Consider the following 115343-nt stretch of genomic DNA (forward strand, 5'->3'; position numbering starts at 1 on the left):
TTTTACCACCTGCGGTAGAAGTTTTTAATACCAAATCCGATGCTATATCGGTAGATTTAATTACCGCACCATATAAATCTGTAGATGGATCGTTACTGATATCATCGTTTATACCATCTATAGATGCGATTAGTTCATCTTTAGAAGGGGTCAAAGCATTCAATAGGTGAAGTTCATCTTCACCATCAAACCAATAGATAGCCATTTTTACGGACTCTTGGGTGGTAGATGGCATTACGGCGTCAATAAAACTGGTGGAGGCCAATTTTAATTCCTGCAAGCTACTGCTCAACACGCTATTACTTAAATCTAACACCAATAAGGTATTGTTAGAGAATATTTGGGAATTTGGAGAAATCCTTGCAGAAGACTCAGAGTGGAAATGGTTTGAAACAATCATCATTACGTCCTTGCTCATAAATGGTAAATTGATTTGCCGTTAAGCCTGGAACGGGATTTCCGCTTGTATCGGATACTCTAAAGAAAACGGACACTTTTCCAGGCAATGTGGTATACTGTTCCTGAATGGAAAGCACCAACTCACCTTCTTCCAATCCTAAGCAATCATCTACCGGCTCTCCTTTCCCTAGACCGTCCCCAAGATTCAGGTCCAAACTTACATCATCATCTGCATTACACACACGAAACCAGTAAAGACAGTACAAAAAACACACTGAAGGTCTTTAAAAATTTTTCATATTCAATATTTATATGTTCAACTAGCAGAACGGACAAAGTGTATTTAAATTATAGAAGATTTTAAAATTAATGTTAAAGATTGTTAAAGATGAATTACCTGTTTATATTGAAAAATTAAAACCCATAATTTTAGTAGCTTTATAGCAAATCTAATAAAGTCCTAAGCTATATAAAATGTTACTTATAAACATAATACAATAAATGACCCACGAACTTAAGACTATTTTTAATGCGTACGAATTGGCAAAAAAAGAAAATGTTAGTTGTGTTCTGGCAACCGTAGTTTTTCTTGAAGGTTCCTCGTATAGAAAACCAGGTGTCCGTATGCTGATCCGTGAAGATGATACAATGATCGGAGCTGTCAGTGGTGGTTGTGTGGAAAAAGAAGTACTTTTTCAGTCACAGTCCGTCTTTAAGGACCATTCTGCCAAATTAATGACCTATGACGGTCGCTTTCGTTTAGGGTGCGAAGGTATTTTGTACATCATGTTGGAATTTTTCTCTCCAAACGAATCCGTTGTACATGCCTTTAAAAAGGTAATAGAGAATAGAATGGACTTTACATTATCAACAACATATGAGAAAGAATTTGGGCAATTAAATGGTTATGGTACCTTTATAACACTAGGTGCAAAAACATATCCTTTAAATCCTTACACCAAGCAACAGTCTAACGCGCACTCCTTTGAGCAAACAATGCCTCCTTGCAAACGGTTATTGCTTATAGGTGGTGAACATGACGCGGTTCAGCTAGCTCACTTTGGAGTTAGTATGGGTTGGGAAGTAAGGGTGGCCGTAACTCCACAAGAGAATAAGTCCATACTGGATTTTAAGAATATAGATGAATTATTGAATTATGAACCCGAACTATTCCCCGTAGAACAAATAGATGAAGAAACGGCTGTGGTACTTATGACGCATAGCTTTGCCAAGGATTTAAAATATCTAATGGCCTTAAAAAATGTAAAGCCTATGTACTTAGGTGTTTTAGGACCTATTAAAAGGAGGGAAAAATTACTGGACCATCTATTGGAACAGGATATGGACATTTCTGTAGATTTCCTTGAATCTATTCATGGTCCTGCCGGATTAAATATTGGTGCAGAAACGCCTCAGGAAATTGCAATTTCAATTTTAGCGGAAATACTAACGGTTATTAGGAAAACCGAACCCATGATGCTAAAAAACAGGGCACAAAAACCGGTTTAATGATTTCTGGAAAAGACATAACTGTTTTAATAATGGCCGCAGGGGAATCTAAACGCATGCAGGATATTAAACAACTTTTACCGTGGAAAGATTCCAATTTCTTATTAGAGATCATAAAAACAGCCAAAAATAGTAGGGTAGGCTCGGTACACCTTGTTTTGGGCGCTCATGCAGCGCGTATTGTGGATAAATGTTCCCTCAACGACCTCCATGTTGATTATATGATAAACCCCAATTGGCAAATGGTTTGGGAAATAGTATAGCATATGGTATAAACCATTTACTTTCATTGGCATCCAGACCGCAAGGTATTTTAATTTGTCTTGCGGACCAACCATTAATGACATCCGATTATTTAAATTTAATGGTGGAAAATTTTATACAAAATCCAAATAGAATAATTGCGACCAATTATACCCAAAAAACGGGTGTACCGGCTTTGTTTCCTATTACCTTTTATGAAAAACTTTCCCAGCTTAAAGATGATTATGGGGCCAAAGAAATATTGAAACGTTATAGAAAAGAGACCATTGGCCTAAATGCAGGAAAAGGAATTATTGATATAGACACTAAAGCGGCATACGAACAACTAATTACAGATACCCAATAACCAACATGATAATTAATATGATGTACCACCTTAAAGCAATACTAATCTCCAGTGTTTTCCTTATTCTAGTTAATTTTGCATATTCCCAAGAATTGGGATTTGAAGAGTATAACCCTATTTCTACATTGGTTATACGGGCAAAGAAATTAAAACGGCCAAATTTCCATTTATTGATGTGCATAGCCACCAAAGGGATATGTCAGTAGAAGCACTTACGGCATTGGTAAAAGATATGGACGCCATGAACGAAGCCATAATGGTGAACTTAAGTGGACGTTCAGGTGAAAGTCTTAAAGAGAAAGTTGACAATATCAACAAAAGTTATCCCAATAGGTTTGTTGTTTTTGCCAATGTGGATTTTGAGGGAGCAAAGGATTTACAGTGGGGCAAAAAGGCTGCCGCCCAGTTGGAACTGGATATCAAGAACGGGGCTAAAGGCTTAAAGATTTTTAAGAGTCTAGGTTTGCGTAATAAAGATGCCGATGGAAATCGTTTGGCAATTGACGATTACAGATTAGATCCTATTTGGGAAAAATGTGCGGAAATGGGCGTCCCAGTATTGATTCATGCAGCTGACCCCAAATCATTTTGGGACGAAATGAATGCGGAAAACGAGCGTTGGTTAGAATTAAAAACACATCCTAGAGAAAAAGGTCTGCCACGGATCCGGCACCTTTTGAACAAATTATACAGGAACAGCATAACGTTTTTAAAAAACATCCAAAGACCAAGTTCATTAATGCTCATATGGGATGGCATGCCAATAATTTGGAAAAGCTAGGCGAGTTACTTGATGCAATGCCCAATATGAATGTAGGTATATCTGCCGTAATTGCGGAGTTGGGTAGACAACCACAGCATGCAAGGGCATTTTTTATTAAATATCAAGACCGTATCCTGTTTGGTAAGGATAGTTGGAAACCAGAGGAATTTCCGACATATTTTAGGGTGTTGGAGAGCAATGATGAATACTTTCCGTATTACAAGAAATATCATGCCTTTTGGGCAATGTACGGGCTTGATCTACCAGACGATGTGTTGAAGAAAGTATATTATAAAAATGCGCTAAATCTCATTCCAGGACTGGATAAATCCTTGTTTCAGGAATAAGATTACACTTTTTTCAATACTACTACATCCTCTGCTTTGACAGGGATATCCTTAGTATCTTGAAAAATACCACATGATATTTGCTTCTTGGCTAGTGCAGCGGTTTTTTTACGTTTTGTCAAAGCCTCAATTTCCTTGTTTAAAAATTGCATAACCTAATAATTTTTAAATAAAACGAACATTTGTGCCCTATGTTGCATAGACAGTTTTAAATATATGCTAAACAGCTGGTTATCGTTATCCTAACCATAATGGGATAGACGTTATGTACGAACCAAACGATAGCAAAAAACAAAAAAATTATAATTATCTGTGACAAAAAGGTTTGTTCATATACCAATAGGGAAAATAACGGTTGTACATGTCCAAAGAAGTTGAATTTACCAATTTGATAAGAGATCATCAAGGTTTGTTGTTTAAGGTTACCTCTAATATACCGATACCAAACAAGACCAGGAAGACCTTTTTCAAGATGTGGTATTTCAGTTATGGAAGTACTTTGATTCGTTCAGGAATGAGTCTAAAATTACCACTTGGATGTATAAAGTTGCCATGAATACGGCCATTACTTTTTTAAAAAAAGATAAAAGAAGACCGGATTCCGTTTCTATGGCAGATACAGTTTCACAAATTATGGAACCTGGCAATGATGACGTATATGAAGAGCGATTACGGTTGTTATATGCACATTTAAAGCATTTAAATCATTTGGACAAAACCTTGATTTTTCTTCTACTAGAGGCAAAAAGCTATAAGGAAATAGCAGAAATAACTGGGTTACAGGCCAGTAATGTGGGAACGCGAATCTCAAGAATCAAACAAAAATTAAAATCTAACATGATAAAATCATAATCTATGGAACTGGAGGAATTACAATCTGCCTGGGTGCAAATGGGCAACGAACTGGAACGGCAGAAAAAATTGACGAATACAATTATCTTGAACATGACCAAAGAGAAATATCAAAATAAATTTAAAAGCGCACTAACCTTAGAAACAATAGGTGCTGTAGTATGTTTTGCACTGGCTTTACTTTTCTTATATAAATTCAATGTTTTGGATACTTGGTACTTACGTTTATGTGGAATTTTGACCATAGGCTATATGGTTATTTTTCCCATTCTGGTATTGGATGCCTTGCGTAGGATTAAAAATTTAGACCTTTTAAACGGTAGCTATAAAGCCAATCTTTCCCATTATTTAAAATCTAAAAATCGCCTATTGCGCATACAGCAGATAGCTATGGGTATTGGAATGGCCGGTATGGTATTTATTTTACCTACTTTTTCAAAAATTAGTTCAGGCAAGGATATCTTTATGGAAGGTTTACGATCTACACAATGGATATTCCTAACCATAACTTTAATGATTACCCTTATTTTTTGCTTATGGGGTTATAGAGGATATATGCGATTGACCAAATCTGCACAAGAAATTTTGAAAGAACTGGATTAATTATTCGGTCAATTTTTTCTGGATGTAGTTTAAGATAAGCATCCAGTTCATTTTTAATAGCAGTGATGCCGTAGGAACGTTATTATCGGCAATGGCGGCTATTATGGATTCATGTTGGTTATCGGATTTGTTATAGAAGGAGTCATCATTGGTAAAGGCCCTTTCATAAAAGAAAATACGGGTTTTAAGGTCGTTTAGTATCTGTAAGGCCAAATCGTTCTCATAACCCTTGGTAAGCAGCCTATGAAATTCCAAGTCCGCTTGTATCCGGGAAATGGCATCTTTGGCATTTTCAAATACTTCTTGCTGCATTTTTAGTTGTTCAATATCGTCTTGGGTAAACTCCGTGTTTTCAATGGCCATTACTTCTAGATTGGCAACTAGGCCATAAAGGTCCTCGGCTTCTTTAACATCCAGTTCGGCAATGATGAACCCTCTGTTAGGTACGGCCTTGATGATATGTGCCTGCTGCAATTGTGCCAACGCTTCCCTAATTGGGGTTACACTAACATCTAAATCGCGCGAAAGGGCCGCCAAATTAATGGTCTTGCCCGTTTTTAGATTTCCGGTAATCATCTGAGAAAGAAGGTAATCCCTTACTTGGTCCCTTAAGTTTACTTTTACCAACATGAGTCAAAAATAGTATATCGTATATGATTATAAGCGAATATTTTAATGTTTTCGTATACTTTGTGGATTTTATATTCTAAGAACATGGCATAAAATTAACGGTCTTTATAATTAATGGTGTTTTTGTACGTTTTTATAGCACAACCCTACAAGCAAACAATATGAAAAAAGTAACATTAATTTTAAGAAAATTATCTGCCGTACTTCCGGTATTATTCATTGCCTATAGCTGTAGTGATGATAATGCTATGGATGAACAAGCAGTTATTACAGAAACAGAATTGCAAGCAGTTTTAACCACCGATGATTATTTGGACGGTGTGGACCTTGCACTTTACAATATGTCATCTGCCCAAGGTACTTCGGGAAAATCATCGAATGAAGAATGCTATACCGCAGAATATACGGATACCGGCTACACAGCGGTATTCAACAATTGTGTATTGAACGGAACGGATCAAGTAAACGGTACGTTGACCGTAACCTATGACCTTCAGGGAGAAGAAGGTTCCTTTACCGCAAGCTATGTGGATTTTTATATTGGGGAAATCAAAGTCAACGGTTCCAGATCTTATGTGTTCAGTAGCAATGATAACGAAAGTGCCATAACATTTGAGGTTACAAGCGATATAACTGTAGAAATGGAAGATGGCTCAATAATATCCGATAACGGAACAAAAAGTACGACCATAACTTTTGATGAAACGGCTTCATATAGTGTAACAGGAGAGTGGACTGTGGTATATGAAGGAAACACGTATAAAATTGAGGTAAATTCCCCCTTAAAAAGCGACTTAGGCTGTACCTATATTGCTGCAGGTGATTTGGATATCTCCAAAAATGGACTTACCGTTAATGTAGCATTTGGCGATGGTACTTGTGATGATAGTGCCACTATGACCTATCCTAACGGCGTTCAAGAGAATATTACCCTAAAGGATTAGGGTATATATCATATTAATAATTTAAAAGAGGGGTTTAAACGACAGTAGTTTAAACTCCTCTTTTCATTTTCAGGACTATTATTTCCTGTATTATGACATCTTATAATCCATATTTCTTGGCTATCTATTAAATAATGGTAAACTCTTTTAAAAGTTTATTAGTTTGATGCCCCGTAATGCTAAATAATTGAAATACAAATCATATCTTTGTTGGACTTTAAAGGGGTGCAGATGATTCTTGCAATGGCCTTACAACAAATGGCAGCATAGTTTACTCAAAAAACTTACCATTGGTTCTATACGTCACCACGTATTTCAATTCCTTTACAGTAAAATTCAAGTATTATCATTAAAATTTCGAATGGCAAAATCACAACAGACATTTAATAAAACTGAAAAAGAAAAAAAACGCTTAAAAAAGCGAGAAGAGAAAAAGAAAAAAATGCTTGCGCGCAAGGCAGCGGCGAAGGAAAGTGGTACTTCTGGCATACCATTGGCCTATGTGGACTTCAATGGTAATTTGGTAGATACACCGCCAGATCCTGCCATGAAGGTAGAAATAGAAGCTGAGGATATTGTTTTGGGTATTCCTAAAAAAGAGGAAGGTGATGTTGAGGAATTTGATCCGGTAAGAAACGGTAAGGTTTCATTTTTTGATACTTCTAAAGGTTTTGGTTTTATCATAGACGCTGAAAACAATGAAAAATATTTTGTTCATGTGAGCGGTCTTATCGATGAAATCATGGAAAATGACAAGGTTTCGTACGAGCTTGAAAAAGGAATGAAGGGTATGAATGCCGTTCGTGTCAAAAAAATATAGCCAACACATTTCCCTATGGCAAAACTGCAACGCAATACCGTTCTGGTAGTATTGTCTTTCTTTGCCATTTACTTCATCTGGGGATCTACTTATTTATGGAACAAAATTGCGGTAACGGAATTACCTGCCTTTATGCTGGCAGGTATTCGTTTTTTAACGGCCGGCAGTTTAATTTTCATCATATCCAAAATTTTGGGTCTATCCTTAGGCATTACCAAAACACAATTTAAGAATACGTTTATTGCAGGGTTTCTTTTTTTAACATTTGGAAATGGGGTAGTGGTGTGGGCCTTGAAATTCGTAGATAGCGGTTTTGCGGCCTTGGAGGTTTCCGCACAGCCCTTGGTAGTTTTATTGATGATGCGTGTGTTGCAAGGTAAAAAAATTCAACCCATGTCCGTAATAGGTGTAATATTGGGTATTACCGGTATTTTTTTATTAGTTGGGCAAAAGCAAATAATAACCCAAGAAGGCGCAGTATTGGGAATGTTCCTCATCTTTATCTGTATGTTGAGTTGGTCTTATGGAAGTTTATTTGTCGGTAAGGCAGATTTACCACAAAACTTTTTTGTCAATACCGGCTATCAAATGTTGACCAGTGGTTTTTCCCTTATTATTATTAGCTTTTTACTTGGAGAGAATTGGTCTTGGCCATCACAATGGAGTATACCGGTACTTTGGTCCATGTTATTACTTATTATTTTTGGCAGTATTGTAACCTTTACGGCCTTTAATTATCTGTTACGGTTTGTTTCTCCAGAAAAGGTGGCCACTTCTTCGTACGTTAACCCGATCATTGCTATGGTATTAGGCTGGTATTTCTTAAATGAACAGATTACATTACAATCCATAGTTGCCTCAATATTGCTTTTGACAGGGTCTATTTTATCAATTCTAAAAAAAGCTTAACGATTTTCTCTAGGTTTTCAGGTAAAAAAATTCCTAAATAATATCCGTATTTAAGGTTATTGGCTCCACTTGTCCGGGTTGCATGTGTCCCAAATAGATATTCCCTATACGTACACGTACTAGTCGTATGGTAGGATAACCGACCGCAGCCGTCATTTTGCGTATTTGCCTAAATTTACCTTCGGTAAGTATAATTCGTATCCATGAAGTTGGTCTATGCCTTCCAATACGGAGCTTAGCACTGGGTTCGGGTAATGTGGGGTTAGTCAATAATTGCTCTACCGTACAGGGTTTTGTACCATAGGTAGTGCCAAAAAGTCCAATATTTACCCCGCTACTTAGTTCTATAATGGCTTGTGTACTAATTAGCCCATCTAACTGTGCCAGATACTCTTTTTCAACTCCTTTACGATTTATGATATCGCTTAATTTACCATCAGTTGTCATGAGTAAAAGACCTTCTGACTTCTCGTCCAATCTACCAATAGGCATAATTTCAGAATTGAACGAATAAAGTTCACTTAAAAACTTTTTCTTGCGCAACTGCCGTTCTTCGTTGGAAGTCAATTGACTCAACATTCCAAATGGTTTATACACTTTAAAATGGTAATGTTTCATTATTTTGTATGGTCTGTAAAAAATTGCTTACCAATGGTCGCAAAAGATACCCTTTTTAACCCATGAATTAGTAATCTACTATTGATAATGTTACCTTTGCAACTTCCAGAAAAGATTTTATGCAAGAGACAGTTTTTGAACTACAGGATAAGAAAACCGATAAGGAACTATATAGCTACCAACAGGGTGCTATTCAACAAATTTTTAACAAGTTCGATTCTGAACGTGAAGATTACCATCTTTTATATCAATTGCCAACCGGTGGTGGTAAAACTGTTATTTTCTCTGAAATAGTAAGACAGTACCTTAAAAACCATAGCAAAAAAGTTTTGGTGATGACCCACCGTATAGAACTTTGTAATCAAACTTCTGAAATGCTCACCAATTTTGGCGTCGTTAACAAAGTGGTTAACAGTAAGGCAAATTTGGATGACCAAGAGCGTTACAGTTGTTATGTGGCCATGGTAGAAACCTTGAACAATCGTCTAAACGACGACCAGCTGGATATTTCAGATGTTGGCCTGGTCATCATTGATGAGGCGCATTACAATTCATTTACCAAACTGTTCAAATTTTTTGAAAATTCATTTGTTCTTGGTGTAACGGCCACTCCTTTAAGTTCCAATAAGGACTTGCCCATGAACAAGAATTATGATGAACTTATACCCGGGGAAAGTATTGAAAACCTTATAGAGAACGATTTCTTGGCTAGGGCAGAGGTGTTTCATTATGATATGGGGCTAACTTCATTGGAAGTAGGCTCTAATGGTGATTATACCGTAAAATCATCTGCCGATCTATATACTAGCCCGGCTATGCTGAACAAGCTATTAGAAGCTTATTCAAAACACTCCAAAGGTAAAAAAACATTAATTTTCAACAATGGTATAGAAACGTCCATACAAGTATACCATACATTCAAAGCCGTAGGATTGCCCATTATGCATTTGGATAATACGGCGACCAAAAAACAACGTAAACAAATATTAAGGTGGTTTAGGGAAACGCCAGATGCAATCTTAACATCCGTAAGTATCTTAACAACCGGTTTTGATGAACCGACCATTGACACCATTATCCTTAATAGGGCAACAAAATCTCTTACGCTTTACTATCAAATGATCGGTAGGGGATCTAGGGTCTTGAACAATAAATCCAAATTCACCGTAATTGACCTAGGGAACAACCTTTATCGTTTTGGTCCTTGGGGTGCGGACCTAGATTGGGGCGCTATTTTCAAATCCCCTAATTTCTACATGGACCGTATTAGGGATGATGAGGATATTGAAAGTGATTTTAAACTGGATTTGTCCGAAGAGGTCAAAGCAGAATTCAAAAACTCAAAGGAGACCTATTTTGATATCAAGGAAACGTATGAAACCGCTACGTTTGCAGGAGAATCATCTAAAGTGGTTCTGGAGCGTTCCATAGCACAGCATGCCCATATGTGTATTGAAAACAGTGAAGATGTTTATGATGCCATAGCATTGGCAAAGCTATTAAAAGAAGATATTGATAATAGAATTCACGTTTACGGAAAATGTATTAGCAAAAGCACCTATAACTTTTTAAGTTGGTTAAAGGACGACTACCAAAAGAAATTGAACGCATACCTAAGAGAAAATTTCGATACTGTTTTTGAAGACATTCATGGACATCCGCCAGAGGATTAACTTTCGACTAACCTATACGTTCATTTTTTTTATTACTTGTAGATACTTGCAAAATTCCTAAAACCTTACCGACACTTTGCCTCTAAGATAGAATGGTGTTCCGGGAGTAAAGTGAATTTCCTCAACAGATGCGGTTTCATTAAACAATCTGCTTTCTGTAGCAAATTGGGTCTCGTTCCACTCCGTATCAAATAAATTCTCAATTATCAGACCCAATGTCCAATTTTTAATATGATAATTCAAGTTTAAATCGGTTACAAAATAACCTTCCGCTACTATACTATTATCTTCGTTTGCGGCCCTATCACCTAAATAACGATAATTCAATGACCCGAAAAGTTACCTAAATCACTTATGGATAAGCCACCAACCGAGGTAAGGTCCGGCGCAAGTGGAATATAATCCTCTTCTTCTAACTCCTCCGTACTTCTGGCGTAGGTATAATTAATATCATTATATGCATATAACCAGTCCAATAATTGATAACGGGCTCCTAGTTCTATTCCTAACCTTCGTGTCTTTCCACTAGGTTCAACAATACCGGCATCACCTACGTACACAAATTCCTGATCTAATAAAAGTCCCCATAACGTAGCGTTCAATACAAGTTTATCCACAGGTTTTACTATAGTACCCAAATCTAATCCATACGCTGTTGGCAATATATCCCTACCTTCATTCGCGGTTACAACACGTGTATCGTTAGAATGAAATCCTAAACCTGTTTTTAAGAACATTTGCCAATTGCGGTTTACCGTATATAACGTATTAAGTTTTGGACTAACTTTTGCTTTGTTTTCACTTCTGCTATCGTAAGCTTCGCTTAATTTATTTTCATAATCGAACTTAAAATAATCTAAACGTACAGAGGGATTAAAAGTCCAATTTCCGGTTTTATAAGTGCCATCCAAAAATCCGTATATATTGGTTTCATCGACATCCCCAAATGCATACTGCTCTAAAGTGGTCTTCCTGTTTAAGGTATGTGATAGCGACACATCATCTACATTATCATTTCTAAAACCTATTCCTGCTTTGTACCCAACCATATCATTTTCACCAACCGTAATATTGATTTGCTCAAAAGCTGTTTCAGCACCCATAACCGTCCTATCCTCAAATTGACGAATTTGATCTCCGTTTACCGGATCTTCCAAAAAGAATGTAAAGTTTGAGAATAATTCAAAATCATATTTGCTTACAAATGCCCTCGTCTTTAAAAACTGGTCATCGCCCAAAAATCTGGTATGGTTCAACATTAAATTTGTTCTACTGGTCTGTCCTCCTTCGGTATCATCTATGGCGCCAAACCTGCCAATAAGGTTTTGATCAACCGCCCTTTGAGGAATTTGTCCCGAGGCATCCCATTTGCTTTGAAAATGAGAGGCGGTCAATGTAAGCTCTTCCTTACCAAGGTCCTTATAATTGTAACGTCCTAAAATATTTATCCTATTGAAATTTTGTGGGGAATCAAACGGTCCGTCGGTAAGATAAATTTCCGAAGCCAAATAGGCATCACTTTTATTTCCTTCCAATAATTTAAATAGTCCCACAAATCTATTGGTATTGAACTGTCCGGTTTCATAGGATACCATACTTTTGTCAATACTTTTTTTCAAGCCAAGGTCAACGTACCCAGCGGTGTTAAAATTTCCCTTATCGGCATAATACAATCCTTTTCCAAAATTTATATGTTCTATTGTTTCCGGTATCACAAAGTGTAGATCTGCATAGCCCTGGCCATGCGCATGAGATACCATATTCACCGGCATACCATCTACACTAATGGCTACATCCGTACCATGGTCAATATCAAAACCTCTTAAAAAAATCTGTTCTGCCTTACCGCCGCCTGCATGTTGGCCAATTAAAAGCCCGGCACTTTTCGTAAAATTTCCTGGGAAGATTTTACCGGATCATTCTGTACATCTATATTCACAATTTTACTCATTGCATCTACTTTGGACACCACAACAACTTGATCTAAGTTTATGCTGGACTCCTCCAAGGTAATCTGTACCTGCTCATTAAAATGTTTAGGTTCTATGACTAGAACAAAAGTTTTATAGCCCAAATTGGAAAAGTATACGGAATCGTTTATATGTGTAGCAGGAAGTGAAAATGCCCCCGATAAGTTGGTATGGCTATGTTGGCCTGAAGTCTGGTTGAAAATACCGACATTTTCCAAGGCCGTACCTTTATAATCGGTAACCTTACCTTTAATGTTCTGTGCTTTTACTGAAGTGGATATTAATATTATGGTTAATACTTGTAACAGCCTAAGTGCCCACTTGTAGCTATAGTTCATTTTTATATTTTTTAGGTTAAAGAATGTCTTTAACGTACCTACGACAAAAAAATAATATGGTTTTGTAAATCTGCAAATTTATGGTAGAACCCTAAATTTAATATCCTCAGCAATTATTTTTTCCACATTTATTTAGCATTCAACAGCACTCATTTATGGTAAAACCTAGTAAAGATTTGCAGTGTCCATTTTTCATATATGATAAGTTTTTATTGAGACGAGTTAATAATCATGCCGATAATGTTAGACTTTTATGAACTGTTAGAAAACAAAAGATAGCTATGAATACAGAAATATTATTAACACCATATCGTAAAAACATACAACTTAAAAATAGGGTCGTTATGGCTCCCATGACCAGGAGTAGGGCGGCTAATGACGAGAATGCCCCTACGGAGGATTTACACGTACCTTATTATACGCAAAGGGCTTCTGTGGGACTTATCATTACTGAAGGTTCCCAAGTTTCCAAAGCTGCAGTAGGTTATGTAAACACTGCTGGAATACATTCCAAGGCCCAGGTGGAAGGGTGGAAAAAAGTTACCGAATCGGTACATGATGCAGGCGGTACCATTTTTATACAGCTTTGGCATGTTGGCAGAATGTCTCATCCAGATTTTCATAATGGTGATCTACCTATGGCACCATCAGCCATCAACCCTAATTCAAAATCGTTTACCTCAGAGGGTTTCAAGGATACCGTTACTCCTAAGTCAATGAGCAAGGAAGAAATCAAGGCAACCGTAACAGATTTTGTCAATGCGGCAAAAAATGCGGTAGAAGCCGGATTTGACGGCGTAGAAATCCATTCCTCAAATGGGTACCTGTTTCATCAATTTTTTAACGCTACGTCAAATACAAGGACAGATGAGTACGGTGGTTCTATTGAAAACAGAGCGCGTTTTTTCTTTGAAGTGCTTGATGCCGTTAAAGAGGTAATACCACAAGAAAAGATAGGCGCGCGCTTTAATCCTTCTCTAAATGGTTTATTTGGTATGACTATGGATGAGGAGACCATTCCCACTTTTGAATATATCATTAAAAAATTGAACGACTACAATTTGGCCTATATTCATTTGTCAGAACCATTCACCGATGTTTCCGATATACCTTATGCTGTGCAGCATATTGCAAAACACTTTAGACCATTGTATAATGGTACTCTAATGATAAATGCAGGATTTGACCAAGAAAGCGGCAATAAGGTAATTGAAGAGGGCAATGCAGATTTGGTGGCCTATGGTAAACTATATATTTCAAATCCGGATTTGGTGGAACGTTTTAAAAACGGCAATGAATTATCTAAATGGAACGAGGATACCTTTTACACACCTGGAAAAGAAGGGTACTTGGATTATCCCACATATCAAGAAAAAGCGCAAATTGTCTAATACATAGTGTTGGGAAATAGCACTTAAATCAAATAAACTACATTATTAATTAAAATATAAGAAAATGAATTTTACAAGAAATGCAAAGGCACAATGGAAAGGTAGCGGCAAAGAGGGCAAAGGAACGTTATCTACCGAAAGTACCGTTTTAGACAATACCCCTTATGCCTTTAATACAAGATTTGAAGATGAAAAGGGTACAAACCCCGAAGAACTTATTGGAGCGGCCCATGCAGGTTGCTTCTCCATGCAATTGAGTTTTTTATTGGGTGAAGAAGGCTTTACGCCAACCACACTGGACGTAGCGGCAAAAGTAGCGTTCAAGGATGGCGAGATCGTGAAAGTAACTTTGGACCTAGTAGGTGACGTACCGGAAATTAAGGAAGAAGAATTCAAGAAAATTGCCCATAAAGCTAAAGAAGTATGCCCTGTTTCCAAATTACTAAAGGCCGAAGTAGTTCTTAATGCCAGTTTATCTTAAATTTTAAAATAGATTTTATAAGGCGGCCATAGCCGCCTTTTTTATGCACTATAGTCCCCTTATGATTCAGGTCAATTAAATAGGTATTTGCATTGATCAATACCAATGACAATCATGAACTTGCGTAAAAAATAACAGGAAAATGGAAAATGTATTAGTTGCCGGTGCCAATGGTACAACGGGAAAAAAAATTGTAAACCTTTTAAAAGTTTCACAATATTTTGTTCCAGTGGCCATGGTTAGAAAAGAAGAACAGCAAGACCAATTTAAAAAAGAAAATATTAAGACCGTAATAGGTGATTTGGAAAAAGATATTTCACATGCGGTCAAGGATATTGATAAGGTCATATTCGCTGCTGGGTCAGGTGGAAAAAAAGTAGTTGAAGTAGATCAAGAAGGCGCAAAGAGATTGATCGATGAAGCCAAAAAAGCAAATATCAAAAAATTTGTAATGCTCAGCTCAATGGGGGCAGACAATCCAGAAGAAACGGAAGATTTACAGGAGTATTTAAAAGCTAAACATAATGCGGACGAATATTTAAAATCTACAGAACTTGTACATGCCATAGTAAGACCAGGATCCTTAACAAATGATAAGGGTACAGGAAAAATCAAATTACAGTCCAAGCTTGGGGAAAAAGGTTCAATTACCAGAGATGATGTTGCCCAAACTTTGGTGCGCTCTTTACATGATGATTCTGCCATGAACGAAACATTTGAAATTATCAATGGTGAAACCCTGATCGGTAAGGCATTGGATGCTGTTTCCGCTCAATAAACCTATTTATTGATTAGTTTACAATTAAGGCTAATTTCTTGACGGATCTCAGCTTTTTTTTTGTTCGTTTATCTTTTTCTCAAAACAGCTTTTAATTGACTAGAGTGCCTTGTTTTAAAACAACTTATGGTTATGTATCTTCGTATAAACAAAAACGAACCCTTATGACAACTAAAATTTATAACATTATATCGCTGGCCATTTTGGTCATAGCGTTTTCCTCCTGCAAGGACAAAAAACAGAAAGAGGCTACAGAGGTAGCCAATGAAGTAGTAATGGACAGTACAGACTTAGCTTTGCTAGAGTTAAACCTACCAGAAGGATTTAATATAGAAGTGTATGCTAGAGGAATAGATGGTGCGCGCTCAATGGCTATGGGTGATAACGGTACCCTTTTTGTTGGCACTAGGAATGAAAACACGGTGTATGCCATACAGGATAATGATGGCGACTTTAAAGCGGACAATGTTATTATACTGGATACCATGGAAGTTCCTAACGGTATAGCCATTAGAAATGGGGATCTGTATGTTGCGCAGGTAGGTAGTCTTTGGAAATATCCCAGTATTGAAGACCAATTGGGCAAATCTGTGGAAAAAGAATTGGTATATGATGATTTCCCAACTGAATTTCATCATGGTTGGAAATATATTGCTTTTGGACCGGATGATAAATTATATGTGCCGGTAGGTGCACCTTGTAACATTTGCAACCGTACCAATGAAGATGAACGTTTTGCGACCATTTCCAGAATGGACCCTGATGGTAGCAATCGTGAAATTTATGCCCGTGGCGTTAGAAACTCCGTTGGTTTTACTTGGCACCCAGAAACCAAGGAAATGTGGTTTACGGATAATGGCAGGGATATGCTCGGTGATGACATACCTCCTTGTGAACTGAACAAGGTGACCGAAGCTGGTCAGCATTTTGGGTATCCGTTTTGTCATGGTGGTATTGTCAAAGATCCGGAATTTGGTGACGAACATCCGTGTTCGGATTTTGTTTCGCCGGCACTTCAACTTGGAGCTCATGTGGCTCCCTTAGGTATCAAATTTTATACCGGCACCATGTTTCCCCAAGAATATAAGGGCAGGGCATTTATTGCAGAGCACGGTTCTTGGAACAGAAGCAAAAAAGTAGGATATAGGATAATGATGGTAGATATAGAAGAAGGGGAGGTCATAGGCAACGAAGTATTTATAGATGGCTGGTTAGATGAAGTAGAGCAAAAAGCATCTGGAAGACCAGTGGATATGTTGATGTTAAAGGATGGCTCCATGTTGATTTCTGATGATTTTGGAGATGCCATTTACCGAGTCACCTATAGCGAAACTGCGCTAGCACAAAAGTAAACCTAATGTTGAAGTAAATAAAAAAAGCGATCAATATGGTCGCTTTTTTATGCGTATCATATTAATTTTAATGACTATGATTTATATTTATTAATCACAAGTACAGTTTTAAATCTATACGTATGAATAATCCCAATTCACGCAGGACCTTTTTGAAAAAAACAGGTGTATTGTCCGTTAGTTCCATGTTACCGTTATCGGTATTGCCATTGGATTATAAATATAAAATGGGATTGCAATTATTTACTATTCGTGATGCTATGGCAAACGATCCTATTGGTAGCATAGCTTATGCAAGAGGGCTGGGATATGAGGATGGGGAAATATATGGTTATGATGGGGAAAATGATAGCTATTATGGTATACCTTCCAAAGAATTTAAGAGACAATTAGATGACCTGGATTTTACGATATCTAGCGGCCACTATAACTTTTCTAATCTATTCAATGAACCGGAAAATGTACTTATGCGTTATGTGGACCAATGCATAAAAGGTGCAAAAACCTTACAAAGTACATATATAACCTGGCCATGGTTGGCACCTGAATACCGAACCATAGAACATTTTAAAATATTGACCGATAAATTAAATAAAATAGGGGAGCAGGTCAACAATGCCGGACTACAGTTTGCCTACCATAATCATGATTTTGAATTTACCGATCATAACGGCGAACAAGGGTATGCTATAATCTTAGCGGAAACCGACCCCAATTTGGTGAAATTACAAATGGATATGTATTGGGTTGAGCATTCTTCCACCAAAAGCATTCATGATTTAATACGGGAAAATCCGAAACGATATGTTATGTGGCATATTAAGGATATGGATAGGATTACGCGGGATTATTCTGAAATGGGAAATGGTTCAATTGACTATAAACAAATCTTGGCCAATATCAATAAAGAGGATTTACAGTATTATTATTTAGAACAAGGCGGTAATTTTGCAAAGAATTCCATGCAAAGCATAACGGATAGTGCCCAGTATTTTAAAAAACATCTTCAACGTTATTTATAACCTATGTCGTACCCTGAAAAAGTATATCTAAACGGTAAGATTGTTAATGCGCAAGAGGCCACTATATCAGTATTTGACCGCGGATTTATTTTTGGCGATGGAATATATGAGGTCATGGTACAGATCAATGGTTCTTTTTTTTATGGTCAAAAACATTTGGACCGATTGCAGGAAGGACTGGATAAAATTAACATCAATTTTGATGTAGGATCACTGACAACAGAAATACCTAAGCTACTCAAGGCAACCTCTTTAACGGATAAGGACTGTTTACTTTATATGCAAATAACCAGAGGTGTTGCTCCAAGACAACATTCATATCCTGCAGATATACACCCAACGGTGATGATGTATGCATTGCCTAAAATATTGCCCAATATCAATCAGGCAAATACCAAAGTTATTACCAGGGAAGATTTTAGGTGGTCTAGATGCGATATAAAGATGACCTCGCTTTTGGGCAATGTCATGTTGAACGAAGAAGCTATGCAACATGGTAGCTTTGAAACCTTGCTGTACCGTAATGGCCTTTTTACCGAAGCATCCCATTGTAACGTATTTTTTGTCAGGGATCAAGTAGTGTATACACATCCGGCAAATGAATACATATTGAACGGCATTACCGGAGCAATCGTTAAAGATCTATGTACATCCCTTGGAATAGCACTAAAAGAAATTCCATATCCATCAAAGGAACTTGCTTTATTGGATGAGGCATTTTTAACGGGCACGAGCACGCAAATTGCGGCCATTAGTCAAATAGACAATCATTGCTTGTATATGGGAAATGAAAAAGGCCCCATTACAAAAAAATTGCAAGAGGCCTTTTTTAATCTTAAATAAAGTAGTTATTTAACCTTGAAGTTTTCAAAGAAATCAACTGCATTTACAATTTTCATTTCACCAAGTATATAGCACACTTCTGACAAATCGGAGAAATCCAAACCACCATCAGCGACGCTTTCGTTCAAATATCTTCCATCTTTTCCATTGTATTGATTGCCCAATCGTATAGAAGTATTCCAAATATCGATTAAATGGGTATCGTTAATATAGGACTGCCAATCAATTTCACCTTCAGATTTAAGTCCAGGTGTACCGTTACCTTCGGCATTACCATCTGCAATCTTATGATAATCGGTAGTTTTTTGAACATAGGCCAATTTATCGGGGTCTGTAGCGGACTCGTTCCAATCACTATGCTGTACCACATGAATCCTATTACTAATTTCAATATCAGGATTTTTTTCCATAAGTAATTGAACCCAGTCTGCGGTAAATTCTGATTGGCCAGCTTCTGCCACCCATACATCACCCCCTTTGGCAATTATTTTATGAACTTCATTGACGACTTTTTTAACTGCTTTTTTCCAATTTTTATGGGCATCCAACCAATTTTTTTCAAAGGCTAGTTGCATCAATTCGTTTGGAGGAACATATAATCCTTCCTGTATACCATATGTACCTACAATTGGCAAATAATTTAATTCTGCATATTTAACATGATGCACCAAGGTCGCTAAACCAGCTGTGGTATGCAAGTCATCTATATCCGTCTTACAATCCATTTGGACCAAAAGTAAATCTTTGGACATATCAATTTTTTTTTGTTGCGCCATTACGTTGCAGTTAACGAGGATGGCGCAGAAAAGAAAATACAGCGTACGTACTGTCGCTAAAGAATTTGTCATGTTGTTAAAGTGATTTAGTTGTTGCTACTAAAGTATTATAAAATACACTACTATAATTGAGGAATTGTATTAAATAGGTGTGAGAATTTTATGGATTTGGAAGAATGTTTCCAAAAAAAATGAAAGTAAATACAATGAATTTGTCTCAATTTCAATGTTTTAGAGATTTAAACTCATAAATAAATCACAATTAATGCATATAAATGTAAATAAGGGGTCCTATGTCAACTATTGGCGTCATCTTTGCGCAACAATAAGTATTAAAAATTAAAATACATTACAATGAGTAAAGGAACAGTAAAATTTTTCAACGACACAAAAGGATTCGGTTTTATCACTGAAGAAGGAGTTGAAAAAGACCACTTTGTACACATTTCTGGATTAGTAGACGAAATTCGTGAAGGCGATGAAGTTGAATTTGATCTTCAAGAAGGAAACAAAGGATTAAACGCAGTGAACGTAAAAGTTATCTAAACATATATACATTCTAGTTTAAGAAAAAGCCCTCACAATGTGAAGGGCTTTTTTAATACCAAATTTTAAACAGATACCTCAAATTAAAGACGTAGTTTCGCAGCCGCAAAAAAGCTGTGTTATGAAACGTATCAACGAATACAAAAAACTTTTTGGGGTAGAGAAGGAAATTGAACTTAAAGCCTTAAAAACCAAGTACAGAAACTTGGTTAAGGAATGGCATCCAGATAAATTTCAAGAGGGTGATGAAAAGAGGGAAGAGGCAGAAGTGCAAAGTCGTAGAATTATTGACGGCTACCATTTTCTAGTAAGTATTGCTCCAGAAACCAAAGAAGCCAATAAAGAAGCTTACGAAGAAAGCATTACTTCTGGCATTGCAGATTTTCAACATAACGGTCTTGTTTTAGAAGTTACTTTTGTTGATGGTGCTACATACGAATATTTTGGAGTTACAAAACCTATCTTCCAAAAGATGATCAATGCCAACAAATTAAACAGATTTGCCAAAAGAAGTATTTTTCCAAATTACTTATATAGAAAATCTAAACGAGATCTTCAAGAAGCATAAAATCATATTTTTAAAAGGTTATAACGCATGAAAAATCAAAAGGATATTTTATCAAAATTGAATATCAATGCGTTAAACCCTATGCAAGAATTGGCATTAGAAACCATTTCTTCGTCGGACAACACCATATTACTTTCACCCACGGGTACTGGTAAAACCTTGGCGTTTCTATTACCGGTCCTAGACCTTTTAGACCCAAACAATCCTGAAGTGCAAGTTCTTATTTTAGTGCCATCTCGAGAGCTGGCTATTCAAATAGAGCAAGTGCTGCGTGATATGGGTACCGGTTTTAAGGTAAATGCCATTTATGGAGGTAGGGCAATGTCCAAGGACAAGATTGAACTAAAACATACACCTGCCATTTTAATTGGCACACCTGGTAGAATCTTAGATCATTTTATGGCAGATCGTTTCACCAAAGACCATATTAAAACGCTTGTACTTGATGAGTTTGATAAATCGCTCGAAGTTGGTTTTGAAGAGCAAATGACCGAAATTCTGCTGGAGTTGCCAAACCTTAAAAAGCGCATTCTTACCTCTGCGACCGAGGGCGTTAAAATCCCAAAATTTGTGGGTATGGAAAACCCAAAAAGAATTAATTTTCTAAAAAAGGAAATTCCATCACAGTTAACCATAAGTACTGTTGTTTCCAAAGAGAAAGACAAACTGAACACTTTGGTTCAGTTACTTGAATTTATTGGTGAAGAACCCGGCATTATTTTCTGTAATTACAAGGATAGTATTGAGAGTGTAAGCTCATTTTTAAGCGAACAAAGTATTTTGCACGAATGCTTTTCCGGTGGTATGGAACAACGAGATCGCGAACGTGCGCTTATTAAATTTAGAAATGGCAGTAGCAGAATTTTGGTGGCAACTGATCTTGCTGCTAGGGGCATTGACATTACCGAATTAAAATTCATCATACATTATGAATTACCACATCGTATAGAAGAGTTTACCCACCGTAATGGTAGAACTGCGCGTGTAAATGAATTGGGAACAGCCTATGTTTTAAAATGGGATAAGGAAATATTACCCGAGTTTATTGAAGCATCGACCCCAATTAAAATCAATACCTCAAAAAAATTAGGCGACCCGTTTTGGGAAACCTTATTTATATCTGGTGGAAGAAAAGATAAAATATCCAAGGGTGATATTGCGGGACTTTTCTTTAAGCAAGGCGACTTAAATAGAGACCAATTGGGAGATATAGAACTAAAGCAAGATTGCGCTTTTGTTGCTGTACCCAAAAGTCTATCAAAAGAACTTGCGAATAAATTGAACAACACCCGATTAAAAAAGAAGAAAGTACGCATTACCGTACTTTAAACATTGTTAGTATTTTTGCCCCTATTAAGGTAGTACCATGAAGGAAGAACAGCAGTTTAAAGAAACAGAAATCGACTTAAACGAGATTGAAAGTTGTATTGATATTTTAAATCGTTTAGTAAACGACACCAACCAGATTTTTGAAATTCCCGAAGATAGACGTATTGCCTTAATTAAAGCTGCCGGCCAATTATCTCGCCCTAGCAAACAAGAATTTGCTAAACGGGTAAAGGACGCCAAAAGAAATGAAAAAAGAAAGCAGGCTGTTCGTGACAAACATGCCCGTAAAGAAACCGGAATTCGTAGTGCGCGTGAAGCCCATGTCTTTGTTGCGCCAAAATTACTACCTGCAGCCGAATTGGCCAGTAAAGATTTGCCGGAGCTTACCACTCCTCGCAATTGTTATGTGTGTAAGGCCGAGTTTACAAAACTTCACCATTTTTATGATACCATGTGTACAGATTGTGGCGATTTCAACTATGCCAAAAGATTTCAGACTGCGAATGTTAAAGGTCAGGTAGCGGTGATTACCGGTTCACGTTTAAAAATTGGTTATCATATTACCTTAATGTTACTTCGTGGAGGCGCAACGGTCATTGCTACCACGCGTTTTCCTGTAGATTCTGCATTACGTTTTTCTAAGGAGGAAGATTTTATGGAGTGGGGGCACCGACTTAAAATTCATGGTCTAGACTTGCGCCATATACCCAGTGTAGAAATCTTCTGCAATTTTGTAGAACAGCAATATGACAAACTGGATATCTTGATCAATAATGCTGCGCAAACAGTGCGTAGACCAGCAGGATTCTACCATCACTTAATGGAGAACGAAGAGCGCGAATTCTCATCGTTACCAAAATTTGCCCAAATGGTTTTAAGCGACCATGAAAGCTGTTTGGAAGAGCTTAAAACATTCAGCTCAAAAGCATCACCAAACCAAAACATGCCGGTTACATGGCACGGACCAGAACCCGGTATTGGCTTGAGAGCTTCTGCTCAACTATCACAAATACCGTATAGTTTTGACAATGCATTGGTTGCCCAAGAGGTTTTCCCAACTGGCGAATTAGATGCCGATCTTCAACAAGTAGATTTACGTAAAACCAACAGTTGGCGACTAAAATTAGGGGAGATTGAAACTACCGAAATGATCGAGGTTCAATTGGTCAACTCCGTTGCACCTTTTGTACTGTGCAACCGTTTGGCAGAAATGATGAAAAAAGAAAACACCGGTCAAAAACATATTATCAACGTTACTGCCATGGAAGGTAAATTCCACCGTTTCTTTAAGGAGTCGCGCCATCCGCATACCAATATGGCGAAAGCCGCACTGAATATGTTAACGCATACCGCAGCTGGCGAACTTGCAAAGGATGGTATTTTTATGAACGCTGTGGATACCGGCTGGGTTACCGATGAGGACCCTGCGGAATTAGCGAAAAAGAAACAAGAAGTACATGATTTTCAGCCCCCTTTGGATATTGTTGATGGTGCAGCCAGGGTTTTGGATCCATTATTCGATGGTATAAATACCGGTAAACATTGGTGCGGCAAATTTTTGAAGGATTATTTCCCGATTGATTGGTAATTTCACAAACTTTAATAGCTTTTATTGCTTCATTCTGAATTGATTAAAAACTTTTAATAAAAAGTTAAAAATCATACTCTTCTAATTTACTAGTCTGAATCTTATTTCGTTTTTTTGCGGCATGATTAGGCTAACTATCAACCCTTTACTATTTTTTGTTGTATGCTGTTGTATCGGTATTACAAATTCGCTGAATGCCCAAGAGGTCAAAAATTACAACGGTCCGTTACAGATTGGCAAATACAACGGTAAGGCAAACTACACGTATAAAATTGTTGATAACGACACGGTTTTGGATGGCGACTTTTTAGTGGTGCGTTCCAATCTTCAAGAATTGTTACAAAAGCAGGATTACTCTTTTCAATTTAAAGGTAGCTTTGTGGAGGGTACGGCCAATGGCCCTTGGAAATTTCAATTCGGGGAATTTAATTCCGAAAGTCAGTCAGAAATTATAGATTATCAATATAGGGTTTTGGTAAGTGGTATTCAAAAATCTGCTTCGGGAAAAATAAATATGGGTAAACCTAATGGCAAATGGACCATTTTGGAGGAGCAAATAGAAAATTCTGAAATAGTCAATACCCTTTTTAAAAGTGTCATTTCTTTTGATAATGGCGTTCCACAACAAAACTTTAGTATCAATAATGAGGATTATACCTTAATTGGTAGATTCTTACGGGATGGCCTGGCCCATGATGAGTGGTCCCTGTTTCCCGTAAATGGTATAGATCAATCTGAAAGTTGGTTTTTTAGGGACGGTTTGTTAATGTCTATTCGGGTAGATGATGACAACGATCATAAAACTATACAGGCATACAATGATTATAATGGCAAAACCCAGGCTATTAACTTAAATGAAAGTTATATCAAAGCATTGGAAATACAACTTTCACAAGAAAATATAGAAATTTTACAACATAAATCCTTACCTCGATTATTGACCCAAAATGCCAATAGATACCAAGAAATAGATGCTATTTTATCCTCTTTGGGGAAATCTGAATTTCTACCGGAATTTAAAGTGAAGGTGCCCTATTATCCTTTGAATACCATAGAAAGAAACAGTGTAGATAGTATTGTATCCTTTTATCAAAAAGCGAAAATATTAAGTGAGACTATTTTGCACAATTCCCAATTAAACCTTCTTAAACTTTCTGATAGCACTACGGCCTATCAATATAACAGTGTATTGGCATTAAAGAACCAATTTTTAAAACCCATAAAAAATGTGGTAGATTTTGATTCATTGGGCATTGTAGAATTTGCGGCCCGTGAACAATTGCAGAAACATTTATTTCCTAACGGTTTTCCTTCTAAAAACCTTACTATAGAAATAGCAATTGATAGTACAACGGGTTACAAAGCTTATGAAATACCTACATCCGCTTTTATTGATGTAAGCAAAAGTACCATAGAGAATTTAGTAGCTATTTCAAAAGCGGGTTTAGATGGTGTAATGGCCATTGCAGATGAGGTCAAGGAAACTTTGGCACAGGAAAAACGGCAGAATGAACTGGTTTATCTTGAAGAGCAAATCATCATGGAAAATGACTCCCTCATTAAATTTTCGGACTCCTTACTGGTAACGGATATGCCAGTACTTTATAAAAAACCGGTACAACATATTAAATCTTTTGCAAACCGTACTTTAAATGATTACTCCAAGGTTAAATCGGCTCAAAATAGATTGGTCCAGGCGCGTAAGACCGTAACTTGTTTGGCAGGTCTTAACCAATTGGTCCGTACCGTTGAGAAAATGCCGAAATATAAAGACACCTTAAAGGATACATATACAGACCGTATTTGGAACCCGTTCATGGCCACACTTATGGATGAGGACATTAAAAGACGTATTACCACCGCATACAATAAAATTTTGGAACCTTATTTTTTGAACGAGACTTCTGCATTAGATTGTGATAAAGTTTCTACGTTGAATGACCAAATCAATTCTACTTATCTTCAAATTTTAGAATTAAGGGATCAAGAGACCAAAAAGTTGGAACGAAAGCTTAAAAAGGAAAAGGATCCTTTAGCTATACTACAAATGTTGAACGTACAAAACACTGTTAAACAATAGTCTATGAGCACGTTTCGTACATTTCAGCATAATTTAACCGTATTGGTCTGTATACTATTCTTGTTTCGTGTACTTGCCCAAGAGAGTGAAAAAGTTGAGCTACCTCCATATTCAGAGTACAAGGACCTAAAGACCAAGACGTGGTTTAATTCCTATGGAAATATAAGAATAGGAAAACGTCTTTTTTGGGATGCCCAAACACATTTAAGATTAGAGGAAACCAAGGAAACACCTTTTGTTGGACAAGTGGCCCAAATATATAATAGGCACGCAATAGGATATATTCACTCCAAATATTTCAATGTTCGTTTAGGGGGCGTACTCCGCTTAAACTTCAATACGGACGAAAGTTCAGAAGACCGCAACCTGGTACCGGAATGGCGTATTTGGCATCAGTACCAATTTGCACAATCCCTTTCCAGTATGATGATCTACCACCGTATACGTATAGAACACAGGTGGACACAAGGTTTTGCCGAGGATAGTGAGTATATTTTCAGAAATCGTTGGCGGTATATGTTTAGAATGAAAATTCCATTGAACAGTCACAAGCTAAAACCAAAAACATTGTATGTTGCTCCGGAAGCGGAGCTGATCATGCAAAGTGGAAAAGCCGTAGTGGCAAGCCCCATGGAAGACTTACGTTTAACATCCACTTTAGGCTATATTTTGACCCCTAGGTTAACTGTAGCGGCCGGTGCAATGTATTCCCAAGGTCAAGACCTAACCAATGGCGGATATTTTAAACATAGCTGGGCCATGCGCTTTCATGTATATTACTCCCCAGATTTTAGAAAGGTTAAAAATAAACTGCCGGAAATTCACTTGACGGATTAAAGCTAGTCAACTATCATGAAGAAAAAGCAATTACTACCTTACGTATTGTTGGCCATTGTGTCTGCTTTTGCCCTATATTTTGGTATAAAATCCAATGCACTACAGAATGAAGTAGGGGAAAGCAAGAAAGCCAAAAAAGAATTAGATGAATTGGTGACCGGTAATAGGGAACTTTTATCCATAGATTCGGTATTAATGAAAGGTGAATATGATAAGGCGATAGAATCGTATCATACCACCTTGGAAAACCATAAGGAACTGAATACGGTTATACCTCTGCGTATTGCTTTAGCGGAGAAATTAATGCAGACGGATTCCCGAAATAATTTTGACAATAGAACGGACCAAAATAGACCAGATTCAGTATCCAGTACATCCATTTCACCTAAAGAACTAAGAAGTATAGACTCGTTGAATTTTGCGCTTGAGAAAGCTAGGGTTCAACTGAATAACATGCGAAACCAACTCAATAAAAAATCATTTGGGGAATACTTGAGTTTCAAAAGCAAAAAAGGCACCGCATTGCACTATGTTGGGCAAGTGAAAAACAATATGGCCAATGGCGCCGGTATTGCCGTTTTGGAAACCGGAAGCCGTTATGAGGGTCAGTGGAAAGATAATGAACGTAACGGTCAAGGTACTTTTTATTGGTCAGACGGAGAATATTACGTGGGTAGTTACAAAGACGATATGCGGAATGGCGAGGGGTCCTATTTTTGGCCAAATGGCGATAAATATGTGGGTCAATGGAAAGATGATAAAAGAAGTGGCAGGGGCACATTTTACACTAAGGACGGTAGCATTCTAAGCGGTATTTGGGAAAAGGACAAACTGAAGGAAGCGGATAAAAAAAACAAGAAATAAATACTGTATTCCTTTTATAAAATTCAATTAATGCCAATTAGGCAAAACTACACACAGACTTTTCTTAAAATTGAAAGGGTACAATAGGAAAATCATAAAAATTTGACTTGATATATGAATTGGATATAGGTTTAAGTAACTTTAGGTTTTAACCAACCTATTATCTAGTTTAAAATGAAAACGCTCTTTCACCGCTTTACCTATTTCTTTCTTTTTGGTATTTCCACAGTTCTTGTAGCACAGGACTTCTCCGCTTTTGAATATCGTACCATTGGCCCATTAAGGGGTGGGCGGGTAACGACGGTAACGGGCACGCCCAATGAGCCCGGAACTTTTTATTTGGGTGCATCAGGTGCAGGAGTTTGGAAAACCGAGGATTATGGAACTACCTGGAATAACGTTTCCGATGGGTTTTTTAAAACACCATCCATAGGTGCCATTGAAGTTGCGCTAAACGACCCCAATATAGTATATGTTGGCACCGGGTCAGACGGATTGAGAAGTAATATTATTGGCGGTAAAGGTGTCTATAAATCTATAGATGGCGGAAAAACGTGGAACCATATAGGACTTGAGCATGCCGGACAGATAGGTGCCGTAGAAATAGACCCCACCAATAGTAATATTGTATGGGTAGCGGCTATAGGCAATGCATTTAAGGCCAATGAGGAACGCGGTATCTATAAAACTACGGATGGTGGTGTTACTTGGCAGAAAATGTTTCATATTTCCAACACAACCGGTTTTGCAGATTTGGAACTGCTACCGGGAAATCCAAATATCGTGTACGCTGCCGCTTGGAAAGCTCAACGAACACCATGGACCATTATCTCAGGTGGTGAGCAAAACGAAGGTGGCATCTACAAATCCGTAAACGGAGGAAAGGATTGGACTAAACTGGAAAAAGGGCTGCCAAAAGGATTGATCGGTAAAATTGATCTAGCGGTCTCTGCAGTTGATTCAAGCATTCTTTATGCGGTAATTGAGGCGCCCGGTGATGAAGGCGGTGTATATAAGTCAATAGATCAAGGCAATAGTTTTGTACAGACTTCGGATAACAAAGGTTTGGTGAACAGACCGTTCTATTATACCAATATTGAACTTGACCCTACCAATCCTGATATTGTGTATTCCAACGCCAATCCACTTTTAAAATCTACAGATGGCGGCAAATCATGGACGATGATGGCGGTACCACATGGTGACAACCATGATATATGGTTGAATCCTAACAATCCAGATTTATTGATTCAATGTAATGATGGCGGTGCCAATGTGTCCCATAACGGAGGCAAGACATGGTCTTCTCAATTTAATCAACCTACTGCAGAAATCTATCAAGTTGCCGTTGATGATCAATACCCGTATTGGGTCTATGGCGCGCAACAAGATAATACAACCATTGCCATTCCTAGTTCCGCTCCAAGTGCCACGGGTCCTCAAGGAACACAGATAATGATCAATGTGGGAGGATGTGAAACGGGTCCGTCCATACCTAAACCTGGCAATCATAATTTAGTATATAACAACTGTAAAGGCCGTTTTAGTGTTTATAATAAAATAACAGGGGTAGATAGGGAATATTCTATTGGCGCATCCAATATTTACGGACACAATCCAAAAGACCTAAAATATAGATTTCAACGTGTGGCACCAGTTCATGTTTCTCCACACGACCCAGATGTAGTATATATGGGTTCTCAGTTTCTACATAAAACAAGGAACGACGGTGTTATTTGGGAAACAATCTCTCCAGACCTTACGGCATTTGAAGAAGATAAGCAGGTTATATCCGGTAGCCCGATCACTAGGGATATCACAGGTGAAGAATACTACAGCACCTTATATGCTATTAGGGAATCTAAAATCAAAAAAGGATTGATTTGGACAGGCTCCAATGATGGAGTAGTTTCCGTAACCCAAGATGGGGGATTGACTTGGTCCAATGTAACTCCCAAAAAAATGCCGAAAGGGGTAGGGTCGAGTCTATTGAACCTTCCCAATTTGACCCGGCAACGGCCTATTTGGCCTTGGACAGGCATTTATTGGGCGATACAACCCCTTACTTTTATAAGACCGAGGATTTCGGTAAATCATGGGAACTGTTGAGCACGACAACCAATGGAATACCAATGGACCATATCGCCAAAGTATTGAGGGAAGACCCTGTGACTAAAGGGCTATTATATGCCGGCACGGAATATGGGATGTTTGTTTCCTTGAACGATGGAAAGGAATGGAAAAACTTTCAACAAAATTTACCTATAACACCAATTACGGATATTATTCTTCATAGGGGCGATTTGGTATTAAGTACCATGGGCAGAGGATTTTGGATTTTGGACAATATAACTTCATTAAGAAATTCTGCCATAAGCAATTTAAACGATACCCCAGTATTATTTGCACCTGACAATACTATACGATATAGGGTTCCAAGAAGATCAAGGGACTTTCCCAATTATCCGGATACCAGCGTATTAATAGATTATTACCTTCCAAAGGAATTTACCAATGAAGTAAAATTGGAAGTGCTGAATGCGGATAGGCAAATTGTAGCTAGTATTGTAAGCGATTCTACCAAAACAAAGACTACAAAAGAAGAAGTTGAAAATATGGCACTAAGTATGACTTTCAGCTATTTTGACAATAAACTGGAAACCAAAAAAGGCATCAATAGATTTCACTGGAATATGCGGCAAAAAGGTGCTTGGGACAAAAGAGAGTCCAGACGCTATAAAAACGGACCTATGGTGCCACCAGGAGATTATATAGTTAGATTAACCGTTGGAACCGAGGAATATGAACAACCTTTTAAAATTATGGTCGATCCGCGTATGGCCAAAGAGGGTATAGACAGTACAATCATTACTGAACATTTAAGTTTTGAAAATAAAGTACTTCAGTTATTGACCAATGTTAGAAAATTTCAATCCAATTTAGAATCCGAAATTAAAAAAAGTAAAGGCGATAAAAAGGAAAACTTGGAAAAAATCCTTAAGGAAATAAAAAACGATGAAGGTGCTTACCCTCAACAAATGTTGGCGGCTCAAACGGCCTACTTATCCTATATTGTGGGAGATGCGGACAAAATTATAGGTAAGGATATGAAGGAGCGATACTTGGAACTAGTTGCGGCGCTGGAAAAATTGGAGAAAGAGGCCAATTTATAATTTTAAGGGAAAGATTTATAAAAAGGTATGTTCAAAAGACATACCTTTTTTTGTTACTTTTAGGTTTAGAGCTTTAAACCAACCCTAATGAATTTGAAAAGTACGCTTAGGCAATCATTGACCTTACTAACACTTCTGACGCTTATATCCGCTTGTAACACCAAGAAAAAAGATAATAAGGGCACAAACGAATCTATTGCGGTTTTAGAAGACACAATTTCCCAATGGGTCTCACTTTTCAATGGAACTGATTTAACCGGGTGGACCATTAAAATTCCAGGACACGCTTTAGGAGAAAATTTTGGAAATACCATGCGTGTGGAGGACAGTATTCTTAAAATACGGTATGATGCATACGGCCCAGAGTTCAACGATCGTTTTGGAACGGTATATTATGACAAGTATTACAGTAATTATAGGTTAAAGGTAAGGTATAGATTCGTAGGTGAAACCGCTCCTGGCGCACCTACTTGGGGGTATCGTGATAGTGGGATTCAATTTCATGGTCAACCACCCGCAACCCAAAAAATGGACCAGGCATTTCCCGTTTGCCTAGAATATAATTTTCATGGAGGCAATGGTATAGAGGATAGACCATTGGGCGCTGCTTGTACAAATGGTATGTTCATAGAATATAAGGGAACGCAAAATACCACTACTTGTATTCCTGCAGAGATACCGAAGACTTTTCATGGTGATCAATGGGTCACGGCAGAGATAGAAGTGAACAATGGTGAAATTAAACACTTTGTCAATGGTGAAGAAATTTTAAGATATGCCAATCCAACCTATAATACGGAGAATGAAATGGCCAAATCATTGATAGACGGTGATAATACTCAAGTAAAAGGTGGCTATATCTCTTTACAGTCGAACAGCCACCCTATAGATTTTAAAACTATTGAAATTATGGAATACTAATGTTATCCTAGCTTATAGCATTACTTTTTCCCCTGTCTTGGTCGCTTGGAAAATAGCATCTATAATTTTCATATCCTTAACGCCTTCTTCGCCATCAACAGGTACTATAGGTTGAACCCCATCAAATATTAATGCAGCCATACCATCCATCTGTAAGGTTTGATGGGTAAAATGTGGCTGGGTCAACGGACCTTCATGAGTTCTTCCTTCTATGGGGCCATACCCCGTAGAGGGTTGCATCTCAACAAACCCTTTGGACCCTGTCATAAAAAAACGGTCTAGATTATTCATATTGTACGTACTTAAACAGTTGGCTACCGCACCGCTTGGAAAACCCATTTGAAATTGTATGGTCTCATCTATTCCTTCCTTGAATTTTACCGGATCCGTTTTAGTTTCCTGTGCAGTTACCCAAACAGGTTCCTCGCCCAACATATATCTAGCACCGTTAATGGAATATATACCTATATCCATCATGGCGCCACCACCGGAAAGTTCCTTATTTAATCGCCATTGGTTGGGATCACCTATCGTAAACCCAGATTGACCTTGAAAAAATTTGAGGTCACCAAATTGACCTTCTTTCCTCATTTTTATTACAGCCACTGTCTTGGGTTCAAAATGCATTCTATAGCCGATCAGCAATTTTACATTGGCCGCCTTACAGGCATCTACCATAGCTTGCCCTTCTTGGGCATTTATTCCCATTGGTTTTTCACAAATAACATGCTTACCTGCTTTGGCTACTCGTATTGTTTGGTCTTTGTGTAATCCGTTGGGGGTAATGACATATACTGCATCTATATCCTTGTTTTCCTTAATAGCTTCAAAATTATCATAGTTATAGCAGTTTTTAGAAGGAATACCGTAAGTAGATTGCCATTTTTTAATCTTGGAAGGTGTACCGCTAATTACCCCTACCAATTTAGCCCTTTTACAAGCCTGCATGGCTTCGGCAACACGTGTACCATAACTACCCAGTCCCATGATTGCAACATTCAGTACCGGTCCTTCATAAGGAACGGTTGAGGAGGCAAAGAGATTTAAAGGCGAATACAATAATGGCACGGCGACCGAGGTGGCCGATATTTTTTCCAAAAATTTTCTTCTAGTTGTCATTGTATATGGTTTTATTGTTAAGTAAAGTGATTTTAAATATAGGGATTCTACGTTAGCAAAATACACACAACCTGTAACTTATAACAATTTAAGGCCAACCTGTAGGAACTGATTAGGGTAAAAAAACTTGCAATGCCATTACATACCTAAATCAGTAAATTGTATGTTGTCCCCAAAAGAATATATATGAGCAGGGGATTTGTTAAAGAAGATGATCAAGAGGAAATACCAATGGTTCCTCCAAGGGCAGATTTACCTAAGGGGGCCATTAATTATGTTACTCCACATGGGTTCGTTCTATTACAGACCGAAAAAAAGACACTAATTCAGGAATTTGAACAATTACCTAGCGGCAATGATCAGGAACGTCGGATTACAAGCAATTTTATCAATGCCAAACTACAGCTTTTAAATGCCCGTATCGCAAGTGCCAAAGTAATCAATTTTAAAGACCAACATTTAGATAGTGTGCGTTTTGGAGCGCAGGTTACCGTTATGGTCAATGGAAATAAAATACTAGAGACCTATCAAATAGTTGGGGTGGATGAAGCCAATATAGCGGCAAGGAAAATTTCATATGTTTCCCCAATAGCGAGAATTTTAATTGGAAAAAAAATAGGGGATAGTGCCATTTTACAAATGGGCAAGGAACAGCGAATATTTAAAATAATGGCTATTGACTATTAGACGATTGACTAAAAAATTTGATTTTCAAATAGGATATAATAATTCTGTATTAGTTCAATAAATCGGGTTTCATTAGTTTTTATAATTACTTAAAATTGAAGTTATCTGTATAAATTTTTATATGAGCCAGTTTTAAAGTTTAAACAGCAAAAGTTCATCTGATTTTACCCCTAGTTTTAAGCTCCTTAAAACAAACAATCGTACACTATGAAAAATAAAGAATCAGCGTCCAAAAAAATCAAGGACCTAGAGCATTATCAAAAAGATATGAAAAACAAACCTTTGACCACCAACCAAGGATTAAAGGTTAACGATACAAATAATAGTTTAAAATCCGGGGAACGTGGTTCTACATTGTTAGAGGATTTCCTTTTACGGGAAAAAATTACAAGTTTTGATCACGAACGTATTCCAGAACGTATTGTACACGCCAGAGGTAGTGCGGCACACGGTTATTTTGAATTATATGAAAGTATTGAAGAGTATAGTAAAGCCGGCATATTTACGGATACCGCAAGAAAAACGCCAGTGTTTGTACGTTTCTCTACCGTAGCGGGCTCAAAAGGTTCACCTGACCTAGCTAGGGATGTCCGTGGTTTTGCAGTAAAATTTTATACCGAAGAAGGAACATGGGATCTTGTGGGAAATAACATGCCTATATTCTTTATACAGGATGCTATGAAATTTCCAGATTTGATTCATTCCGTTAAACCGGAACCGAACAAGGAAATTCCACAAGCTGCATCTGCACATGATACATTCTATGATTTCGTTTCTCTCACTACGGAAACCTTGCATAACCATATTTGGGTTATGAGTGATCGGGCCATTCCTAGAAGTTTACGTATGATGGAAGGTTTTGGAATACATACCTTTAGATTGATCAATGCGAAGGGAGAGGCACACTTTGTAAAATTTCATTGGAAACCAACACTTGGCGTACACTCCGTAACATGGGAAGAAGCAGTAAAGATTAATGGTGCCGATCCGGATTTCCACAGAAGGGATTTGTGGGATGCCATTGAGGCCGGACAATATCCTGAATGGGAACTTGGTATACAGGTAGTAGCGGAAAAAGATGAACATAAGTTTGATTTTGACCTGTTGGATCCAACTAAACTTATTCCTGAAGAAATGGTTCCTGTTAAAATAATTGGTAAAATGACCTTGAACAGAAACCCGGATAATTTCTTTGCGGAAACGGAACAAGTTGCTTTCTTGCCTGGTCACATTGTTCCAGGTATTGATTTTACGAACGATCCTTTGTTACAAGGTAGATTATTTTCTTACCGAGATACCCAGTTGTCCAGATTGGGAAGCCCTAATTTTCATCAAATTCCAATCAACAGGCCTATTGTAGAAACGCATAACAATCAAAGGGATGCTCATATGCAAATGTCCATTCCTAAAGGAGAAACTGCATATTTTCCAAATAGCTTAAGCGGTGGTTGCCCACACCTTTCCAAAATGGCGGAAGGTGGTTTCCATTCATATGAGGAACGTATAGATGCAAAAAAGATACGGACAAGAAGCGAGAGCTTTAACGATCATTTTTCGCAACCGGCATTATTCTATAGAAGTTTGGCAGATTGGGAACAAGAGCACGTGGCAGCGGCCTATACTTTTGAGTTGGGCAAATGTAACCATGAACACATTAAGGAGCGCATGTTATGGTTGATCGCCCAGATAGATGATGATCTTGCCAATAAAGTAGCGGAAGGTTTGGGTATGGAAATACCAAAGGATATTGAACGACCCATTAATCAGGCTATAGGTGCCGATGCTGATGCGGACAAACATCAACCTGGTGAAAAGAAAAATTACCTGGACAAATCAAAGGCATTAAGTATGGCCAATACAAAATTCAATAGTATTGCTACCAGACAGATAGCTGTACTTGCAGCAGATGGATTCAACATGAAAAAATTCAAATCCATGACAGAAATATTGGAGAAAGAAGGCGCTATGGTTAAAATTGTTGCGCCTCACGGAGGAAGTATTACTTGTGATGAAGGTATGAAACATAAAGTTGATGCGGCTATAGCAACGACGGAAAGTGTTTTATTTGATGCAGTCTATATTCCTGGAGGAGAAAAATCTGTGGAAGCTATTTTGGATAATGGAAAGTTTATAAAATTTATAAATGAAAGTTTCAAATATTGTAAGGCAATAGCCGTAGATGATGAAGGTGAAATGGCTTTGGACAAATCATTTATTAAAGCATATAAGGATGATAACGCCATACATATCAATGATGAGCCCTCTAAATTTGTAGACAGTATTTCCAAGCACAGAAATTGGGAAAGACGCAAATTGGCCGATAAAATTCCCGTGTAATTAAATGGTTATATATGGGATAAATCCACTGGAGCCTATGGTTTCGGTGGATTTTTCATTTTTAAAACATATTAAATGGCCTTGCGAAGTTTCAATTTCTTGGGTATGGTAAAATAGATAGTTGATCCTTGGTCAATTACACTTTTTACCCATATTCGTCCACCGTTCATTTCTACCATTTCCTTACATAAAAACAATCCTAGTCCTGTTCCTTTTTCATTATTGGTGCCATAAGTAGATTCATAATTGTTCTTGTTAAATAAATTCTCCTGTTTTTCCGAGGACATACCAACACCATTGTCCGCCACGGAAAGTACCAATTCGGATTCATTTTCCGTAGCATCAATAGTAATCTTACCATTTTTATGCGTGAATTTTATTGCATTGCCAATAAGGTTTCTTAGTACAATATCCACATGTGCATCATCACTATAACTAACCAAATTCTTTTCCGCATTACTTTTAACTTGAATAGATTTCTTATCCGCTAAAGGTTTTAATAAACGCATATTATTTTCTATCAAATCATTGATGTTGATATTTTTAGGTTCATGTTTGGTACCGTTAATCTGTGTTTTACCCCAAATCAATAGATTATCCAACATATCTGCAATAGAACTTAAATCCTGTAAGGCTACAGGCAAAAATTTGTCCGTTTCTTCCTTGGTCATTTGACCACGCACATAAAATTGCATAAGGCCATGAAAGGAATGAATTGGGCCTCTAAGATCATGCGCTATCAGTGAAAATAACTTATCCTTGGTATTATTACTTTCCTTTAACTGTAATTCCCTATTGACTAGTATTTGTTGCTTTTTCTGTAGAATACCATTAAAACGTCCTTGAATTTTAAAGTTTCTATAAATTAAAACCAACATGATAATCAATAGTAATAGACCTGCCAAGGCAATATAGGTCAACGCTTGCTGCCCTGCCAGTTCCCTGTTTTTTTCATCCAGAATCTGTTTTTTTTGCGCCTCGTATTTTTGATAGCTACGGAGCATTGCCAAGCCTTTCTTAAAATTTTCGGTATCTGCTTTTTCCGCAAGTGCTAAATACTCATCCTGGTAATCCAACGCCACCTCAAACTCACCTTTTATCCTATTAATATCAGCTAGAGTTTTTGCGGATTTCATTAAAATTTCTGGGTAGTGGGTGGTGCTTGCCGCCTTATTGGCCTTAAGTGCATAATGTTCTGCGGAATCTATTTGACCTAGGCCTATATATGCTTCTGCCAGACCATTATAGGTGTTAATGGTACCCGTAAAATAATCAAGGTCCTCGCAAAGTAAATTACTTTCCATATACCATTCCAAAGCATCTTCAAATTGCTTTTTTTCCAAGGCTATAATTCCCTTAACCTCATAGCAAAAGGAAAGCCAATCCATGTTATCCTCTTCAATGAATATAGGAATAGCCCTTTTTAATACATCTTCTGCATTTTCAAACTTGTGTAAATATGCATAGGCAAAGCCCATATTACTTAAGGTCTTTGCCATAGTAAATGCACTCTTGCTTTTTTCACTTAAAAGAAGTGAGTTTTCATGAAAGATCAACGCGGTCTCATAGTCTTTTAGACCGGAATACATAATGGCAATATTATCATATAAAATGGGCAACATAAGGTTATCCTTATTTTTTTCACCAATCTCAATGCCTTCCAAGTAATATTTTAAAGCCTCATCTACATCACCATTTATAGAAAGGGTAGTGCCGTAATTGTTGATAACAATTAATTTTAATTTCTCATAAGAGTAGTTATCGGCTATTTCTATAGCTTTATCATAATACTTTTTATAATTATCCTTATCCATTAATTGGGAATAGTAGTCACCTAAACGTAGATAAGCATAACCTTCTCCTTTTTTATATTTGGTAAGTTTACTTAAAGCAAGCCCCTGGTTTGCCAAAATATACGTACTGTCTTTATTCTTGTAGGTATATTCCTTGGCAAGATCAAACAGTAAATCTATGTAAAGGGGGGTTTCAGGATTAAATTCTGGTTGCGCTTTTAATTCCTCTATCTGTTTAAGAAGCTTTTTTTCCGATTGTGAATACGATGTAGGTATCAACATCAATGATAGTACTACTAACAGTATACATTTTTTATTATTAGTAGGGGACAAAATAAACTTCATCACTATGAGGGAATTAAGCAATAAATATATAATGTAAATACAATACTTCCTTATTAATGTTGTGTAACGCCAAATTATGTATGTATTTTCTTACTATTAACTAACGTGCAAATCAATTTTCTCTATGAATCCATTTTTTATTTTTTACAGTTCTTTTTAAAAATCGGTTAACATAAACAGAAATTGTTTAACTAATTATTAATACACAAGTCATGGTTTTCAGCAAACTAACATCTGTAATTATACGTAAATAGTATAATAACAATATCTAAAAACACGGAATTATGACACTAAGAAATTTAAAAACTTTGGTATGTTCAGGCATCGTACTTTTTGCATTAAATTCATGTAAGGATCAAGCCAAAATAGATGCCGATAAAAAGGCAATGGAGGATCAAATAGCAATGGAGGAAGCCAAAATTAAGGTAGAAGCGGAAAAGGCAAAAGTCGAGGCCAAAAAAAACGAAATGAAGGCTAAAAGTATTGCTGCACTTGCTCATAAAAATAATGAACTTTCCACGTTATTATCCGCTGTAAAAGCAGCTGATTTGGAAGCAATGTTATCTGAACCTGGTAATTATACCGTATTTGCACCATCTAATAATGCTTTTGAAAAATTACCTAATAATAGGTCTATTGCAGAATTGGGCAAAGAAGAGAATAAAGAATTATTGACCAACATATTACAGTATCATGTAATAAATGACATAATTTCTACAGATAAATTGGTGAATAATATTAAGGAAGCCAATGGTAAATATTTAATGTCGACAGTTGCCGGATCAGAAATTACCGCTGGTTTAAAGAATGACAAAATTGTTTTAAAGGATGAGAAAGGAAATAAAAGTGAAATTGTCTTAGGAAATGTAAAAGCTTCTAACGGAATTATACACATAATCAATGATGTGCTACTGACAAAATAATCCTTGATGGGTATATTATAAAGAGGGCCTTAAGTGCCCTCTTTTTTATTGCATATTTATGAATTTTCATAAATGGTGTTTTAAATTAAATAAACCTAAACGGTATGTTGAAGTCAAAATAAAACAGGATTTAAGGGAGAATCAATAATTCTACCGATTTTAGTGCCAGGACACCATGTTTCCCAATCATTCTGTTGTCCGTCATTAGTGGGTTGTTTTAATTTCATATACTTATCCATATAGATTATGGTCATGACCTTTCTCATGTTCCGGGTAGTATTTGCACCGGCACGATGAAAAACCCATCCAGAATGAAAACTTATTTCCCCAACATCAAAAGGCGATATAACATGTTTAAAATCGGTTACTTTTAATCTATTCTGTATAATCTGTTCACTCTCATCACTTATAGATAATTCCCTACCATCCATAATTTTATGACTACCTGCGCTAAACTCCAATGGTCCCATTGATAATGGTGTTTTTTGTAGGGGTATCCAAGCAGTTATGGTTTTATCAGAGGCCAAGGGCCAATAGTATTGATCGGCATGCCACGGGGTAATACCCCCGCCAGCTTCCTTGAACAAGGCTTGGTCATGGTACAAACGTACACCTTCAACTTGCATTAAGGCACTGGCAATTTGTGCTAGTCTCTTTGAAAATACCAAAGTCTTTATCAATTCATCTTCTTGCCATAAATTAAAAAGCTGCATAAACGCCTTGCCATAGGTGTCCCTTTGTTCCATTGGCTGCTTTTCTTTGGATAACTCCATTACTTTCTTGGTAATGATCCCATTAAATAATGAAATGGTTTCGGGATCAAAAACATGTTTCAATTTAATATAGCGATTGGAATCATAAAATTGTATTTGTTCATGAGTGAGTACGTATTCCTGATCTAAAAGTGCCATTGTTTTCATGTCATAAATTTTATGTTCATAAAAGTATATAGATGACAGCGGTACATATTTTACAATTTTAACCATTAGTGTGCATATTTTATCCCATATGATGTAATTTGTAAACATAAATAGTTAATTATAACTTATAATGAAACCCATCATTGAAAGAATAGACCTTAAAAAATCCCAAACATCTTTTCGGTATTTTAAATTAAAAGAACAACAATTTAAACCCTTTTGGCATTATCATCCAGAGCTGGAACTTACTTTAATTACCAAGGGTAGCGGTACACGGTTTGTTGGTAACAGTATACTTAACTATACTGAAAATGACTTGGTCCTTTTGGGTAGTAACCTACCTCACAATTATATATCCCACTTAAATAACCCATCAATGACCCAAGAAGCGATCGTTATTCAATTTCCAGCCCATTTATTTGATAGTTTTATAGAATGTGAGGCTTTTAAAACACTGTATAGTTCTGCCACTAGGGGTATACAGTTTTTACATCCCGGCCCACAACTGTTAGAACAATTATGCTCGTTTGATGATTTATCAAAAACAGGGCAATTGGCCGCTTTAATTGAAATAATTCAGCAATTGCTTCTTCACGAAGACACGGTTTATCTCTCCTCATCCTCATACCTTCCGCAAATAGTAACCGATAAATCAAAAAGTAAAATAAAAGTCATTACGTCTTACATTCTTGAAAATCTTACCAGTAAACTTACCGTAAACCTAATGGCGGAAAAAGCCCATATGATAGCTCCGTCTTTTTGTAGATGGTTCAAAAAAAGTACAGGGCATTCGTTTGTGACATTTTTAAATTTATCCAGAATAGAATTAGCCTGTATGCATTTATCCACCACGGATAAACCTATACAGGCTATTGCTTTTGATTGTGGCTTTGAAAGCTTATCCCATTTTAACCGAACATTTAAAAAATTGAAAGGAGTAAGCCCAAGGGAATTTAGAAATTCAATGCTATCGCATTAAACCGTTACCTCATTTTCACTCTTCAAACTTTCATCTACTTCTAGTACAGGCACCGAATCCTTAAGTTCAGTAAATTTTTGAATACGCTCCAAATCATCTTCTTCACCTGAAAAATAAGGAAAAACATCCATGATGGGCGATTCAGTAATGGCAGGAATGGTATAATCTCCCATAGTATCCTTCATTACACTAACCGTATTGTCATAAGCTTCCTTAACATCATTTGCCTGAACCAATAAATATTGATTGGTTTTACGTTCCTTGCCACTCTCCTCATCAAAGGCGATCAAGGAAATCTTGGACTTAAACCATCTATCCGAATTTTCAAACGGATGGATTTCTGCGTAATTGGCAACCTTAATGTTCGTAATTTTTATTTCTTCGCTATCACTTAAATAGGCGGACATTTCTTGGGTTATTCTACTTTCTGCTTCAGTATAGGAAATGGCATCTACCAAGAACGGTTCTGTTTTAACCTTTAGCATACCACTTGCCTCATCCAATTTTCTATATTTTACTTTACACTCATACCAAATTGCACTCATATCATGTTTTTTTAGGGGTGGCAAATATAGCAGTTAGCCTTAGTTCCCATCATAAAAAAAACCATTAGATATTCACAATTTCACGAGGTATGCCATAATGTATTTACTAAGAGACATTTAGATTTCTACAGCTAAAAAAAGGGAATGAGGTAATGATATTTAGAACACCTCTTTCTTTATAGTATTGGGTATTTTAATGTTAAAAATTGAATTACAACGTGTTAACAATCAATTCTCTATAAAAAACACTTACTTTTATAAGGCTTACAAAACATAATCCTCCGGTTTTTACGAGCAGTAACCTTGTAAAAAATACCAACATGCCAATATACATGGATAGACACGATGTGTCTCAAGGAGTAACCGCAGAGGATGTAGCAGATCTGCATAATCAAGATTTAATTGTTCAGCATAAATATTGCTGTAAAGGTCTGAGCTATTGGTTCGACGAAGACCGTTCTACGGCATTTTGTTTAGTAGAAGCTCCAAATATGGATGCGATAATAGAAATGCATACCAATTCTCATGGTGATGTGCCCAACACTATAATTGAAGTAGATACTAGTATTGTAGAATCTTTTTTAGGACGGATTGAGGACCCAACCAAATCTCAAAAAAAAGAACTTAATATTGTCAATAATCCAGGATTTAGAATTTTGGCCGCACTTAAATTTATGGATGGTCAATACTTAACCTCTCCGAGTAAAGAAGTTCTGGAAAAAATAAAAAACATCATTGAAAATTATGCGGGCCGACTGATAGACAGTCATAAAGAATATTTGCTGATATCCTTTACATCTACAACCAACGCACTGCATGGTATTTTAGAATTGAAAGAATATTATGTTTCGACTAAAAAAAGTAAAGAGCAAATTCGTATTGGTATTGGAGCGGGAGTTCCAATTACCAAAAACCATGGTTTTTTTGAAGAAACGATTAAGACAGCAAAACGTTTAACGGATATACAGCATTCGCATATCATTATAACTACAGAAGTTAAAGAGTTATATGAGAGTGAAAATCAGAACAAAAGATTAAATCCTGATATATTTAAAATACTCCTTTTTCAAGAAGAAGAGTTTTTAAACGATGTTATGAATTATTTAGATAGCGAATGGCAAAATCCCAATTTAGGTGTAGACGATTTTTGTTCGCATTTGGGGTTAAGCACTTCTCAATTATATCGAAAAACTAAAAGTCTACTACAGACATCAACCAATTATTTAATTCAAAGACATCGGTTGAACAAGGCCATTAAACTTTTGATTAAAAAAGATATGAACATTTCTGAAATAGCATTTGAAACAGGTTTCAATAGTGCAGCATATTTTACAAAATGCTTTCAAAAAGAATATAACATCCTGCCTTCCAATTATTTGAAAAGTGTATAAAAGCATAATTTGACTTTTATATCAATGAACGAAAAGTTATAGTATTTGGTTGAAATGTAGAATTTGCAATGAATAACCATGGCTAGATTTGAATTGTAAAACCAAAACAATCAATGTCATGAAAAAAATTATCATCCTTATTTACGGTATTCTAGCTTATTTCATTTTCCTAATTGCTTTTCTGTATGCCATAGGTTTCGTCAATAATTTATGGGTGCCAAAAAGTATAGATTCCGGTGTTGAAATAGATACACTAAATGCTTTACTTATAAACGTTGGCTTGCTTAGTGTTTTCGCCTTACAACATAGCGTTATGGCAAGACCGGCATTTAAAAAATGGTGGTTTAACATTATAGGCAAAGCAGCAGAGCGTAGTACTTATATCCTCTTATCCAGTCTGGCGTTACTATTAATTTATTGGCAATGGCAGCCAATGACTACGGTGCTATGGTCTGTAGATAATGCAGTTTTAGCTTCTATTATTCAAGGAGTATTTTTTATGGGTTGGTTAATCGTTTTATTATCAACGTTTATGATAAGCCATTTTGAACTGTTCGGTCTCACTCAAATCGTAGATAACCTTAAAAACAAGGTTACCAAAGAACCTTCATTTAAGGTCAACTATTTCTACGGGCTGGTACGTCATCCTATTATGCTCGGTTTTATAATCGCTTTTTGGGCTACACCAACTATGACGATAGGTCATTTATTATTCGCAGTAGTAACCACCAGCTATATTCTAATTGCAGTTAAATTTCTAGAGGAGAAAGACCTAAAAAAAGCATTAGGTACAACTTATACCGATTATCAAAAAAAGGTTCCCATGATTATCCCTTTTACCAAATTATCGAATAATAATACCATAGACCCACAGGGTTTGAAAAGTGGAATTTAATAATTTAAAATATAAAATCATGAATCTAGAAACACAATCATGCTCGGAAAGTTTAGTTGAAAGCTTACGAAAGCTAATAAATTGTGCCTTAATAACACCGACCGACCAAGACTATAATACGTCTCGTAAAGTATATAATGCTATGATAGACAAACATCCTGGAGTAATAGTTATGTGCACGAATTCTACTGAAGTACAAACCGCTTTAAACTTTGCAAGAAATAATAACTTACTCGTTGCAATTAGAGGAGGTGGACACAATGGTGGCGGATTAGGATTATGTGATGACGGAATGGTCATTGATTTATCAGGTCTAAAATCAATTACCGTCAATACAGAAAATAAGACCGTAAAGGTAGGTGGTGGATGTATTTGGAACGAGGTAGATAATGCCACGCATGAGCACGGTTTGGCAATACCTTCCGGCATGGTTTCAAGTACCGGAGTTGGAGGACTTACACTAGGTGGTGGTGTTGGATATCTTTCTAGAAAATACGGGTTAACCATTGATAACCTCTTGGAAGCTGAAATGGTTTTGGCAGATGGTTCCTTAGTTACCACCAACAAAGATGAACATCCTAATTTGTTTTGGGCTATTCGCGGAGGTGGCGGTAATTTTGGAATTGTAACTAATTTTACTTTTCAGGCACATCAACAGAAAATGGTATATGGAGGACTAACCTTGTGGCCCATAGAACAAACAGAGGAGATTATGGGGTGGTTCGATGGTTTTATTAGAAAGGCGCCAGATGATATAAACGGCTTTATCGCCACTATGATAATTCCCGAATCGCCATTTCCTGAACATCTACATAATAAGAAATTTTGCGCCATTGTTTGGTGTTATACAGGTGAAATGGATAAAATGGAAGAGACTTTTGCTCCGATTTTAGAAAAGAATCCCTTATTTGCTCATATGGGAGAAATGCCTTATCCGGCTATGCAATCTATGTTCGACGGTTTGTTTCAAACAGGAATGCAATGGTATTGGAGGGCCGATTTTTTTAAATCTTTGACTCCTGAAATTACCGCTCAGCATTTAAAATTTGGTTCTGAAATTCCGACGCCTCTATCACAAATGCATTTGTATCCAATAACCGGTGCCGCAAGTAGGGTAGGAGCAACCGAGACTCCTTGGGCATACCGTGATGCTGATTATTGCGGTGTATACGTTGGTGTTGATCCCAACCCAAAGAATGCTGATAAAATTACGGATTGGTGTAAAGGATATTATGATGCCTTGCATCCATATTCAGCAGGTGGTGCCTATTCCAATTTTATGATGGATGAAGGGCAGGAACGGGTACAAGCGAGTTATAAACACAACTATAATCGTTTGGCAGCTATAAAACATCAATATGATCCCACTAACTTTTTTAGGGTAAACCAGAATATTGTTCCAAAATCATAATCAAGGAATAATTAAATCGAATTTGATACAGTTTGTTTTGTTTTAAGTAATGAATTCAATTGATGGATATATAGAGTTGATGATAATATTAGTGGATTTAGGATGAAGGTTACAACTTAACACAATACGTGTCCCTTTTAAAGAAATATGAAATATAATTATGGATCAATTAGCAATGGAGCAGAACAATTTGTATCAAAAATATTAGGGTTTGATTACCATATAAAACCAAAAAAAAAAAGCCTGCAAACAGCTTGCAGGCTTTTATATTCAATATGAAATGCTATTATTTCAAAGCTTCAAAAAGCTTCTTGGCAACCAATTCAGATGAAGCAGGATTCTGACCCGTAATCAAATTTCCGTCTTGTACGGCATATGCCGCCCAATCTTCTTTCTTGGAATAAATTCCGCCGCTTTCTTTTAACATATCCTCTACCAAAAACGGAACCACGTTCGTTAACTGGACCGCTTCTTCCTCAGAATTGGTGAAACCGGTTACTTTTTTGCCTTTTACCAATTTATTGCCATCCGCACCGGAAACTCTTTTTAAGGCTGCTGGGGCATGACATACAAATGCTATTGGTTTTCCCTGCTCATTAAATGTTTCTATCAATTTTACCGATGTAGCATCATTGGCTAAATCCCATAATGGTCCATGACCTCCTGGATAAAACACAGCATCAAAATCTGCTGCATCTACCTCTGCCAATAATTTGGTATAGTTCACCAAATCTTGGGCTACCTTATCTGTCTTAAAGCGAATGGTATCCTTGGTTTGTGCGTCCTCCGTATCACTACTTGGATCAATTGGCGCTTTACCGCCCATTGGGGTTGCCACGGTAATTTCCGCACCTTTATCCAATAAACTATAATAGGGCGCAGCAAATTCCTCAATCCAAAACCCTGTTTTCTTTCCTGTGTCTCCCAATGAATCATGGGAAGTCAATACAAATAATATTTTCATTTTCTTTATTCTTTGGTTCATTAATATATGGTCCAATTATTATACCTTTACTATCATCTTTCCTTTATTCTTACCGTCCATCATATCCAAAAAGGCCTGTGGCGTATTTTCAAAACCTTCTACAATGGTTTCCCTATATATTAATTTGTCCTCGCCTAGCCATGTAGCTAACTGTTTGATGGCCACCGGAAATTTATCTGCATAGTTAGAAACAATAAATCCCTGCATTAAAGCACTGTTCTTTACCAAAAAAGGCTGTACGGCAACGGCCATTGGCAATTCTGTCTTATTATAGACCGATATGGCACCACAGATAATAATTCGTGCAAATTGGTTGATACTGAACAGTACCGCATCTGATATGGGTCCGCCAACATTGTCAAAGTATACATCCACTCCATTGGGGGCTGCCTCTTTAATGGCCGCTTTCATATCCTTGGTGGTTTTATAATTGATGCCATGATCAAATCCAAAATCAGATTTGAGCATGTCAATTTTTTCATCCGTACCTGCAATTCCAATTACAGTAAGTCCAAGAATTTTTCCTATTTGGCCAACAACACTGCCTACTGCACCAGCAGCTCCAGATACAACCATGGTTTCGCCCTGCTTGGGCTTACCTATTTCATGAAGGCCTAAATAGGCGGTTAAACCCGTCATACCCACAATGCCTAGATATGCACTTAAAGGCGCTTTACTTTTATCTATTTTTTGTAGACCCTCGCCATTTGACACTTGTTTTTCCTTCCATTGCAATAATCCATAAACAAAATCTCCTACCTTAAAATTTTCATTTTTAGACTCCAGAACCTTTGCAACGATACCTGAGCTTATTGGTTCACCTACTTTAAAAGGAGGTACATAAGATTTAGCGTCGCTCATACGGCCACGTAGATATGGGTCTACCGAAATATATTTTGAAACAAGGAGCATTTCCCCATTTTTCAATATGAAGTTATCATCTAATTCTTCAAGCGAAAAATCATCTAGGGTAGGGGTACCTACCGGTCGTTGTTTTAAATTAATCGAAGTATTCATACACTATTACTTTTCAATTTCATTAATAACTTTATCCCATTACCATCTCCTACAAACCTAGAAGAAAGACTATTAGGACATTAGGTTATCCGGGACTTAAAATTCTTAACTATTTTACCTTACAAAGGTATCAAAAAAAAGAATGAACGTTCATTTTTAACATTGCTTAACAGAAATGTTGAACTATTTTAAAGATAATTGTTCTACTGTTGATCTCCTAAAACCAATAGCGATTGCGTTAACAAACAATAGTTTACGATCAAAAGAATTTTACCTGTATAATAATTTTACCATGGAACAATTTATATGATAATTATGTTTACTGATTGTATTTCTTTTACTCATTTAAAACAGCAGATAAATGGTAGTAGGTTTACTCCAAAAACAAAATTACGGCATCCGGTATTGCTAGTGCATGGTTTTGGATCAAACAGAATTGGGGTGGGTCGTTCATTTATAAACCTTGCCCAACATTTATATGATAATGGTTTTGAAGTATATGCCTTTGACCGGTTGGGTCATGGTGAAAGTGAAGGATGCTTTGAACATATTTCCGTTTATGATGAAATTGAGCAATTACATGCCATGGTAGATTATGTTTTAAGCAAGTATAATAGAAAAGTGCATGTACTGGGCCATTCCTTAGGGGGTATGGAGGCTGCAAAATTGGCCGCACAACGACCGGACGTAATAGCATCTTTGACATTATGGGCACCAGCTGCGGTGTTTGCCCATGAAATTGCGGAGCAGGGGGTCATTCAAGGAAAATCAATTGAAGGAGCAGCGGAAAAGGGTTATTTTGATTTTAAAGGTCAAAAATTAGGTTACAAATTTATTGAAGAGGCCAAGGGGTTTAAACCGTATGAAGGATTGGATAATTATGACCAACCTGTATTTATCCATCAGGGAGAAAAGGATGATGTGGTACCTATGGAATATGCTAAAAAATATGTGGCGTGCTGGAAGGGAAACAGTAAATTATATACGTATAAAAATGCTGACCATGGCTGGAATGTACTTGAAGAAAGGGAGTCTTTAATACACCAAACGGTAACTGACCTGCTTGACCTTCAATACTGATAAGCACCCAAAAATTTATAAAAAAAGCACCCGAAAGGGTGCTTTTACTTTACGCTGAATTTTAGAATCAATCTTCTGAAATCATTATGGATTTTACATTGACAAATTCCTTCATACCAAAACCGCCATGTTCACGACCGTAACCGGAGTCTTTAACCCCACCAAACGGCATAGCTGGCTCCGCTAAACCAAAAGAGTTAACAAAGATCATACCGGTATCAAAGTGTTGTTCTGCCAACTTTATCGCTTTATCAACATCTTTGGAAAAAATACCGCCACCCAATCCAAATCGGCTATCATTTGCAATTCTCATGGCATCCTCGTCATCTTTGGCCTTGATCAAGGAAGCTACGGGGCCAAAAAGCTCTTCGTCGTAAGCAGGTTGACCAGGTGATACTTGGTCCAAGACCGTTGCAGGATAATAATACCCATCACCATCCATTAATTCACCGCCACATAATAATCGTGCTCCTTTTTCTATACTTTTCAATACTTGCTCATGGATGGTTTCACGTAAATCCTTTCTTGCCATAGGGCCCAGTTCCGTATCTTCTGCAGTGGGGTCCCCAATGGTTAAGGCTTTCATTGCTTTAACAAATTCTTCCTTGAACTTATCATATACTTTCTCCGTAGCAATAAATCTTTTGGCAGCAATACAGGTTTCCCCATTATTATAGATTCTACCTTTAACACTCTTTTCCACAGCTGTGGCTATATCGGCATCGTCCAAAATTAAATACGCATCGTTACTACCCAACTCCAATACGGATTTTTTCAAATTTTTACCAGCAAGTTCACCAACCTTTTCACCAGCACCGGAACTTCCCGTTAAGGTTACACCACGTACCAATTCGTGCTCTATTATGGTATTGGATTGGTCATGGTCAATTACCATTACATTAAACAAACCGTCTGGCAATCCTGCCGTATCAAAAATGGATTTTAATAATAATGCAGTACCGGTTACATTGGACGCATGTTTTAGCAAAATACTGTTCCCTGCCATTAAGTTAGCTATGGTATACCTAATTACCTGATAACTTGGATAGTTCCATGGCATGATACCATAAATGATTCCAATTGGGGAATATGTGACAATGCCCTTTCCGCCATTGGAAAGCTCACGTTCCTCTTTTTGAAATACCTTAGGAGCATGAGCTGCGGAGTAATCGCAAATAGCGGTACACAGATCTACCTCTTGTTTACTTTGTTTTAAAAGCTTACCCATTTCTTTGGTCATCAGCTCGGCAAGGTCAGCCTTATAATTCTGTAGTTCCTTACAAATATTTTCAATAACCTTTCCGCGTTCCTCTACACTTTTGGTCCGCCATTGTAAAAATGCTTTATGGGATTGTTGAATGGACTGTTCTACTTCATTATCTGTCATATAGGAATAGGTAGTCAATTCCTTACCCGTGGTTGGATCAATTGTTTTAAATGTTGTTCTTTTTGTTGTCGTAGACATATTCTTTTTCTTTAATGATTTATTGTTGTTCGCTAGGCACTAAATACACATCGTTGATGTTTACTCGCGCAGGTTGCGACAACGCATAATAAATGGCGTCCGCGATATCCTCTGCTTCCAAAGTTTCCATTTGTTGCATTTCCTTCATTTTCTCCTTGATATCGTCATCGGTAATAGTATCGGTTAGATTAGTTGCAACGGCTCCCGGTTCTATTGAAGTTATATTGATTCCATATTTAGGGGCCAATTCTTGCCGTAATCCTTCAGAAAACATTTTTACCGCTACTTTCGTTGCACAGTAGACCGCTCCACCTGGAAAATAGCGATGTGCAGCCATGGATGAGATGTTTATGATATGTCCGCCTTTATTCTTCTTAAGTTCTGGCAGTACCGCTGCAACACCGTTCAAAACGCCCTTCATATTGACATCAACCATTTTATTCCATTCCTCTGTCTTTAATTTTTCAACAAAGGATAGCGGCATTAGTCCCGCATTATTGATCAAAACGTTTACAGTGCCATAAGTGGTTTTAGCTTTTGAAACCACTTTCTCAAAATCTTCCATTTTGGTTACATCACCAGAAACCACCAATGCTTCTCCGCCTTCTTCCTCAATATTGGATTTTAAATCATTTAATTCATCCTCGCTTCTGGCCATCAATACCACTTTGGCTCCGTGAGCAGCCAACTTATGTGCCGTAGCTTTGCCAATTCCACTAGAAGCTCCTGTTACTATTATTACACTATTTTCTATTTTCATTACTCATATTTTTTGATTCCTGAGCAAGATAATAGCACTAAATAAGTATGATTGACTAGTTAACCACTAGCATTGACCTATTTGCAAATAGAGGATAGAATTATTGCTTTTGAGCTAAAAAAAAGGAAGGTTGAAATAAGTAAAAGGGGTTGCAGAAATAGGACAATAGTTTATTGTTAAGTAAACATTATTAAAATTAGATAAGTTTATTCGATTACCTCTCCTTTTTCCGCGGCAACAATTTTTCCCCACTCAGCAATAGATGTCAATACCGGAGCCAAACTCTCTCCAAAAGGAGTTAATTGATATTCCACCTTTAATGGAGGTTTTTTGGTATAAACATGTCGCGTAATCAATCCATCCTCTTCTAACTTCTTAAGCTGTAAACTCAAGGTGCGCTCAGTAATTGTTGAAATTAATTTATAAAGTTCATTATAGCGTTTCTTTCCATTCAACAAATAAATTAGAATAACACTCTTCCATTTACCACCAATTAATTCCATAGCAATACTGGTAGTACATGAAAACATTTTATCATTATACTTAATAAGCCGCTTTTTATGTTCAATTTCCATGACTACTGAATTTATATTTCAAAATTAGCAAACTATAATATAGCATACAACTATACTTTTTATAGTTTATTTAACTTTTTGTAATTTGTTGACAATCAGTTATTTATAAGTTTCCAATTCGTAAATGATAGTACTATCATTTTTGACCGTTATTGCAAGTTCTTAATAGCTATCCTACTTTTGAACTATACTTTTGATAGTATATATTCGATTATTTAATAAAAGGTTACAATCATGAAAATACCAAACATTGCAAAAGAAGACATATTAAATGCTTTTAATTACAGACACGCTACTAAGGAATTTGATGCTAGCAAAACCATTTCTGATGCCGATATGAAATTTATCTTAGAGACGGCACATTTATCGCCTAGTTCATTTGGTTTTGAGCCCTGGCATTTTGTAGTGGTACAAGATAAAGAGTTACGCGAATTATTAAAACTTGTAGCTTGGGGCGCGCCTTTAAAATTAGATACTGCCAGCCACTTTGTTTTAGGTTTGGCAATGAAAGCCCCTATGGTAAAGCACAACGCGCCTTATATTGAACATATGATGAAAGAGGTAAAACAAATGCCTGCCGAAGTTATAGAAATGTACTCTAAATTTTACAGAGAATTTCAGGAGCGCGATTTTAACCTGGATACGGATAAGAAGCTGTTCGACTGGTCTTCTAAGCAAACCTATATAGCATTGGGTAATATGATGACATCAGCGGCATTAACGGGCATAGACTCTTGCCTCATTGAAGGGTTTCATCAAGAAAAAGCAGAGGCTTTATTACAAGAGAAATTTGGAATTGACACCAATAAATACGGACTAGCTTTTATGGCAGCCTTTGGATATAGAAAAGCGGACCCAGAGTTTCCTAAATCTAGAAGAAATTTTGAAGACATTGTAACTTGGAAGTAAAACACAATGAAAACATCATTAACAATACTAGTTATACTTATAGTTAGCGTTATCTCAACGGCACAAACACCAACAACAGATTCGGTAAAATCTGTAAATGAAGTGGTAACCGCAGATAATGTAAAATGGGGTTGGTTAAATCCGTTACGAGGCGATAAGAGTCCCGCTGCAGGAAAACTTTGGGGAGACAGAACCAAAAACGAACCAGAGGGATTTTGGTAAAATTCAAAAAAGGATTTTCATCGCCTCCACACATTCACAACATTACTTATAGCGGTGTAGTAATACAAGGTTTACTACATAATGATGATCAAAAAGCAGAAAAACAATGGTTACCAGCAGGTTCTTATTGGCAACAACCAGCAGGAGAAGCGCATATTACCCCTGCTGACGGTGAAGAAAATATGGCGTTTTTAGACATTCAAGAAGGTCCGTATTTGGTGAAACTTACATCAGAAGCCTTTGATAATGGCGAAAGACCTGTAAATGTTGACAAAACAAACTTGGTCTGGTTAAATGCTAACGACATCCAATGGGTTTCCAAAAAGAATAATGTAGAAACTGCTTTTTTATGGGGAAGTCATCAAAAAAATCAGCTACGTGCCGCACTTTTAAAATTGCCAGCAGGTTTCAAGGGAAGTATCAAAAACTTAACTCCCAATTTTAGGGCTGTAGTTATCTCTGGCAAGGTAACCCACAAATTTTCTAAAAAGGAGGCTAAAAATGTCTTAGAACCAGGTTCTTATTTTGGAGCTGAAGAAAGTGCTGAGCCTTTGTTGGATACAGATACAGAAACGGTTATTTACATCCGCTCTAATGGGGATTTTGAAGTGAAATAAACCATAAGAATTGTTATGAAAAGGAAATATAGGTAAGACAAGTAGGTATTTCCCCTAAAAAAGGGGTTGACATTCTGTACAATTTAAGTATGACAGATTTAGCAAAATCAGGTGAGTATTTTGATAATGACCGTGGTGGATATAACAAAGCTCATGCGGATGCTTATAATGCTTCCAAAATAGAAGAATTAATACAAATTACCGATCGTTTTTTTCCTAACATATAATTTTGGCTTTGCTTTATAATTCTAATGTACCGTAGCTCACAAAATTCAAGTAATTTTGCTTTTTTAAAAAAATATTGGAGAAGTTACTATTTTTAAACGTTCGCTTTATTTTTTTAGATAGCTAATTTCTTATCTAATGGATGATTTAATAACCTTTTCTATTACCGTATTTACTGGTTTTTTTGCCATTACCAACCCTATATCCAATATGACGGTATTCCTGTCGCTAACCCAAGGAGCGGATAACAGGACCAAACAGGATATCAATAAAAGAGCCAATATCATAGCGTTCATAATTGTTTTGGTATTCGTTCTTTTGGGCAAGTTTATTTTTGAACTGTTCAACATTAGTATTCCTGCATTTAAGATAACCGGGGTATTTTAATATTTTATATTGGGTTTGATATGCTTCAATCCAAACAATCCAGTATTAAGAGTATTAAAAATGTGCATATTGATGAGAATATAGCGGTATCCCCGTTGGCTATACCCATTTTGGCCGGTCCGGGAACCATTGTTACTTCAATGAACTTTGTCTCCAACGTAGAACCTATACAGATTATAATTGTGATTGCAATTTTCGGGTTTATGAGCTTACTTACCTATTTTACGTTTAGGCTCAGTAATCTGATCGTACGGCTTGTTGGCTATAATGTTATATCCGTAATAGGTAAGATTATGGGATTGATCATTGCCATCATAGGCACAGGTATGATCATTGAAGGTATTAAACTTTCGTTTGATTTGATTACAAACTAAATATCAGACCATATCCATATATATTCGACCATGAAAAAAGTGCTGGTTTTATTCGCTCATCCAAAGTATGAAAAATCCAGGGCAAACCAAGTTCTAATAAATGCCATTGCAAAAAAAGAGGGGGTTACTTTTCATGATCTATATGAAATATATCCGGATTTCCATATAGATGTAGACGCGGAAAAAAAATTGTTGGAAGCACATGATGTCATTATTTGGCATCACCCTATGTATTGGTACAGTTGTCCTCCTTTATTAAAACAGTGGATAGATATGGTGCTCGAGTTCAACTGGGCATATGGACCCAAGGGTAAGGCTTTACAGGATAAACTATGTTTAAATGCAATAACTACGGGTGGCTCTAAAGAACTGTACTGTTCCCAAGGAAGTAACAGTTATACCATCAATGAATTTTTAAGACCTTTTGAACAAACGGCCAATTTATGCCTCATGAAGTATCTTAAGCCTTTTGCGGTAATGGGCACCTATAAATTGACCAATGAAGAACTAGATGGTTATGGAGCCGCTTATAACGCGCTAATAGATAGTTTACAGCAATTTTAATATATCTGTTCAGGACGGTATAATAGTTAATAGTTTAAATCAAATCAATATGACGGGAAGTATACTTTTTGATGCCATAGTTTTCTTACTTGGTGCCATAATTTGCGTTTCGGTTGCCAAAAAATTAGGGCTTAGTTCCGTACTGGGATATCTTATGGCTGGAGTGTTGATAGGACCATACGTATTGGGGTTCATTGGGGAAGAAGGCGAAGATATTCTTCACTTTGCGGAATTTGGGGTGGTAGTCATGCTTTTTTTGATCGGTCTGGAAATTGAACCTAGGAATTTTTGGAATATGCGTAAGACCATTGCCGGGATGGGCGGCTTGCAGGTGGCTGGTACGCTATTGATTACGTATTTCTTCTTTTATGCCATAGGTTTTGATTGGAAAGTATCTTTGGTGGTGGCCATGGCCGTAGCACTTTCCTCCACAGCAATAGCCATGCAAACCATTAAGGAAAAAGGGCTTATGGAAACAACTTTTGGCACCTCAGCCTTTTCCATATTATTGTTTCAGGATATAATTGTGATATTTATGTTGGGTGCACTTCCCCTGTTATCCAATTCGGAAACTGAGGTAGTTGCCGGCACTCATGAAACATCGGGTAATTTATTGGATAGCCTGCCATTGGGTTATCAAACCTTGGCGATTATTTTATCGGTCGTGTTGATTATTATAGCCGGTAGGTATTTGATCGTTCCCATGTTGCGTAAAGTAGCGCAGACCGGAGTACGAGAATTACTGATTGCCTCTGCACTGCTCATTGTATTCAGTATATCCTTTTTAATGGAATATGTTGGCCTATCGCCAGCATTAGGAGCATTTTTGGGTGGTGTTGTATTGTCCAATAGCGAATATAAGCACGAGTTGGAAAGCACGTTGGAACCTTTTAAGAACCTGTTACTTGGACTGTTCTTTATTGCCGTTGGTGCATCTATAAATTTTGTGGTCATTGCTAAAATCCCGTTCACCATTGGAGGAATACTGATTTCCGTAATCCTTATTAAGGCATTGGTCTTATGGATAACCGCCAGGGTATTTAGTCTAAAGCTGGACCAAAAGTTGCTATTAACCTTTAGTTTGGCACAAATAGGGGAGTTTGCCTTTGTACTTTTGTCCTTTGCCTTTCAATTAAATATCCTTGACCAAGAGCAAATGGATATTATGTTGGTCATTACCGCACTGACCATGACATTGACCCCTATAATCAGTATTATCAATGAACGATTCATATTACCAAAAATTGGTACTAAAGAATCTATTAAACGCCCAATGGACCATATAGCAAAATCTCAAAATGTCATTTTGGTTGGGTTTGGACATTTTGGAAGTACTGTGGGCCGCTTTTTAAGATCTCATGGTATTGAAGCGACCATACTTGACCAAGATTCCAATAGAGTAGATTTTCTTCGTAAAATGGGGTTTGAAGTCTATTATGGGGATGCCACACGTATTGATCTTTTGGAATCTGCCGGTATTGCACAAGCTAAGATTTTAATTTGTGCCATAGACAATCCGGGGGTTACCAAAGAAGTTACCAAGTTAGTCAAGGAAAAATACCCGCATGTTGAATTAATGATACGTGCTAAAAACAGATATGATGCCTATGAACTTTTGAATATGGGTATTGAAAACATTTATAGGGAATCATTGGATACATCACTGGCCCTGGCCAAGGATGTACTTAGTAAATTGGGCTTTAGAAAATATACCTTGAATAGGCAAGTACAAAATTTCATCAAGTATGATGAAAGCAGTTTACGTAGATTGGCATCTGAACCCAAACGAGATGAAAATTATATTTTTAAAGCAAGGAAGGAACTTGAGGAGCAGGAAAAATTACTAAATGCAGATTTTGAAAGAGGCGTAGTGGCCTATGATAACCACTGGGATAGTGAACAGATCAGAAAAGCCTTGGATAAAAGCAATCCAAATTCCACTTCCTAAATTTCCGCTATGTTTCCATTATTATGCAATCCCTTAATTTTTGGTTAATTTGAATTTCTGTTTCTTTGAAATTCTTTAAATTGTAATATATTCTTAAAAATTGTGGTCATTTATCGAATGTTGGCCATTTCATACACTAAATAAAATAGTAGTACCGTTATAATAATACCACTAAAAAAATTAGCATGAAGATTATAGCCAATAGAATTCATTTATTCACCAGTATATTATTGTTGGTTATAACATCTTGTGCCAAAGGAATTGATGTTTTGGATGAGCTACATACCAATAATTCAGTAAAGGAATAGATTATAGAGTTCCTGTTTACCAATTCAATCGCTTATAATTTTACCTTTCTGGCCCTTTCCATAAAATGGTCCTCAAAACGTTGAAGCATCGTATTCATCTGTTCCGCATACAGCACATATTGACATTTAAAAATACTTTGGGATATGGCCAACATAGCGTTGTATTCCGATTTCTGTTTTAGGAACTCTCCATCATCAATACTACAAATTTGTAATTGTGATGTGCTTACCCCGTTCAACAAGAATAGTTTGTGCAAATTGGTAGGCGTTGTGATCAATACATCTATTCCCTCAAATATTTCAGATTTTTGAATATCCACATGTTGTTCCTTATATCCCATGTATACCCTAACATCCGTATATTTTACATATTCTTGAAACGCATCGTGCATTTCAATGACCCGTTCCTTATCCTCAACCAAGACCAACGCCCTGGGCGCATTACCTAACGCGCTACACTTTATTTTTTGTAGGGTAGTGAGAATCAAAGCAGTTGTTTTACCACTACCGTTTGGTGCAATACAGTAGACATTGGCTCCACTTTTTATAACAGGTATACCTTTTTCTTGGAGCGGTGTAGGCCCCTCAACTTTAAGCCGCTCTAATGCTTCTTTAAGATGTGGATGTAATTTTTTAAATGACATAATTCAACAATTACTACTTTTAAATAAAGGAGATTCTGTTTGCAAATATACAGACTACCATGGGAGTACCTAAACTTATGGACTATTAAAGAGCCTTGGAAAAACAACCATACCTTATGCATATAGAATGAGGAAAACCCCTAACATGATTCCGGTTAGCGGCACTAATTTCTTACGCTTATTCTGTTCTTTAAAGATAAAACCTCCTACTACTACAGCTATTAAAATCTGACTGCGCTTTATAGCGGATAATAGCATGATCAACGCATCTGGATCCTGTAACGCCTTAAAATAAAAGTAATCTGCCACTTGTAACAAAATACCCACCAAAGGTATGGACCACCGCCATTTAAACGCTTTTCTCTTTTCGGCATATGGAAACCACATAACAGATAAGATGAGAAGCAAAATAAGTACGGTATAAAAACAGAACCAAAATTGCAATGTCTGTGGATTTAAGGTTAAACTTTGTATTAAAAACTTATCGTATAGTCCGCTGGATGCTCCTAAAAAGGTAGCCCCAATTATGGCAAATATCCACTTGTTCCGCTTAAAATGGATTCCTTCTTTCTTTCCTATTCTGGAGTAAAGTAATACAGAGAATATAATGAGAAAAAAACCTATCCATTGATAAAAATTAGGCTTTTCCTGATAAATGGTAATGGCTCCTATAAAGGTAAAAAATGGTCCGGCCGAACGTATAGGTGTTACAATGGTTATGGGTAAATGTTTTAAAGCTTGGTACGCCAATAGCCATGATGCAGCCATAATCATTGATTTAATCAAGATGTAACCATGGGTCTTCCAAGATATATCGGTAATATATAACTGAATGCCCATCATATAATCCCTATAAAAATGAGAACCAATGTAGAAGGGGAGGAGTAACAAAAATCCTGCGGAAATGGTTCCCAATAACACGGGAAACACCTCATTTCCTTGTACCGCATGCTTCTTGCATAAATTATGCAAGCCTAAAAACAATGCCGCCAAAAGACCTAGGTACATCCACATAACGGCTGCGAAGATATTGGTTTTTTAACAATACCACCTACTAAGAATTATCGTCCGGATTTAGAGAAAGTCCCCAATACAAAAAGGCTTCCTTATCGGAAACCTTTTTGTATCATTTACAGAAAATTACTTAATATGCCATTTTCACGATCTTTTCAACCTTATCCGGGGAGAGGTCTTGATGTTCTCCCAATCCATTCCAACCACGATCGGTAAAACGTTTTGAAATCTCTTCGGCAGTACCTTCATATTTTTCGGTATAATCAGATAATTTTGTGGCTATCCCAAGTTGTTTAAAAAAAGCTTCTGTCTTTTCAATGGCCGCATAAGCTTTATCATCCTGACTGCCTTCCGTAATATTCCATACGCGCTCACCATATTGTGCTAATTTTGCCTTTTTAGCTTCAAAGTTATATTTATAGTGGCTTGGAACTACAATGGCCAATGTACGTGCATGGTCTATACCGAATAATGCCGTTAGTTCATGGCCCATCATATGTACTGCCCAATCCCCAGGAACTCCTTTTTGGATCAACCCATTAAGCGCCATTGTACAACTCCACATAAAATCTGCCGCAGGCTTATAATCCGTTGGATCCTTCAATACTTTTGGTGCAACTTCAATAAGGGTCTGCAAAATACTTTCCGCAAACCTGTCCTGTAAAGTTGCTTCAATAGGGTAGGTCATATATTGCTCCAAGACATGTGTAAAAGCGTCCGTTATACCATTGGCCAATTGCCTCTCCGGTATTGAACGTATTACCTGTGGATCTAATATTGAAAATTCCGGAAACAATCCTGGTCCGCCCATAGTCAATTTTTCCTTGGTTGACGCCCTAGTAATTACTGCTCCTGAATTCATTTCTGAACCTGTAGCCGGTAAAGTCAATACGGTACCAAAAGGCATTCCCTTTTGGGTCCTAATATTCTTTGTCAATATATCCCAAGGCGTATCGCCATCATATACTGCTGCTGCAGAAAGAAATTTGGTTCCATCAATTACGGAACCTCCGCCCACGGCCAATAGATAGGTAATATGTTGTTCCTTGATAATCTTTAGGGCATCCATCAAAACATCATATTCTGGATTTGCGGGAATGCCTCCAAATTCAACCACTTCTACATTGGACAATGCGTTACTTACTTGCTCGTAAATTCCATTTTTTTTAATGCTTCCGCCCCCATATAAAAACAGAACCTTTGCATTTTCTGGAATTTCATTTTCCAACTTTTTTATCGTGTCCTTACCAAAAATAATTTTGGTAGGATTCTTAAATTCAAAATTGTTCATTTCTTTTCTAGTTTATAGCGTTTTTAAATAATTTACTCTATTACAGTTACCAATTCTTTCATTGGTTTTCTCACTTTTTCTAAATTGACCAACCAGTCCTCGCTCTCGTTTCTGTACCCTATGGGCAACAAGACCGTACTACGCAATCCTTTATCTCGCAACCCTAAAATCTTATCTACGGCATCCGGTTCAAAACCTTCTACGGGAGTTGCATCTACCCCTTCAAACGCCGCTGCACTTATAGATTGGGAAAAAGCTATATAGGCCTGCTTTGCAGCATGGTTAAAATTTTCCTCTTCACTTTTTTGAGGGTAGGACTCCAATAGCATTTGACGGTAATTTTCCCAACCTTCATTTTTAAATCCCCTTATATCATTGGTTAGATCAAACATATAGTTTATTCTATCTGCCGTATAGGTATCCCAAGCGGCAAACACCAGTAAGTGCGAACAATCTGTAATAACGGATTGATTCCATGCTACCGCCCTTATCTCTTCCTTGACCTGTTGATTCTTTACTACAAAAATTTCAAAGGGTTGTAATCCGCTGGAAGTGGGGGCCAATCGTGCAGCTTCCAGAATACGCTCAATCTTTTCTTCTGCAACTTTTTCGCCATTCATTGCTTTTGCCGCGTATCTCCAATTTAATTTATCCAATAATTCCATAAACTCCTTTTATTTTTTTTTTGCTAATTGTTTAATATCGTTCGATGTAATAATTACCGCCGCATGACTGGAAGCATTTGCCAAATTGATCATTGCTTGGGCTATCTCTTCTGCCTTGATAATCTTATATTTTTTTAAAGGCCCAACAAATAAAGGCTGTAAGACCTTAAATATCTTGATACCTATTTTTTCCATGGTTCGTTGTTCATCACGGTCCCCATCAATAAGTGAAGGTCTTAATATGGAGGTGTACCTAATTTCCTGTTTTAGCACCCCTTGTTCCATTTCACCTTTTGTTTTGTTGTAAAAGATGCGACTATCCCTATCCGCACCCATTGCGGATATGACCAAAAATTTCTTAATATCATTTTGACTAGAGAGTTGAGCGGCGGTTACAGGAATACCCATATCTATTTTACGATAAAGTTCCTTGTCCGGTGTTTTATTGGTCGTTGTACCAATACAGCAGTAAACCTCATCGGCCGTAAAATGATCTTTGAACTTTTCCAACTGAAGGACATCGCCAATATGCTGCTCTACCTTATTGGAAAGCCCTTCTATCCTAGACCTTGAAAATAATTTTATAGTACCGTAACGGTCGTCCCGTTCTAGTTTTTGCAGTAAAATACCACCGGTTAAACCAGTAGCTCCTAAAATTATGGCTGTTTTATTCATTTTATCGATTGATTTTGATACTGCTCCACGCTGCTTGAAAAGCTTCCTCTAGCTCTTGGGGCCCAATTTTGATAGCTCCTCTATTTTCAACAAGCATTAAGAACGATAACGGATTAATGGAATAAGCGTATAATAGATAATCTGAAATGGGTTTGATGATACCTTCAGCCTTACCACGTGCCCATAGGTCCAATAGAGGTTGCAGGTGCTTAATGCCTTCACGTCTACTGGGTTCATCGATCATGGGAGTATTATCGCACTGTGCCAGGAACATGGCATCGGCGACTTCCTTTAACTTAAAATCTGCAATACGTTTCCAAATAACCTCAAATCCTTCTTCGACGGACATAGTTTCCCTATATGTTTCGAAGGCGTACGCTGTATATCTAGATTTTACCTCAATATAAGTTATGTTCACCAAGTCCTGCTTATTATCAAAATAGAGATAGATCGTAGCCGGAGATACATTGGCCATTTTAGCAATCTTGCTCATTGGAGTAGCATGAAAACCGTCATTGTTTACCAGTTCAATTGTTGCCTCTATAAGTGCATTTCTTTTATCAATACTTTTCTGAAGTGCTGCCATAATTCCTAAACTAGGTTACAAATATATTAAAAATGAACGTTCATTCTTTTTATTAACACAACTTTATATTCAATCATATTCGGTAGGGGGGGTAGAATTTTATATGAAGTTCAATTAAAAAGTGACCATTCATCGAAAAAACAATACTTCCTCATATATTCTAAGGTTCTTCTATAATGGTTTTTAAAATGCTATCGTTAAATTTAATGCATACAATCAAGGTAGTTCCCCCTCCTTTATCGTTTTGATCAAGTGCCATCATCAAATGGGCTTTAACACATTATTGAAAATGTTTAAAATCTTATCCCTAGACGGCGGCGGAAGTTGGGCAATAATTCAACTGTTGACCTTAAAAGACCGCTACGGTAATATCAAAGGACATGATCTTTTACAGAAATTTGATTTGGTTATTGCCAATTCCGGCGGCAGTATAGTCCTTGCCGCTTTAGCCGAAAATTATACGCTAAATGAAGCCATTGCACTTTTCAAGCTAAAAGGGAACAGAACGCTCATTTTTCATAAAAACACATTTGCAGAGCGCTTTTTTCCGGTAGATTATCTACGCTTAATTGGTATAGGATTTGGACCAAAATACAGTTCAAAAAAGAAAAAGGAAGCTTTTGAACACCTATTTCCGAATATTGATAAGATGCAGATGTCGGAATTGCCTTTGGCCATTGGCAAAGCCTCCCTAAAATTGGTAGTTTGCACCTACGACGCATTGAACAACCGTGCAAAATTTTTTAAATCCTATATAGCCGGCGAACACGGCCATGATTCGGTCAGGCTTACCCAAGCCATTAACGGCTCATCTAACGCACCGGTACAATATTTTGATTTTCCTGCCAGGTTTAAGGCGAAGGACAGTGAGATATTTTATGAGTTGTGGGATGGTGCATTGGGTGGATTCAATAATCCGGTATTATCCGGTATCATTGAAGCCTATAAATTGGGAATTGAACTAAAAAATATCAGAGTGGTTTCCCTAGGGACCAGCAATAGCTTAATGTCCCTTCATGACAAAACCAAATTTTGGGATTGGAAACAAACGGCCCAGCAATTCAGGAGAAAAAAACTACATTTTTTAAAACTGGGACATCAATTAAAGTTTTTCCAAGCTACCGTATTCAATCAGGCAAAGACAATTTTATATCAACCGCCCGATACTGCCAATTATATTGCCATGATGTTCTTAAGGGCAACTACTGGGCAAACGCCAAAAGATAACATGATACGTTTATCCCCTTTGATTCATTTTGACCGGCAAACACCAACAGAGGTAATCCCCCTTATTGAAAAACTATATCAATTGGATATGGATGTGACCAAAGATGAGGAAGTACTTACTTTATTGAAATGTTATGAAGCCTGGAAAAACGGACATATATATAATCAACCTATAGAATTTAAGGTTGAACGCAACAACGATTTACGCTGCATAGAAGGGGACAAGAACTATAAGGACGGCATGGAAAGATGGCGCAAATGGGAAAGTGCCTCGTAACCAAATCCATAAAAATTATTTGCTTCATTCTTGTTCACTTGTTACCTAAAAAGCACTGCTTTTAAACTGTAAGGTTCTTATGACCATAGCGACAAAATCTTTCGCTAACTTTTTTAAGGGAATGATTTTCAATTTAAAATATTTCCTAAAAATGGCTTCATAAAAAAAGTCTAAACATATTATTAGAAGCACATAAATGAAAAAAACTACATATTCCATCTTAGATCTTGCATTAGTATCCAAAGACCATACACTGCAGCAGACATTTGACAACAGTCTTAAATTGGCGCAACATGCAGAACGTTATGGGTATTCGCGTTATTGGTTGGCAGAGCATCACAATTCTCCAAATATTGGGAGTAGTGCTACCTCTATTTTAATAGGGTATATTGCCCAGGGGACCAAAACCATACGCGTGGGGTCTGGAGGAATTATGTTGCCTAACCATTCTCCCTTGATCGTTGCGGAACAGTTTGGCACATTGGCTTCGCTTTATCCCAACCGAATAGATTTGGGACTGGGCAGGGCACCGGGAACGGATAGGGAAACCGCAATGGCCATCCGTTCAGATTTTATGCAGGCGGCACAATCCTTTCCAACGGAACTGCAAAAAATTCAGACTTATTTCTCTAAGGAGAATGCAAATGCTAAAATACGTGCTACAGTGGCAGAAGGCACCCATGTCCCTATCTATATTTTAGGTTCCAGTACGGACAGTGCGCATTTAGCGGCCCATAAAGGGCTTCCGTATGCTTTTGCCAGCCATTTTGCAACAACACATTTATGGAATGCCATGGAAATTTATCGTACGGAATTTCAGCCTTCCAAAGAATTAGCGCAACCATACATGATAGCCGGAATAAACGGTATCATTGCTGATACCGATGAAGAGGCGGAACGTCTATATACATCGTTGATACGCATGATCGTTGGTATTTTTACCGGTAAGCGAGATTTTGTGCAACCACCTACTGAAATGACCGATGAGTTAAGGGAAATCGTTCAAAATCCTCAAGTTCACCAAATGCTTAAATACTCCTTTGTGGGCAGTAAAGAGACGGTTAAAAAGCAGGTAAAGGAATTTTTAAAGCAAAGCCAGGTAGATGAGCTTATTGCCGTTACCAATATTTACGACATTAACGCTAAAATACGCTCCTATAAGCTTTTTGCCGAAATCATACAGGAACTTAACAGTGGACAGTAATTGTTTATTTTAGGGAAATTGCACCTAATCAAATATACCGAAATCGTAATAGCAGTCATAAGATTGTCCAGTATGGGAGATTGAAAAATTTTAAGTCATATAAGTTTTTAGAAAACACTATTTTTAAAGAATGTATTAAGGTTTACCTATGCACTTTTAAAAATGTTTCTCTCATTTTTGACGAAGTAAATCTTAGTAATTGAATAATACATCGAATATGGACAAGACACGTAAAGTTTCGCCTCTAGTGGAAAATTCAATTGCAAATTTAAATCCGTTGGAGAAGGATTCCATTATTGAAAGGCAACTGCGTTTTCAAGAGTTATTGATCAGTATCTCTACAACATATATCAATTCAGATTTATCGGATATTGATAAGTTGATTCGCGAGTCGCTACAACAGATAGGGGAGTTTGTTGAATCTGACAGAAGTTATATTTTTTCCTATGATTTGGTCAACAATACCACTTCTAACACCTATGAATGGTGTGCCAAGGATATAGAACCTGAAATTGAAAATCTACAGAACGTTCCCATAGATTTTATTCCGCAATGGGTTGAAGCTCATAAGAACGGTGAGGCATTTTTTGTGGAAGATGTAAGTCAGTTGCCAAAAGATGGAGAATTAGGTCTACGTGCGGTTTTAGAGCCACAGGGAATTAAAAGTCTAATTACCATACCTAAAATTAAAAACAAAGAATTAATAGGTTTTATTGGGTTTGATTCTGTGCGGAAAATCAATAAATACAACGACCTTGAAAAGGAAATACTCTTTGTTTTTGCGAACATGCTAGTCAATGTTATACAACGTAAGGAAAATGAGGAGCGTATTAAGGAACAGGAACAAAAGAAAGAGGAACTATTGCAATACCTATCGCGCCAAAACGAGGAACTGAACGAGTATGCCCACGTTGTATCACACGATTTAAAAGCTCCGCTTATCAACATAAGTACCTTGATCAGTTGGTTTATGGACGATAATCAAGAAGTATTGGATGAAGGTGCCATGGCGCCCTTGCATCAAGTGATGTTCAATGTGGAAAAAATGGATTTTCTAATTAAGGGTATTTTAAATTATTCCACTATAGACCGATTGGAGAGCGATGATAAACATATTGATTTCAACATTATTGTGGACGAAGTTGTTCAGACTTTAATGGTACCAGAACATATAAATATTAAGGTCCAAAAAAATCTACCTCACATTTACGGTAATACTTGGAGGTTTAAACAGATATTTCAAAATCTTATTCAGAACGCTATTGATTATAGCGACAAGCCCCAAGGAAAAATTAATATTGGTATGGATGAAAAGGATAATGAGTTTGAATTTTATGTCAAGGACAATGGGGTAGGTATCAAATCTACATATTATGACCGTATTTTTAAGGTGTTTACAAAATTGGAAAGTACAGGCTCTTCTTCGGGCATTGGACTTTCCATTGTTAAAAAAATTGTTACTTATTACAAGGGTAATATCTGGATAGAGAGCAAGGAAGGGGAGGGTAGTACCTTTTTCTTTACCATTCCTAAATAAAACCAATTAATAGCGGCTAACCTCAAAAGTAAAATTGGTCAAAGTGAGCATTTATTAATTAATGGACGCCCTAAACTCCTTGGGGGAATACCCTACTTTTTGTTTAAACAAGCGACTAAAATGTTGGGGATATTTAAACCCCAATTCATAAGCTATTTCACTTACGGTTTTGTTAGGGTCAAAGACTTTCTCCTTGGCAACCTCAATAAGTTTGCCCTGTATATATTCTTGAGCTGATTTTCCGGTTTCCTTTTTGACCAAATCACCAAAGTAATTGGAAGACAAATGCAGTTGATCCGCAAAATATCCGACGGATGGTAAACCATTTGTTTTTGGTTTATCCGATGAAAAATAACCGCTAAGAAGATTATCGAACTTTTCTAAGGTTCCTTTGTTAACCACCTCTCGTGTAATGAATTGACGGTCATAAAAACGAAGGCAGTAATCTAAAAACAACTCAATATTGGTCACGATCAGTTTCTTACTGTGTTTATCTATCGGTAATTCCAATTCAAACTGGATTTTATCCAATAAACTTAAAATCACTTTCCGTTCTCTAGCCGATAAATGCAAAGCTTCATTGCTAGAATAGGCAAAGAAATTGAACTCTTGTATTTTTTTGGCCAAGTCGGTACCCAATAATAGGTCTGGGTGAAATAGCAATGCATAGCCTTTTGGTACATAATTGGGGTCGTACCCACCAAATTCAATAGTTTGGTTAGGTGCCATGAAAACCAAAGTACCCTCATCATAATCATAAGAATTACCCCCGTACATTATTTTACATCCCACGGCATCCTTTAAAAAAATGGCATAACACCCATAATGAAAACCATCGTAAGCGCTAATGGAGTATCCGTCCTTGTCAACTTTATCAAAATCTACGATACCTACCAACGGGTGCAACACTTCATATTTTCGCAGTTTAAAATAATCTGCAATTGTTTTAATTTCTAAAATATTCTTCATGGCCCTTTATATTTAAAATAAAGATAACGTATTGATTACCATGTAATCAATACGTTATCTAAAATTCAGTAATTAGGGTATAAACATCCGTTATTTGGGTATTACCCTGCCTTCTTTCTTATCCTAAATTTGTATCAAAAGGTAAACTAACTTTCATGAAAAACGTAGCCTCAATTACATTATTTCTACTTTGTTTTACGGTTTGTGCCCAAAATAATAACACTGAGGACAGCAATAAATTTTTAGATGATTTTAGGGGTACGGCAAGTATTACCCACAATGGCGTTTCATTGGTGCCTTCTTTTTCATTAGGTGACCCAGCTTTGTTGTTCGATTTAAAATTTAGGAAGGACAAGTTAAGTTTTGAACCCGATATGCGCTTTTCATTGGATGCAAAACCGTGGACCATGCTTTTTTGGTTTCGATATAAGGCGATAGAAAAAAATAAATTCTCACTTAGAATAGGTGCACATCCTGCTGTCAATTTTAGAACGGTTTCCGTAATTCGTAATGGATCTACCGAGGAACTATTGGAGTCTAGAAGGTACTTGGGTGGGGAAATTGTGCCTAAGTATCAAATTACAAATAAGATTGGGGTAGGCATGTATTATCTATATGGCCGTGGTTTTGATGCGGGAGTCAAACAAACCAATTTCTTGGTATTGAATGCCTCTTTTAATCAAATACAAATTTCAGAGCAGCTTGTAATCAATTTTACGCCCCAAGTATATTATCTTACATCAGACAAATTAACAGGATATTATACATCTGCGTTTTTGACCTTGGCAAAAAAGAATTGTCCTTTTTCGTTAACAGGTGTAGTAAACAAAGGATTAAGAACGCAAATTCTGCCCGATGACGATTTTACATGGAGCGTGTTGTTGAATTATAGTTTTTCATCTAGTAAAAGAAGTATCAAAAAGCTAACTAAAGTTTAATACTAATTAACAACAATAATAAAATGAAAACAAAAATTAAGATTTTCGCCATTCTATTTACTATTATAGGAAGTTTCAATGCTTTAGCACAATCCGGAATCGAGGAAGAAATCAAGTCACTTTCAGCATTGAAATGGCAATGGATGGCCGATAAGGATGTAGATAATCTAGAACAGCTATTTCACGAAAAATCCAAATTTGTACATATGAGCGGTTCTTGGAAAAAGGAAAGGGAACTTGAAATCATAAAAACGGGAAGTATTTGGTACAAAAATGCCGAAGTGCATGACGTGGCCGTAGAAACATTTGGTGACGACACCGCCGTACTCTGGAATCGAATTACACTTACCGCGCATGTTAGGGGAAATGATGTTCAAAACGAATTTACAGTGACGGAATTTTATAAAAAGGAAGGTGACCATTGGAAATTGTTAGACCTTACCTTTAGTAGCGTTAGGGACACCCATCAAATTGAACATTAAATAAAATCACGATGATAAACAAAAAATTGATTTTAGGCGTATTGATCGCTTTTTTAAGCATACCAATGATTATGGCGCAATCCACGGATATTGAACAGCAAATCAAAGAACTCTCCACCCAAAAATGGCAGTGGATGGCAGAAAAAAATGCAGACAAGCTTGCCGAACTTTTTCATGATAAGGCAAAATTTGTCCATATGGGGGGTACTTGGGGAAAAGAACGTGAGGTAGACATTATTAGGAGCGGATTCATCCATTACAAAAAGGCTGACGTCCATGAGGTCATGGTAGAGGTTCTGAATGAAAATACCGCTATACTTTGGAACAGAATTACACTCATTGCGGTTGTAGGTGAGAACGAAGTGACCAATCCCTTTATGGTCACCGAAGTTTATACAAAAGAAAATGGAGCATGGAAATTGGCCGACTTGTCATTTGTAAAACAACTGGTTAGGGAATAAAAGTATACATCACCATGAAATCCATATTTATTTTGAAAAATCATATCCTGCTACTATTGGGCCTATTACTGTTCACTATATCATCTGGTTGTTCGCAAACCAATCCGGTATTGGATATTTTTCCAAAAGGAACGGTGTTACACGGAAATATCAACTATAACAATGATACCTTACAAAAGCATTTGTTGGATATTTACCTGCCTAAGAATACCAAGAAAGAAGTTCCTTTGGTCATTTTTGTACATGGTGGTGGATGGTTGGTCAATGATAAATACGCAGATATAGGCTACATGAAAAGGACAGTGGCAGAAATCCTAGATCAGGGATATGCGCTTGCTTCTATTGATTATCGTTTTTCGACACAGGCCATTTTTCCAGCACAGATTCAAGATTGCAACCGTGCTGTATCCTTTTTAGTGGATAATGCCGATACCTATGGTTTTGATACTGAACGAATGGCCGTTATGGGCTTTTCAGCTGGGGGGCATTTGGCAACGATGATGGGTTTATCAAAGAATAACGACATCCCCAACTTTTTTATGCCAGATACCAATACAATGTTCAAATTCAAAGCTGTGGTCGATTTTTACGGCCCGGCAGAATTGATACTATTTCCAGGGGCCAATGACCCTAAATCTCCGGAAGCCCTATTGATTGGTGCTGCTCCCATTGATCGCCCTGATCTTGCCAGGGAGGCCAGCCCAGTAACGTATGTAGATGAAAAAGATCCTCCATTTTTGATCATACATGGTGAAAAAGATGAGTTGGTTTCGCCAAAACAATCTCAATTATTAAGTGGTTGGTTAAAGGCCAAGCAAGTAGAGAACGAACTTATTATCGTTAAAGATGCCCCTCATTTTGGGGAAATGTTTGATGTGGATGAGATACGCACCAAGGTTATTGCTTTTTTACAAAAGCATTTAGAATAAATATTAAAAAGAAAGCAAAATGAAAAAGAAGCATACCATGTCAGACCAACCTAAAGAAACGAGCAAACAAATCAACAGAAGGGGATTCATATCAAAATCAGCACTTTTTGGAGCAGGTATGGCAGTAACTCCATTGGCCTTTGCCAGTGAAAACCATGCTTCAACCAAAAAATCAATGAATAACCCAACAGTAAGAAACGGTAAACGCATGTTGGGAACCCTAGAGGTTTCGCCTATAGGTTTAGGATGCATGAGTATGAAGAGTGGTAGTTACAATCCTCCTCGCGATAAAAAAGACATGATTCCGGTAATACGCGGTGCTGTAAATTTAGGCGTAACTTTTTTTGATACGGCAGAAGTTTATGGCCCATTTACCGACGAGGAATTGGTAGGTGAGGCTCTCCAACCTATCAGGGACAAAGTGGTCATTGCCAGCAAATTTGGGTTCGAGTTATCGACTGGAAGTCGTGGAGGAAGAAATAGTAGACCTGAAAATATAAGAAACGCTGTTGAAGGCATGCTAAAAAGACTACGCACGGATCGCATCGATTTGTTGTACCTACATCGTCTAGATCCAAATGTACCCATTGAGGATGTAGCAGGTACGGTTAAGGATTTGATCAAAGAAGGTAAAGCACTTCATTTTGGGTTGTCGGAAGTATCACCTTCAACTATTAGAAAGGCCCATGCAGAACAACAGGTTTCCGCACTTCAGAGTGAGTATTCCCTGATACAACGTGCCCTAGAAAACGAGGTCATCGATACGTGTGGGGAACTGGGTATAGGTTTTGTGCCATGGGGCCCTGTGTGTAGAGGTTTTTTGGGTGATAAATTCAATGAATACAGTCGTTTTTCCGAAGACTCCCGTTTTGCTGCGGTTCCTTATTTTACACCAGAAGCTATTAAGGCACATATGGAAGTGTTGAATCTCGTTCGTGAATGGGGTAGAAGAAAAGATGCCACCCCTGCACAAATTTCTTTAGCGTGGTTATTGAGTCAAAAACCATTTATAGTGCCTATACCCGGAACAACAAAATTACATCACGTAAAACAAAACCAAGGAGCGCTTAATATTTCATTTACAGATGCCGAGAAAATTGAGTTTAGAACTGCCTTGGAAAAAATTCCTTTGGTGGGTGTAAGAGCGCCAGAGTCTGCTTTGGTAGACCAATAAAATAGGAGAGAAATTTATGACCAAGCTTTTAATTTTATTAACATTCTTTAGTTCTTGTTTCTCATCTGTAACAATGAAGGAGATACGATTACAGGAATCGGATAAAGTTCTTGTGGTTTATTTATCCCGAACTAACAATACCAAAGCTTTGGCAGAGATTATTCACCAAGAAGTAGGTGGCGATTTAGTTCCCTTAGAGCTTATAAATCCATATCCTGAAAATTATCGGGCTATTGTAAAACAGGTGGCCGAAGAAAATGAAACCGGGTTTTTACCACCGTTAAAGACTAAGGTCGATATAAAAAAGTACGAAACCATATTTATTGGTTTTCCTACTTGGGGTATGCAGCTTCCCCCTTCTTTAAAGAGTTTTTTAACTGAAAATAATCTTGAAGGCAAAACGGTGATTCCGTTCAATTCCAATGCAGGTTATGGTGTTGGCAGTAGTTTCGACACCATTGAATTATTATGCCCGAAGAGTAAAATTTTAGAAGGCTTTTCAATAAAAGGAGGAAAAGAAAGGGACGGTATTTTTTTGGCGATTAAGGGAGAAAAAGAAAAAGAGGCCAAAGTTGCTATCAAATCTTGGCTATCTAAAATTAAGTTAGGTGTGGTTGATTAGCTGATAATAAGAGATTTAACATTGTTTTTTTCTTAAATAGCCCAGTTTTATAATCGACCCAACTAAATAAATTATTAACTTGATACAAACCTTGAATATTATACGATCATGGAAACATTTACTTTAAAAATTAACGGAAGTACTAAAAGCATAGAAGTCGACCCAACTACTCCCATGCTGTGGGTCTTACGAGATCATTTTAATATGGTAGGCACTAAATTTGGCTGCGGTATAGCACAATGTGGTGCATGTACCGTACACTTGGGCGACAATGCGGTACGTTCATGTCAATTACCTATTTCTGCTGTGGGTGATCAAGATATAACCACTATTGAAGGGCTTTCAGAAAATGGGGATCATCCTGTGCAAAAAGCATGGTTAGAGACAGATGTGCCTCAATGTGGTTATTGCCAAGCTGGACAGATAATGACCGCTTCGGCATTTTTAAAGAAAAACCCTAATCCTTCCGATGAAGAGATTGAAGGAGCCATGAACGGAAATATTTGTCGTTGTGGTACCTATACAAGAATTAAGAAAGCCGTGAAAATGGCCGCAAATAGTGAATTATCCTAAAAACTGAATCCATGACACACGTAAAAACACAGATAGGAAGAAGATCATTTCTTAAGAATACAGGTCTGGCCAGTGGAGGTTTGATCATTGGTTTCAGTTGGTTGAATTCCTGTAAGCCCAAGGCAGTACCTGAAAAGGAAATGGAGTTGGCTCTGAAAATGCCCAAGGAATGGTCAGAATTCAACAGCTATATTAAAATTGGAGAAAATGGTGTGGTGACTTTGATGGCACCCAATCCGGAATTCGGTTCCAATGTAAAAACTTCCCTACCCATGATATTGGCCGAGGAATTAGATGTGGATTGGAAAATGGTCATGATAGAGCAGGCTAATTTCCATCCTGAAAAATTTGATAGGCAATTTACCGGAGGTAGTCAAGGGATTCGCACGGGATGGCCTGGACTAAGAAAGGCCGGTGCCACTGCCCGTCAAATGTTACTAATGGCCGCTGCACAGCAATGGAATGTTCCTGTGAATGAATTGACTACAAATAACGGAACTGTTTATCATAAAACTACTGAGCAGGAAATAAGTTACGGTGAATTGGCATCCTTAGCCAAGGACATTACCATTCCAGAGGAGCAAGAAGTACCTTTAAAAGCAGTGAAAGACTTTAAAATAGTCGGAGTTTCAAAAAAAAATGTAGACACTAAAAATATTGTCACTGGAAAACCACTCTTTACCATGGACTTGCATGAGGAAGGGATGTTGGTCGCAATGATAGCACTTCCACCTTTTGGTATGAAGATTAAATCTGTAGATGACTCGGTTGCTAAATCTATGCCAGGAATAAAGGATGTATTTACCATAAAAACCTTACAGGATGATTATGAGCGTAACTTTTTTGACACCACTACCCATACCAAAATAGCCGTAATAGTAGGAAACAGTACATGGGAAGTAATGCAGGCAAAAAAAGCGCTACGAATGGAATTGGAAGAAATTTCGGATTCCGAATTTGTAATGGCCGGTTTTCGAGGTAAAACCACGATTAAAGTACCAGCCGGACTTGAAAGTACCGAGGAACATAATGAAAAAATGAAGGAAATGTCCTTGAAAAAAGGGAATGTTCTAAGAAGGGACGGTAATCCGGAAGAGGCGTTCCTAAATGCTGACAAGGTTCTAGAGCGAACCTATACAGCCCCCTATTTGGCCCATAACTGTATGGAACCCGTCAATTGCTTTGCCCATGTGACCGAAAAAGAAGCAGTGCTCTATGCACCGACTCAGGCTCCTGAGCTTATTTCCGGTACTTTGGCAGCTAGGTTGGGACTTCCGGAAGAAAACATTCATATAAACCTGACTCGAATGGGGGGTGGTTTTGGCCAAAGGGCATACGGTCACCATCTTGTAGAGGCAGCTGTAATCTCTCAAGAAATAAAGGCTCCGGTAAAGTTGGTTTATACTCGTGAAGATGATATGACCTATGGTATCTACAGACCTACCTATACCGCAACCTACCGGGCTGCCTTGGACAAGGACAATAATCTCATCGGTTTTCATGTACGTGGTGGTGGAATACCGGAACATCCAGTCGCGGCGAACCGTTTTCCTGCTGGGGCAATCGATAATTATTTGGCCGAAGGATGGGCTTTGGAATCTAATATTACCATTGGTGCCTTTAGGGCACCCCGTTCCAACTTTATTGCCGGTGCGGAACAATCCTTTTTAGATGAGCTAGCAGAGACCATGGGCAAAGACCCTATTGATTTTAGGTTAGAGCTGCTCGATAGGGCCACGCAAAACCCCGTAGGCGAAAACAATGACTATGAAGCGGAACGTTATGCCGGTGTACTTAAATTGGTAAAGGAAAAATCAGGTTGGAAGCAAAGTGAAAAGCTAGGAATCCATAGAGGGGTTTCCGCCTATTTTTGCCATAACAGTTATGTAGCGCAAGTCTTGGAATTGTCCATGAACGGTGAAATGCCCAGAATGGAAAAAGTAACGGCTGCAATCGACTGTGGTATTGTCATAAACCCCGATTTCGCAACCAATATGGCCGAAGGTGGCATTGTAGATGGCATAGGTAACGCCATGTTCGGGGAAATGTCCTTTACAAATGGTGTTCCAGACCATAAAAACTTTGACACTTACCGAATGATTCGATTTAACGAGGCACCAGAAACCATAGATGTACATTTCGTTGAGAATGATACGGACCCAACTGGATTGGGTGAGCCTCCATTTCCGCCGATATTCGGAGCTTTGGCAAATGCATTGTACAAAGCTACAGGTAGAAGACATTATAGACAACCTTTTATAACGGATAAACCGCCTTTGGTAGGGTAATTTGTCTAGTATTTATATTAAGTAAGAAAATAAGTTAATTCCATATATATTCTGATTTGGATATGATAAAATATAAAGCGCTATTTTTTTTAAAAACTGTATTTCTATGTATGTACTCCGGTTTGGCTCAACTACAAGTTAGCGATGAAAATGGAGAAAAAATGATGATAAGAATTGCAGCTCTAGAAATTTACCCAGAATATTTAGAGGATTATAATTCTATCCTAAAGAAGGAAGCAGAATCTTCAGTCCGCTTGGAAGAAGGAGTAATCTGTATTTATCCTATGTTTCAAAAGGAAAATCCGACCCAAATTCGTTTGCTAGAGATTTATGCTGATAGCGCTGCCTATCGATCCCACTTAAAAACACCTCACTTTTTAGAGTATAAAACGTCTACCTTAAAAATGGTAAAATCTTTGAAATTGATTGATATGGAAGCAATAGACAAAAAAGCAACCGCAAAAATTTTCAAGAAAATGTATGCGGATTGAAAATTCAAAAACTATATAATTATATAAAAACTAACAACGTATAGTGGGTTTTATAACTATAAACCCTATAAAAGTTGTAACTTAAATCAGTCTTTATTTAAACTAAAATATCATGGCAATCTTCAATCTAAAAATTAACGGAAAAACTCACGAAATTGAGGTCGACCCAACTACCCCAATGTTGTGGGTCTTACGCGACCACATTAAATTGGTAGGCACAAAATTCGGCTGCGGTATTGCACAATGCGGTGCATGTACCGTTCACTTGGGTGAGAATGCGGTACGTTCATGTCAATTACCTATTTCTGCTGTGGGTGAGCAAGATATAACAACTATTGAAGGACTTTCGGAAAATGGGGACCATCCTGTGCAAAAAGCATGGCTGGAAATTGATGTGCCTCAATGTGGTTACTGCCAAGCAGGTCAGATAATGACCGCTTCGGCATTTTTAAAGAAAAACCCTAATCCTTCCGATGAAGAGATTGAAGGGGCCATGAACGGAAATATTTGTCGCTGTGGCACCTATACGAGAATTAAAAAAGCCGTTAAAATGGCTGCCAATATCAACCAAAATACATAATAGCCATGACCCATATAAAAACAAAATTAGGAAGACGCGCATTTATAAAGAATAGCAGCCTTGCCGGTGGCGGACTGGTTCTGGGCTTCAGTTGGTTCAATTCATGTAAACCAAAGGTAGCAGAGGCGCTGGCCGTAGAAATAGAAATGCCGAAAGAGTGGTATGAGATTAATGGCTATTTAAAAATAGGCGATAACGGGGTGGTTACGATTATGTCGCCGAATCCTGAGATTGGCCAAAATGTTAAGACATCCATGCCCATGATCGTGGCAGATGAATTGGAGGTCGATTGGAAAAATGTCGTAGTTGAACAGGCCCCTCTTAATACCAGCCTTTATAGTTGGCAAATTGCAGGTGGTAGTAGATCAATAAGTAGTTCTTGGGAGAACCTTCGAATGGCAGGTGCTACAGCTCGCCAAATGCTAAAAGAAGCAGCTGCTAAGGCTTGGCAAGTACCGGTTGAAGAAATCACTGCGGTTGCTGGGGTTCTTTCACATGAAGCAAGTGGTAGTTCTGCTGGCTATGGTGAAATGGCATCGGCAGCATCTCAACTAGAAGTACCTGAAGAAGTAGAATTGAAGAAAATATCGGATTTCTCCATTATTGGAACGTCACGTAAAAATGTGGATGGCAAAAAAATAGTTACAGGAAAACCTTTATTTGGATTGGATGTTCAGCGAGAAGGCATGTTAATCGCATCGTTGGTACATCCACCTGCCTTTGGTATGAAGTTAAAGTCTTTTGATGCGGAAGCAGCAAAAGAAATGCCAGGTATACGTGATGTATTTTCTATAAAATTATATGATGACGACTACAAAAAAATGGCTTTCCATTTTACGGCTTTTAATGAGTTGGTCGTCGTTGTTGGGGAAAGTACGTGGCAAGTATTTCAAGCAAAAAAAGCGTTGAATATTGAGTGGGAAAACAATGCGGATATTACGGATACTATGACCATGTTCGGTAACGATATGAAAGTTACTTACCCTGCTGGCATGGAAAATTCAGAGAGCCACACTGCTAAATTGAAAGAATTGACCAGTCTCAATGCCAAAGTAGCACGTAAAGACGGTAATCCTGAAGCTGCTTTTAAAAATGCCGCTAAAATAATTGAGCGTAGCTATAGCTGTCCTTTCTTGGCACATAATACTATGGAACCCATGAATTTCTTTGCCTATGTAACAGAAGATCATGCAGAGTTATTAGGCCCCACCCAAACTCCAGAATGGATGGAGTCTGCCGTTTCAGAAGTTTTAGGCCTTCCATTAGAAAAAATAGATATTCAAATGACACGCCAAGGTGGTGGTTTTGGGCGAAGGTTATATGGTCATTTTATGGTAGAGGTAGCCGCTATTTCTAAACGCATGAATGCGCCTGTAAAATTGGTGTATAGCCGTGAAGATGATATGACCCAAGGTATTTATCGCCCTGCATATTATGCCACGTATAGAGCAGCTTTCGATGCAGATAATAAGTTAACAGCTTTTCATGTAAAAGCTGGGGGTATTCCAGAGAGTCCACTTTTTGCAAATCGTTTTCCCGCAGGGGCAATTGATAACTATTTAGCCGAAGATTTTACTGTTGATTCGAATATTACAACAGGGGCATTTCGTGCGCCACGGTCTAATTTCATCGCAGGTGCAGAACAATCCTTTTTAGATGAGGTTGCCGAAGAAATGGGTAAGGATCCCATCGATTTTAGATTGGAGCTATTGAAGCGTGCAGAAGAAAATCCTGTAGGAGAAAAGGACTCTAACGATTATGATGCTGCCCGTTACGCCGGGGTATTGGAATTGGTTCGTGAAAAATCGAATTGGAAACAAACAGAAGCTGGCGTTCACAGAGGTGTCTCTGCCTATTTCTGCCATCAAAGTTATGTGGCCCAAGTATTGGATATTGTCATGGAAAATGATATGCCAGTGGTACAGAAGGTAACCGCTGCCATTGATTGTGGCATTGTCGTAAATCCAGATGCAGCTTCCAATTTATCCGAAGGTGGAGTCATTGATGGCATTGGTCACGCTATGTATAGTGGCCTAACGTTTAAAGATGGCATGCCCGAACAAAGCAATTTTGACCGTTATCGATTGATTAGACATAAAGAAGTCCCTAAAAGGATTGAGACGCATTTTGTACAAAGCAATATTGACCCTACCGGTATGGGCGAACCGCCCTTTCCGCCAATAATGGGTGCCCTGGCCAATGCGTTATACAAAGCAACCGGCCAACGCCACTACCATCAGCCATTTATAAAGGAAAGGCAAATTATAGGCTAAACATAATATACTTAATAGTTACTCAAAAAGTATGAAAACAAGACTTATGTTTTGCTTTCATACTTTTTGTTGCTCTTTTAGGAGCACAGCATATAAGTACTCCTGATCCTTCTTTAACTTTGTAGCAAGAAAGCATTGTCAAAATTGCAAGCTATACTGCGCAAGGTGATTTAGAGAACTTAAAAATTGTCCTTCATGATGGGCTGGATAATAAATTCACCGATAATCAAATCAAGGAGGTGTTGGTACACCTCTACGCCTATGCCGGATTCCCTAGAAGTATACGTGGTTTACAGACTTTTTTACAGGTATTGGAGGACCGGAAAAATACAGGAATTTTTGACGAAAGGGGAGTAGAAGCTTCCCCAGTTACCGATCCACGGGATAAATATGACCGTGGAAAGGAAATTTTGGAAACCTTGGTAGGCCGATCGTTGGACGGTCCAAAACCTGCCTATCAAGAATTTTCACCGGAGATGGATCGTTTCTTAAAAGAACATTTATTTGCCGATATTTTTGAGCGCGATGTGCTTACCCATAAACAACGAGAATTGGTGACCATCTCGGTCATTGCAAGTTTGGGAACCTTAGAGCCTATGTTAAAAAGCCATTTAAATCTTTCGTTAAACGTAGGATGGCAGCCCGAGCAATTGCGGGAGTTCACCAAAGTACTAGATGGAACTACGACAGCCAAAAATGCAAGGGCAGCAAAACTGGTACTTCAAGAAGCACTTCATAATCGAACAGAATAAAACGGAAGCGATGAAAAGTAAAACCTTATATCGGACATTGTTGATTCTAGTCCTGTTTATTGGTTGTAATGAATCAACAGAAATTCATAAGGATGCTACCTTGTTTTCCAAAGGCGAAATAATAACCAATGAAAATTTTACGGGCACCACGTGGTTAAATATGATGGCAACACCAGATAGTTTAAACACCATGTATGCCGGCTTGGTTACCTTTGAAGCTGGGGCAAGGACCAATTGGCATTCTCACCCAGCAGGGCAAGTTCTTATTGCTACCAAAGGAAAAGGCTATTATCAAGAAGAAGGAAAAGCCAAACAAATTATGCTTCTAGGCGAAACCATAAAATGCCTGCCCAACATAAAACACTGGCATGGGGCTAGCCAAAATTCCGAATTTGCTCATATTGCAATATCGGACCGGGAAAAAGGACCTGCCAAGTAGTTTCAACCCGTTACTGCAGGGGAATATATGCCTTAATTATTTTATCCTTATGTACTCCTTTTTTCAATTTTTACCTAGCTATTGTAGTTTTTAATTAAATATGTTAAATTTAACAATAACTCCATTTTAGTTATAAAACTGTTTAATTATTAACCACTAACACTTTATTTATTTATGAAGAACACTATTAAAAGCTCCCTGCAGTTCATTGGTTGCAGTATGGTCCTTGGATCCCTATTGCTAACATCTTGTAGTCGTGAAACCTTTTCTAACGAAACATTGGAACCAACCGATTCCCAAGAATTTGACATTTCCCTAAGGACACCTTCCAGTGACCTTATAATTATTGATGATTTAGGCACGGATGCTCGTAAAACGACCGAGGCTCCAGGGGTAGACCGTGGTAGGTTCAATATCACCTTGAGTTACCTTTTGCCTCCAACTCCAAGACAACAGGAAGTTTTTGAAGCTGCCGCTGCGCGTTGGGAAAGAATCATAATTAAGGACGAGCCCTCATTTACAGGCACGCTACCTTCAGCCTTTCAAGGTTTACCACCGTTGGTAGATGAAGGTGTTGTAGATGACATTATTATTGAAGTGGTCCTAGCACCAATTGATGGTTCCGGTGGAATCCTAGGTCAAGCAGGTCCACAATTTGTACGTAGCGATGATTTCTTGACCTTATCAGGCGTTATGTTCTTTGATGTGGCCGATTTGGATTTTTTGGAAGAGCTTGATTTATTCGAAGAGGTTATCGTTCATGAAATGGGCCATGTATTGGGCATAGGAACACTCTGGAATACAGTACCCTTTGGTTTTGACAGAACATTACGAGGCGGGGATGATAGCAACCCCTACTTTTTAGGTAAAAAAGCAAATGTATTTTGGAATGCCGAAGGAGGTACATTGGAATTGCCCGTAGAGGGAGATTTTGGACCTGGCACTGCATTGGGACATTGGGATGAGGAAGTATTGAACAATGAGCTCATGACAGGTTTCCTTAATTTGGGTGAAAATCCATTAAGTAGAATTACTGCCGGTTCTATGAAAGATTTAGGTTATGGCGCAGCCTCTGTTGGCGAATCTTACGATCTACCAAAAGGTTCTCCTGGTGTTGCGGCAAAATCCAATCCTACTGGCTTACACATTGGTTCTATGGAAACCTTATTACAACCCATAGGTATCGTTAATATGAAAAAGTAAGTTTAGACCACTTTTTAATTGTTGGTCTTGATTAGACAAAAGATCAAAAATATTACAAAAAGAGCTTGTAGCATTCAATTCCTACAAGCTCTTTTTTTATCGCATAGTAATTAAAACTAAAGTCTTAAAAACATACTTTCTTAATGTTTTCCTATATTTCTAATACATACCCTCAAAGACGCTGCTTATGAAATCGCTTTAAAACAGTATAATAAGTTGTAATCCGAGTATTAAGCACTTCTCTTGCCATAAATCCTGTCATACACCAAATCGATGGACTTAAAAAATGCCTGCTTGGAGAAGGGTTTGGCAATAAAGTCAACGCACCCCAGCTCCCTGGCAATAACCTCAAAATCCAATTTGGTAGAGCTAGATATGAACGGTAAGCGATTTCCGTACATCTCTAAAAAGGAAAAACCGTTCATTCCCGGCATTTCAATATCTGCCATCACCACCTGTGGCTTGGCAATCTGTATATGTATCCATGCATCATAGGAATCTTCAAAAGTAAGTACACCGCCTACCAAAGGGTGTGCGCTGGCCAGTTTCTCTGCAAGGGATAGCCATAATGGGGAATCATCAACAATAACTAATTCAAGCTTCATAAAAATAGAATACGATTTTTCAAAGGCGAAAATTACCGCATACTTCAATTATGGAAAATAATTTCGGATGAATAGCCTGAAAGTTCTTTATAAACTAACGCTCAGTACCTAAGCACGGCTCAATGACATTTTTCTTCGGTCAATAACCAGGGCCAATTTGGGGTTAGACCAATGTAGGCTTACATCGATTCTCTACAAATTCTTACAAAAAAAGTGCAATTCCTACAAGATAACTATCAATATGCACAAAATTATAACTTCCTAATAATTAAGTAATTACATTTATACAACCAATTTCCTCTCATATATAACATTGTCCCGACACTGATCGGATTATCCTAGTAGGTACTATTTCTGCAGCAGATATTATTATCATCCGCTTCATAGTGCTTGCTAATTAAAAGCACCTGAGCGCTATATGTTTATTGTCGGTTAGATTTTTTATCCAGTCCCCCTTACATAGTATTAAAGTAACAACAGCCCTTACAGGCATTATTATAAACTAATCCTTTAAATAAGCAGTTATGAACAACAATCATGGACAACACAGTTTTTATGGCAAGAATATGCTATGCACGCTTAAATCCTACCAAATTGAATCCATAGGTAGGTTTGGAAGAATGTTCCGGGAAGTTTCGCCCTTATATATCAATCCGCTCGAGCTTAATAAATTGGGTGCACCTGGTGGACCAATGGAAGGGACCTCACCGGCACAATTGACCAGTGATGTGCCATTGGGAATGATATTTTTTGGCCAGTTTATTGACCATGACATTACGTTTGACACACAATCCAATTTTAGCAGTATCAACAATCCGCTAAAAATAGAAAATACCCGAACGGCCAATTTAGACCTGGACTGTATTTTTGGTGGCGGACCGGAGGACGAACCGTTTCTATACGATAAACCCAACGGTAGGGGGCTTTACCTGTTAACCGGAAAAAGCAACCAAAATCAAGGTCAAGCGGCCAAATTGGAAAAGCATGACCTCCCCCGTACCGGTACCGAAACTGCCATGATCGGTGATCCTAGAAATGATGAAAACCGGGTAATATCCCAATTTCAGTTAGCCATGATCCGCTTTTACAATGCAAACTATGATGCTATTAAAAACGCGGACCCCCATAAGAGTGCGGTTGAAATCTACGAAGAGGCACGTGAGCTAGTCATGTACCATTACCAATGGATCGTAGTGAACGAATTTTTGCCCTTGTTATGTGGGTCCAAAATTGTGGGCGACATACTGGGATCGGGACGTAAGTTTTACAAACCGTGCAATCAACCTTTTATACCTGTAGAATTCTCGGTCGCTGCATATAGATTTGGACACTCCATGATCAACCAGACCCTTAAGTTACAGCCTAGCGGGCCTGTCCATAGTATTTTTTCTCCCCAATTTGGTAGGGGCTTCGAGAAGATAAAGAATGAGGCACAGGTTATCCATTGGGAAACCTTGTTTGATTTTGATGGTACCTATCAACGTGCGGAAAAACTGGATACCAAACTAGCCGCAATCTTATTGGATTTACCTTTTATACAGTCCGCAAACCCTGCAGATAGGTCGCTTGCCACCCGAAACCTGAGAAGGGGGCAGAGCTTTTTATTGCCTTCCGGGGAAACTATTGCCGAGTGTATGCAACGAGATACCACAGAAATCAACGATGTCAAAAATTTAATCCGTAACCTGGCACAGACCCATGATATTAATTTGGAAAGCGGTACGCCTTTATGGTTCTATATCTTGGCAGAGGCCGAAGAAATAGGTAGAATTGATAGCGCTGGCAGCAAACCCGGCGAAGGGCTGGGACCTGTAGGTGCAACCATCGTTGCCGAAACCATTATTGGTCTTTTGGAAATGGACGAAGCTTCATACTTGGGCAGCAATAGGGATTGGTCCCCAACCTTAGGCACCAATGGTGTTTTTACCATGAAAGACCTTTTGACCATGGCCAACACCGCCATTGATCTATAATCAAGATTTGCAGCTCATTATTGAACTGTTATTATAAAAATTGTAGTGTTAAGAAAATAAAAGCACAAAAGTGCACTTCTTACTGTCTCTGTATTCCATAATCGGTTAAGAGCTGAAGGGTATACAGGGACTTTTTATTGAACCTATTATGTTGGTATGCTATAGTTTTTAGTCTTTAGGTAGGAAGAAAAGTAAGGTGTTTGAAACAGATTTTTATGCAAAATCGCTAAAAAGACAAAAAGTGTTACAGTAATTTTGTGGTTCAATTAATTACAGAATCTTGCTAGAGAAAAGACACCAATTACCCCAAGAACAATTTACGGATGAAGAAAATTTCATTTATTGTTTGGAAGGCGTTCAAGATATAGAAACCGACAAGGTTACCGAAGCTCAAAAAAGTTTGACGCGCCTGGCCATGAAATATGGCATAGCAAGTATTTATAAAACATGCGATACTATTGAAGGACTTGAGGATAGCCTGAATGCGCTGGTTTTGGATGACCATAATTTTAAGGATTATGAAATCATTTATTTGGTCATGGCCGGTGAGGCCAATAGTATCTGCCTAAACGATTACTATTACACCCTACAAGAAATCGCTGAGCTATTTGAAGGTCGATTAAAAGGAAAGATCCTGCATTTCTCCAATGCCAAAATTTTGGATCTGGACGAGGAGGAAGCACAATACTTCTTGGATATCACCAATGCCAAAGCTATTTCTGGTTATGGTAATGCATACAACGGAGTAAGTAGTGCCAACCTAGATGAGGCATTCTTCAACTTATTTAAAGAAGATGATGATATGTTAGATGTAGTCGAGGAGCTACACCAAAGGCATTACAATGTCTGTAAATTGTTAGATTTTAGGTTGTATTATTAAAAGTACCGTTTAGGGTAAAGTTTGATCATCCTATTTTTTTTAATAATACGCAGGAGCATGGTTTGTAATCCAACCCTAGCTTTAGTGAGTTTTAGCACAATTGAGTTAACCCAATTTAAAGATTATTTATTTTGTTTAATTATAATAATATATACTTAAACATTTTGTATTTTTGATGTATACTTTGTAGAGGTATATTCATTAGAAATATGAAAACTATGTTCGGAATATTTAAAAAGAAGTCGGAAAAAGAAAAATTGCAATCTCAATATGAAAAGTTATTGAAAGAAGCGCATACCTTGTCCACTACAAATAGAAAAATGAGTGATCAAAAAACGTTTGAAGCCGATGAAATAATGAAAAAAATAGAACTACTTGATTAATTAGTTGTTATTATATAGAACAACTCCAATCCATTGTTAATGACCTTTTTGAACATAGCCATTTTAATATCGAGCATAGGTTTCCTGTACTATGGATTTGAATGTTTATTTTCCCAAAAAATGAAAGATGAGTTTATTCGGTTTGGCTTAAGCAAACAAAGGGTTCTAACGGCATATCTTCAGCTTACCGGAGCATTAGGTTTAATTTTTGGATTTTTTATATCACCCTTATTAGTCCTAATTTCTGCCGCAGGACTATCGCTCCTAATGCTTTTGGGATTTGGGGTTAGAATAAAGATAAACGATAGTATTTCAGCGTCTTTGCCGTCGCTAGTTCTTGCGCTAATAAATCTATTTATAGCGTATCGTTATTACCAACAATATATTTCGTAATACTGCTACAAAAAGGCAATTAACAGGCATAGTGTTAAAAACAAGGCTGCAGGAAAAGATTTGAACAAAGGATCTTTAATCTTAAAATGCATAATTATAGAACCCAACAATAAAGCAGCCAACCCTAAGGCAGCAGGTTGTGTCAATCTAGGCACCCAAATACCTACGATAAGCAAAATGGCAAGGGTCACTTTTAAAAACCCAACGATATAGCACATCGTTTCAGAAAGCCCATAAACCTTGAATTCTTCAACAATCGTTTTAGCATTTCCGCCACGCCATTTTGTTTCTTTTTTATATTGTATTAGCCAAACATTGAGTATGCTTAGTCCAACAATTAATTGACAAGCAATAAGAAAATAATTCATATTAAAGTAGTTTTGTTTTAAAGGTCACTATTAACCTTCTTTCAAATATATTATTTTTGTTTATTTTTATTTAAAATTAGTTAAACAAAATAAACCGTGAACAAACAGGACTATAGAATACATATTGTTGGTGCCGGAATTAGTGGCTTAATAGCTGCCATTGTATTGGAACAAAACGGATTTTCTCCCATAATACTTGAAGCAACCGAAAGGGCAGGAGGTAGGGTCAAGACGGATATTATCAATGGATATCAATTAGACCACGGGTTTCAAGTGCTGCTTACCGCTTATCCTATCGCTCATAAATATCTCAATTTAAATTCTTTGGAGCTACAACGATTTTTACCTGGCGCGGTTATTTTTAAGAATAGGAAACAACACATTATAGGTGATCCACTTAGAGATATAAGTCTCATATTCTCAACGCTTTTCGCAAATATTGGTACCATTTCCGACAAACTGAAAATTTTACGATTAAACACAACACTTAAAAATAAATCTCTTTCAGAAATTTTTGCAACCAAGGAAGAAACCACCCTTACCTACTTAAAGAATTTTGGCTTTTCAGCAGGTATGATACATGACTTTTTTAAACCGTTCTTTGGCGGTATTTTTCTTGAAGACCAGCTAGAAACATCCAGTAGAATGTTCCAATTTGTCTATAAAATGTTTGGTGAAGGTGATGCTGCCGTGCCAAAAGGAGGGATGGAAGAAATTCCCAAGCAATTGGTCCGTCGGTTAAAAAACACTTCTATACAATATAATACCGCCGTAACTTCCGTTAGCGAAAAAGAAATACTACTTGCTAACGGTACTACGTTAGAAAGCGATTTTACGATCGTTGCTACAGCACCTAGTCAACTGATTGGAAATCTAAAGAACCAGCCTACGGAATGGCACGGTTGCGATACCCTTTATTTTGAAATCGATAACAGAAAAATCAATAAAAGATTAGTGGGACTTCTTCCAGAAACGGATTCGTTGATCAATACTATATTTTATCCTTCAAGTCTTGAATCCGAGGTAAGCGGAGCTAAGGAATTACTTTCGGTAACGGTAATCAACAATAAAGGATTATCTGGAAAAGAGCTTGTAAATGGCGTTCAAGAAGAATTAAGTACCTATTGTGGCATAACCTCCTGTACCTTCTTAAAACATTACCATATTCCCATGTCCTTACCAAAACTGAGCGAAGTACAATATGAAGTACCGCCTTCTGAAACACGATTGACCGAGACTATTTATTTAGCCGGGGATGTACAGCTAAACGGTTCTTTAAATGCTGCAATGCTCGCTGGCGAAAGTGCTGCGCTAGGCCTGCTGGAAAACTTAGAAGGTGTATTCAAATAGTTTACCGCCTTAAACTTTAAAATTGTTCCATTCAGCATCGCCCTAAATTCCTATGGTTTGTAAACCTGATGTGGAAATAGGTAGCACAATGTAATTTTAAATAAAATCTACCCAATAGCGGGTATTGTATACGGCCCTGTTCAAAAGTAGTTTTGGCTTAAAAGCAGACGTATGAAATTAAAAATTCTGATTGCAATATTTGTAATGGCACTTACAACACAATGTTCGCTCATAGAAATAGAACATGAGGAAGACCTGATTGTACAAATAAAAGGGAAGTGGAAATTAACATCCATCACCTTTGATGGAAGACAGAATATTACGCCTTGTGACAAAACTACCTATTCTGAATTTACGTTGGACCCGTACGATGACAAGGACTTTAATTTTGATTATTCGGGTGATTATATAGGTACTGCCTATTTCTATACCGAGGCATTGGAAAGCTGTAGTCCCGAAATCTTTGTAGGTAGTTGGGATTGGGACGATGAAGAAGTAACGTTAACCTTAAACATTACTGGAACATCTACTGGCACTGTTTACACCAACGAATTCGATATGGCTTATGGATATTTGGAAGGCAGCGATAGTATTGTGGATACCATCTATCTTACCTTTAAAAACGAGGACGAAGATTTTGAACGGGTATACTTATATGAGAGGGAAGAGTAAAGTTTTGTTTTTATGTTCTTTTTAGGTCGAAGTAGTTCAGAAACCCATGCATTCTGAAAATAATTTATTTGTAAAACAGATAGTATATACTACCTGCATACGGTCCACAGAATATTAATTCTTAGGGTCATAAATCAATGTTGGAACTATTGGCAATAGCTACAACTAAGCTAGGACTAATCTAAAATTAGGTTTAACTTTTTGCTATTTTATATAACCTCTGATTATGATACATTTTTGTATCATTTTGTTCCGCGTAAGGTAACTTGAGCTTTGGTTAAAGCGAAAGTTGGTACTGGGCTTCCTGAAAAATTTCTTCTAAAAACTTCCTTTAAAAATATAATGGAATACTGTTTTGCCGAACCCGCAGAGTGGGGGAGGTGAAAGTGTATGGAATGGGATTAATTACTATAATTTAAACCCTGTACACTTTGATTATATGTAATCAAATACTTGTTAACATTTATTATATTGTGTTCATTCCCCAAATCAGAATTATCCAAAAATTTAAAAAATTAATATATGGGAAATAAAATTGGGCGCAATGAAAAATGTCCATGTGGTAGTGGAAAAAAATATAAAAAATGTTGTCTTGAAAAGGTGAATCTTAAAAAATCAGATCGGGCGGACAAGACTCATCCCTTATCAAAATTTAATGTCCAATTTTTGATTGACAATATTAGTTCAAGTTCTCTTTTGCCAAGTAATTATGGCAAAAACATAAGGCTGGAACAACTAATACGTGAGAGTTTAATTTATGGGCAAAAAGATACTGGTTCCCATGATGTTGATGAATTAATAAAGGCTCTTAACAGTAATTATTCTTATAACTACCTTGAAGATCCTCCAATAAATATATTCACTAATGTTATTACTTTTTATGGAGGAGATTATCTAATTCTACCAGGTATTTCTGATGGCGGTGATTTTATTTTATCTAATGTTTTAGGGGCTATTTTTCATACGAAAAATAATCTCCCAGAAATTTTCAAAAATCTTGTTTATCAAATAAGTCTTTTAACTCTTAATATTTCTGATAAAGTATTAAAAGACGTAGATCTAGAAAGGTATTTTGAAGCAGAAACACTAAATGATGAAATAAATTTGGTAGAAGCTGAAAATCAAGAAAAATATATTAGTGCAATCACTTTTACCTATGAAGAATTGGAAATTTTATGTAATGAACTTCATATAAAAAGTGATATTATTAAACTTTTAGTTTTAGAGAACGATGATAATTTAAAAAATGAAGATTACAATACAAATCCAATTATTGCAAAGCCAATAATTGAAGTTGATGATGGCTATAAAGTTATATCGACAAGTAATATACATGTTGCTCTTCTACATGTTATTTTAGAAATAGCTATTTCTCACAAATGCTTAAATGAGCTAGTCAAAATTTATACATCAATACTTTGGAATAATATTAATGTACATCTAGGTCGTGCTGGTTATGAATTATTAAATGATTTCAAAAAACCAGATAACAACGGAGTTGATATTTATGAAGAATACTATAGGATTGATAAAGACAAAATTGCTTATGTAAGTCTTGAATTTGATGATGGGAAAAATTACAATATTTTGCATCCCTTTGCTTCCAGAGGTGAATTTGATTCTGTTAAGTTAGATAAACAAAAAGACCAAGTAATTAAAGAGTTAATAGAACAATATCCTCAAGACAAATTATTATCCATTAAGATTCTTGCAGGTCTCGGTAGAGAATACTTAAGGGCTTATAAAAAGCATGAAAAGATTAGCGAAATAATTTTCCCTGCATATTACTTTGATATTGTAATGAATTCAAGAAATTATGAAGCACTAGATTTCTGGAACTATTCCCAGGCTAAGGAGCATTTAACTTCTACAACACAACTCTCACCTTTTACCGATGAGATCAATCTATATGCGATGTACAAGGATTTAAAGGATTCATTCTACATGAATGATGACAAAAGACCAGATTTTATGATGGTTGATGTAGGTTATTCTCGTAAATATATTTACAACTCTTGTATAAATGAAGACCGGCATTCAATAATTAGAGAAGATGAAAGCGGAAAATTTTCTAATGTGCTTTGTACTAAAATTAAAAGAGAAAATAATTTATATTTTCCACTCGCAGAAATTGGCAAACGACTTACAAAAGTAATTACAGGATATAGACAGCCTATTTGGGTAGAATCTCTAGAAAACATATCTCATATTCCCAATGATTACAAAGGGATTTATATCGAATTCCTAGATGCCATTTGTTACTGGATTTGGCAAATGACAGATTATTTGTCAACTGTTTTAATCGCCCTAGGTTCTAATCCAATAACAATAAATTTCGGATTAAAAGAAAAATCAAAATTTCATGAGGTTGAGTTTAAATTCGATAGGGAAGAAGGTTTAGAAGATGATTTTGAAATTACCGTAAATGATAATATCATCAATATTATAATACCACATAAAATTCTACCTTATTTATATGGAGAAGATAATTTAGGAGAACAAATATTAGTCACAAAAATTTTAGCTGGCTTTAACGAGTTGGCTAAGAATAAATTGGGGAATTCAATTTTAACACCAGAGATAATTAGTGAAATAATAGAGAATGTTGTAAACATTCCTCATAAGAAAAAGATATATCGTATAAATACTAATAACAATTTACTTTTAGACCCAAGAGGAACCTCAAAGGTTAGGTACTTGCAAGAATACAATGTTAACAAAAGACTTGATGAACTTTTGCCAAAGCTTATTGAAGCTAAAATCATTGATGACAAAACTGAAACTATAGAAGACCAAAATAATTTTATAAAGAAAATGTCTTCTAAAATATTTCTACCAGACTTAATAAAAGAAATTGAAAAATACGATAGTCATTATCTTTTAGTGCATTTTATAAGGTCAAATGAATCTCTAATTTATAAAAGAAATAAGCAAATATTAAATACTCCCTCAATGATAGCTTGCTTTGTAAGCAAGGAAAAACAGATAGAAAATTTAAACGAAGTTTTTCAAGATATTGATAGAACTACATTATCAATTAGATGTTTAATTGAACATATTGCTGCTTGTCCAGGAAAAGGAAAGTTGATACCAAGCCAGGAAAATATAGATGATTTACTTGCTATGATGGATCAAATAATTAATTGGGGAATGATTGGTGATCAAGTAAATTATAATTTATTTGAAATAAAAATAGATGTTCTAAAATCTAGAAGAATTGGAACAGATAAGATATTGTCAGAAAAGGTATTCCAACCTTTTAGCATCTCAAAATCAAGCGAAAACGTTAATGATGCTATAGAAATTTATGCCAATAATTATGCCGATTTGCCTGAAGACAATGGTAAAGAGGTTTTTACAAAAAAAACAGAAGAAGCTTTCAAAGAAGAGTATGGAGTTACTTTAACTCAACTAATTCAATTTTCTCAAGCATTGAGTGGCATTTGTTTTTTTAAAGATCCAGGCTGTTCCATTTTTTATGAGGACGAGTTAATTTCAGAAATAATAAAGATTCTACCAGAAATATGTGAAAACGAAATCATTGAATTATTAAATCATTTTTCCCTAAGTAAAAGAAAACATATCATGGACCTCCCAGAAGGAATGGAAACCTATGACGTTTTTCCTTGGAGATATAATAGAAGATTATCCCTTAACCAAAAGCCACTTGTAAAAGTTTATGATGTAGAAAAAAAGGAAAACAAATATTATGTTGGACCTAGACAGTTAATAAAATCAGGAAAATTTTTACTTTATTTATTTAATTCAGGAAAATTAAGAACTAAGCCTGGAGGAAAATTAAATAAATTAATTGGCAGGAATTTAGAAAAAAAAGGAGAGGATTTTACAAATGAAGTCTTTAAATTTTTTAAGGAAAAGAGTGAATATTCCTTGATAGATAAGGAGGTTAAAATCAACACTAAATCTCAGTTAAAACATTCAAAAGATATTGGTGATATTGATGTTTTAGTGATTAATAAAGAATTAAAAAAAATCTATTTATTGGAATGCAAGAACACTGAAGCAGCCAAAAATATCAAACAGTTAGTAGAAGAAGTAAATAACTTATTTGGGGGTAAATCACAGAAAGGATGGTTAAAAAAGCATCAAGAAAGATATGAATGGGTTCTGGCAAATAAAGATTTGCTTGGAGCCAAATATGAAATTGATTTAAAAGAGTTTGCTGTTATTCCAATTATATTAACATCGGAACAATTAGCCACTGAATTCCTAAAAAAAGAAGAGTTGCCATTTAAACTAGTTAACATTTATAGTGTTAAGGAGAAATTATTCAAGGCTTTTGAAAACTCTTAATATAAATTAAAAGTATTTCCAAATTACCGTTTTTCATTCTTCATTTTATGTTGTGAAAAAAGAGAAAGTGATTGCTAGAAGAAAATGCGGGCCAGTAGGGGAGTGAATTTGTGGTTTTACACAAAGAGCCATTGTCCTGGGCTTTGTGTGGGGTGCGCAGCACCTATATAGCAAAGCTATTGAGACACAAATGGAGCGTGGAAGCATATTTTATTGAATTTTTGTTTCTTTTGTTTCAAGACAAAAGAAAATAAGCTTCCTGATAAACATGCACGGCCAATGGTTAATTTGGAAATATGGTATAATATTTGTACATTTGTATGTACATAATTTTGTACAATATTAAATCAATGTCATGAGAGCAATAACTATTTCCACATTAAGAAAAAGTATAAAGAAGCATTTTGACTATGTTTCTAAATCAATGGAAGTTATTATTGTGCCTAGAAGCAAGGGCGATGATGCCGTCGTCATAATGTCTATAAGCGAATACAACTCATTGAAAGAAACAGAACACTTGTTGTCTACAAAAGCGAATAGGACTAGATTAATGGAGTCTATTGAGCAAATAGATAAAGGTGAATTGATTGAGTATAATGAGGACGAAGTTGAACTAGCTAATTGATGAATGTAGATTTCACCTCACATGGATGGGAAGATTTTAGCTATTGGATTGAAACTGACCAACAAACTGCGGTTAAGATAAAAGAACTCATAAAGTCAATAAAACAGAATCCCTTTAGAGGCCTTGGTAAACCAGAACCTTTAAAGCATGGGTTAAAAGGTTATTGGTCAAGAAGAATATCTGGAGAACATCGATTAGTATATAGGGTTACTGGAAAAAAAGGTGTTGACCAAAAATGCACAATAATTCAGTGTAGGTTTCATTACGACGATAAGTAATTAGTCAAATCCAGTAAGTTCAGGTGAGCAAGTGCTTAGAAATTTACGCTTCGCTAAATTTCTAAGCTTTTGCGACAAGTTGACGAAAAGCCTCTGAAATTTTTCTTCTCCAAATTTTCAATTAAGCCAAAGGTTTCAATAAATACGAAAAGCTGAGCTTTTAATGGCGCTGGAGAAGTGGCTGAGAATTGCGTATAAAATAAAATGGCAAAGCATTTTGATTTTATGAAAGCAATATGCTGTTGGCCGAGCGGCTATTTTACATAACGGCAAATTATAGATACAAATAAATTATTTCGTCGTGCGCAGCACACCGTTAAAAATGTTTCATGACCCTGTTGTGAGTTTTAATCGATTCTCAGGGCTTGAGGGATATTTTACATAATAGAATTATAGCTACTGATAATTACAACATTCCAGTAAAACGGCTTTGACATAATATCTGACGATATGAACCTAAAGGCGTCATATCTGATATTATATCAAATGCAAGCATGCGCCGTTTTACGACATATACCAATCTGTACTATAATGTCTTGCGTTATGTAACTTGAGCTTTGGTTAAAAGCGAAAGTATCTACAATTTTCTTTGATTTTTTTCTTTATAAAATTTTTCTTCTAAAAGGTAACGAAATCGAAAAGCAATTTCGCTTTGAGATTCATGAATACCTTTAAAAAATAATAAACAAGCAATGAATAAACACTTATTAACTGACCGACGATAGGAAGGAAGGCAATGTGTGTGGAGTGAGTAGGAGCCTTAATAGGCTAATTATCAGAAAAGTGTTTATTAAAATGTTGAAAACTAAGATAGATTAAATTCAAAAATCAGAATTGGATTGTTAAATTTATATTCTCAATAATCTCCCTGATACATTTAATTATAATAATTGGATGATTTTATACCATCCATGGAATAACTATCTGAAATTTGAAAGATTTAATCTTTATTAGCCACGCCGTTCCACAAGATGATTACTTGGCTGTTTGGCTGTCTTCGAAATTGAGTTTAATGGGTTATAATGTTTGGGTGGACAAGGAAGATTTAAGGTCTGGTAGTGCTTTCTGGAATGATATTGAGGTTAATATGAGAGATAAGTCAATAAGATTTATTGCTCTTGTTTCATATTCTTACATAGAGAAGTCTAGAAATAAAAACACTGGTGTATTTAGCGAAGTTACTTTGGCAAAATCGTTGTCAAAAAAAATTGAAAATTACATAATTCCTTTAAAAGTGGATGATTGTAGTTATGATGATTTTCCTATTAACATTCTCCCTCTTGATACTATTGACTTTAGTAAAAACTGGGGTTCTGGACTAAAAAAACTTTTAAAAGAGTTCGAAATTCAGAACATACCGAAAAATAATAGTGCAAGCAACGTTCTAACACTATGGCATGATTACCAAGACATAAGGGGTGAAGTGCTTAAACAAGAGGAGTTTTATGGTTCAAACTGGTTCGTTTCATCTCTACCCGAAACGATTTCGATTTATAAGTTTACCGGAGAACCAAAGTCCATCTATGCAGAAATACCTTTTCCGGTTATTAGAAATGGTGATTATTATCTAGGTTTTTTTGATGACTCTAGTTTGTATTTAAGAACTGAGTTTAAAGAAACTATTGCTGTAGAAGAATTTTTAGCAGATGATGTTTGTGTTTTGAATAATGGGGATAAAATTTTAGATACGGAGCCCAAGTTTACCAGTTTAATGAATAAATCAATCTATAATCATTTCTATCATAATGAAGACTTTAGAGCTTATCCTATTTCTAACAAAAAACGGGTAATATATCCAATTCACACAGGGTCTAGTAGCGGCTTTGTCTCATTTTTCCGAAATGGGCGGAAAGGGAGAAGAAAACTAAAAGGGAATAAACCAGTTAATTGGAGCTTTGGTCTAAGTTTTGTTTTTCAACTCTATCCTTTTCCCCATTTTATTGCTAATCATCATATTCTGTCTTCTGATGAAGATGGTTTTTTTGATATAGATAAACAGCTAGAATATAGACGTTCTATTCCCTCTGAGTGGTTTAATAGACATTGGTTTGAAAGAATTTTAGCCTTTATGGCATTAGCCTCAGGCAGTATTGAAAATCAAGAGATAATAATTAATTGAGGAACAGAGAAATTTGCTATAAACTTAGCTACAATGTCATTTATTTCAGATTATGGATATAGAGAAACTTAAATATTACCCTGAACCAAAATTGACATTTGGCAGTAATCAAGCTGCTGAAGACCCGCGGGATGGTTTAATGTTATTCGGGCCGAATGAGAAGTTTTCACGAACATCTATTAAAGCTGGAGTTGTAGGCACTTCTGAAGGAATTCAGTTATATAAAGATTTTGTAAATAAACTTCAATCTCCAATAATTTCATCAAAAAAAATGTATGGTAATGATATTCAAATTGAAGCCCAAAGGCCCAGTTTTGTTGGTTTTGAAGCAATTTATGGCATTGAGTGGGATGATAAGCCAATTTTAACTAAACAACTTCTAGAAATTCAAGTAAATGCTATTCTAGAAGAAAAAAACAAGAAAAAAAGAACAAGAAGTTTAGTTGATTTTTATGCAAAAAAAATAATCGAATCAAAACAAAAAGATGACAAGAGGGTTGATATTTGGTTTGTTATTGTTCCGAGGAATGTTTACATAAAATGTAGATATGGTGCAAAAGGAGAGGAGCTTTCTAAAAAGCTTGACAAAAAAATCACAATGTTGAATGAGGGTCAGTTTAGTTTATACCCTGATTATGATGAAGATTTGAAAGAGCTTGAAAAGCTCAAAGAAGATTCTTCAGATTTTCATAATCTATTAAAGGCCGTTCTATTGAAGAATAAAATTGAGAGTCCAATACAAGTTTTTGTGGAGCCCACACTCAGGTTTAGAGATAAATTAAGAAATAAGGAGTATTCAGAGGATATGAAAGCCCATTTAGCTTGGACAACTTCCGTAGCCATATATTATAAATTAGGCAACAAACCATGGGTGTTAAATGATGTTAGAAAAGATGTATGCTATCTAGGTTTAATTTTCAAACAATTACCTGACAAGTCCAATAAACAATCCGTTTGTAGTGCTGCACAAATGTTTTTGGAAGATGGTGACGGCTCTATATTTAGGGGAAATATTGGTTTATTCAAAAGTGAAAGAGCAGAAGGGTATCATTTAGACGAGATAAGTGCAGAAAGTCTTCTTGGAATGGCGTTAGATGATTTTCAAGAATCAAAAGGATACTATCCAAAGGAATTGTTTATTCATGGAAGAGTAAAGTTTCAAGACAAAGAATGGAAAGGATTTAATAATGCTTTGGAAGCAAGGAAAGCTGAAACAAATTTAAATGGTATTTTGATTAAGGATACAAGGTCGGACGCAAGGAAGAAGCTTAAAATTTTTAAAGATACAGATAGGGAAGGACAAGATAATAACTATGGAATTATGAGGGGTTTGGCTTGGCATATAGACGAAAAATCAGCCTACTTATTTACAAGAGGGTATATACCAAGAACTAATTCAACAAATCATCTTGAAACTGCAAATCCACTTTACGTAGAAATCAATAGAGGAAATTCAAAAATTGAAACTGTTTTGAAAGATATTTTGGCTTTAACAAAACTAAACTACAACGCCTGCGTATATGGAGATGGATTACCCGTAACATTAAGGTTTTCAGACCTTATTGGTAATATTCTAACTGCAACCTCTGAATGGCAATCAGAAATGCGACAATTTAAATACTACATATAACCAAACAAGAAATGATAATCCAAGATGTTCCAGATTTATTAGACATAAATATATTAGCTATTGATGCAATGATTTTGTCGATGATGAGATAAATATGGAGAGAAATTTAAGGTATTATGAAAAATAAAGGGTTCAGGATAATCAATCTTCAAGTTAAAAATCATTATATACTTAAATCTAATGACTTTAAGTTTTATGATAGTAATGATGGCGATGTAGGGCCATATTTTACAGTTATAATAGGTGCAAATGGAACAGGAAAGAGTGAAATTTTACGCTGTTTATTAGAAATATGGAGAGATTTCTACCAACAATTTAATGAAGAAGAATTTCGACCTTTACAATTCTCTTATACTCTTCACTATTCCTTAGAGGGAAAAGAATATAAATACTCAAATTTAATCAGCTCTACGCTTATATCATTAACTGGAAAAAATAAAGGCTACCCTAAATCAAAATTATATAATTCTAGTAATGAGGAAGTTACATTTAATAAAGACAATTATTACAAAGTTTTCCCATTACAAGTAGTTGCTCAGTCCATTATGATGACTGATAAATTTTTTGTACCAAGAAATGAAAAGGAAAAATTAAGATTTGCTCCTTATCATTATTTAGGTATTCGAAATAGACCTCAACAATCTAGTACTGGCTATTATGTAAGACGAACTGTTGATTTAATTATAAGAGCCATAGAAAAAAAATATTTCAATAATGGTATAAAAAAGCTTGTTGAATTTATGGAAACTTCAGGTTCTTTTATAGTTCAATACAAAACAAGTAACACAAAAATGTTCTTTACAGGTGAGTTAACACCTGAAATACTGGATTCTCATTTTAAGGAAATAGAGTTAAAATATAAAGATAGACAGGCACCATATAAATTAGGACATTTCAATAGATTAAAAAAGAACCCAAAAGCACTTCTCAATTTAGTGGATTTTATAAACCTTTTAGTTAAAAATTCTAGATTAGAAAAAATTGAGAGAAGCTCGGCAAAAACTTTAAATTTTGACCTTTTAATTGATGGTCACTTAGACTTCTTAAAAAAACATCAATATGATATTGATTGGTTAAGAAAGATTGGGTTGCTATCTAATCCAGTTATTAAATTTTCTGATAATAATGTAGAATTGCAAAGGGCAAGTTCAGGAGAATTTCATTTGTTCACAACAATGATAGGTATAATGGCGTCCACTAGAAAGAATAGTTTGGTTATTATAGATGAACCTGAAATTAGCTTGCATCCAAATTGGCAGATGCGATATATCGAATTTATCAGAGAGCTATTTAAAGATACAAATAGAGTTACTGCTCATATCATTATAGCAACTCATAGTCATTTCTTAGTGTCTGATTTATATGGTGAAAGTTCTAATATAATTGGACTTAGAAAAGAGGACAATATGATAAAATCAATAGAAATAAATAAAGACACTTATGGATGGTCTTCAGAAGATGTTTTGTACAATGTTTTCAATGTAAAATCTCCAACGAACTATTATTTACAAGCTGATTTAACTGAACTTTTAGGAATGGTTTCCAATAATATCAAAGATGCTAATAAAATTGAATCGATTATTAAAAAACTAAAGAAGCTTCCAAAAAGAGATAACGACCCTTTACAAGAAATCATTATTGAATCTGAAGAGTATCTAAATTCAATCAAATGATTAATCAATTAAATAGACCATATAATTACTCGCTAGAAGAGAGTACTTGTGTAAACAACTCAGGAAATAACTGGGGAAGTCAAACAAATTGTATCAAGGCATTAAAAGTAGCTATGAATACGCATTTTGATAATCATCAGAATGAAAAGTGTTGTTATTGTGGTTTATTATATGATAGAACAGGAAGAGGAGAAGTAGAACATATTGCGCCAAAAGAAGTGGCTAAATACCCGCAATTTTCATATACTCCAAATAACCTAGCAAAAGCTTGTCAATTATGTAATTCATCAAGTATGAAACATACCTATGATTCGGTAAGTCAATTACATCAAGTTTATGAACAATGTGAATTTAAAATTGTTCATCCATATTTAGATAATCATTTATATCATTATAAATTTAATTATGGAGTAAGACAAGTTCTTATTGCAGTAAATAATGATTCAGATAAGGCTAGAGAATCTATTAGGCTTTTTGAATTAGATTCAGAAAAAAGAACAAGAGCTAGGGCTATTGAAAGAAATCAAGAACGCTTAGAAAACCTATATAATTTGCCAATAAATATTAGAAATAGAATTAAAAGAGCTGTGAAATTTAGATAACTATTTAAGTGACACGAAAAACTTACTAGTAGCCTTTAATTCTTTTGTAAATAAAGAAATGCGTTTCTACCCAGACGATGCTTTGGCAGAACGGCATAAGAGAATTTTGGCAAAACAATAGGCGAGGGGAGCGGCTATATTATAGGGGGCTGGTTACTATTTTTCTTGACAATTGAAAAGATACTTTTGCCTTAAAACAGTCTTAAGAGTTACAATGGATCCTAAAATATAGCGATTGAGCCGTACATTGTTTCTAAAATTATCTGTAAGCCTTGATTTTTTTGTTTCTTTTTTTATCAAGAAAAAAAGAAAAGATAAACCTCTTTAAATGAACCAAAACTTTAGCAGATTACAGGATTCAATATTAGTATTATGTACTCTGGAAGCATTACTTTCAGAATATAAAAAGTGCCTTTTAAAAGAAAAATCTGATTCTGTAGTTTATTCGGCTTTAACAAGTCAAATTGTTTTAAACGCTTGTTCATATTTAGAAGAATGGGAATTACTTGGAGCACTTTCTTCTGAAGAACCTAGAATATTAGAGTTGCGCAAAATTGCCAAACCAGCCATAGATAGGATAAAGAAATGGAAAGATTTAAAGCTAGTTAGAAACTCAGTTATTGCTCATAATCATAGGCTTCCTAAACAGGATAATTCTCTTACAATCACCAGCATTAAAAGACGACTAAGTTGTCCAAATTCTCTTTTTGACTATAAGTTATTAATTGGTTGTGTTTATGTAACTAAAAATGCTCTTTTAAGAGTTTTTGGTGAAGAATATAATGAGATAGTCCCATATTTAAAGAACATTGAACAGATTACTCCTGTTAATGAAATTATTAACGAAAAAAGATATCGAAAGGAAAGGGATGAAGTGGTTCTTAATGTTCAAACAGAATTGAATGAGTATTATGCCAAAATAGACTTATCAGATTCTATTTGACATAATGTTAGAAGTGCCTAAAGAGAATGCTTCAAACAAGACGAGAGTAAGCAAGTGCTAAGAAATTATCTCGTAGAGTAATTTTTAGCTGTTGCGGCAAGCTGACGACAATGCTGTAGAAAAAAATCTTGCACACATTTCCTCGAATACGTGATTTTTAATAAGAGCAAAAAGGTTAGCTTTTATTTTGGCGTTGGCAAGCGATGGAAAATTGTGTTTAAAATAAATTGCCAAAGCAATTTGATTTTATATAACAATCGAGCGATTGGTAGCGGCTATTTTACATAACGGCTAATTATAGATACAAATGTTCAATAAACGCTGCGAAGCAAACCGCTTATTAGTTTAATGACCCAAGTTCCAATTATTCTTATGAAAACAAATGCTTCTGGGATATTTTACATAATATTACATTATAGCTATCAAATGGGCTTCTACCATAAATAACCAAATGATAACATTTGTACTATAATTTATATTATGTCAAATAGACTTTTTAGAATGCTACTATTACTTCTATAATAAAACTTTAAAAATTACATCAATATCCGACATACTAAATCCTATGCATCATCTTCGCCGATAATTCAAAATACTCGCGTATGTATAATAGACTTTTTGATTACCCACTATTTAAATAAAATTTCATCCCAACAGAAAAATCTGATTGAGCCATATATTCATCAAACTAAAACAAAAAAAATGCCCATCATTGCTGACGGGCATTACATTTAAAAGTTTAAGCGTCTTAATCTATAACTGTTACGTTTACCGCGTTTAATCCTTTTTTTCCTTGAATTAGCTCAAACTCGACTTCATCGCCTTCGCGTATCTCATCTACTAATCCTGAAATGTGAACGAAATGATCGTTCGTTGAACCTTCTTCCGTAATAAATCCGAAACCTTTGGTCTCGTTGAAGAATTTTACTGTTCCTTTACTCATGGTACTCTAATTAAATGTTACTAATTAATGTACTACATTCAATTATAGTGCCATACATATGTTTTGGCTACGCAGCTTATCTCTTACAGCCTCCGTATTTATCACTATTTGCCGGAAAATTGTAGCCTAATAGGCAGTTTTGTCCTGTTTGGCATCCCAGTCCCTAAAGACGGTCAAGGCTTCCTTACGGGCCAATTGTACAAACTTTATCTGTCGCCCGTCTATATCCTTTTCAATTTCATCATAAATAAACTGGTCATCAAAATCTATGGCCGCGGCGTCCTCTCGGTTACATCCAAAAAATACCATTTTAGGCCTGGTCCAATAAATGGCACCCAAGCACATTGGGCAGGGTTCGCACGAGGTATAAATGGTGCAATCCGTTAATTCAAAATTGTTCAAGGTCTTACAGGCCTTGCGTATGGCCACTACTTCTGCATGTGCGGTGGGGTCATTGGTAGAGGTTACTTGATTGTATCCTTCGGCAATGATCTCACCATCTTTCACCACCACTGCGCCAAAGGGTCCACCTGCATTGGATTGCATTCCTTCCGCGGCGAGAGCTATGGCTCTTTTCATAAAATATTCATCCTGTTCCGTCATCTCTTCTATTATTTTTAACGCTGGCAAATTTCGTATTTTCTTGATTTATACCTGTGCCTTTTCGCCACTAAGTATGCCTTATTCCGTTGCCAAAGCCGTTACCAGCATTTTTGCCGTTCTTACCTTAGAGGTATCATCCGTATAATCGGTCCAAGCAAAATATAGGGTTCCCTCTTCTATTTCCATTTGTGGGAATCCAGATTTGCGTGAACCTTCCATTACGGCTATCGTCCATGGTGTGGACAATGTTCCGTTTCTATCTACTTGCATCACTTTAAAAAAAGCTTTTCCCGCTTCGGATTCCATCCAACTTACTACGGCCGTTTCCTCGTCCGCCCAAAGGACATCTACCCTGCCCATAACATGTTCATCGGCAATTAAAACGGGATCGGAAAAATGCTCGCCACCATCATCGGAAAATATTACCTGTACCCTGGGCGTTTCCTGTGCGGCCGTAAACCACGCAGCGACCAGATTATTTCCCATTGCGGACACTTTTGGTCCGTTGACGGGACAACCTTTTATGACCCAATTATCGGCATGGATGGTTTTTGGTGCCGTCCACTGCCCCTGTACCTGTCTTACAATGCTGATATCCCGCACTTCATCTTCGGTACGGTCACGGTACAGCACCACGGGCCCGTTATCGGTAATGGCGGAAGTGGTCTGGCAGCAGTCGCACGTACTTGCATCCAATTCCTGTTCCTGGACCAATTTTCCAGCTACGGAAACCACACCCGCACGCAAGGTCATTGCCCCCCGCTCCCCTACCTCATTTTGCATGGTATTTCTACCGTCCAACCAATTCACGAAAAAGGCATCCTTGTATGGCGTAACGCTCACAAAACCGTGTTCCGTAGGGGTTGCATCGGTATGTAACGCTAATCCCGTAGTCCATTCCTGTGCATTACGGGGTTTTACGTTCATCTGAATATCATAGGAATAGGTACCCTTGCTGGATTTCTTAAGCACATGGGACCATAAATGGCCGTTGTTTTCCGCGATTATTGGATAATCCGCCCAATTGACAAACCAATCGCTCCCCATTATGATCGTCTGTGCCCCTTGCCATTCCCCATCCTGCAATTGGGCATACTTAACGGTAAAGACCGAATCGTTGACCGCCTCTACCCAAGAAAGTAGGGTCAGGTCTTTATTGGATACGATATGCGGAAGCGAGCTCATTGCCTTGGCGGGCGATTTCATTTCCTGAAGATCCAACTGCGCCACCTCCTTTTTTTGGGGCCGCTCCTGCTGTTTTTTGCATCCTACACATAGCAGGAAAAGGACCAAGGACAACCTATATACTACCTTTTGCATCAGTTTATATTGGTTAACCGTTCTACCATTTCTGGGGTGTTCCATGACATACCGCCGTCAAAACGGGCTACCTGCTCCCCTACTTCATTATAAATCAAGGTTACGGGCAAGGCGCTAATGTCCTTCTCTGGATACGACCCATTGTATTTTATAAACTTAAAATCAAAGCCCCTGTCCAACTTGAACTTTTTTATCTTTTCCACGGATTGGTCCGATGCCAGTAGAAAGACATAGTTTTCCTTTTCCAGGATGGATTGCAGTTCCAGCAAATCGGGCATTTCCTCTATACAGGGCCTACACCAGGTGGCCCAATAGTTCATTAGGATGCGTTTTCCCTTAAAGTCCTTCAACGATACCGCATTGCCCTCTAAATCCTCATAAAGTGATGTTACGGCCTTTTCTTGCACCAAGGGTTGGGCTTTTACGGGAGATGTAGTTTTTGCGTCTTTGTTGTCCTTACAGTTCAAGAATACCAGACAAAGCAAACTGTATGTTAGATACTTTATGGAAGTAGAAAAATAATTTATTCGTAGATACATGTAGAATTATCGGGTTTTATGTAATAGGATTTATAATTTTTGGCCTTTTCATCCATACAGCCACAGAGGTTCAATACCTCTATCCGTTTAAAATCTATGGGATGGGATTCTGCCTGTATGGCGATGTAACCTTCCTTTAACGCCTCTCCTTCCTTAAAGGCGGAATCCAAGTAGCCGGCAATATTTCCACCGCCAATAGTGGGCGAGCTATATGCCATGACCACTTTATCCTCCATCTTATGCTGTATCAATGAATCGCCCAAAACCAAGACTTCCACGGTTACCCATTGGTCCCCATGATAGGTATTGGAAACGGAGTTTACGCAATGGGTCGTAAATAGACTATCGTTCAAAACCACATTGGTGCCCGGGGTACATAGATTGGCCGTAGTGCGCGGTTGGTTATCATCGCCCCCTAATAATTGCAGTTCCAACGAAATGGGAAAATCCTGGTCCAGGCCTAGAGTGCCCGGTTCTTGACAATGCAACATCAGTCCGTTATTACGAAAGGCCCATGCAGGACCATCGGTCATTTGATCGCCAACAAATCTGTAAGTGGCCCTTAGTTTATAATGCGAAAATTTTTCCTTGTAAAACAAATGTCCAAAATTGCCCTTGAACGTATCGGTCTTAGCATACCTGACACTCAACAGTCCATCATCATACACAAAACGGTCCCTATAGTTTACCCCAAGGGCGGCACCGGTAAATTTAGGGGTCCAGTCCCCATAGTTGCTGCCATCAAAAATAGCTATCCAGTCCTCTTCCGCTTCATTGGTGGACTTTTCCCCACAGGCAATGCATACTACGATGACCAATGGTAGCACCAATATTTTAATACTTGACCTAAAGGCGTTTTTACTTGAAAAAATAGCTATCAATTTCATGGAAGTTCTAAATGGGTTATTCAATAATGTATTCTTGCTTAAGCACCTTTACGTAAGCGTAAAAGAACTGTACGAACTTACTTTAAATCACGATTGAAAACAAAAAAAAACCGTTCCTATTCAGAACGGTTTTCCTATAATTGAATACTATTTATTTTATGGCTACAAGCTCTAGCTCAAACGTAAGGTCCTCACCGGCCAATGGATGATTGGCATCTATCACAATATTGTCATCATTTACTTCCGCAACACGCAGTTGCTTTTCACTACCGTCCGCATTGGTGGCCATCAGTGCCATATTTACTTCTACCTTTAAATCTTCAGGCAAATCCGATTTGTTTACGGTCTGAAAAAGTTCCTTGCGTTTTTCGCCATAGGCTTCTTCCTTGGCAATTACGATGGTCTTTTTTTCATTGGGCGCCATATCCAACAATCCTTTTTCAAAACCGGGGATTAAGCTACCTTCTCCTAATTTCACTTCCAAAGGCTCCCTGTTTACGGAACTATCAAAGACTTGGCCATCACTCAATTTTCCTGTGTAATGAAGTACTACTCTGTCGTCTGCTTTTACTTTGCTCATACTGTTTTATTCTACTAATTTTCTTTTATAAGAAACAAAGGTATCGTTCTCATAGGCCAAAAAAGAATTATAGCGCAAAACCTTGGGCTTTTAGGTTTAGTTTAACGTAAATAAGCATGTATTAAGCGATTTACACTCCATTTAGACCCAATTTCACGAACGTAGTTGTGCATAGCTCTACCGTTTCTTTAGGGCCATACCCCATTTCTGAAGCAATTAAAACCGTATATTTAAAGGTCAACTTAACAACCAACAAAATTACGTTCATTATGAAACTACACTGCTCCTTAGGCATATGGGTATGCCTTTTTCTATGCTTTAATATTACCATAGCCCAACACACTATTGGAATTTTTGACGGAAATACCGCCGTAGGCAACCCAAAAATCAAAGGTACCGCCAATTACAATGCAAAGGACCAGACCTATACCTTAACAGGATCAGGTACAAATATGTGGTTTGGCGCTGATGAATTTCAATACCTATGGACCACCATACAAGGTGATTTTATAGTGAGGGCCACCGTACATTTTAACGGTGAAGGAAAAGACCCCCACCGTAAGGCCGGTTGGATCATCAAGGACAACCTGGATACCAACTCCAGACATGTTAACGCCAGCACACATGGGGACGGACTCACCTCTTTACAGTACCGTAAAACGGTTGGAGGAATACCGAAGAATTAAAGTCCGACCAACAATCGCCCACCATAATACAATTGGAACGCCGGGGAACTACCTACATAATGTCTACGGCCAAATTTGGGGAGGAATTCGTAAGTGAGACCCTCACCGATATGGAGTTGGACAATGAAGTTTATGTAGGTATCTATGTCTGTTCCCACAACCCTAAGGTATTGGAGAGCGCTACCTTTAGTAACGTAAGAATTATAAAGCCCGTAGCAGAAGATTACACCCCGTATAGGGATTATATTGGCAGTAATTTGGAACTAATGGATGTGGAGAGCGGTCATAGAAAAATACTCCACCATTCCGCCCATTCTATCCAAGCTCCCAATTGGACAGTCGATGGCAAAAAATTGATTTATAATTCCAAAGGACATCTTTATAATTTTGAGTTGGAAACTTCTACCATAACTCCGTTAAATACCGGATTTGCAGTACATAACAATAATGACCACGTACTTACCTTTGACGGAAATCTCTTGGGCATAAGCAACCATAACCAAGACGACGGGGGTAAATCCGCACTTTACTATTTGCCCACCCAGGGGGATTCACTACCTAAAATTGTGACCAAACCAGGGGTCGGTGCCTCCTATTTTCACGGGTGGTCTCCCAATAATAAGGAAATGTTGTTCACGGGCGAACGCAACGGCGCTTATAACATATTTTCAATCAATGTAAAATCAGGAAAGGAAGAACAACTGACGGATTTTGCTACCTTGGATGATGGACCTGAATTTGATGCTAAAGGCAAATATATTTATTTCAACTCCGTACGTTCCGGAACCATGCAATTGTACCGTATGAAGGCCAATGGAAAAAAACAGACCCAACTGACCTTTGATGACTATAACAATTGGTTTCCCCATATTAGTCCCGATCAAAATTGGATAGTCTTCATTTCCTTTCCAAAAGATATTGACCCTAGCCAACATCCGTTCTATAAACATTGCATGTTAAGAATTATGCCCGCCAAAGGAGGAACACCCAAAGTTTTGGCCCATATTTATGGTGGACAAGGTACTATTAATGTTCCAAGTTGGTCTCCGGATAGTAAGAAAATAGCTTTTGTAACGAATACGGATAGTTATTAAATGATAACTTTATATAGAATAGCTTAAATTATTGATTATTATCTTTATCAATTTCCTTTATAGCACCTTCATAACGTATGGATAAACGGTCTGATGATGTGACCGATACTTGTGCGGTTCTATTTGGGTAGACCAACAAATTAACGGTATACTGTTCGGTATTGTTTTTGGCCTTGAACTGAATTTTAAATGCGCTTTTGTCTGCATCATACACCCCTGAATACGATTTTGCACGACCATCAAATTCAATACCGGTAGCGGATCCATAGCCTGCATTGAACTGTCGCTCTCCATAATAGGGCAAATTACCGGATACAGAATCGCCCATCACCCTTAAATAATTAGGATTGCCCATTAGATTGATGCGGGTAACATTACTTCCAGGAGGCAAAAGACCTGCATTGGAAATACTATTTAGACTACGTGTAGCCATAGGGTTTGCCCATTCCGCAATGAATTCAAAGGATTGATGGTGCATAACCTCCTGCAACGAACTGATCTCTGCTTCTGTGGGTGCCTTGGTTATAGAACAATTCCACAAAAGCGCTGAAAATAACAAATACAAAATTTTCCTTCCCATAGCTTTTAATAGTATCGATAATGCATTATAACCCACTAAAATTATGCCAGTTAAGGATTCCTTCACAAAAATGATGCTAAAATTCTTCCTCCTCGAACTGGGTATCGGCTAAGATCGTTTTTTGCACCTTTTCGGAATTCAGGTCCTTGTAGAGTGCCTTGATCAGTCTAAGTCTCTTTTTTTCGGAAATATCCAAAGTATCCAGCGCCCTGATCTTTTGCAGTAATGCCATTCTACGTTTTAATTGTACCGCTGCATAATTTGGTTCAAACTGGTACATAATAGGTCCGTCTTCCTCAACGGACCAGGATGACTTTTTCTGTAGGCTGTCCGTTTGCGCATGTACTGTTGCTACACTGAATAATAAGCAGCAAAATGCAAAACGATATAACGTTTTCATTGTTTGATCATTTAGGTTCTTCCCTAAAGTACTAACAAATTTCAAAATAAGAACATGTATGGTTTATTTACTTATCCAAAGATTTCCACTCAACTTTAATGTAAATGATAACGTACTAAGAGTTCTTACTGGATTTTAAGGTGTAGTCCGTAAAATCATCCTCAAGTTCAAAGGTTGCTTGAATATGATAATTTACATCATGAAATTGATCGGGCATTAACTCATTGGTCCCACGTAAGTAATTCAATAAGGACTCGTTGGCAGCGATCAATTTCTCTATTTTTTGTTTTAGATATTCCTTGGACTCGAAAAGTGCACAGGTAGAAGGCTCATATAGGTATGAATCTATCTTAATTCTTATATGCTGAAGAATGTTATAACAACGTTCTAATTTTCCTAAACATTTAGATTTGTCCTGAACATTTTCCATAGCACAAAGGATTTAAATGGTTTGTGGGAATTTTAGTTCAAATTAAGGAAGTTGATCGAAGATAAATGGACTTTTACATGCTTTAACTTAAATTTAAGTTTCCCACCTATAAGATAACAATTTAAAAACAAAAGGGTTAGAAATTCATAACTTAAATGAAAATTATTTTTAAGTTTTTTTTAGTTGTACGGATTAACGGAAATGAGTACCTTAAACTAAACTTTCAACCTATGAATATCAATTTTGAATATGACGATGTCAAAGCCAGCAATCGTTTAGAGATTATGGCTGCCCAGAAATTAGAAAAATTAATGGACAAATTCGATTTTATAGTACGATCCGATGTTTTTTTTAAGAAAGAAAACACCTCTTCCCCAGACACCGGTATGGTATGCAACATCCGCTTGAGTGCCCCAGGGCCACGTTTGTTTGCACAATCCTCCACCGCTAGTTTTGAGGCCTCCATTGCCTCGTCCGTAGAAGATTTACAACGACAATTGGAAAAACGTAAGGCCAAGATGCAATCGCATTAAACACTATTATTCCGGAGCTACGGAAGATGTTGCTTCCTTAGTCTCCTGTTCATTGGCTATTACTTCTTGTATTCGTTCAGAAAACGGATTGCGTTTTAATTCCTCGATCAAACGCTTTCGTTTTCTGTCCGAAATATCAAGGGTGTCCAATATTTCCTTAGTGTGGTATTGATACGCAATTCTACTCTGCTTTAATGCAATTCTCTTAGAAGCCGGAAGCACAAAATCCGACTCAAATTGGTTCAATAGCGTACGTTTTTTTACGTAAGATTTCACCATTACGGTGTCTTGAGCCTGCGTTGTATGAATTCCTACAAAAAATCCTACAACGACAACCCCAAATAGGGTAATATTTTTCATGTCAATAACGTGTTCTAAGAGAAAATTAATACATAATATACAAACCCCAATATTCTACTATAAACTTATCTCTTTATCGAAAAAAGTTTACATTTCGTCCATACTTCTAATCCACGATTTTGTCGGTAATTTTTAAACTTAAGTTGTAAGTCTATTTAATTTTTTTAAGTGCGAATGTAACCATAACTTTATATGGTTCTCCATTCATTTTTAAAAGCAAATTCCTCTTGGGGCTTACGTTTACGTTTGGCTTTTTCTGCCTCTTGCAATTTCTCCGGTAAATCGCTTAACGTTCCACCGTAATAACCAATGGCAATTCCTGTCGTAATATGATACTCCTCTGGCACATTAAATATGTTTTGGGCTTTTTTCCAATCCAGACCTGCCATATGGTGCATTGCTATGCCCATATGTTCCGCTTGTATGGCCATGGTCCCCAAACACATTCCCAAATCGTGCAGGGCATGAAAATTTTCCTTACCCTCCGGATTGGTTTTCTTATAGGCGGATAGCATAAGTACCGGAGCATTGGTAGCCCATGACTGATTGAACTCTCCCAAACATTCCGCTATTTTATCATAGGTATCCGATCCTTTATGCGCATATATAAATCGCCATGGTTGCCAATTATTCGAACTGGCAGACCACCTAGCAGCTTCAAATAAAGTCTGCATTTCTTCTTCACGTAGTTCTTGATTGCTGAAAATCCTTGGGCTATACCGCTGTTTCAGTAGATTTAACAGTTCATGATCCGTATCCGCAACTTTTTCCTTTGCAATGTGTTCTTGCTGTACCATATTTATTTTTTACAGTTAAAAATTTATTTTAAAAGTACGTTTATATGAAAATTTTGATTGATCTTATCCCATTAATTTTTAATGTATTGAGTTGATTCTCAAGCTGTGAAGAAATTGCTAAAATAATTTTCAAAAGGACTATTTATAGTACCTTTGCCTCTTTTAAATTTGAATATGATAGTCTGGATCGTTTTTATTGCCTTTGTACTTGTTTTTCTAGCCTTAGACCTTGGAGTGTTCCATAAGAACGACCATGTCATAAAATCTAAGGAGGCCGGAATATGGACAGCTATATGGGTAACCGTTGCCTTAAGTTTTAGCGGCGTGATCTATTGGTTGTTCAATACCGGACTAATTGAAAACCCAACCGGACTTACACCCAACAATGCCGTATTAAAATATATTACGGGTTATTTGATTGAGTTGTCCCTGAGCGTGGACAATGTTTTTGTCATAGCTGTAATTTTCAGTTCTTTCAAGATTCCGCCTTTGTACCAACATCGTGTTCTATTTTGGGGAATTTTGGGAGCCATAGTATTTAGGGCACTGATGATTTTCTTTGGGGTTGCCCTCATCACCAAATTTGAATGGATTATCTATATTTTCGGTGTTTTTCTGTTATACACTGCATTTAATATGCTCAAGGGCGAGGATGATAATTATGATCCAAAAAATTCCTTTGTATTTAAACAGATCAAAAAGATTTATCCCGTGACCACCCAAATGCACGGACATGATTTTTTCATTAGAAGAATGGGCATTAAAGCTGCTACTCCACTATTTGTAGCCCTAATCGTTATTGAACTGACCGACATTCTTTTTGCACTGGACAGTATACCTGCTATTTTGGCCATTACCGCTGACCCATTTATTGTATTTACCTCTAATATTTTAGCAATATTAGGCCTAAGGTCTATGTATTTTCTAATTTCAAGAATGCTTGAAAAGTTTAGGTACATTAACTATAGCCTGGTGGTGATCTTAGCATTTGTTGGACTTAAAATGCTCTTTTCGCATTACATTGAACTACCGGAATGGGTATCCTTAGCGGTTATTTCAATTTCATTGGTATCTGGTATTTTAGCCTCGGTACTGATCAAGGAGAAAACAACACCATAATCAGTAATCTGATTAAGGTTATGAAGTATTGATGCAGCTATTGATAACAACTTATTTTTGCGATAGTTTTGCATCTATAATGGCCAATGCATCATTTACCGTTTGCATCTGATCCATATCCTCATTCTCTAACCTGATATCAAAAGCATCTTCCACATCCAATACAATATCCACTAAATTGGCCGAATTAATGTTCAGGTTTTCCATAAAGTGACTATTTTGCTTAATATCGGCAACATCCACATCTTCAGGTAAATATACTTTTACAATATTTTTTAAAGTTTGATATTTTTCATCCCTTTCCATAAATACTAATTTTAATACCGATTGGTTTATGAATCCGATTTGTAGGATTTGAAAATGACACAAGCATTAACATCTCCAAAGCCAAAACTTGCCTTTGCAATAATTGATGCATTATAAGAAATTGGTTCCCGAGGAACACATTGTTCACTAATAATAGATTCAATGTCCGGATGCAGATCATCACAGTTTATATTCTTAAAAATAGTATTTTCTTGAAACTGCAATATACTTGCCACACATTCTATGCTTCCGGCGGCTGCCAAACAATGACCAACCGTTCCCTTAAAAGAATTAATATACGGAAAATCCTTGCCAGAACGCCCCAAAGCCTTGCTCCAATTTTCTATTTCCAACGCATCTTTGGATGTCGCCGTCAAATGTCCGTTAACTACTTCGATATCCGCTGCACTAATACCTGCATTGGAGATAGCCTTGCGGATACAACGCTGCACCGCCATACTATTTGGTGCGGTCATGGATCCACCGCCCAGTTGTCCGCCACTATTGAGCTCTCCACCCAAAACTTCTGCATATATTCTTGCACCCCTTCTCCGGGCACTTTCCAACGATTCCATTACCAATGCCCCTGCACCACTACCGGGTATAAATCCGCCAGCAGTGGCACTCATAGGTCTACTGGCCTGGGTAGGATTATCGTTATAGGTCCTTGGCAGTATGCGCATTGCATCAAAACCGCCCCAAACGTAAGGTCCGCTATCACTACAACTACCCGTTAAAATTTGTTCTGCCCTACCTTGGCTAATGCGGTCATACGCCATGATGACCCCTTCGGTACCTGTGGTACACGCCGCAGAATTCGTCGTCACTTGATTTCCGCACCCTAACAATCCACCTAAATAGGCACTTATACCGCTTGCCATGGTCTGTATGACCGATGTGCTTCCCAACCGACGAACGTTTCCCTCATCAATTAAATGAATGGCCTCCCTAAACTTGTCGACCCCTAGAATACCGGTACCAAAAATAATGCCTTGGTCCCAATTTGGAATTGACGTGGTATTTTTACTCAAACCGGCATCGGCCCACGCATCCATACCCGCTATGACCCCATATACAATTCCGGTTGCGTTTAAGCCCCGGAGTTCCAATGGCGTAAAATAGTTGTCCAACATGGCCTGGTTTACCGGTGGCTCACCGGCTACCTGACAACCAAAACCTAATTTTTCAAGTTGTGGCCGGTGCGTAATTCCACTAGTGCCCTGAATAAGGGCTTGGGTAAAATTGGTTAACCCTATACCGTTTGGGGCACAAACGCCCATACCTGTTATCACTACGCGCCTACCCATTATTGAAACCTATCATGCCCGCTATGGTACCCTTGCAAACCAAGTTATTCTCCTCATTAAACATTTTTACGCTACATTTTAATTTCTGAAACCTAAAATATTCCAGTACGGATACTACCCGTACAATCTCTCCCGGAAAAACCGGCTTAAGAAACTCCATTGCGGTGCTGCTCATGCCAATGGTCAGCTGCTGTAAATTCTTTTCATCCTTCAATAAAAAAATTCCTAAAGACACTATACCTATTTGCGCACAGCACTCCGTCAACAATACCCCCGGCGTAACTGGGCGGTCCTTAAAATGTCCTTTATAAAAATAAGCATCCGGTGGAAAACGATACTGACCTTCCGCTCCCGTGGCGTGTATATTCGTAAGTTCATCCACAAACAAAAAAGGTTCAGTATATGGTAAGGCCTCCAGTACCCATTTCCATGATCGTTCACTCATCTTTTTGCTATATTCATTACTGTAAACTTTCCCCTCCATCGACCTTTATGACCGTGCCGGTTATCCATTTTGCTTCATCAAGCGTCAACATATATACTGCATTGGCCACATCTTCCGGTGTTGTCAACCGTTTATTAGGATTGCGGGCCAAGGCATGTTCTTTTATGGATGCATAGCCTGGTATCATTTTTAAGGATTTGGTGAGGGTAACTCCCGCTTGTATGCAATTGGCCTTAATTCCCTTTGGTGCAAATTCCAAGGCGATATTTCTCGTTAACGCTTCCAACGCGACTTTTGCCACGGAAACTGCGCCATAATTGGGCAATGCCCTTGTATTGCCCTCGCTTGTAAATGAAATGATACGTGTATCCGCAGCGAATACATCTGAGGCAAATAATGCTTTGGTCCAATCATAAAGGCTAAGCGCCATTGCCTCTAACGTAATCTTAAAATCCGCATTTACCAAGGTTGACCCATGGTCCGAATACATTGGTTTCAACGTACCTTTGGCCACACTATGCACCAATACCTTGATGCAATGTCCTTGAGGAAGCAGATTCTGAATTTCCATAACGGCCGCAGTGCGTTTATCCGCATTAAAAGCATCTATATTCATGGTAATCAACTTATTTCCATAAGCCCTGATCATATTAAACGAAGCTTCAATATCCTCCAGCTCCGAACGCCTGTCCCTATGTATAATAATTACATGATAACCATGAGCGGCCAACTTTTTGGCCGTGGCAAATCCCAGGCCACTACTGCCGCCTAAAATTAAGGCCCAAAACGTATTGTCGTTGTTTGTTGTACCCATAATACATTACCATTCTATTAATACACGCTGTGCAGAAAACCCAGGACCAAAACTTAAAATTAGTCCCTGCTCCCCAACCGGTATCGGCTTTTCCAAAAAACGCTCTAATACATATAATACGGTGGCACTGCTCATATTGCCATATAAGCGCAAAACTTCACGGGTATCATCTATATTCTTACCCAACGCTCCAAAAAGCGATTCTACCGTCTGTACGATTTTCTTGCCCCCAGGATGAAAGATCAAATGGTCCACATCGTTTATAGAGGTTTTATACTTTTTTAAGAAGGGATGCACAATATCTTCAAAATGATCGGCAATGGTTTCGGGTACTGCAGGATCAAGTATCATTTTTAATCCGTGATTGGTCAAATCAAAACCCATCATATGGGTGGCATCCTTAAAATGGTACATTTCCTCTCCTACGATCTTGGGCCCTACTGCATGTTCCTCCGATGATAACAGAACACATGCCGCACCATCACCAAATATGGCCGCACTAACCATATTGGCCATGGAAAAATCATTCAGTTGAAAAGTAGCGGTAGGACTTTCAACGGATATCAATGCAATACGTTTTCCCGGATTGGATTTAAGGAAATTATGAGCATATATAAGCCCGGACACTCCAGCGGCACAACCCATTTCAGTTACCGGAAGCCTTACGACATCCTTTCTTAAACCCAACGCATTAATGAGATAAGCATCCAAAGACGGAATCATGATACCCGTACAACTTACCGTAATGATATAATCCAAGGAATCTGCCTGCCATTTGCTTTTATGCAGGGCATTTCTGAGCACATTTTCGCCCATACGTTTAACCTCCCGTACATAAATCCTATTTTTATCCTCAAAAGTGGTTGCTGAAAAAACCTCTTCGGGCGGCATTATGGAATAACGTTTATCCACGGCCGCACCCTCAAATATCTTAATTACCTTTCTGGTAAAACGTTCTTCCTGACCGCTTAACCAGAACTCCACTAAGGGTAGTATTTCTTTTGTCTCCCTATAATATTTGGGCAATTCTTTGGTGACACTAACAATTCTTGTATAATTCATAGCCATTCTTACCCTAATCTACTACTTCTTTTTTAAAATCCACAGATACCTGAAGGCCCATTTCCATTTAATATAATGATCCGCCCCATCAACTTGATGCGCATATCCCATTAGTTCCCTTCTTTTAAAAGCCCTCAGAATAGATAAAAGTCCATCCTTTTGGGCAATTTCCGTCTTAATAAAAAATAGCCCAAACACCTTGAACAAATAGTATGCAAGTGGATTTCTTTGTAAATCATTAATAACTACACCTATGGAAGCCAATGAAACAAACCTTTTTAAAAATCTAACAATTTCCATATCGTTAAAATGATGAAGGGTCAAGGTGGTCATTACAATATCAAATTGCGCTGGTAAAAATTCCGCGGATAAAATATCACGTTGCATATACCTAATTTCCGGAAATTCAACCGAATTTCGCCGAGCCAATTCCAAACTTTGTGCATTGAGGTCCACCCCTATCAATTGAACCTTAATCTTTCGCTTTCTAGCGGCCAAAGCGAGTTTTCTTAGCATAGTACCCTCTGCACAGCCCATATCCAAAATCGTATACGATTCTTTTCTTTTTTCTGCAATTAACTGAAATACAGCATTTAATGTTATAGCGTATCCTCCTAATAATCGATTTACCCTATTGATATCGTTTAAAATGGCTTGTAGTGACTCTTTGGACCCTTTATAGTGATCCATAATTTCAATCTCCGTACTTCTTTTAGAAAAATCCTTCATCAATGCACTAGTTTACCATGTGTTTTAGAAATAATATAATTTAAGACACGGGGAGACTTTCCTATAGTGCGAATTCCTAACGAAACCCACTTATCGTGCATTAATATAGACTGTAATTTTCTACCCATCCATATACGCTTTCCAAAATTTGCGGACCAGGCTTTTATATATTCTTGTTCCAATTGTGTGCGATCGTATGCCGAATCATTTTTATAGGCCACAATTAACTCGGCCACAATTTTTGCACTATGAACCGCCATGGCCATACCATTACCGCACAACGGATGAATTAGTCCAGCCGTATCGCCACACATTAACATATGATCTACAACTACCTCTTTTTTGGAAAATGAAATTTGGGCAATGGTCATTGGTTGTTCAAAAATTGGAGTTGCCTCTTCCAAAAATTGCTTTAAATACTTGTTCTGGGCCACCACTTGGTTATTGAACTCCTGTACATCCTTATAGCGCTTAAAACTGTTATAATGTACCAAATAGCAAAAGTTAATGTGACCTAGCTCCGTTGTTGATAGTCCGCCGTACCCTCCTTCAAAATTATGAAGACCCACAACATCCGATGGAAAATCATTCCAGGCATAATGACCTTTTACCGCCAACCAACCGTGCTTCATTAAACTAAAATTCCGTTTAAGGCTTTTGTCCAATAAAGAACGTTTACCATAGGCACCTATAGCCAATTTGGACGTGTACGCTCTGGTATTCGTGGTTATAATAAAGGTATTTTCCCTAAAATTACATTGAACTACTTTTTCAAAATAGAAATGAACACCTAAAGCTTTGGCCCTCTTATACAATAAATTATCCAAGGTATATCTACTGATCCCGTATCCCCCAAGGTCCAAATTGGTCTGCAATAAATCACCTTTTACGGCTGAAAGCTGAAGTCTTTTTATATCTACCGCACCTACATTTTGGAGATCAATACCCAACCTGCCCAGATAAGGTGCTATTTCCTTAGACACATATTCCCCGCACACCTTGTGGTGCGGATATGTATTGGCTTCCATAACTGCTACGTCCATACCTTCTTGCGCCAAATGTATCGCAACGGTCAAACCGGCCAATCCACCACCTATGATAACAATTTCGTGTTCTTTCACTTATGGAAAGTTACGTCAAAACAAAAAACCCTGCTATTAGCAGGGTCTTTATTTCTAATTCAAAAGCATAAAAATATGCCTCTTAGTTTGTTTGGGACTTCGCCTCTTGTTTTAATTCCTCACTTGCAACAATGGCCAATTCCACACGTCTGTTCTTTGCCTTACCCTCAGACGTAGTATTATCGCCTACAGGTTGGTTCTCTCCATACCATTTGGTATCGAACCTACTAGCGTCTATACCTTTTGCAACTAGGTAGTTGGTAACGGATTG

119 protein-coding genes and 5 pseudogenes (1 of these 124 running past the window's edge) are annotated in these 115343 nt (G+C 37.1%); 78 read left to right on the top strand and 46 right to left on the bottom strand.

The features are described from left to right. Positions 1-418: pseudogene (locus Q2T41_RS21005) on the bottom strand (hypothetical protein); the annotation flags it as partial. Continuing rightward, the gene (locus Q2T41_RS21010) at positions 372-641 is read right to left on the bottom strand and encodes a hypothetical protein (RefSeq protein ID WP_436798780.1); all 270 of its coding nucleotides are present in this window, start codon (positions 639-641) and stop codon (positions 372-374) included. The pseudogene Q2T41_RS21005 and the gene Q2T41_RS21010, both read right to left, overlap by 47 nt. 259 nt (positions 642-900) lie before the next feature. Between Q2T41_RS21010 and Q2T41_RS00010 the strand changes: the two genes are divergently transcribed. Genes Q2T41_RS00010 through Q2T41_RS00015 form a run of 3 tightly spaced genes read left to right on the top strand, consistent with a single transcriptional unit; the run spans position 901 to position 2518 of the window. After that, positions 901-1908, top strand: coding sequence for an XdhC family protein (locus Q2T41_RS00010; protein WP_304434021.1), 1008 nt, complete (start codon positions 901-903; stop codon positions 1906-1908). Beyond that, entirely contained in the window at positions 1908-2171 is a 264-nt protein-coding gene (locus Q2T41_RS20705) for an NTP transferase domain-containing protein (protein ID WP_367186799.1), read from the top strand. The genes Q2T41_RS00010 and Q2T41_RS20705 overlap by 1 nt, the downstream gene beginning before the upstream one ends. Then, positions 2156-2518, top strand: coding sequence for an NTP transferase domain-containing protein (locus tag Q2T41_RS00015; RefSeq protein ID WP_367186800.1), 363 nt, complete (start codon positions 2156-2158; stop codon positions 2516-2518). Before Q2T41_RS20705 ends, Q2T41_RS00015 begins: the two co-directional genes overlap by 16 nt. On the opposite strand, the gene Q2T41_RS00020 is transcribed toward Q2T41_RS00015, so the two are convergent. Next, on the bottom strand, positions 2502-2699 hold the full coding sequence (locus tag Q2T41_RS00020; protein ID WP_304434023.1) for a hypothetical protein: 198 nt from the start codon (positions 2697-2699) through the stop codon (positions 2502-2504). The genes Q2T41_RS00015 and Q2T41_RS00020 overlap by 17 nt on opposite strands. 15 nt (positions 2700-2714) lie before the next feature. Between Q2T41_RS00020 and Q2T41_RS00025 the strand changes: the two genes are divergently transcribed. Next, positions 2715-3299: an amidohydrolase family protein gene (locus Q2T41_RS00025; protein WP_304434025.1), complete on the top strand. Its 585-nt coding sequence runs from the start codon at positions 2715-2717 to the stop codon at positions 3297-3299. Continuing rightward, positions 3266-3628, top strand: a complete 363-nt coding sequence (locus tag Q2T41_RS00030) for an amidohydrolase family protein (RefSeq protein ID WP_304434026.1) — start codon at positions 3266-3268, stop codon at positions 3626-3628. Before Q2T41_RS00025 ends, Q2T41_RS00030 begins: the two co-directional genes overlap by 34 nt. 2 nt (positions 3629-3630) lie before the next feature. On the opposite strand, the gene Q2T41_RS00035 is transcribed toward Q2T41_RS00030, so the two are convergent. After that, on the bottom strand, positions 3631-3780 hold the full coding sequence (locus tag Q2T41_RS00035) for a hypothetical protein (protein ID WP_304434028.1): 150 nt from the start codon (positions 3778-3780) through the stop codon (positions 3631-3633). 209 nt (positions 3781-3989) lie between these two features. Between Q2T41_RS00035 and Q2T41_RS00040 the strand changes: the two genes are divergently transcribed. From Q2T41_RS00040 to Q2T41_RS00050, 3 genes are read left to right on the top strand one after another with little or no spacing between them, the layout of a single operon-like run. Then, a complete protein-coding gene (locus Q2T41_RS00040; protein ID WP_304434030.1) occupies positions 3990-4184 on the top strand; it encodes a hypothetical protein in 195 nt (64 codons plus the stop codon). After that, on the top strand, positions 4103-4480 hold the full coding sequence (locus Q2T41_RS00045) for an RNA polymerase sigma factor (protein WP_304434031.1): 378 nt from the start codon (positions 4103-4105) through the stop codon (positions 4478-4480). Before Q2T41_RS00040 ends, Q2T41_RS00045 begins: the two co-directional genes overlap by 82 nt. 3 nt (positions 4481-4483) lie before the next feature. Beyond that, the gene (locus Q2T41_RS00050) at positions 4484-5083 is read left to right on the top strand and encodes a hypothetical protein (RefSeq protein ID WP_304434033.1); all 600 of its coding nucleotides are present in this window, start codon (positions 4484-4486) and stop codon (positions 5081-5083) included. On the opposite strand, the gene Q2T41_RS00055 is transcribed toward Q2T41_RS00050, so the two are convergent. Beyond that, positions 5084-5713, bottom strand: coding sequence for a GntR family transcriptional regulator (locus Q2T41_RS00055; protein WP_089260396.1), 630 nt, complete (start codon positions 5711-5713; stop codon positions 5084-5086). It lies immediately after the preceding gene. A 161-nt stretch (positions 5714-5874) separates the two neighbouring features. Here Q2T41_RS00055 and Q2T41_RS00060 point away from each other — a divergent pair, with 161 nt between their 5' ends. The 3 genes and pseudogenes from Q2T41_RS00060 (at position 5875) to Q2T41_RS00070 (ending at position 8427) form a co-directional block, all read left to right on the top strand. Next, the gene (locus Q2T41_RS00060; RefSeq protein WP_304434036.1) at positions 5875-6657 is read left to right on the top strand and encodes a hypothetical protein; all 783 of its coding nucleotides are present in this window, start codon (positions 5875-5877) and stop codon (positions 6655-6657) included. 361 nt (positions 6658-7018) lie between these two features. After that, a complete protein-coding gene (locus tag Q2T41_RS00065; RefSeq protein WP_304434038.1) occupies positions 7019-7477 on the top strand; it encodes a cold-shock protein in 459 nt (152 codons plus the stop codon). 15 nt (positions 7478-7492) lie between these two features. Beyond that, a pseudogene (locus tag Q2T41_RS00070) lies at positions 7493-8427 on the top strand (EamA family transporter). Here Q2T41_RS00070 and Q2T41_RS00075 read toward each other — a convergent pair. Then, positions 8420-9004 carry a pseudouridine synthase gene (locus Q2T41_RS00075; protein ID WP_304434039.1) on the bottom strand — a complete coding sequence of 195 codons (585 nt, stop codon included), beginning with the start codon at positions 9002-9004 and terminating at the stop codon, positions 8420-8422. The pseudogene Q2T41_RS00070 and the gene Q2T41_RS00075 sit on opposite strands and share 8 nt — an antisense overlap. Positions 9005-9123: 119 nt before the next feature. On the opposite strand from Q2T41_RS00075, the gene Q2T41_RS00080 reads away from it, so the two are divergent. Continuing rightward, entirely contained in the window at positions 9124-10677 is a 1554-nt protein-coding gene (locus Q2T41_RS00080; RefSeq protein WP_304434041.1) for a DEAD/DEAH box helicase, read from the top strand. Between the two features lie 57 nt (positions 10678-10734). Here the strand turns inward: Q2T41_RS00080 and Q2T41_RS00085 are convergent. After that, positions 10735-12985: pseudogene (locus tag Q2T41_RS00085) on the bottom strand (TonB-dependent receptor). A 281-nt stretch (positions 12986-13266) separates the two neighbouring features. Here Q2T41_RS00085 and Q2T41_RS00090 point away from each other — a divergent pair. From Q2T41_RS00090 to Q2T41_RS00115, 6 genes are all read left to right on the top strand, one after another. Continuing rightward, complete coding sequence (locus tag Q2T41_RS00090; RefSeq protein WP_304434043.1) at positions 13267-14376, top strand: alkene reductase; 1110 nt, start codon at positions 13267-13269, stop codon at positions 14374-14376. Between the two features lie 64 nt (positions 14377-14440). Beyond that, a complete protein-coding gene (locus Q2T41_RS00095) occupies positions 14441-14857 on the top strand; it encodes an OsmC family protein (RefSeq protein ID WP_089260384.1) in 417 nt (138 codons plus the stop codon). Between the two features lie 142 nt (positions 14858-14999). Next, positions 15000-15635, top strand: a complete 636-nt coding sequence (locus Q2T41_RS00100; RefSeq protein WP_304434046.1) for an SDR family oxidoreductase — start codon at positions 15000-15002, stop codon at positions 15633-15635. Between the two features lie 164 nt (positions 15636-15799). Then, a complete protein-coding gene (locus Q2T41_RS00105) occupies positions 15800-16987 on the top strand; it encodes a PQQ-dependent sugar dehydrogenase (protein WP_304434048.1) in 1188 nt (395 codons plus the stop codon). A gap of 122 nt (positions 16988-17109) precedes the next feature. Then, positions 17110-18009: a sugar phosphate isomerase/epimerase family protein gene (locus tag Q2T41_RS00110; protein WP_304434050.1), complete on the top strand. Its 900-nt coding sequence runs from the start codon at positions 17110-17112 to the stop codon at positions 18007-18009. A 3-nt stretch (positions 18010-18012) separates the two neighbouring features. Then, positions 18013-18852 carry an aminotransferase class IV gene (locus Q2T41_RS00115; RefSeq protein WP_304434052.1) on the top strand — a complete coding sequence of 280 codons (840 nt, stop codon included), beginning with the start codon at positions 18013-18015 and terminating at the stop codon, positions 18850-18852. Positions 18853-18857: 5 nt separating this feature from the next. Here the strand turns inward: Q2T41_RS00115 and Q2T41_RS00120 are convergent, their stop codons facing one another. Then, positions 18858-19604 (bottom strand): hypothetical protein, encoded by a 747-nt coding sequence (locus Q2T41_RS00120; protein WP_304434053.1) that lies wholly within the window; start codon positions 19602-19604, stop codon positions 18858-18860. A gap of 378 nt (positions 19605-19982) precedes the next feature. Here Q2T41_RS00120 and Q2T41_RS00125 point away from each other — a divergent pair, with 378 nt between their 5' ends. From Q2T41_RS00125 to Q2T41_RS00170, 10 genes are all read left to right on the top strand, one after another. Then, complete coding sequence (locus Q2T41_RS00125; protein WP_027075965.1) at positions 19983-20174, top strand: cold-shock protein; 192 nt, start codon at positions 19983-19985, stop codon at positions 20172-20174. A 121-nt stretch (positions 20175-20295) separates the two neighbouring features. Next, positions 20296-20742, top strand: a complete 447-nt coding sequence (locus Q2T41_RS00130) for a KTSC domain-containing protein (RefSeq protein ID WP_058102736.1) — start codon at positions 20296-20298, stop codon at positions 20740-20742. A 27-nt stretch (positions 20743-20769) separates the two neighbouring features. Then, positions 20770-22071, top strand: a complete 1302-nt coding sequence (locus tag Q2T41_RS00135) for a DEAD/DEAH box helicase (protein WP_304434070.1) — start codon at positions 20770-20772, stop codon at positions 22069-22071. A 37-nt stretch (positions 22072-22108) separates the two neighbouring features. Beyond that, positions 22109-23659 carry an SDR family NAD(P)-dependent oxidoreductase gene (locus tag Q2T41_RS00140; RefSeq protein ID WP_304434072.1) on the top strand — a complete coding sequence of 517 codons (1551 nt, stop codon included), beginning with the start codon at positions 22109-22111 and terminating at the stop codon, positions 23657-23659. A 121-nt stretch (positions 23660-23780) separates the two neighbouring features. Next, positions 23781-25739, top strand: a complete 1959-nt coding sequence (locus Q2T41_RS00145; protein WP_304434074.1) for a hypothetical protein — start codon at positions 23781-23783, stop codon at positions 25737-25739. 3 nt (positions 25740-25742) lie between these two features. Further along, positions 25743-26576: a DUF2490 domain-containing protein gene (locus Q2T41_RS00150; protein ID WP_089260371.1), complete on the top strand. Its 834-nt coding sequence runs from the start codon at positions 25743-25745 to the stop codon at positions 26574-26576. 15 nt (positions 26577-26591) lie between these two features. After that, positions 26592-27440, top strand: coding sequence for an MORN repeat-containing protein (locus tag Q2T41_RS00155; RefSeq protein ID WP_304434077.1), 849 nt, complete (start codon positions 26592-26594; stop codon positions 27438-27440). A gap of 174 nt (positions 27441-27614) precedes the next feature. After that, positions 27615-29549 carry a WD40/YVTN/BNR-like repeat-containing protein gene (locus Q2T41_RS00160; RefSeq protein ID WP_304434079.1) on the top strand — a complete coding sequence of 645 codons (1935 nt, stop codon included), beginning with the start codon at positions 27615-27617 and terminating at the stop codon, positions 29547-29549. Then, the gene (locus Q2T41_RS00165; RefSeq protein WP_304434081.1) at positions 29486-30613 is read left to right on the top strand and encodes a beta propeller repeat protein; all 1128 of its coding nucleotides are present in this window, start codon (positions 29486-29488) and stop codon (positions 30611-30613) included. The genes Q2T41_RS00160 and Q2T41_RS00165 overlap by 64 nt, the downstream gene beginning before the upstream one ends. A gap of 87 nt (positions 30614-30700) precedes the next feature. Continuing rightward, positions 30701-31534: a 3-keto-disaccharide hydrolase gene (locus Q2T41_RS00170; RefSeq protein ID WP_304434082.1), complete on the top strand. Its 834-nt coding sequence runs from the start codon at positions 30701-30703 to the stop codon at positions 31532-31534. A 12-nt stretch (positions 31535-31546) separates the two neighbouring features. Here Q2T41_RS00170 and Q2T41_RS00175 read toward each other — a convergent pair whose 3' ends face one another. Beyond that, positions 31547-32653: a Gfo/Idh/MocA family protein gene (locus Q2T41_RS00175; RefSeq protein ID WP_304434083.1), complete on the bottom strand. Its 1107-nt coding sequence runs from the start codon at positions 32651-32653 to the stop codon at positions 31547-31549. 186 nt (positions 32654-32839) lie between these two features. Here Q2T41_RS00175 and Q2T41_RS00180 point away from each other — a divergent pair, with 186 nt between their 5' ends. Together Q2T41_RS00180 and Q2T41_RS00185 are read left to right on the top strand one after the other, a co-directional pair. Next, positions 32840-33340, top strand: a complete 501-nt coding sequence (locus tag Q2T41_RS00180; RefSeq protein WP_304434085.1) for a GreA/GreB family elongation factor — start codon at positions 32840-32842, stop codon at positions 33338-33340. 207 nt (positions 33341-33547) lie between these two features. Then, entirely contained in the window at positions 33548-35677 is a 2130-nt protein-coding gene (locus Q2T41_RS00185; protein ID WP_304434087.1) for a catalase, read from the top strand. A gap of 71 nt (positions 35678-35748) precedes the next feature. Here Q2T41_RS00185 and Q2T41_RS00190 read toward each other — a convergent pair whose 3' ends face one another. Then, a complete protein-coding gene (locus Q2T41_RS00190; RefSeq protein ID WP_304437387.1) occupies positions 35749-37815 on the bottom strand; it encodes an ATP-binding protein in 2067 nt (688 codons plus the stop codon). A gap of 284 nt (positions 37816-38099) precedes the next feature. Between Q2T41_RS00190 and Q2T41_RS00195 the strand changes: the two genes are divergently transcribed. Next, complete coding sequence (locus Q2T41_RS00195) at positions 38100-38738, top strand: fasciclin domain-containing protein (protein ID WP_304434088.1); 639 nt, start codon at positions 38100-38102, stop codon at positions 38736-38738. 113 nt (positions 38739-38851) lie between these two features. Here the strand turns inward: Q2T41_RS00195 and Q2T41_RS00200 are convergent, their stop codons facing one another. Further along, positions 38852-39658 carry a phytanoyl-CoA dioxygenase family protein gene (locus Q2T41_RS00200; protein WP_304434090.1) on the bottom strand — a complete coding sequence of 269 codons (807 nt, stop codon included), beginning with the start codon at positions 39656-39658 and terminating at the stop codon, positions 38852-38854. Positions 39659-39788: 130 nt separating this feature from the next. On the opposite strand from Q2T41_RS00200, the gene Q2T41_RS00205 reads away from it, so the two are divergent. Then, positions 39789-40637 carry an AraC family transcriptional regulator gene (locus Q2T41_RS00205; RefSeq protein WP_304434091.1) on the top strand — a complete coding sequence of 283 codons (849 nt, stop codon included), beginning with the start codon at positions 39789-39791 and terminating at the stop codon, positions 40635-40637. Here Q2T41_RS00205 and Q2T41_RS00210 read toward each other — a convergent pair. Next, entirely contained in the window at positions 40634-41182 is a 549-nt protein-coding gene (locus Q2T41_RS00210) for a DUF4494 domain-containing protein (protein ID WP_304434093.1), read from the bottom strand. The genes Q2T41_RS00205 and Q2T41_RS00210 overlap by 4 nt on opposite strands. 320 nt (positions 41183-41502) lie before the next feature. On the opposite strand from Q2T41_RS00210, the gene Q2T41_RS00215 reads away from it, so the two are divergent. From Q2T41_RS00215 to Q2T41_RS00225, 3 genes are all read left to right on the top strand, one after another. After that, on the top strand, positions 41503-42573 hold the full coding sequence (locus Q2T41_RS00215) for a nickel-binding protein (RefSeq protein WP_304434095.1): 1071 nt from the start codon (positions 41503-41505) through the stop codon (positions 42571-42573). Positions 42574-42691: 118 nt separating this feature from the next. Then, positions 42692-43468, top strand: coding sequence for a methanethiol S-methyltransferase (mddA, locus tag Q2T41_RS00220; protein ID WP_304434097.1), 777 nt, complete (start codon positions 42692-42694; stop codon positions 43466-43468). Between the two features lie 19 nt (positions 43469-43487). Further along, positions 43488-44879: an FAD-binding oxidoreductase gene (locus tag Q2T41_RS00225; RefSeq protein ID WP_304434099.1), complete on the top strand. Its 1392-nt coding sequence runs from the start codon at positions 43488-43490 to the stop codon at positions 44877-44879. Between the two features lie 286 nt (positions 44880-45165). Here Q2T41_RS00225 and Q2T41_RS00230 read toward each other — a convergent pair whose 3' ends face one another. Together Q2T41_RS00230 and Q2T41_RS00235 are read right to left on the bottom strand one after the other, a co-directional pair. Next, positions 45166-45864: a type 1 glutamine amidotransferase domain-containing protein gene (locus Q2T41_RS00230; RefSeq protein WP_304434101.1), complete on the bottom strand. Its 699-nt coding sequence runs from the start codon at positions 45862-45864 to the stop codon at positions 45166-45168. An 18-nt stretch (positions 45865-45882) separates the two neighbouring features. Further along, positions 45883-46881 (bottom strand): NADP-dependent oxidoreductase, encoded by a 999-nt coding sequence (locus tag Q2T41_RS00235; protein WP_304434103.1) that lies wholly within the window; start codon positions 46879-46881, stop codon positions 45883-45885. 315 nt (positions 46882-47196) lie between these two features. Here Q2T41_RS00235 and Q2T41_RS00240 point away from each other — a divergent pair, with 315 nt between their 5' ends. After that, the gene (locus tag Q2T41_RS00240; RefSeq protein ID WP_304434105.1) at positions 47197-47961 is read left to right on the top strand and encodes an alpha/beta hydrolase; all 765 of its coding nucleotides are present in this window, start codon (positions 47197-47199) and stop codon (positions 47959-47961) included. 67 nt (positions 47962-48028) lie between these two features. On the opposite strand, the gene Q2T41_RS00245 is transcribed toward Q2T41_RS00240, so the two are convergent. The 3 genes from Q2T41_RS00245 to Q2T41_RS00255 all read right to left on the bottom strand — a co-directional run bounded on the left by Q2T41_RS00245 (position 48029) and on the right by Q2T41_RS00255 (position 50761). Continuing rightward, positions 48029-49426 (bottom strand): NAD-dependent succinate-semialdehyde dehydrogenase, encoded by a 1398-nt coding sequence (locus tag Q2T41_RS00245; protein ID WP_304434106.1) that lies wholly within the window; start codon positions 49424-49426, stop codon positions 48029-48031. A 19-nt stretch (positions 49427-49445) separates the two neighbouring features. Then, on the bottom strand, positions 49446-50186 hold the full coding sequence (locus tag Q2T41_RS00250; protein ID WP_304434108.1) for an SDR family oxidoreductase: 741 nt from the start codon (positions 50184-50186) through the stop codon (positions 49446-49448). A 206-nt stretch (positions 50187-50392) separates the two neighbouring features. Then, complete coding sequence (locus Q2T41_RS00255; protein ID WP_144800549.1) at positions 50393-50761, bottom strand: winged helix-turn-helix transcriptional regulator; 369 nt, start codon at positions 50759-50761, stop codon at positions 50393-50395. A gap of 234 nt (positions 50762-50995) precedes the next feature. Here Q2T41_RS00255 and Q2T41_RS00260 point away from each other — a divergent pair, with 234 nt between their 5' ends. The 7 genes and pseudogenes from Q2T41_RS00260 to Q2T41_RS00290 all read left to right on the top strand — a co-directional run bounded on the left by Q2T41_RS00260 (position 50996) and on the right by Q2T41_RS00290 (position 56315). Next, positions 50996-51670: an NAD(P)H-dependent oxidoreductase gene (locus Q2T41_RS00260; protein ID WP_304434113.1), complete on the top strand. Its 675-nt coding sequence runs from the start codon at positions 50996-50998 to the stop codon at positions 51668-51670. A gap of 6 nt (positions 51671-51676) precedes the next feature. Continuing rightward, positions 51677-52509: pseudogene (locus Q2T41_RS00265) on the top strand (DUF4437 domain-containing protein). An 89-nt stretch (positions 52510-52598) separates the two neighbouring features. Next, on the top strand, positions 52599-52736 hold the full coding sequence (locus tag Q2T41_RS00270) for a hypothetical protein (RefSeq protein WP_179213163.1): 138 nt from the start codon (positions 52599-52601) through the stop codon (positions 52734-52736). Positions 52737-52872: 136 nt separating this feature from the next. Further along, positions 52873-53495: pseudogene (locus Q2T41_RS00275) on the top strand (MarC family protein). Positions 53496-53525: 30 nt separating this feature from the next. Next, positions 53526-54059, top strand: coding sequence for an NAD(P)H-dependent oxidoreductase (locus Q2T41_RS00280; RefSeq protein WP_367186801.1), 534 nt, complete (start codon positions 53526-53528; stop codon positions 54057-54059). A gap of 49 nt (positions 54060-54108) precedes the next feature. Next, positions 54109-56007, top strand: coding sequence for a monovalent cation:proton antiporter-2 (CPA2) family protein (locus tag Q2T41_RS00285; protein ID WP_304434116.1), 1899 nt, complete (start codon positions 54109-54111; stop codon positions 56005-56007). Positions 56008-56192: 185 nt separating this feature from the next. Beyond that, entirely contained in the window at positions 56193-56315 is a 123-nt protein-coding gene (locus Q2T41_RS00290; protein WP_304434117.1) for a hypothetical protein, read from the top strand. 32 nt (positions 56316-56347) lie between these two features. Here Q2T41_RS00290 and Q2T41_RS00295 read toward each other — a convergent pair whose 3' ends face one another. The 6 genes from Q2T41_RS00295 to Q2T41_RS00320 form a co-directional block, all read right to left on the bottom strand. Next, a complete protein-coding gene (locus tag Q2T41_RS00295; protein ID WP_304434119.1) occupies positions 56348-56959 on the bottom strand; it encodes a DEAD/DEAH box helicase in 612 nt (203 codons plus the stop codon). 114 nt (positions 56960-57073) lie between these two features. Beyond that, positions 57074-57973, bottom strand: a complete 900-nt coding sequence (locus Q2T41_RS00300; protein ID WP_089260340.1) for a DMT family transporter — start codon at positions 57971-57973, stop codon at positions 57074-57076. A gap of 130 nt (positions 57974-58103) precedes the next feature. Then, on the bottom strand, positions 58104-59264 hold the full coding sequence (locus Q2T41_RS00305; protein WP_304434122.1) for an iron-containing alcohol dehydrogenase: 1161 nt from the start codon (positions 59262-59264) through the stop codon (positions 58104-58106). A gap of 32 nt (positions 59265-59296) precedes the next feature. Then, positions 59297-59929 (bottom strand): nitroreductase family protein, encoded by a 633-nt coding sequence (locus Q2T41_RS00310; RefSeq protein WP_304434124.1) that lies wholly within the window; start codon positions 59927-59929, stop codon positions 59297-59299. Between the two features lie 9 nt (positions 59930-59938). Next, the gene (locus Q2T41_RS00315; protein WP_304434126.1) at positions 59939-60604 is read right to left on the bottom strand and encodes an NAD(P)H-binding protein; all 666 of its coding nucleotides are present in this window, start codon (positions 60602-60604) and stop codon (positions 59939-59941) included. A gap of 1 nt (position 60605) precedes the next feature. After that, positions 60606-61190, bottom strand: coding sequence for a TetR/AcrR family transcriptional regulator (locus Q2T41_RS00320; RefSeq protein ID WP_304434128.1), 585 nt, complete (start codon positions 61188-61190; stop codon positions 60606-60608). Between the two features lie 289 nt (positions 61191-61479). Here Q2T41_RS00320 and Q2T41_RS00325 point away from each other — a divergent pair, with 289 nt between their 5' ends. The 3 genes from Q2T41_RS00325 to Q2T41_RS00335 all read left to right on the top strand — a co-directional run bounded on the left by Q2T41_RS00325 (position 61480) and on the right by Q2T41_RS00335 (position 65435). Next, positions 61480-62694 carry a patatin-like phospholipase family protein gene (locus Q2T41_RS00325; protein WP_304434130.1) on the top strand — a complete coding sequence of 405 codons (1215 nt, stop codon included), beginning with the start codon at positions 61480-61482 and terminating at the stop codon, positions 62692-62694. 196 nt (positions 62695-62890) lie between these two features. Further along, entirely contained in the window at positions 62891-63898 is a 1008-nt protein-coding gene (locus tag Q2T41_RS00330; protein WP_304434132.1) for an LLM class flavin-dependent oxidoreductase, read from the top strand. 199 nt (positions 63899-64097) lie between these two features. Next, entirely contained in the window at positions 64098-65435 is a 1338-nt protein-coding gene (locus Q2T41_RS00335) for a sensor histidine kinase (RefSeq protein ID WP_367186802.1), read from the top strand. Positions 65436-65489: 54 nt separating this feature from the next. Here the strand turns inward: Q2T41_RS00335 and Q2T41_RS00340 are convergent, their stop codons facing one another. Next, positions 65490-66404, bottom strand: coding sequence for a helix-turn-helix domain-containing protein (locus tag Q2T41_RS00340; protein ID WP_304434134.1), 915 nt, complete (start codon positions 66402-66404; stop codon positions 65490-65492). 155 nt (positions 66405-66559) lie between these two features. Here Q2T41_RS00340 and Q2T41_RS00345 point away from each other — a divergent pair, with 155 nt between their 5' ends. The 14 genes from Q2T41_RS00345 to Q2T41_RS00410 all read left to right on the top strand — a co-directional run bounded on the left by Q2T41_RS00345 (position 66560) and on the right by Q2T41_RS00410 (position 79609). Then, entirely contained in the window at positions 66560-67342 is a 783-nt protein-coding gene (locus Q2T41_RS00345) for a hypothetical protein (RefSeq protein ID WP_304434136.1), read from the top strand. Positions 67343-67365: 23 nt separating this feature from the next. Continuing rightward, the gene (locus Q2T41_RS00350) at positions 67366-67824 is read left to right on the top strand and encodes a nuclear transport factor 2 family protein (protein ID WP_304434137.1); all 459 of its coding nucleotides are present in this window, start codon (positions 67366-67368) and stop codon (positions 67822-67824) included. An 11-nt stretch (positions 67825-67835) separates the two neighbouring features. Further along, a complete protein-coding gene (locus tag Q2T41_RS00355) occupies positions 67836-68285 on the top strand; it encodes a nuclear transport factor 2 family protein (RefSeq protein WP_304434139.1) in 450 nt (149 codons plus the stop codon). Positions 68286-68317: 32 nt separating this feature from the next. Further along, positions 68318-69214 carry an alpha/beta hydrolase fold domain-containing protein gene (locus Q2T41_RS00360; protein WP_304434140.1) on the top strand — a complete coding sequence of 299 codons (897 nt, stop codon included), beginning with the start codon at positions 68318-68320 and terminating at the stop codon, positions 69212-69214. A 19-nt stretch (positions 69215-69233) separates the two neighbouring features. Beyond that, positions 69234-70388 (top strand): aldo/keto reductase, encoded by a 1155-nt coding sequence (locus Q2T41_RS00365; protein ID WP_304434142.1) that lies wholly within the window; start codon positions 69234-69236, stop codon positions 70386-70388. A 16-nt stretch (positions 70389-70404) separates the two neighbouring features. Beyond that, complete coding sequence (locus Q2T41_RS00370) at positions 70405-71010, top strand: flavodoxin family protein (protein WP_304434144.1); 606 nt, start codon at positions 70405-70407, stop codon at positions 71008-71010. Positions 71011-71118: 108 nt separating this feature from the next. Continuing rightward, on the top strand, positions 71119-71583 hold the full coding sequence (locus tag Q2T41_RS00375) for a (2Fe-2S)-binding protein (RefSeq protein ID WP_304434145.1): 465 nt from the start codon (positions 71119-71121) through the stop codon (positions 71581-71583). Positions 71584-71594: 11 nt separating this feature from the next. Continuing rightward, positions 71595-73871, top strand: coding sequence for a xanthine dehydrogenase family protein molybdopterin-binding subunit (locus Q2T41_RS00380; protein ID WP_304434147.1), 2277 nt, complete (start codon positions 71595-71597; stop codon positions 73869-73871). A 110-nt stretch (positions 73872-73981) separates the two neighbouring features. Then, positions 73982-74362 carry a putative quinol monooxygenase gene (locus Q2T41_RS00385; RefSeq protein ID WP_304434149.1) on the top strand — a complete coding sequence of 127 codons (381 nt, stop codon included), beginning with the start codon at positions 73982-73984 and terminating at the stop codon, positions 74360-74362. 112 nt (positions 74363-74474) lie between these two features. Further along, positions 74475-74942, top strand: coding sequence for a (2Fe-2S)-binding protein (locus tag Q2T41_RS00390; protein ID WP_304434151.1), 468 nt, complete (start codon positions 74475-74477; stop codon positions 74940-74942). A 5-nt stretch (positions 74943-74947) separates the two neighbouring features. After that, positions 74948-77215: a xanthine dehydrogenase family protein molybdopterin-binding subunit gene (locus Q2T41_RS00395; RefSeq protein ID WP_304434153.1), complete on the top strand. Its 2268-nt coding sequence runs from the start codon at positions 74948-74950 to the stop codon at positions 77213-77215. Positions 77216-77457: 242 nt separating this feature from the next. Further along, positions 77458-77967, top strand: a complete 510-nt coding sequence (locus Q2T41_RS00400; RefSeq protein WP_304434155.1) for a carboxymuconolactone decarboxylase family protein — start codon at positions 77458-77460, stop codon at positions 77965-77967. A 10-nt stretch (positions 77968-77977) separates the two neighbouring features. Continuing rightward, a complete protein-coding gene (locus tag Q2T41_RS00405) occupies positions 77978-78406 on the top strand; it encodes a cupin domain-containing protein (protein ID WP_304434157.1) in 429 nt (142 codons plus the stop codon). A 174-nt stretch (positions 78407-78580) separates the two neighbouring features. Continuing rightward, the gene (locus Q2T41_RS00410) at positions 78581-79609 is read left to right on the top strand and encodes a leishmanolysin-related zinc metalloendopeptidase (RefSeq protein ID WP_304434158.1); all 1029 of its coding nucleotides are present in this window, start codon (positions 78581-78583) and stop codon (positions 79607-79609) included. 230 nt (positions 79610-79839) lie between these two features. On the opposite strand, the gene Q2T41_RS00415 is transcribed toward Q2T41_RS00410, so the two are convergent. Further along, positions 79840-80214: a response regulator gene (locus Q2T41_RS00415; protein ID WP_089260322.1), complete on the bottom strand. Its 375-nt coding sequence runs from the start codon at positions 80212-80214 to the stop codon at positions 79840-79842. Positions 80215-80738: 524 nt separating this feature from the next. Here Q2T41_RS00415 and Q2T41_RS00420 point away from each other — a divergent pair. The 4 genes from Q2T41_RS00420 (at position 80739) to Q2T41_RS00435 (ending at position 83843) form a co-directional block, all read left to right on the top strand. Beyond that, complete coding sequence (locus Q2T41_RS00420; protein WP_304434161.1) at positions 80739-82187, top strand: peroxidase family protein; 1449 nt, start codon at positions 80739-80741, stop codon at positions 82185-82187. Positions 82188-82467: 280 nt separating this feature from the next. Continuing rightward, positions 82468-83067 (top strand): DUF6642 family protein, encoded by a 600-nt coding sequence (locus Q2T41_RS00425; protein ID WP_304434163.1) that lies wholly within the window; start codon positions 82468-82470, stop codon positions 83065-83067. A gap of 218 nt (positions 83068-83285) precedes the next feature. Continuing rightward, positions 83286-83450 carry a Lacal_2735 family protein gene (locus Q2T41_RS00430; RefSeq protein WP_144800568.1) on the top strand — a complete coding sequence of 55 codons (165 nt, stop codon included), beginning with the start codon at positions 83286-83288 and terminating at the stop codon, positions 83448-83450. A gap of 39 nt (positions 83451-83489) precedes the next feature. Then, entirely contained in the window at positions 83490-83843 is a 354-nt protein-coding gene (locus Q2T41_RS00435; RefSeq protein ID WP_304434165.1) for a DoxX family protein, read from the top strand. Between the two features lie 5 nt (positions 83844-83848). Here the strand turns inward: Q2T41_RS00435 and Q2T41_RS00440 are convergent, their stop codons facing one another. After that, positions 83849-84211: a DoxX family protein gene (locus tag Q2T41_RS00440; protein ID WP_304434167.1), complete on the bottom strand. Its 363-nt coding sequence runs from the start codon at positions 84209-84211 to the stop codon at positions 83849-83851. A 96-nt stretch (positions 84212-84307) separates the two neighbouring features. Here Q2T41_RS00440 and Q2T41_RS00445 point away from each other — a divergent pair, with 96 nt between their 5' ends. The 10 genes from Q2T41_RS00445 (at position 84308) to Q2T41_RS00490 (ending at position 98417) form a co-directional block, all read left to right on the top strand. Further along, on the top strand, positions 84308-85561 hold the full coding sequence (locus Q2T41_RS00445) for an NAD(P)/FAD-dependent oxidoreductase (protein WP_304434169.1): 1254 nt from the start codon (positions 84308-84310) through the stop codon (positions 85559-85561). A 171-nt stretch (positions 85562-85732) separates the two neighbouring features. Further along, complete coding sequence (locus Q2T41_RS00450) at positions 85733-86233, top strand: hypothetical protein (protein WP_304434171.1); 501 nt, start codon at positions 85733-85735, stop codon at positions 86231-86233. Positions 86234-86755: 522 nt separating this feature from the next. Further along, positions 86756-90547, top strand: coding sequence for a YecA family protein (locus Q2T41_RS00455; protein ID WP_304434172.1), 3792 nt, complete (start codon positions 86756-86758; stop codon positions 90545-90547). Between the two features lie 355 nt (positions 90548-90902). Further along, positions 90903-91172 (top strand): type II toxin-antitoxin system Phd/YefM family antitoxin, encoded by a 270-nt coding sequence (locus Q2T41_RS00460; protein ID WP_304434174.1) that lies wholly within the window; start codon positions 90903-90905, stop codon positions 91170-91172. Continuing rightward, on the top strand, positions 91172-91450 hold the full coding sequence (locus tag Q2T41_RS00465; RefSeq protein ID WP_304434176.1) for a Txe/YoeB family addiction module toxin: 279 nt from the start codon (positions 91172-91174) through the stop codon (positions 91448-91450). Before Q2T41_RS00460 ends, Q2T41_RS00465 begins: the two co-directional genes overlap by 1 nt. A gap of 931 nt (positions 91451-92381) precedes the next feature. Then, positions 92382-93569 carry a toll/interleukin-1 receptor domain-containing protein gene (locus Q2T41_RS00470; protein WP_304434178.1) on the top strand — a complete coding sequence of 396 codons (1188 nt, stop codon included), beginning with the start codon at positions 92382-92384 and terminating at the stop codon, positions 93567-93569. A gap of 52 nt (positions 93570-93621) precedes the next feature. Next, the gene (locus Q2T41_RS00475; protein WP_304434180.1) at positions 93622-95199 is read left to right on the top strand and encodes an argonaute/piwi family protein; all 1578 of its coding nucleotides are present in this window, start codon (positions 93622-93624) and stop codon (positions 95197-95199) included. A gap of 116 nt (positions 95200-95315) precedes the next feature. Further along, the gene (locus tag Q2T41_RS00480) at positions 95316-96872 is read left to right on the top strand and encodes an AAA family ATPase (RefSeq protein WP_304434182.1); all 1557 of its coding nucleotides are present in this window, start codon (positions 95316-95318) and stop codon (positions 96870-96872) included. Next, positions 96869-97474 carry a hypothetical protein gene (locus Q2T41_RS00485; protein WP_304434184.1) on the top strand — a complete coding sequence of 202 codons (606 nt, stop codon included), beginning with the start codon at positions 96869-96871 and terminating at the stop codon, positions 97472-97474. The genes Q2T41_RS00480 and Q2T41_RS00485 overlap by 4 nt, the downstream gene beginning before the upstream one ends. Positions 97475-97802: 328 nt before the next feature. Beyond that, complete coding sequence (locus tag Q2T41_RS00490) at positions 97803-98417, top strand: hypothetical protein (RefSeq protein WP_304434185.1); 615 nt, start codon at positions 97803-97805, stop codon at positions 98415-98417. 748 nt (positions 98418-99165) lie between these two features. Here Q2T41_RS00490 and Q2T41_RS00495 read toward each other — a convergent pair. From Q2T41_RS00495 to Q2T41_RS00525, 7 genes are all read right to left on the bottom strand, one after another. Further along, positions 99166-99360, bottom strand: a complete 195-nt coding sequence (locus tag Q2T41_RS00495; protein ID WP_089260297.1) for a cold-shock protein — start codon at positions 99358-99360, stop codon at positions 99166-99168. A 126-nt stretch (positions 99361-99486) separates the two neighbouring features. Continuing rightward, complete coding sequence (locus Q2T41_RS00500) at positions 99487-99963, bottom strand: nucleoside deaminase (protein ID WP_089260296.1); 477 nt, start codon at positions 99961-99963, stop codon at positions 99487-99489. A 78-nt stretch (positions 99964-100041) separates the two neighbouring features. Further along, on the bottom strand, positions 100042-101328 hold the full coding sequence (locus Q2T41_RS00505) for a hypothetical protein (protein WP_304434188.1): 1287 nt from the start codon (positions 101326-101328) through the stop codon (positions 100042-100044). Further along, positions 101283-101822, bottom strand: coding sequence for a TlpA family protein disulfide reductase (locus tag Q2T41_RS00510; protein WP_304434190.1), 540 nt, complete (start codon positions 101820-101822; stop codon positions 101283-101285). Before Q2T41_RS00510 ends, Q2T41_RS00505 begins: the two co-directional genes overlap by 46 nt. Then, positions 101807-102733 carry a 3-keto-disaccharide hydrolase gene (locus tag Q2T41_RS00515; RefSeq protein ID WP_304434192.1) on the bottom strand — a complete coding sequence of 309 codons (927 nt, stop codon included), beginning with the start codon at positions 102731-102733 and terminating at the stop codon, positions 101807-101809. Before Q2T41_RS00515 ends, Q2T41_RS00510 begins: the two co-directional genes overlap by 16 nt. Before the next feature lie 127 nt (positions 102734-102860). Next, positions 102861-103289, bottom strand: a complete 429-nt coding sequence (locus tag Q2T41_RS00520) for an FKBP-type peptidyl-prolyl cis-trans isomerase (protein ID WP_304434194.1) — start codon at positions 103287-103289, stop codon at positions 102861-102863. Positions 103290-103419: 130 nt separating this feature from the next. Continuing rightward, entirely contained in the window at positions 103420-103557 is a 138-nt protein-coding gene (locus tag Q2T41_RS00525; protein ID WP_304434196.1) for a hypothetical protein, read from the bottom strand. A 1-nt stretch (position 103558) separates the two neighbouring features. Here Q2T41_RS00525 and Q2T41_RS00530 point away from each other — a divergent pair, with 1 nt between their 5' ends. Then, positions 103559-103975 carry a hypothetical protein gene (locus Q2T41_RS00530; protein ID WP_304434198.1) on the top strand — a complete coding sequence of 139 codons (417 nt, stop codon included), beginning with the start codon at positions 103559-103561 and terminating at the stop codon, positions 103973-103975. Positions 103976-104034: 59 nt separating this feature from the next. Continuing rightward, positions 104035-105069 carry a TolB family protein gene (locus tag Q2T41_RS00535; RefSeq protein WP_304434200.1) on the top strand — a complete coding sequence of 345 codons (1035 nt, stop codon included), beginning with the start codon at positions 104035-104037 and terminating at the stop codon, positions 105067-105069. 28 nt (positions 105070-105097) lie between these two features. On the opposite strand, the gene Q2T41_RS00540 is transcribed toward Q2T41_RS00535, so the two are convergent. The 3 genes from Q2T41_RS00540 to Q2T41_RS00550 form a co-directional block, all read right to left on the bottom strand. Beyond that, on the bottom strand, positions 105098-105649 hold the full coding sequence (locus Q2T41_RS00540) for a DUF4251 domain-containing protein (protein WP_304434201.1): 552 nt from the start codon (positions 105647-105649) through the stop codon (positions 105098-105100). A 76-nt stretch (positions 105650-105725) separates the two neighbouring features. Continuing rightward, the gene (locus tag Q2T41_RS00545; RefSeq protein WP_304434203.1) at positions 105726-106049 is read right to left on the bottom strand and encodes a hypothetical protein; all 324 of its coding nucleotides are present in this window, start codon (positions 106047-106049) and stop codon (positions 105726-105728) included. Positions 106050-106164: 115 nt separating this feature from the next. Continuing rightward, positions 106165-106479, bottom strand: coding sequence for a hypothetical protein (locus Q2T41_RS00550; protein WP_304434205.1), 315 nt, complete (start codon positions 106477-106479; stop codon positions 106165-106167). Positions 106480-106709: 230 nt separating this feature from the next. Here Q2T41_RS00550 and Q2T41_RS00555 point away from each other — a divergent pair, with 230 nt between their 5' ends. Then, on the top strand, positions 106710-107012 hold the full coding sequence (locus Q2T41_RS00555) for an HPF/RaiA family ribosome-associated protein (protein WP_089260611.1): 303 nt from the start codon (positions 106710-106712) through the stop codon (positions 107010-107012). Positions 107013-107018: 6 nt separating this feature from the next. Here the strand turns inward: Q2T41_RS00555 and Q2T41_RS00560 are convergent, their stop codons facing one another. After that, on the bottom strand, positions 107019-107372 hold the full coding sequence (locus Q2T41_RS00560; RefSeq protein ID WP_304434208.1) for a hypothetical protein: 354 nt from the start codon (positions 107370-107372) through the stop codon (positions 107019-107021). A 188-nt stretch (positions 107373-107560) separates the two neighbouring features. Further along, positions 107561-108169: a nitroreductase family protein gene (locus Q2T41_RS00565; RefSeq protein ID WP_304434210.1), complete on the bottom strand. Its 609-nt coding sequence runs from the start codon at positions 108167-108169 to the stop codon at positions 107561-107563. A gap of 174 nt (positions 108170-108343) precedes the next feature. Here Q2T41_RS00565 and Q2T41_RS00570 point away from each other — a divergent pair, with 174 nt between their 5' ends. Continuing rightward, positions 108344-109288: a TerC family protein gene (locus tag Q2T41_RS00570; protein ID WP_304434212.1), complete on the top strand. Its 945-nt coding sequence runs from the start codon at positions 108344-108346 to the stop codon at positions 109286-109288. 51 nt (positions 109289-109339) lie between these two features. Here the strand turns inward: Q2T41_RS00570 and Q2T41_RS00575 are convergent, their stop codons facing one another. The 8 genes from Q2T41_RS00575 to Q2T41_RS00610 form a co-directional block, all read right to left on the bottom strand. After that, entirely contained in the window at positions 109340-109594 is a 255-nt protein-coding gene (locus Q2T41_RS00575) for an acyl carrier protein (protein ID WP_304434214.1), read from the bottom strand. Positions 109595-109620: 26 nt separating this feature from the next. After that, complete coding sequence (locus Q2T41_RS00580) at positions 109621-110901, bottom strand: beta-ketoacyl-[acyl-carrier-protein] synthase family protein (RefSeq protein WP_304434216.1); 1281 nt, start codon at positions 110899-110901, stop codon at positions 109621-109623. After that, a complete protein-coding gene (locus tag Q2T41_RS00585; protein WP_304434218.1) occupies positions 110894-111346 on the bottom strand; it encodes a 3-hydroxyacyl-ACP dehydratase FabZ family protein in 453 nt (150 codons plus the stop codon). The genes Q2T41_RS00580 and Q2T41_RS00585 overlap by 8 nt, the downstream gene beginning before the upstream one ends. Before the next feature lie 16 nt (positions 111347-111362). Continuing rightward, entirely contained in the window at positions 111363-112160 is a 798-nt protein-coding gene (locus Q2T41_RS00590; protein ID WP_304434220.1) for an SDR family oxidoreductase, read from the bottom strand. A gap of 6 nt (positions 112161-112166) precedes the next feature. After that, complete coding sequence (locus Q2T41_RS00595) at positions 112167-113222, bottom strand: type III polyketide synthase (RefSeq protein ID WP_304434221.1); 1056 nt, start codon at positions 113220-113222, stop codon at positions 112167-112169. A gap of 21 nt (positions 113223-113243) precedes the next feature. Continuing rightward, entirely contained in the window at positions 113244-113951 is a 708-nt protein-coding gene (locus Q2T41_RS00600) for a methyltransferase domain-containing protein (RefSeq protein WP_304434223.1), read from the bottom strand. After that, positions 113951-115072, bottom strand: a complete 1122-nt coding sequence (locus Q2T41_RS00605) for an NAD(P)/FAD-dependent oxidoreductase (protein ID WP_304434225.1) — start codon at positions 115070-115072, stop codon at positions 113951-113953. Before Q2T41_RS00605 ends, Q2T41_RS00600 begins: the two co-directional genes overlap by 1 nt. 82 nt (positions 115073-115154) lie before the next feature. Next, positions 115155-115343, bottom strand: the 3' portion of a protein-coding gene (locus tag Q2T41_RS00610; RefSeq protein WP_379921833.1) for a YiaD family glycine zipper/OmpA-like lipoprotein. 495 nt of this gene lie beyond the right edge of the window; the window shows 189 of its 684 coding nt (coding positions 496-684); its start codon lies beyond the right edge, outside the window; the stop codon is at positions 115155-115157.

Origin of the sequence: Maribacter confluentis (assembly GCF_030505015.1) — a bacterium.
GTDB lineage: Bacteria > Bacteroidota > Bacteroidia > Flavobacteriales > Flavobacteriaceae > Maribacter > Maribacter sedimenticola.

Excerpts from the sequence above, each read along its gene's own strand:
- Q2T41_RS00010 (WP_304434021.1), top strand. The coding sequence starts at position 901 with ATGACCCACGAACTTAAGACTATTTTTAATGCGTACGAATTGGCAAAA.
- Q2T41_RS20705 (WP_367186799.1), top strand. The coding sequence starts at position 1,908 with ATGATTTCTGGAAAAGACATAACTGTTTTAATAATGGCCGCAGGGGAA.
- Q2T41_RS00020 (WP_304434023.1), bottom strand. The coding sequence starts at position 2,699 with ATGCACATCAATAAATGGAAATTTGGCCGTTTTAATTTCTTTGCCCGT.
- Q2T41_RS00025 (WP_304434025.1), top strand. The coding sequence starts at position 2,715 with ATGTCAGTAGAAGCACTTACGGCATTGGTAAAAGATATGGACGCCATG.
- Q2T41_RS00030 (WP_304434026.1), top strand. The coding sequence starts at position 3,266 with ATGGGATGGCATGCCAATAATTTGGAAAAGCTAGGCGAGTTACTTGAT.
- Q2T41_RS00035 (WP_304434028.1), bottom strand. The coding sequence starts at position 3,780 with ATGCAATTTTTAAACAAGGAAATTGAGGCTTTGACAAAACGTAAAAAA.
- Q2T41_RS00040 (WP_304434030.1), top strand. The coding sequence starts at position 3,990 with ATGTCCAAAGAAGTTGAATTTACCAATTTGATAAGAGATCATCAAGGT.
- Q2T41_RS00050 (WP_304434033.1), top strand. The coding sequence starts at position 4,484 with ATGGAACTGGAGGAATTACAATCTGCCTGGGTGCAAATGGGCAACGAA.
- Q2T41_RS00055 (WP_089260396.1), bottom strand. The coding sequence starts at position 5,713 with ATGTTGGTAAAAGTAAACTTAAGGGACCAAGTAAGGGATTACCTTCTT.
- Q2T41_RS00060 (WP_304434036.1), top strand. The coding sequence starts at position 5,875 with ATGAAAAAAGTAACATTAATTTTAAGAAAATTATCTGCCGTACTTCCG.
- Q2T41_RS00065 (WP_304434038.1), top strand. The coding sequence starts at position 7,019 with ATGGCAAAATCACAACAGACATTTAATAAAACTGAAAAAGAAAAAAAA.
- Q2T41_RS00075 (WP_304434039.1), bottom strand. The coding sequence starts at position 9,004 with ATGAAACATTACCATTTTAAAGTGTATAAACCATTTGGAATGTTGAGT.
- Q2T41_RS00080 (WP_304434041.1), top strand. The coding sequence starts at position 9,124 with ATGCAAGAGACAGTTTTTGAACTACAGGATAAGAAAACCGATAAGGAA.
- Q2T41_RS00090 (WP_304434043.1), top strand. The coding sequence starts at position 13,267 with ATGAATACAGAAATATTATTAACACCATATCGTAAAAACATACAACTT.
- Q2T41_RS00095 (WP_089260384.1), top strand. The coding sequence starts at position 14,441 with ATGAATTTTACAAGAAATGCAAAGGCACAATGGAAAGGTAGCGGCAAA.
- Q2T41_RS00100 (WP_304434046.1), top strand. The coding sequence starts at position 15,000 with ATGGAAAATGTATTAGTTGCCGGTGCCAATGGTACAACGGGAAAAAAA.
- Q2T41_RS00105 (WP_304434048.1), top strand. The coding sequence starts at position 15,800 with ATGACAACTAAAATTTATAACATTATATCGCTGGCCATTTTGGTCATA.
- Q2T41_RS00110 (WP_304434050.1), top strand. The coding sequence starts at position 17,110 with ATGAATAATCCCAATTCACGCAGGACCTTTTTGAAAAAAACAGGTGTA.
- Q2T41_RS00115 (WP_304434052.1), top strand. The coding sequence starts at position 18,013 with ATGTCGTACCCTGAAAAAGTATATCTAAACGGTAAGATTGTTAATGCG.
- Q2T41_RS00120 (WP_304434053.1), bottom strand. The coding sequence starts at position 19,604 with ATGTCCAAAGATTTACTTTTGGTCCAAATGGATTGTAAGACGGATATA.
- Q2T41_RS00125 (WP_027075965.1), top strand. The coding sequence starts at position 19,983 with ATGAGTAAAGGAACAGTAAAATTTTTCAACGACACAAAAGGATTCGGT.
- Q2T41_RS00130 (WP_058102736.1), top strand. The coding sequence starts at position 20,296 with ATGAAACGTATCAACGAATACAAAAAACTTTTTGGGGTAGAGAAGGAA.
- Q2T41_RS00135 (WP_304434070.1), top strand. The coding sequence starts at position 20,770 with ATGAAAAATCAAAAGGATATTTTATCAAAATTGAATATCAATGCGTTA.
- Q2T41_RS00140 (WP_304434072.1), top strand. The coding sequence starts at position 22,109 with ATGAAGGAAGAACAGCAGTTTAAAGAAACAGAAATCGACTTAAACGAG.
- Q2T41_RS00145 (WP_304434074.1), top strand. The coding sequence starts at position 23,781 with ATGATTAGGCTAACTATCAACCCTTTACTATTTTTTGTTGTATGCTGT.
- Q2T41_RS00150 (WP_089260371.1), top strand. The coding sequence starts at position 25,743 with ATGAGCACGTTTCGTACATTTCAGCATAATTTAACCGTATTGGTCTGT.
- Q2T41_RS00155 (WP_304434077.1), top strand. The coding sequence starts at position 26,592 with ATGAAGAAAAAGCAATTACTACCTTACGTATTGTTGGCCATTGTGTCT.
- Q2T41_RS00160 (WP_304434079.1), top strand. The coding sequence starts at position 27,615 with ATGAAAACGCTCTTTCACCGCTTTACCTATTTCTTTCTTTTTGGTATT.
- Q2T41_RS00170 (WP_304434082.1), top strand. The coding sequence starts at position 30,701 with ATGAATTTGAAAAGTACGCTTAGGCAATCATTGACCTTACTAACACTT.
- Q2T41_RS00175 (WP_304434083.1), bottom strand. The coding sequence starts at position 32,653 with ATGACAACTAGAAGAAAATTTTTGGAAAAAATATCGGCCACCTCGGTC.
- Q2T41_RS00180 (WP_304434085.1), top strand. The coding sequence starts at position 32,840 with ATGAGCAGGGGATTTGTTAAAGAAGATGATCAAGAGGAAATACCAATG.
- Q2T41_RS00185 (WP_304434087.1), top strand. The coding sequence starts at position 33,548 with ATGAAAAATAAAGAATCAGCGTCCAAAAAAATCAAGGACCTAGAGCAT.
- Q2T41_RS00190 (WP_304437387.1), bottom strand. The coding sequence starts at position 37,815 with ATGAAGTTTATTTTGTCCCCTACTAATAATAAAAAATGTATACTGTTA.
- Q2T41_RS00195 (WP_304434088.1), top strand. The coding sequence starts at position 38,100 with ATGACACTAAGAAATTTAAAAACTTTGGTATGTTCAGGCATCGTACTT.
- Q2T41_RS00200 (WP_304434090.1), bottom strand. The coding sequence starts at position 39,658 with ATGAAAACAATGGCACTTTTAGATCAGGAATACGTACTCACTCATGAA.
- Q2T41_RS00205 (WP_304434091.1), top strand. The coding sequence starts at position 39,789 with ATGAAACCCATCATTGAAAGAATAGACCTTAAAAAATCCCAAACATCT.
- Q2T41_RS00210 (WP_304434093.1), bottom strand. The coding sequence starts at position 41,182 with ATGAGTGCAATTTGGTATGAGTGTAAAGTAAAATATAGAAAATTGGAT.
- Q2T41_RS00215 (WP_304434095.1), top strand. The coding sequence starts at position 41,503 with ATGCCAATATACATGGATAGACACGATGTGTCTCAAGGAGTAACCGCA.
- mddA (WP_304434097.1), top strand. The coding sequence starts at position 42,692 with ATGAAAAAAATTATCATCCTTATTTACGGTATTCTAGCTTATTTCATT.
- Q2T41_RS00225 (WP_304434099.1), top strand. The coding sequence starts at position 43,488 with ATGAATCTAGAAACACAATCATGCTCGGAAAGTTTAGTTGAAAGCTTA.
- Q2T41_RS00230 (WP_304434101.1), bottom strand. The coding sequence starts at position 45,864 with ATGAACCAAAGAATAAAGAAAATGAAAATATTATTTGTATTGACTTCC.
- Q2T41_RS00235 (WP_304434103.1), bottom strand. The coding sequence starts at position 46,881 with ATGAATACTTCGATTAATTTAAAACAACGACCGGTAGGTACCCCTACC.
- Q2T41_RS00240 (WP_304434105.1), top strand. The coding sequence starts at position 47,197 with ATGTTTACTGATTGTATTTCTTTTACTCATTTAAAACAGCAGATAAAT.
- Q2T41_RS00245 (WP_304434106.1), bottom strand. The coding sequence starts at position 49,426 with ATGTCTACGACAACAAAAAGAACAACATTTAAAACAATTGATCCAACC.
- Q2T41_RS00250 (WP_304434108.1), bottom strand. The coding sequence starts at position 50,186 with ATGAAAATAGAAAATAGTGTAATAATAGTAACAGGAGCTTCTAGTGGA.
- Q2T41_RS00255 (WP_144800549.1), bottom strand. The coding sequence starts at position 50,761 with ATGGAAATTGAACATAAAAAGCGGCTTATTAAGTATAATGATAAAATG.
- Q2T41_RS00260 (WP_304434113.1), top strand. The coding sequence starts at position 50,996 with ATGAAAATACCAAACATTGCAAAAGAAGACATATTAAATGCTTTTAAT.
- Q2T41_RS00270 (WP_179213163.1), top strand. The coding sequence starts at position 52,599 with ATGACAGATTTAGCAAAATCAGGTGAGTATTTTGATAATGACCGTGGT.
- Q2T41_RS00280 (WP_367186801.1), top strand. The coding sequence starts at position 53,526 with ATGAAAAAAGTGCTGGTTTTATTCGCTCATCCAAAGTATGAAAAATCC.
- Q2T41_RS00285 (WP_304434116.1), top strand. The coding sequence starts at position 54,109 with ATGACGGGAAGTATACTTTTTGATGCCATAGTTTTCTTACTTGGTGCC.
- Q2T41_RS00290 (WP_304434117.1), top strand. The coding sequence starts at position 56,193 with ATGAAGATTATAGCCAATAGAATTCATTTATTCACCAGTATATTATTG.
- Q2T41_RS00295 (WP_304434119.1), bottom strand. The coding sequence starts at position 56,959 with ATGTCATTTAAAAAATTACATCCACATCTTAAAGAAGCATTAGAGCGG.
- Q2T41_RS00300 (WP_089260340.1), bottom strand. The coding sequence starts at position 57,973 with ATGTGGATGTACCTAGGTCTTTTGGCGGCATTGTTTTTAGGCTTGCAT.
- Q2T41_RS00305 (WP_304434122.1), bottom strand. The coding sequence starts at position 59,264 with ATGAACAATTTTGAATTTAAGAATCCTACCAAAATTATTTTTGGTAAG.
- Q2T41_RS00310 (WP_304434124.1), bottom strand. The coding sequence starts at position 59,929 with ATGGAATTATTGGATAAATTAAATTGGAGATACGCGGCAAAAGCAATG.
- Q2T41_RS00315 (WP_304434126.1), bottom strand. The coding sequence starts at position 60,604 with ATGAATAAAACAGCCATAATTTTAGGAGCTACTGGTTTAACCGGTGGT.
- Q2T41_RS00320 (WP_304434128.1), bottom strand. The coding sequence starts at position 61,190 with ATGGCAGCACTTCAGAAAAGTATTGATAAAAGAAATGCACTTATAGAG.
- Q2T41_RS00325 (WP_304434130.1), top strand. The coding sequence starts at position 61,480 with ATGTTTAAAATCTTATCCCTAGACGGCGGCGGAAGTTGGGCAATAATT.
- Q2T41_RS00330 (WP_304434132.1), top strand. The coding sequence starts at position 62,891 with ATGAAAAAAACTACATATTCCATCTTAGATCTTGCATTAGTATCCAAA.
- Q2T41_RS00340 (WP_304434134.1), bottom strand. The coding sequence starts at position 66,404 with ATGAAGAATATTTTAGAAATTAAAACAATTGCAGATTATTTTAAACTG.
- Q2T41_RS00345 (WP_304434136.1), top strand. The coding sequence starts at position 66,560 with ATGAAAAACGTAGCCTCAATTACATTATTTCTACTTTGTTTTACGGTT.
- Q2T41_RS00350 (WP_304434137.1), top strand. The coding sequence starts at position 67,366 with ATGAAAACAAAAATTAAGATTTTCGCCATTCTATTTACTATTATAGGA.
- Q2T41_RS00355 (WP_304434139.1), top strand. The coding sequence starts at position 67,836 with ATGATAAACAAAAAATTGATTTTAGGCGTATTGATCGCTTTTTTAAGC.
- Q2T41_RS00365 (WP_304434142.1), top strand. The coding sequence starts at position 69,234 with ATGAAAAAGAAGCATACCATGTCAGACCAACCTAAAGAAACGAGCAAA.
- Q2T41_RS00370 (WP_304434144.1), top strand. The coding sequence starts at position 70,405 with ATGACCAAGCTTTTAATTTTATTAACATTCTTTAGTTCTTGTTTCTCA.
- Q2T41_RS00375 (WP_304434145.1), top strand. The coding sequence starts at position 71,119 with ATGGAAACATTTACTTTAAAAATTAACGGAAGTACTAAAAGCATAGAA.
- Q2T41_RS00380 (WP_304434147.1), top strand. The coding sequence starts at position 71,595 with ATGACACACGTAAAAACACAGATAGGAAGAAGATCATTTCTTAAGAAT.
- Q2T41_RS00385 (WP_304434149.1), top strand. The coding sequence starts at position 73,982 with ATGTACTCCGGTTTGGCTCAACTACAAGTTAGCGATGAAAATGGAGAA.
- Q2T41_RS00390 (WP_304434151.1), top strand. The coding sequence starts at position 74,475 with ATGGCAATCTTCAATCTAAAAATTAACGGAAAAACTCACGAAATTGAG.
- Q2T41_RS00395 (WP_304434153.1), top strand. The coding sequence starts at position 74,948 with ATGACCCATATAAAAACAAAATTAGGAAGACGCGCATTTATAAAGAAT.
- Q2T41_RS00405 (WP_304434157.1), top strand. The coding sequence starts at position 77,978 with ATGAAAAGTAAAACCTTATATCGGACATTGTTGATTCTAGTCCTGTTT.
- Q2T41_RS00410 (WP_304434158.1), top strand. The coding sequence starts at position 78,581 with ATGAAGAACACTATTAAAAGCTCCCTGCAGTTCATTGGTTGCAGTATG.
- Q2T41_RS00415 (WP_089260322.1), bottom strand. The coding sequence starts at position 80,214 with ATGAAGCTTGAATTAGTTATTGTTGATGATTCCCCATTATGGCTATCC.
- Q2T41_RS00420 (WP_304434161.1), top strand. The coding sequence starts at position 80,739 with ATGAACAACAATCATGGACAACACAGTTTTTATGGCAAGAATATGCTA.
- Q2T41_RS00430 (WP_144800568.1), top strand. The coding sequence starts at position 83,286 with ATGTTCGGAATATTTAAAAAGAAGTCGGAAAAAGAAAAATTGCAATCT.
- Q2T41_RS00435 (WP_304434165.1), top strand. The coding sequence starts at position 83,490 with ATGACCTTTTTGAACATAGCCATTTTAATATCGAGCATAGGTTTCCTG.
- Q2T41_RS00440 (WP_304434167.1), bottom strand. The coding sequence starts at position 84,211 with ATGAATTATTTTCTTATTGCTTGTCAATTAATTGTTGGACTAAGCATA.
- Q2T41_RS00450 (WP_304434171.1), top strand. The coding sequence starts at position 85,733 with ATGAAATTAAAAATTCTGATTGCAATATTTGTAATGGCACTTACAACA.
- Q2T41_RS00455 (WP_304434172.1), top strand. The coding sequence starts at position 86,756 with ATGGGAAATAAAATTGGGCGCAATGAAAAATGTCCATGTGGTAGTGGA.
- Q2T41_RS00460 (WP_304434174.1), top strand. The coding sequence starts at position 90,903 with ATGAGAGCAATAACTATTTCCACATTAAGAAAAAGTATAAAGAAGCAT.
- Q2T41_RS00465 (WP_304434176.1), top strand. The coding sequence starts at position 91,172 with ATGAATGTAGATTTCACCTCACATGGATGGGAAGATTTTAGCTATTGG.
- Q2T41_RS00475 (WP_304434180.1), top strand. The coding sequence starts at position 93,622 with ATGGATATAGAGAAACTTAAATATTACCCTGAACCAAAATTGACATTT.
- Q2T41_RS00480 (WP_304434182.1), top strand. The coding sequence starts at position 95,316 with ATGAAAAATAAAGGGTTCAGGATAATCAATCTTCAAGTTAAAAATCAT.
- Q2T41_RS00485 (WP_304434184.1), top strand. The coding sequence starts at position 96,869 with ATGATTAATCAATTAAATAGACCATATAATTACTCGCTAGAAGAGAGT.
- Q2T41_RS00490 (WP_304434185.1), top strand. The coding sequence starts at position 97,803 with ATGAACCAAAACTTTAGCAGATTACAGGATTCAATATTAGTATTATGT.
- Q2T41_RS00495 (WP_089260297.1), bottom strand. The coding sequence starts at position 99,360 with ATGAGTAAAGGAACAGTAAAATTCTTCAACGAGACCAAAGGTTTCGGA.
- Q2T41_RS00500 (WP_089260296.1), bottom strand. The coding sequence starts at position 99,963 with ATGACGGAACAGGATGAATATTTTATGAAAAGAGCCATAGCTCTCGCC.
- Q2T41_RS00505 (WP_304434188.1), bottom strand. The coding sequence starts at position 101,328 with ATGGAACACCCCAGAAATGGTAGAACGGTTAACCAATATAAACTGATG.
- Q2T41_RS00510 (WP_304434190.1), bottom strand. The coding sequence starts at position 101,822 with ATGTATCTACGAATAAATTATTTTTCTACTTCCATAAAGTATCTAACA.
- Q2T41_RS00520 (WP_304434194.1), bottom strand. The coding sequence starts at position 103,289 with ATGAGCAAAGTAAAAGCAGACGACAGAGTAGTACTTCATTACACAGGA.
- Q2T41_RS00525 (WP_304434196.1), bottom strand. The coding sequence starts at position 103,557 with ATGAACGTAATTTTGTTGGTTGTTAAGTTGACCTTTAAATATACGGTT.
- Q2T41_RS00530 (WP_304434198.1), top strand. The coding sequence starts at position 103,559 with ATGAAACTACACTGCTCCTTAGGCATATGGGTATGCCTTTTTCTATGC.
- Q2T41_RS00535 (WP_304434200.1), top strand. The coding sequence starts at position 104,035 with ATGTCTACGGCCAAATTTGGGGAGGAATTCGTAAGTGAGACCCTCACC.
- Q2T41_RS00540 (WP_304434201.1), bottom strand. The coding sequence starts at position 105,649 with ATGGGAAGGAAAATTTTGTATTTGTTATTTTCAGCGCTTTTGTGGAAT.
- Q2T41_RS00545 (WP_304434203.1), bottom strand. The coding sequence starts at position 106,049 with ATGAAAACGTTATATCGTTTTGCATTTTGCTGCTTATTATTCAGTGTA.
- Q2T41_RS00550 (WP_304434205.1), bottom strand. The coding sequence starts at position 106,479 with ATGGAAAATGTTCAGGACAAATCTAAATGTTTAGGAAAATTAGAACGT.
- Q2T41_RS00555 (WP_089260611.1), top strand. The coding sequence starts at position 106,710 with ATGAATATCAATTTTGAATATGACGATGTCAAAGCCAGCAATCGTTTA.
- Q2T41_RS00560 (WP_304434208.1), bottom strand. The coding sequence starts at position 107,372 with ATGAAAAATATTACCCTATTTGGGGTTGTCGTTGTAGGATTTTTTGTA.
- Q2T41_RS00565 (WP_304434210.1), bottom strand. The coding sequence starts at position 108,169 with ATGGTACAGCAAGAACACATTGCAAAGGAAAAAGTTGCGGATACGGAT.
- Q2T41_RS00570 (WP_304434212.1), top strand. The coding sequence starts at position 108,344 with ATGATAGTCTGGATCGTTTTTATTGCCTTTGTACTTGTTTTTCTAGCC.
- Q2T41_RS00575 (WP_304434214.1), bottom strand. The coding sequence starts at position 109,594 with ATGGAAAGGGATGAAAAATATCAAACTTTAAAAAATATTGTAAAAGTA.
- Q2T41_RS00580 (WP_304434216.1), bottom strand. The coding sequence starts at position 110,901 with ATGGGTAGGCGCGTAGTGATAACAGGTATGGGCGTTTGTGCCCCAAAC.
- Q2T41_RS00585 (WP_304434218.1), bottom strand. The coding sequence starts at position 111,346 with ATGAGTGAACGATCATGGAAATGGGTACTGGAGGCCTTACCATATACT.
- Q2T41_RS00590 (WP_304434220.1), bottom strand. The coding sequence starts at position 112,160 with ATGGGTACAACAAACAACGACAATACGTTTTGGGCCTTAATTTTAGGC.
- Q2T41_RS00595 (WP_304434221.1), bottom strand. The coding sequence starts at position 113,222 with ATGAATTATACAAGAATTGTTAGTGTCACCAAAGAATTGCCCAAATAT.
- Q2T41_RS00600 (WP_304434223.1), bottom strand. The coding sequence starts at position 113,951 with ATGAAGGATTTTTCTAAAAGAAGTACGGAGATTGAAATTATGGATCAC.